This is a genomic window from Streptomyces sp. NPDC030143, assembly GCF_055573695.1.
This window is the reverse complement of sequence record NZ_JBVIAY010000017.1, coordinates 117,813-207,850: the sequence shown is the minus strand read 5'-3', so window position 1 is coordinate 207,850 and position 90,038 is coordinate 117,813. Positions and strand designations below refer to the sequence as shown.

Genomic DNA, 90,038 nt, shown 5'->3' with positions numbered 1-90,038 from the left:
TAAGCCTTACAGCGCCGATGGTACTGCAGGGGGGACCCTGTGGGAGAGTAGGACGCCGCCGAACAATTGTTGAGGAAACCCCCGTGCCATTCGGCGCGGGGGTTTTCTGCGTTCAGGGTTGGTGGACTCCTCACGATCAGCGAGGGAGCGTGACGAGCCCCATCTCATAGGCGGTGATGACGAGCTGGACCCGGTCCCGGGCGCCCAGTCTGGTGAGCAGCGTGACACGTGCGATTTGCGTCGGCGAGCACCACCTGGATGGTCATCGAGTCTCCACCGGGACTGTGACGGGTGCGGGCAGCGGCAGCCGGGCCGCCACCCGGAAACCGCCCCCGGGGCGCGGGCCGACGTCGAGGTGGCCGCCCAGCAGGGCGACCCGCTCCCGCATCCCGATGATGCCGAAGCCGTGGGTCGATTCGTTCTCGGTGGCTCCGCGCCCGTAGTCGATGGCCACGCGGCAGCGCCGGGTGCCTGCGTGGCGGACCACGTTGGTCAGGGCCTCCTGCACGATGCGGTAGGCGGACAGGTCGATGTCGGCTGCCACAGGACGCTGCTCACCGCTGTAGCGCACGTCGACGCGTACCCCCGCGTCCGCGGTCGCTGCTGCAAGCCGTTCGATGTCCGCCAGCCCCGGCGAGGGTGCGAGCGGTGACTGTTCCGAAGCGGTCGCGCCTCGGTCGGCCTGACGGAGCGACACAAGCGTGCGTCGAAGACCCGACAGGGTCTCCCTGCTGGTGGCCTCGATGGCGCGCAGGGACTCGCGCGCCTCCGCAGGCTGGGTCTGGATGACTCGGCTGCCCACACCGGCCTGGATGGCGATGATGCCGATGCTGTGCGCGACCATGTCGTGCAACTCCCGTGCGATGCGCAGCCGTTCGGCGGTCACGGCCTCGGCCACCTCCTGTGCGCGCAGGACCACCGCGTGCTCGCGGCGCTCTCGGCTCAGCAGGCCGACCGTGCAGGCCGCAGTCATCGCCAGGAAGGCGATCACCGCGTTGACGGTCAGGTTGTCCCCGTGTGCGAAGCCACCGATCACCAGGAGTTGCACGGTGACCGACACGGTCACGGCGACGAGCGCGGCTCGCCGTGCGCAGGTGGCGACGATGAAGCCCAGGACAAGGTCCGCCGCCAGATACGACAGGAACTGGCCCTGGTACGAAGCCGCCAGGCTCACAGGGGCAGAGCTCGGGGGGCCCACCACCACGGCGGTGGATCCGAAGAGCGCCATGGCCAGGGCCAGGAACGGCATGTGTCGCAGGACACCGACGAGCAGGCTTGCGGCAAGCAGTGCCCCGATACCGTGGACCGTGCCCGAAGCCCGCGGCGCCCCTCCTATGAGCAGACCCGCCGTGAGGAGGTACAGAACACCTCCGGTCCAGGCCATGGCCCTCGTTCTCAACATCGGTGGTGTGCCCTCTGGGGCAGGAGGTCGCCATGCGCAGCACGCGCAGGCAACGGAGGGGTCCGGGCGGTGTTCATGTCCCGAGGCTAACCAGCTGCCGCCCACGCGGCATCGGCCCGTGGGCGTACGCCCACGGGCGAAGGCGGCCGCGCGATTGCCGCTCACGGCCCCATGCCCGGACGGGGTCCTCTCGGCAGTGTGGGTGCCGTGATCGAAGTCAGCGAACTCACCAAGCGTTACGGCAGCAAGACGGCCGTCGACCATCTGTCCTTCACCGTCCGGCCGGGCCAGGTCACCGGGTTCCTCGGCCCCAACGGCGCCGGCAAGTCCACCACCTTGCGGATGATTCTCGGCCTGGACACGCCCACCACCGGTGCCGCCTTCGTCAACGGCGTCCCCTTCCACCGCCACTCGCGCGGACTGCGGCACGTCGGCGCCCTCCTCGACGCCGGACAGATCCACGGCGGATGCAGCGCCGCGGCCCACCTGTCCGCTCTGGCCCGCAGCAACGGCATCCCGCGGCACCGGGTGGACGAGGTGCTTCAGGAGGTGGGGCTGGCCGAGGTGGCGAACCGCCGCATCGGCGGATTCTCCCTCGGCATGAAGCAGCGTCTCGGTATCGCCACGGCCCTGCTCGGCGACCCGCCCGTGCTCATGTTCGACGAGCCGATCAACGGCATGGACCCGGAGGGCGTGCTCTGGGTACGCCGGCTGTTCCGGCGCCTGGCCGCCGAGGGGCGCACGGTCCTCCTCTCCAGCCACCTGATGTCGGAGATGGAGAACACCGCGGACCAGCTGGTCGTCATCGGCCGGGGCCGCCTCATCGCCGCCGAGCCGCTGCGGGACTTCGCGGCCCGCGGCACACGTAGCCATGTCGTGGTCGCAACGCCGCAGGCTGCCGAGCTGGCGGCGGTGCTGACCGCTGCGGGGGCCACGGTCGAGGCGGAGGGCTCGGCGGGTGCCGACAAGCTCGCCGTGACCGGGCTCCCGGCGGACCGGATCGGAGCGCTCGCCCTCGCCAACCGAATCCGGCTGGACGAGCTGACCACCCGAACCGCCTCACTGGAGGCGGCCTTCATGGAACTCACCGCCGACAGCACCGAATTCCTGGCAGGACAGCCCCGATGACCACACCCACCACCGTCTCACCGACCACTTCGGCTGCGCCCGTCGCCGCGCCGCCCGCCCGCTTCCGCGACCTGCTCGCCTCCGAGTGGATCAAGATGCGGTCCCTGCGCTCCACCTGGTGGACAACAGGACTCACCGTCCTGTTCGTCGTCGGGTCCGCCGCCGTGGCTTCGCTGGCGGACAAGGGCGCGGGCTCCGGCCCCGCCGATTTCCTGCCCTTCGACGCCTATCCGGCGGCCGGTTACTGGACGCTGATGCTCGTCGCCTGCACCATGGGCGCGCTCACGGTCGTGAGCGAGTACAGCACCGGGCTGATCCGCACCACCACCGTGGCCGTCCCGGCCCGCGGCTCGATCGTGCTGGCCAAGGCGGCCGTCACCGCCGCGCTGTGGACCGCGGTCGGTACGGCCGCCTCCAGCGGTTCCTTCCTGGTCTCCCAGGCCGTCCTGGACGGGCATCATGCCGGCGTTCCGATCACCCACCCCGGGGTGTTCCGGGCGCTGGTGGCGTCCGCGCTGCTGGCTCCGGTCTGTGCGCTGGTCGGTCTGGGCCTCGGCGTTCTGCTCCGGCATGCCGCCGGGACCATGGTTACCAGCGTTTTCACCCTGCTGGTGCTGCCCACGATGTTCTCGGAGAGCCACCGATGGTCGGCGGACATCAACCACGCGATGGTGTCGGCCGCCTGGAAGCGTCTGGTCCAGAACTGGGGGCCAGACCCCGGATCCCTGGGTTACACCGCCACGGTCCCGGGCTCCTGGGTCGTGTACGCGCTCTGGCCGCTGATCGTGGTCGCACTCGCCGTTGCCATCGTGAGGCGCCGCGATGTGTGAGTGTCTTCAGGGCGCGATGTTCGCGCCCTGGAGACCGGGGGGCGGGGTCCCCGGTAGCCCGTCGCAGCGTTGTGGCGGGCTGTCATGAGCGACCGATGAGGAGCCGCCGCCACGACCCCGGGCGGTGTCCGGTTCATCCGGCTCCGCTGCTTCGACGGCTCCCGGCGGGGAGCCTCGCGCGCGGGACGGTCAGCGGGGGTGTGCCGTCCGAGCGGGCCCGGGCGGGGGGCCGAGCCGTCGGCGGCCGCAGGAGGGCGTGCAGGGCGCGTGAGGGGGGGCTGCCGGGGCCGCCTCGCCCAGGGCGGGCGGCACCGGCGTGGAGGTGTCTCCTGTCGTGACGGCTCCCGCCGCCCGACTCACCTCCCCGCATCAGCTCCCCGGCATCGGGCCGGTCGCGGGGCTTTCGTAGCCCTGGAGGCCTGCGGCGCGGGCCAGGTGGAGGTCGAGGGCTTCGCGGCGGATGCGCTGGTCGATGTAGAGCAGGACGGCGACGCCCGCCGTGATGGGAATCGTGATCATGGAGCCGATCACCGAGCCGACCCCGCTGACGACCAGGTACGTCCAGCCGGAGCTGGTCCGCCCTTCGGCGAAGGCGGTCAGGCCACCGTCGCCGAGGGCGGCACCCAGCAGGGCGAACGGCACGGCGACGATCATCGCGACGATGTTGGCGATGATCAGACAGAGCACCTGGATGCCGAAGATCCGCCACCAGGAGCCGTTCACCAGCTTGGCCGAGCGGGTCAGTGCCTTCCTGACGCCCTGCTTCTCCAGCATGAGGGCGGCCGGCGCGAGGGAGAGGCGGATGAGCAGCCACACGACGACGAGGACGGCGCACAGGCTGCCCAGGGCCGACAGGGCGTCGCCCGCGGTGTCCGAGCCGGCCCTGCCCACGAGGTAGCCCGGGAGGGCGCCGGCGAGGCCGATGCCGACCGCGACGAGCAGCATGAGGAAGATCAGGCCGAACAGCCGGAGCAGCTGGGGGCGGGCGTCCCGCCAGGCCTCGCCGGTGGTGACGGACTTGCCGAGCACCGCGCGGCTGGTGACGGTCGTCAGGAGCGCGGTCGCCGCGATGGTGCCGACCAGGGCGACCAGGAAGACGACACCGGAGTTGAGCATGAGGTCGCGCATGGCGCGGGTCTGCTCGTCGACCGTGGCGCTCGGGTCGGTCAGGACGTTCGTGCTGGCGGTGGTGTCGTCCAGGACCAGGCCCTGGAGCAGGACGACGACGACCTGGATGACGACGGAGACCGTCAGGGAGATGCCCAGGACCGTGCGCCAGTGGGCGCGCAGGGTGGCGACGGCGCCGTCGAGGATCTCGCCCACGCCGAGCGGGCGCAGCGGGATCACTCCGGGCTTGGCGGCGGGCGGAGGGCCGCCCCACCCGGCCCCCCAGCCGCCGGGAGCGCCGTAGCCGTGATGACCGCCGTGTCCGCCGGGGCCTGCTGGGGCACCTCCGGGGCCGGGGGCGCCGGGCGGAGGCCCGCCCCAGCCCGGGCCGGGCGGGGGCGGTGGAGGGGCCTGGGCGGGGTTCTGTGGGCCTGTCGGCGAGGCCCACCGGGCGGGTGGGGGCTGCTGCGCGGACCACTTCGCGCCGGGGCTCTGCGGTGCCGCCTCCGGCCGGCCTGCGGGCGTGCTGCCGTCGGCCTGGTTCGCCGGCTGTGCGTCGTCGGCCGGGCCCGCGGACGGCGTGCCGTGGGGGGTGTCGGCGGGACGGGTGCCGCCGGGGCGGTCGGCGGGCTCGGCGGGGCCGGTCGTCGCCTTCTCCTGCCCGTCGGACGGGGCGGATCCGGGCGAGGCCCAGCCCGGAGTGTCTGTCATCGTCGCTCCTTCACGGTGCCCGTCCGCGGTCGCGGCGGCAGCTCGAACGTCATCGTGCCATGGGGTGGTCGTCCGATGACCGGGCGCGGTTGGGGCTGCACACCTTCAATTGTCCGCCGCATACGGGGCAGACTGACCGCATGGCTGATCAGTACGCGCAATCCGGCGAGGACAAGCCGCCCACCGAGATACCGGCGATCCGCTGGGAGGAACCACCCGAAGGCCCCGTGCTGGTGCTCCTCGACCAGACGAGGCTGCCGGCCGAGGAGGTCGAACTGGTCTGTACGGACGCGTCCGCGCTGGTGGAGGCGATCCGTTCGCTCGCCGTGCGCGGGGCACCGCTGCTCGGGATCGCGGGGGCGTACGGCGTCGCGCTCGCCGCCGCGCGCGGCTTCGACGTGGACGATGCCGCCGCCTCGCTCGAAGGCGCCCGTCCCACCGCGGTGAACCTGTCCGTCGGCGTGCACCGCGCCCGCGCCGCCTACCGGGCCGGCCTCGCCGACGGCGGCGACCCCGAACAGGGCGCCCGGGCCGCACTGGCCGCCGCACGGCGACTGCACCGGGAGGACGCCGAGGCCAGCGCCCGCATGGCGCAGCACGGAGCGGCGCTCCTCGACGAGCTCCTGCCCGGCGGCGGGCACCGGATCCTCACCCACTGCAACACCGGCTCGCTGGTGTCCGGCGGTGAGGGCACGGCGTTCGCGGTCGCCCTCGCGGCCCACCGGTCGGGGCGGCTGCGGCGACTGTGGGTGGACGAAACGCGCCCGTTGCTGCAAGGTGCTCGCCTGACGGCGTACGAGGCGGCCCGCAGCGGCATGGCGTACACCTTGCTCACCGACAACGCGGCGGGTTCCCTGTTCGCGGCCGGGGAGGTGGACGCGGTGCTCATCGGAGCCGACCGCATCGCCGCCGACGGTTCGGTGGCCAACAAGGTGGGGAGCTATCCGCTCGCGGTGCTCGCGCGCTACCACCATGTGCCGTTCATCGTGGTCGCGCCGGTGACGACGGTGGACGCGAAGACGCCGGACGGGGCGTCGATCGAGGTCGAGCAGCGTCCCGGCTTCGAAGTGACGGAGATCACGGCGCCCCAGGCGCCGGTGACCGGAGCGGGAGGCGGCACACCGGTGGCGCCCCTGGGGACCCAGGCGTACAACCCGGCGTTCGATGTGACGCCACCCGAGCTGGTGACGGCGATCGTCACGGAGGAAGGCGCTGTGTCACCCGTGACGGCAGAGGCTCTGGCAGAGCTGTGTGCCAGGTCACGCCAGGTAACGATTTAGCTAATGGGATGATGTCGTTTATGAAGGGACGAGTCCTTGTCGTCGACGACGACACCGCACTGGCCGAGATGCTCGGCATTGTGCTGCGTGGTGAAGGTTTTGAGCCGTCTTTCGTAGCCGACGGCGACAAGGCGCTGGCCGCTTTCCGTGAGGCCAAACCCGACCTGGTGCTGCTGGACCTGATGCTGCCCGGCCGGGACGGCATCGAGGTGTGCCGCCTGATCAGGGCGGAGTCCGGGGTGCCGATCGTGATGCTCACGGCCAAGAGCGACACCGTCGACGTCGTCGTGGGTCTGGAATCGGGCGCCGACGACTACATCGTGAAGCCGTTCAAGCCGAAGGAGCTCGTCGCCCGGATCCGGGCGCGGCTGCGGAGGTCGGAGGAACCGACGCCCGAGCAGCTCGCCATCGGCGACCTCGTCATCGACGTGGCCGGTCACTCCGTGAAGCGGGACGGGCAGTCGATCGCGCTGACGCCGCTGGAGTTCGACCTGCTGGTGGCGCTGGCGCGCAAGCCGTGGCAGGTGTTCACGCGCGAGGTGCTCCTGGAGCAGGTCTGGGGCTACCGCCACGCGGCCGACACCCGCCTGGTCAACGTGCATGTCCAGCGGCTGCGCTCCAAGGTCGAGAAGGACCCGGAGCGGCCGGAGATCGTGGTGACCGTCCGTGGTGTGGGCTACAAGGCAGGACCCAGCTGACATGTCCGGTGGCAGTGCCGCTTCGGCACCCGGCCGGCCCGGGGCCCGGCCGGAGCGGGCTGCCGGCCCGACGACGAAGGGGGCGCGCTCCGGGCGCCTCCTCGAAGGCGGGCTGCTCGAGGGCGGGGTGCGCAACAGCCCCGTCCTGCGGCTGCTGCTGCGCTGGGTGAGGCGACCGCTGCTGCCCCTGATGCGGCTGTGGCGACGCAACATCCAGCTCAAGGTCGTCGCCACGACCCTGCTCATGTCGCTCGGCGTCGTCCTGCTGCTCGGGTTCGTCGTCATCGGGCAGGTCCGCAACGGCCTCCTCGACGCCAAGGTCAAGGCCTCCCAGAGCCAGGCCACCGGCGGATTCGCCGTGGCCAAGCAGCAGGCCGACGAAGCGGCCGGCGCCGTCGCCGGCGACGGCAACGCGGTCGCCGGCGGCAGCCCGCAGAACGTCATCCAGTGGATGAGCGAACTCGTGTCGTCGCTCTCCAGCGGCGGCCAGGGCGCCTTCGACGTCGTCACCCTCCCCCCGGGCGACGACAGCGGCGGCGGCCGCGGACCGCGCGCCTCCGGCGGCGTCGACCCCAACAAGAGCGTCCCCGAAGACCTCCGCGCACGCATCAACAGCACCACCGGCGCCGCCCAGAGCTACACCCGCATCACCTACAAGACCGACGACAAGGAATCCCAGCCGGGACTCGTCATCGGCAAACAGGTCAACGACCCCAACGGCGACCCCTACGAGCTGTACTACCTCTTCCCGCTCACCCAGGAGGAGAAGTCCCTCAGCCTCGTCAAGGGCACCCTGGCCACCGCCGGGCTCTTCGTCGTCGTCCTCCTCGGAGCCATCGCCTGGCTCGTCGTACGGCAGGTCGTCACCCCCGTGCGCATGGCCGCCGGGATCGCCGAGCGGCTCTCCGCCGGACGCCTCCAGGAACGCATGAAGGTCACCGGCGAGGACGACATCGCCCGGCTCGGCGAAGCCTTCAACAAGATGGCGCAGAACCTGCAACTGAAGATCCAGCAGCTGGAGGACCTGTCGCGGATGCAGCGACGGTTCGTGTCGGACGTGTCGCACGAACTGCGCACGCCGCTGACGACCGTGCGCATGGCCGCCGACGTCATCCACGAGGCACGCGAGGACTTCGACCCCGTCACCGCGCGGTCCGCGGAACTCCTCGCCGACCAGCTCGACCGCTTCGAGTCGCTGCTCGCCGACCTGCTGGAGATCAGCCGCTTCGACGCCGGTGCCGCCGCCCTGGAAGCCGAACCGATAGACCTGCGGGAGGTCGTCCGCCGCGTCGTCAGCGGAGCCGCACCGCTCGCCGAACGCAAGGGCACCGCCCTGCGCGTCATCGGCGACCAGCAGCCCGTCGTCGCCGAGGCCGACGCCCGGCGCGTCGAACGCGTCCTGCGCAACCTCGTCGTCAACGCCGTGGAACACGGCGAGGGCAAGGACGTCATCGTCAAGCTCGCCTCCGCCGGCGGGGCGGTCGCCGTCGCGGTGCGCGACTACGGCGTCGGACTCAAACCCGGCGAGGCCACCCGCGTCTTCAGCCGCTTCTGGCGGGCCGACCCGGCACGCGCGCGGACCACCGGCGGCACCGGACTCGGACTGTCCATCGCCCTCGAGGACGCCCGGCTGCACGGCGGCTGGCTGCAGGCCTGGGGCGAACCCGGCGGCGGCTCACAGTTCCGCCTGACCCTGCCCAGGACCGCCGACGAACCGCTGCGCGGCTCGCCGATACCCCTGGAACCCAAGGACTCCCGCCGCAACCGCGGCCTCGACGACGCCGGACTGCGCCGTGCGGACGGCGAGAAGAGCGCCACCGTGCCCGTCCAGCAGGCCACCGAGCAACGGTCGCCCGCCCGGACGCCGCTCGCCCCGCGCCCCGCCGCCCCCACCGCCGACCCGACGGCCCTGCCCGGCAACGGCGCACGTGTGGTCCCGCGGCCCGCCGCCGGCCCCCGCCGACCGGACGACCCGCCCACCGCAGGGGCGGCACACAGCGACAACGGGACAACGGCCCGGACCGACACCAGGACCGACACCAGAACCGACGGCCCGGACGAGCAAGGGGAGGCATCTCGTGGGCGCTGACCGCGACGGGAGCGCCCGGCGCACGCCGGCGCGCGCGGTGGCGTACGCCGCCTGCGGTGCCGTACTGCTGGCCGGATGCGCCTCCATGCCCGACCACGGAGACCTGCGCGGCGTGGAATCCACCCCACGCCAGGAGACACAGGTCCGCGTGTTCGCCATGCCGCCCCGCGACGACGCACCGCCCTCCGAGATCGTCCAGGGCTTCCTCGAAGCCCTCACCAGCGACGACCCCCGCTACGCCACCGCCCGCCAGTACCTGACCAGCAAGGCCGCACAGAGCTGGGAACCCGAGCGGTCCACGACCGTCCTCGCCGACGGACCCGGCACCGCGGCCGACCGGTCCGGCGGCAGGGAGGACGGCGACGACTTCTCGTTCACCCTCACCGGCATCAAGGTCGCCACCATCGACGCCCAGCAGTCGTACGCGCCCGCAGCCGGCACCTACAGCCAGACCGTGCACCTCGTCCGCGACAAGAAGACCGCACAGTGGCGCATCGACGCACTGCCGCAGGGCGTCGTCATGGGCAAGTCGGACTTCCAGCGCAACTACCTGTCCGTCAACAAGTACTACTTCGCCTCCGACACCGCCTCCTCCGGCTCCGGACAGCCCATGGCCGTCGCCGACCCCGTCTACGTCCGCGAACGCGTCGACCCCATGACCCAGATGGTGCGCTCCCTGCTCAACGGACCCACCAGCTGGCTGCGGCCCGTCGTCCGCTCGAGCTTCCCCACCGGCACCGCGCTCCCCAAGGACGTCACCTCATTGACGCCCGACGACCAGAACAAACTCACCGTGCCGCTCAACGACAAGGCCGCCCGCATCGGGCACGGCAAATGCGACGAGATGGCCGCCCAACTGCTGTTCACCCTGCAGAGCCTCACCCCCACCGTCGACGAGATCGTGCTGCGCGCCGGTGACACACAGCTGTGCTCCCTCACCGAGGAACGCGCCACCGCGGTCGCCGAACGCGGCGCCGAAACCCGCCCCGACCACCTCTACTTCATCGACAACCGCCACCGCCTCCTGCGGATGGCGAACACCGGCGGCAACAGCGCCGAAGCCGAAGCGGTGCCCGGAGCACTCGGCGACGGCAGCAAGGCCCTGAGGTCGGTCGCCGTCGCCCGCGACGAACACGACGCGGCCGCCGTCGCCCTCGACGGCAAAGCCCTCTACCTCACCTCCACCACCATCGGCAGCCTCATCGGCGACCCCGTCCTGCAGAGCAAGGGCCCCACCGAGGAGGACCGGCTGACCACCCCCACCTGGGACGCCCAGGGCGACCTGTGGGTGGCCGACCGCGACCCCGCGAACCCACGACTGCTCCTGCTGGAACGCGGCGGAGGACAACCGCTGACGGTCCTCACGCCCCAGCTCGACGGACGGATCCAGACCGTGCGCGTCGCCGCCGACGGCGTGCGCATCGCGGTCGTCGTCGACAAGAACGGCCGGCAGTCCCTGCTCATCGGACGGATCGAACGCGAGAAGAACGGCGACCAGAACACCGTGTCCGTGCAGGAACTGCGCTCCGCCACCCCCGACCTGGAACAGGTCACGGCCGTGTCGTGGGCCGGGGACAGCCGGCTCGTCGTCGTCGGCCGCGAGGCCGGCGGAGTCGAACAGGTCCAGTACGTGCAGTGCGACGGCTCCATCCCCGAAACCGGAACACTGCCCGGCCTCACCGAAGTGACGAGCATCGCCGCCTCCGAGGACAGCGACGCCCCCCTCTTCGCGACCTCCAAGGACGGCCTGCTGTGGCTGCCCGGCGGCAGCGGATGGCGGACGCTGAAGGAGACGGCTTCGGTCGCCTTCTACCCGGGCTGACCAGTCGGTTCCGTCAGTACGATCACCTGCTTGTCGGATGTGTCGACGGTTTTCCACAGGGCGGTCGGAACCGTTCTCCACAGCGGTGGCCGCCTGACGCCCACCCCGGCACAGTAAAGCCATGGAACGCGCCCGCCGATGCTGGCAGGAGCTCACCGGCCTCGTCCTGCCCGCCGCATGCGCGGGCTGCGGACAAGCCCGCACGCCCCTGTGCCCGCAATGCCGCGCCGCGCTCGGCGGAACCACACCCCGCCGGGTACGGCCCGAGCCCGAACCGCCCGGACTGCCCGCCGTGCACGCGGCCACCCGGTACGCGGACGAGGTGCGGGCCGTGCTGCTCGCGCACAAGGAACGAGGCGGGCTGGGACTGGCGGGGGCGCTGGGAGCGGCTCTGGCGGGGGCGGTGGGGGCGGGGCTGGGGGAGGTGGGGGAGGGGGAGGGGGCCCAGCCCCCCGGACACGTACTTCTCGTCCCCGTCCCCTCCGCCCCCCGCTCCGTCCGAGCCCGCGGCCACGACCCCGCCCGGCGTATCGCGCTCGCCGCGGCCGGTGAGCTGCGCGGGGCCGGGGTGGCGGTGCGGGTGGCGGCGGTGCTGCGGCAGCGGCGGGCGGTGGCGGACCAGGGGCGGCTGGACGCGCGGCGGCGGAGGGAGAACCTGGTGGGGGCGCTGGCGGTGGTGCCCGGGGGCGCACGGGTGTTGTGCGGGGGCGGGGTGGTGCTGGTGGACGACCTCGTCACGACGGGCGCCTCCCTCGCGGAGGCGGCGCGTGCCGTGCGGGCGGCCGTGGCCGCGGAGCGCGCGGCGGCCCTGGCGTCCGCGGGGGTGGTGGCACGGCGTGCGGCGCGTCCGGCCGAGCGCCGCGGTGGTGTCCGGGAGCGCGGGGCGGGGGTGGAGATGTCGTGGAGGCGGACTGCGGGTGAAGGTGTGGGGGCCGGGGCCGTGTATGTGGGCGTGGGTCGGGAAGGCAGAGAGGTACAGCTGAACGGGGCACGCGAGGGAGGTGGCCGGTTGCCGACGGGTGGCGGTGACGTGCTCTGCGCGGCCGTGGTCGCGGCGGCGCCGGAGTCGTATGCGATGAACCGGAACTGAGTGAGATCGTGCGTCGTTGCAGGAAATGAGAAGGGCAATTCACCTGAACGGAGGTACGCCGCAGTAGAGGGTGACGACATCCGTCCGGGCGAGATATGTTCGGTTGTGAGGGAAAGCCGCAGGCCACACCTCTCTCATCCGAATGCCGTGCTGGGGTTTTCGGTTATCACCCGCAGCACTTGGGTGGAGATCTCGCCCATGGGGGAGGAGGAGGTGGAAGTCACCGAGTCCGAGGTTCCGGAGTTGGCCGGAACCTGGTGCAAAAGGGAGATGCTCCGCCGTAGACGCGGAGCGATCCGGGAACGGAGTTCTGCGTGGACATCGTCGTCAAGGGCCGCAAGACCGAGGTGCCCGAGCGGTTCCGCAAGCACGTGGCCGAGAAGCTGAAGCTGGAGAAGATCCAGAAGCTCGACGGCAAGGTGATCAGCCTCGACGTCGAGGTGTCCAAGGAGCCCAACCCCCGACAGGCCGACCGGTGCGACCGAGTGGAGATCACGCTCCGCTCCCGTGGTCCGGTGATCCGGGCGGAGGCGGCGGCCAGCGACCCGTACGCGGCACTCGACCTGGCGGCGGAGAAGCTGGACGCCCAGCTGCGCAAGCAGCACGACAAGCGTTACACGCGACGCGGTGCACGCCGGCTCACGGCAGCGGAGGTCCCCGACCACGTCCCGGGCGTCGCGACCCTCAACGGCAACGGCCACCCCGTCCCCGCCGAAGAGTCCGAGAGCGTTCCCACGAAGAAGATCGGCTCGCTCGAAGTGCAGGGCGACGGCCCGCTGGTGGTGCGCGAGAAGACCCACGTCGCCGCTCCGATGACCCTCGACCAGGCCCTCTACGAGATGGAGCTGGTCGGCCACGACTTCTACCTGTTCGTCGACTCCGAGACCAAGGAGCCCAGCGTCGTCTACCGGCGCCACGCCTACGACTACGGCGTAATCCATCTGCGGACGGACACGATGGTCACGCAGGCGCACTCCCCCGAGGCGGGCGGCGCGCTGGGCGGCTGACGCAATCGCGTGGTGGCGGAGTGGGTGCCCCTGGAGCGCTTGTGCGCCCCCAGGGGCATCCGTGTGCGACCCCTTCGCGCGCCGCTGCGTCACCGCGTTGTCGTCCGGGCATGGAATCATGGCGGAAACGGCCCAACCGGTGGGTTGTGGCCTCGCGTTGGCGATGGCACAGGACCACGGCCACAGCCTTCAGGGGGAGGAACGATGGCGGACAGCTTCGGACCGATGCGTGACGGGGGTGCCGACGACGGCGTCGTCGGCATGGGCCCGGATGCCGGCTCTCCACGCAAGGAGCCGATCAGAGTCCTTGTCGTGGACGATCACGCCTTGTTCCGCCGGGGCCTGGAGATCGTGCTCGCGGCCGAGGAGGACATCCAGGTCGTCGGTGAGGCGGGTGACGGGGCGGAGGCCGTGGACAAGGCGGCCGATCTGCTGCCAGACATCGTGCTGATGGACGTGCGGATGCCCAAGCGGGGTGGCATCGAGGCGTGCACCTCCATCAAGGAGGTGGCCCCCAGTGCGAAGATCATCATGTTGACGATCAGCGACGAGGAGGCCGATCTCTACGACGCGATCAAGGCGGGTGCGACCGGTTATCTGCTGAAGGAGATCTCCACGGACGAGGTGGCCACGGCGATTCGCGCGGTGGCGGACGGGCAGTCGCAGATCAGTCCGTCGATGGCGTCGAAACTGCTCACCGAGTTCAAGTCGATGATCCAGCGGACGGACGAGCGCCGGCTCGTTCCGGCGCCTCGGCTGACGGATCGTGAGTTGGAGGTCCTCAAGCTGGTCGCGACGGGGATGAACAACCGGGACATCGCCAAGGAGTTGTTCATCTCCGAGAACACCGTGAAGAACCATGTGCGCAACATCCTGGAGAAGTTGCAGTTGCACTCCAGGATGGAGGCTGTGGTGTACGCGATGCGGGAGAAGATCCTCGAGATCCGCTGAGGGCGGCTATCCGAGGGCGCGGGCCAGTTCCGCGGTGAGCGGCTCGCGCAGGTCGGGGGCGTCCACGCGTTCGACGCGTATGTCGGTGCAGTCCACCCAGCCCGCCGCCTCGATCAGGGCCTGTGCGACGGCCGGGACCGCCTTCGGGCCGTCCAGGGTGACCTGTTTGGCGACCAGGGTGCGGCCTTCGCGAGCGGGGTCCACACGGCCCACGAGGTGGCCGCCGGCCAGGACGGGCATCGCGAAGTAGCCGTGGACGCGTTTCGGCTTGGGCACGTAGGCCTCCAGGCGGTGGGTGAAGCCGAAGATCCGCTCGGTGCGTGCCCGTTCCCAGATCAGGGAGTCGAAGGGGGACAGCAGGGTGGTGCGGTGGCGGCCGCGGGGGGCGGTCTCCAGGGCCGCGGGGTCGGCCCAGGCGGGCTTGCCCCAGCCGTCGACGGTGACGGGCACCAGGCCGGAGTCGGCGATCACCGCGTCGACCTGTTCGCCCTTGAGGCGGTGGTAGTCGGCGATGTCGGCGCGGGTGCCGACGCCGAGGGACTGGCCGGCGAGGCGGACCAGGCGGCGCAGGCATTCGGTGTCGTCGAGTTCGTCGTGCAGGAGGTCCGCGGGGACGGCGCGTTCGGCGAGGTCGTACACGCGTTTCCAGCCGCGGCGTTCGACGCAGACCACCTCGCCGTACATGAGGGCGCGTTCGACGGCGACCTTGGTGCCGGACCAGTCCCACCACTCGCTGGTCTTCTTGGCGCCGCCCAACTCGGTGGCGGTGAGGGGGCCCTCGGTGCGGAGCTGCTTGATGACCTGCTCGTAGGTGCCCTCGGGGAGGTCGTGGTTCCAGTGGGGGCGGTTGCGGTAGGCGCGGCGGCGGAACGCGAAGTGGGGCCACTCCTCGATGGGCAGGATGCAGGCGGCGTGGGACCAGTACTCGAAGGCGTGGGGCTGTGCCTCGGGGGTGCCGGGGGTCGGTTTCCAGTAGGCGTCTTCGACGGTGGTGCGGCCGACGGCTCCCAGGCGGGCGTAGGGGATGAGTTCGTGGGAGCGGGCGAGGACGGAGATGGTGTCGAGTTGGACCGCGCCGAGGTGGCGCAGGACGCCGCGGACGCCCGCCTTGCGGTTCGGGGTGCCGAGGAAGCCCTGCGCGCGCAGGGCGATGCGACGGGCTTCGTCTGCCGTGAGGTCGGTCATGGGGCGCGGGGTGGTCATGCTGGGCACGATAGGGGCTGGGTCTGACAGTGGGGGGCGGGCTGCGGTTCTGCCCCGGGGCGGAGGCCGGGGCGCGGGTGGGGGGTCAGGTCGTTGCGGGTGTCGGCAGGTAGGGGGACGTCGAGGGCAGCGCGAGGTCCGAGGGGAGGAGGGAGGCGACCCAGCAGTCGCGGCGTACTCCCTTGTTGTTGACGGCGGAGCGCAGGGTGCCTTCGAGGGTGAAGCCGGCGTGTTCGGCGACGGCGCGGGAGGCGGTGTTGCCGACTTCGGCGCGCCATTCGACGCGGTCGACGGCGAGGTGGGTGAAGGCCCAGCGGGCGGCGGCGAGGGTGGCCTCGGTGGTGTAGCCGCGGCCGCGGTGCTCCTTGGTGGCCCAGAAGCCGATCTCGGCGGTGCCGAGGGAGCGCATGGTGAGGCTGAGCATGCCGGTGAGGGGGCCGTCGGGGAGGAAGACCCCGAAGGTGAGCATCGAGTCGTCGGCCCAGCCGTCGGGGACGATCTGTTCGGTGAAGCTGTCGGCGTGTTCGGGAAGGTAGGGGGAGGGGATGGTGGTCCAGCGCCGGATGTCGGGGTCCTGGGCGGCGGCGTGGATCGCGGCGGCGTCGCGTGGGCCGACGGGGCGCAGGACGAGGCGGTCGGTGGTGAGGGTGACGGGCTCCATCGGCCGATTCTGCGGCGGGTGACCGGTGGATGCACCGTCTTTTCGCGGTGCGTGATCGGGTGATCACGATTCGCGCACTTCGTGTGCCGGGGGCGGCACCATCCGCGGGGCCCGTCCGTTGTCCTCTTCGCAGGCGATTTTTTGGTGTGGTGCGACGGAGTGCGCGTCCTCGTCACGGCAGGCCTCCCGGCGTGGTGGGGTCCTCGCATACGATGGCCGTTGCTCAGTGAGTCAAATGGAAACCGACCGTCCCAGGCCCGACCGGCAAGGAGACCAACCCCCGTGTCCGTCCTCTCGAAGATCATGCGTGCAGGCGAAGGCAAGATCCTGCGCAAGCTGCACCGCATCGCGGACCAGGTCAACTCCATCGAAGAGGACTTCGTCGACCTCTCCGACGCCGAGCTGCGGGCCCTCACCGATGAGTACAAGCAGCGGTTCGCCGACGGCGAGTCCCTCGACGACCTGCTGCCGGAGGCGTTCGCCACGGTGCGTGAGGCGGCCAAGCGTGTGCTCGGCCAGCGTCACTACGACGTGCAGATCATGGGGGGCGCCGCCCTGCACATGGGGTACGTCGCCGAGATGAAGACCGGTGAGGGCAAGACCCTGGTGGGTACGCTGCCGGCTTATCTGAACGCCATCTCCGGTGACGGCGTCCACCTCATCACGGTCAACGACTACCTGGCCGAGCGCGACTCCGAGATGATGGGCCGGGTCCACCGGTTCCTCGGTCTGAGTGTCGGCTGCATCCTCGCCAACATGACGCCGGCGCAGCGCCGTGAGCAGTACGCCTGCGACATCACGTACGGCACGAACAACGAGTTCGGCTTCGACTACCTGCGCGACAACATGGCGTGGTCGAAGGACGAGCTGGTGCAGCGCGGCCACAACTTCGCGATCGTCGACGAGGTCGACTCGATCCTTGTCGACGAGGCCCGTACGCCGCTGATCATCTCCGGTCCGGCCGACCAGGCGACCAAGTGGTACGGCGACTTCGCCAAGCTGGTGACGCGGCTGAAGAGGGGTGAGCCGGGCAACCCGCTCAAGGGCCTGGAGGAGACCGGCGACTACGACGTCGACGAGAAGAAGCGCACGGTCGCGATCCACGAGGCGGGTGTCGCCAAGGTCGAGGACTGGCTGGGCATCGACAACCTGTACGAGTCGGTGAACACGCCGCTGGTGGGCTACCTGAACAACGCCATCAAGGCGAAGGAGCTCTTCAAGAAGGACAAGGACTACGTCGTCATCGACGGCGAGGTCATGATCGTCGACGAGCACACGGGTCGTATCCTCGCCGGCCGTCGGTACAACGAGGGCATGCACCAGGCGATCGAGGCGAAGGAAGGGGTGGACATCAAGGACGAGAACCAGACGCTCGCGACGATCACCCTGCAGAACTTCTTCCGCCTCTACAGCAAGCTCTCCGGTATGACCGGTACGGCGATGACCGAGGCCGCCGAGTTCCACCAGATCTACAAGCTCGGCGTGGTGCCGATCCCGACGAACAAGCCGATGATCCGCAAGGACCAGTCGGACCTGATCTACCGCACGGAGGTCGCGAAGTTCGACGCGGTCGTCGACGACATCGCGGAGAAGCACGAGAAGGGCCAGCCGATCCTCGTCGGCACGACGTCGGTCGAGAAGTCCGAGTACCTCTCGCAGCAGCTCAGCAAGCGCGGCATCCAGCACGAGGTGCTCAACGCCAAGCAGCACGACCGTGAGGCGACGATCGTCGCGCAGGCGGGCCGCAAGGGCGCGGTGACGGTGGCGACGAACATGGCCGGCCGTGGTACGGACATCAAGCTCGGCGGCAACCCCGAGGACCTCGCGGAGGCGGAGCTGCGGCAGCGTGGCCTCGACCCGGAGGAGCACATCGAGGAGTGGGCGGCGGCGCTGCCGGCCGCCCTGGAGAAGGCCGAGCAGGCCGTGAAGGCCGAGAAGGAAGAGGTCGAGGACCTCGGCGGTCTGTACGTGCTGGGTACCGAGCGGCACGAGTCGCGCCGTATCGACAACCAGCTGCGCGGTCGTTCCGGCCGTCAGGGCGACCCGGGCGAGTCGAGGTTCTACCTGTCGCTGGGCGACGACCTGATGCGGCTGTTCAAGGCGCAGATGGTCGAGCGCGTGATGTCGATGGCGAACGTGCCGGACGACGTGCCGATCGAGAACAAGATGGTCACGCGCGCGATCGCGTCGGCGCAGTCGCAGGTGGAGCAGCAGAACTTCGAGACGCGTAAGAACGTCCTGAAGTACGACGAGGTGCTCAACCGTCAGCGTGAGGTCATCTACGGCGAGCGGCGTCGTGTGCTGGAGGGCGAGGACCTGCACGAGCAGATCCAGCACTTCATGAACGACACGATCGACGCGTACGTGTCCGCGGAGACGGCGGAGGGCTTCGCGGAGGACTGGGACCTGGACCGGCTGTGGGGTGCGTTCAAGCAGCTGTACCCGGTGAAGGTCACCATCGAGGAGCTGGAGGACGCGGCCGGTGACCGGGCCGGTCTGACCGCCGAGTTCATCGCCGAGTCCATCAAGGACGACATCCTCGAGCAGTACCAGGCGCGTGAGGCGCAGCTCGGCTCGGAGATCATGCGTGAGCTGGAGCGTCGGGTCGTGCTGTCGGTCCTGGACCGCAAGTGGCGCGAGCACCTGTACGAGATGGACTACCTCCAGGAGGGCATCGGTCTGCGCGCGATGGCGCAGAAGGACCCGCTGGTGGAGTACCAGCGTGAGGGCTTCGACATGTTCACCGCGATGATGGACGGCATCAAGGAGGAGTCCGTCGGCTACCTGTTCAACCTGGAGGTCCAGGTGGAGCAGCAGGTCGAGGAGGTTCCGGTCGAGGACGCCCTGCCGGTCGGCGACGCGGAGAAGCAGGACGTCGTGCCCGCGCAGGCGGCGCGTCCGGAGATCCGCGCCAAGGGGCTGGACGCTCCGCAGCGGCGGAACCTGCACTTCTCCGCGCCGACGGTGGACGGCGAGGGCGGCACCATCGAGGGCGAGTTCGACAGTGACGGTGAGCCGGTGCGTTCGGAGGCGGACGGTCTGACGCGGGCTGAGCGGCGCAAGCAGGCGAAGGCCGGGCGGCGTCGCAAGAAGTAGCAGCGGCTGTTGTCGCGGTTGAGGGCCGGGCTCCCCTGGTGGGGTCCGGCCCTTTGGCTTGCCCGCGGCGGGTCTGTCTGCGTGGGGCGGTCTGCCTTGGGCGCGTTGTCCGTGCCGGGGTGTGGCGTTGGCGGTGGCGGTCCGTCGTCCGTCGTGTGTTGGCCGCCGTCAGTCGTCCGTCGTGTGGGGCCTGCGGGGGCCGCCGAGTTCCACGGCTGTGCAGCGCCAGCGGCGGTCGTTGCCGAGTTCCAGGCGGAAGGCCATGGCGCGCAGGCGGTCGCCGGCGCCGATGCGGGCGAAGGCCTCGATGGCGCCGGGCCGGGGGACGAAGTAGCCGATGTCGCGGACGGTCGGGCGCACGCCGCGGGTGGTGCGCAGGGGGCCGCGTTCGGCGAGGTGGGCCAGGTCGTCGTAGGCGGCGCCGAGGGTGTGGCGGAGCATCGAGTGGACGGGGCGTTGGCCGCTGAGGACCGCGAGGAGGCGGTCGGCGAAGAGGTCGGTGGGGCGGGGCTGGGCGAGGGGCCGGTGCGGGAACCGGGTGGGGTCCGCGGGCCCGGGGAGGGGGCCGGCCGCTGAGGTGGGCGGGCGGTGTCCGGGGGGCTCTGTGCGGGGAGCGGCGGAGTTCGGGGTGCGGGGTGGGGTTCCGGCCGGGCGTCGGGTGTCGCGGCGGCCGGGTGGGCGGGTGCCGGGAGAGCGGGAGCCGGGGGTGTGCTGGGCCCGCGTCATGACCTTGTTCATGGGTGTCCCCGTTCGCTGGACCGACGGTGTCTACCGATCGGTAACCTGACGTTGTGGATCTTGTACGCGGTCGCGGTGAGTGACGGCAAGGCGGCGCAGGGTCGCCGACTCCGTTCCGGTGGATTCACCTATCAGGGTGGTGGGCGGGGGCAAAAGCCCCGGCCGGAGCGGTGTACCGGGTGAATTCCGGGGCGTGGAGTGGACGGAGCGGGCGGGGCGCGTGGGGGCCCAAAGGGGGACCCGCGCCCGTATCCTGAAGCTCTGCCAGAGTCATCCGCGCCCGCGGCGCCCGCGGCGCCCGCAAGCCGACTGCGGACCCGACCACGAAAGAGAGCGGTCCACCATGCGCGTCTACGTCCCCCTGACCCTCCCCGGTCTCGCCGAGGCGCACAAAACGGGAGAGCTGGGGTCCGGGCCGCTCGTCGCGTACGCCGTCACGCCCGCCCTGCGCGAGTGGTACCTCTCCGACGACATCGAGGAACTGGAGTACGCCGCCCTCAACCGGGCCGCGCTCGCCTCGCTGCGGCTGCTCGCCGCCGACACCGGGGCGCCGCGCCGACGGGTCGTGGTCGCCGTCGACGTGCCCGACGGCGCGGCCGTCGCCGACCCCGACCGGGGGCTCGACCCCGCGGCGCTCGGCGAGGTGCGGGTGGCCAGGTCGGTGCCGTTGGCCAAGGCTGCCGCGGTGCACGTGGACGCCGGTGATGCGGAGGCCGACGTGACCGCGGCGGCCGAGGCGCTGCCCGCGGCCGACGCCGGCGACGACGACGCGCAGTTCGTCGTGGACGGGGCGGAGGACCACGAGCTGCTGTGGTTCGCCCCGCAGGAGATCCCCAACGTGGTCGGCTCCGGGGACTGAGGCGTCCCCGCACTATGAGCGTCCGGCTCCGGGGACTGAGGGGTCCTCGCACCATGAGCATCCGATCAGGCCGCGTGGTCCGGTGCCCTGCACCGCGAGGCGCCGGAGAGCTCGTGGCGGAGCTGCTGGGGCCTTTCGGCGACGCGGCGAGGTGCGGTGCCGGACCGCGCGGCCCGGGCGGGCATGGGGCACGGATCCCAGGCTTTCTGACCAGGGGTGCTGTGCGGCCCGTCGAGCCGTCGCTCTCCTGAGAGTAGGTGGCGGCGGGTAGGTTTGCGGACATGGGGAAGTCAGCGGCGCACATCGTCTGGGACTGGAACGGCACGCTGTTCCACGACAACGACGCGATCATCGGGGCGACGAACGCGGCGTTCGTCGAGTTGGGGCTGGAGCCGATCACGCTGGAGCGGTACCGGGCGCTGTACTGCGTGCCGGTGCCCAAGTTCTACGAGCGGCTCATGGGCAGACTGCCCACCGACGCCGAGTGGCAGGTCATGGACGACGTCTTCCACCGGTACTACGCCGAGCACCGGGTGCGGTGCGGGCTGACCGAGGGGGCCGCGGAGCTGCTCGCCGGGTGGCGCTCGGCGGGACACAGCCAGTCGCTGTTGAGCATGTACGTCCATGACGAACTGGTGTCGCTCGTGCGCGGTTTCGGGATCGAGCCGCACTTCGTCCGGGTAGACGGGCGCACCGGGCCCTCCGGTGGCAGCAAGGCCGAGCACATGGTGCGCCACCTCCAGGCGCTGGGCGTGGTCGAGGCGGAGCGCACGGTGGTGATCGGGGACGCCGCCGACGACGCGGTCGCGGCGCTGCACGTGGGCGCGCGGGCCGTGCTGTACACCGGCGGCTCGCACAGCCGGGCCAGCCTCGAGCAGGTCGGTGTGCCGGTGGTGGACACGCTGGAGGAGGCCGTGGACGTCGCGGAGCGGATGGCCGCCTGAGGGGCGGACCTGCCCGGGGAGGGGGGCCTGCCCGCGGAGGGGCGGGCTCGGCTCGGAGGAGGGCTCAGGTCACGGGTGCTTTCGCGCGCAGCACCCGGAGGAACTCCCGCATCCACGCCGGGTGGTCCGGCCAGGCGCGGGAGGACACCAGGGTGCCGTCGACGACGGCCTCCGTGTCCTGGAAGGTCGCGCCGGCGCCCTGCATGTCGAGTTCCAGCGCCGGGTAGGCCGTGACGCGGCGGCCGCGCAGGCTGTCCGTCGCGGCGGTGAGCAGCGGGCCGTGGCAGATCTGCGCCACCGGTTTGTCGGCGTCGAAGAACGACTTGAGGATCTTGCGCAGCTCGGGATCGTTGCGCAGGTACTCGGGGGCCCGGCCGCCGGGGACGACGACGGCGGCGTACTGGCCGGGGTCGACCTCGGAGAAGGCCAGGTCGGCGGGCCAGGTGTAGCCGGGCTTCTCGGTGTAGGTGTCGAAACCGGGTTCGAAGTCGTGGACGACGAACCGGAGCTGCTTGCGGGCGGGGGCGGCGATGTGGACCTCGTAGCCCTCCTCGCGCAGGCGCTGGTAGGGGTAGAGGACCTCCAGGGACTCCGCTGCGTCGCCGGTGACGATGAGGATCTTCGCGGTCATGTCGGGCGGCTCCTCTCGGGCGGGCGCTCTTCATGGCACCGTGCCTCCTGGAGGCGGCCGTGCCAAGAGGGGCGGTGCTTTCAGGGTGCCTCCGCGGCGGTGCGAACGGCGACTTTTCCCCCGGGCGGCCTTGCACCGGCGTCCCTGCCCAGCCCCGCCCGGCCGCGCTGACCCCCGCCCACTCCCTGCGCCTCACCCGCCCCCGTCACGTCGAGCCCTTCACACACCGCCCCGCGTCCCGTCCCTGTGCAGAACGTCAAACTTCCACCCCCTGTTTTGTACACATACGGCTCATGACGGCCCCCCGGTGGGGAGCGATAGCCTTGGTGGCGTGATCAGCGCGATATCTCGCGGGGGTGCTGTTGCCCCTGCCCTGCGCCCGGTGACCGCGGACGACATCCGTGGCCGGGCGGCAGTCGCTGATCCTCACCGGCGGGACGGGGCCGCAAGGGCCCCCAGGACGCCGTACCCGCCCCGGACGCAGGCGGCGCAGAGAGCAGCGTCACACCCGGGGAAAGCGTCGGGAATGGCTGATATCCCCCCGCTCATCTCACCTTGCGGCATAGCGTCGAAGCAGACCGGAGACCCCGGGGCAGGACGTCACGTCGCAGCGGAAGAGACCGTACTTCCTTCTACGTCACGCAACGGCGCGCGACAGGAGTCAGAGGACAATGCAGACCAAGCTGGACGAAGCCAAGGCCGAGCTCCTCGAGAGGGCGGCCCGGGTCGCTGAGAACAGCCCGGTCGGGGGGCACCTACCGACCGGGACGACGGGCGAGGCCACGTCGGGGATCCCGGACACCGCGGGCGCCCCCGACCACAAGACCGTGCTGTCGTTCCTCCAGCGCTACTACCTGCACACCGCCCCGGAAGACCTCTCCGACCGTGACCCGGTCGACGTCTTCGGAGCCGCGCTCTCCCACTACCGGCTGGCCGAGAACCGGCCGCAGGGCACCGCGAACGTGCGCGTGCACACCCCGACCGTCGAGGAGAACGGCTGGACGTGCAGCCACTCCGTGGTCGAGGTCGTCACCGACGACATGCCCTTCCTCGTCGACTCCGTGACCAACGAGCTGACCCGGCAGGGCCGGGGCATCCACCTCGTCGTCCACCCGCAGATCGTCGTCCGCCGCGACGTCGCCGGCAAGCTCATCGAGGTGCTCGGCGACGCGCCCTCCGGCGCGGGTCTTCCGCACGACGCCCACGTCGAGTCCTGGATCCACGTCGAGACGGACCGCGAGAGCGACCGCGCCGACCTGAAGCAGATCACCGCCGACCTGCTGCGCGTCCTGTCCGACGTCCGTGAGGCCGTCGAGGACTGGGAGAAGATGCGCGACGCGGCCCTGCGCATCGCGGACGGTCTGCCGGACGAGTCCGTGCCCGGCGACCTCACCTCCCCGGAGGTCGACGAGGCCCGTGAACTGCTGCGCTGGCTGGCCGCCGACCACTTCACCTTCCTCGGCTACCGCGAGTACCAGCTGCGCGACGACGACTCCCTCGCCGCCGTCCCCGGCACCGGGCTCGGCATCCTGCGCGCCGACCCGCACCACGCCGACGGCGACGCCCACCCGGTCAGCCCCTCCTTCGAGCGGCTCCCGGCCGACGCCCGCGCCAAGGCCCGCGAGCACAAGCTGCTCGTCCTCACCAAGGCCAACAGTCGGGCCACCGTGCACCGGCCGTCGTACCTCGACTACGTGGGCGTCAAGAAGTTCGACGCCGACGGCAACGTCATCGGCGAGCGGCGCTTCCTCGGACTGTTCTCCTCCGCCGCCTACACCGAGTCCGTGCTGCGGGTTCCCGTCGTGCGACGCAAGGTCGACGCCGTCCTGAAGGGCGCCGGCTTCTCGCCCAACAGCCACGACGGGCGCGACCTGCTGCAGATCCTGGAGACCTACCCGCGCGACGAGCTGTTCCAGACGCCGGTGGACGAACTCCGGTCCATCGTCACGTCCGTGCTGTACCTCCAGGAGCGGCGCCGACTGCGGCTCTACCTGCGGCAGGACGAGTACGGGCGCTACTACTCCGCGCTCGTCTACCTGCCCCGCGACCGGTACACCACCGGCGTGCGGCTGCGGATCATCGACATTCTCAAGGAGGAGCTCGGCGGCATCAGCGTCGACTTCACCGCCTGGAACACCGAGTCGATCCTGTCCCGGCTGCACTTCGTCGTCCGCGTCCCGCCGGGCACCGAGCTGCCGCAGCTGTCCGACAGCGACCGGGAGCGCATCGAGGTCCGCCTCGTCGAGGCCGCCCGGTCCTGGGTCGACGGGTTCGCCGAGGCGCTCAACTCCGAACTCGGCGAGGAGCGGGCCGCGGAACTGCTGCGCCGCTACCACAACGCCTTCCCCGAGGGTTACAAGGCCGACCACACCCCGCGCTCCGCGGTCGCCGACCTCGTCCACCTCGAACGTCTCGACGCGGAGCGCACCTTCGCGCTCAGCCTGTACGAGCCGGTGGGCGCGGCACCCGACGAGCGCCGCTTCAAGATCTACCGCACGGGTGACGCGATCTCCCTGTCGGCGGTGCTGCCGGTCCTCAACCGGCTCGGCGTCGAGGTCGTCGACGAGCGGCCGTACGAGCTGCGCACCTCCGACCGCAACGTCTGCTGGATCTACGACTTCGGTCTGCGCATCCCCCGTTCGCTGGGCGGCGGCAACGGCGACCACCTCGTCGACGACGCGCGTGAGCGGTTCCAGGAGGCGTTCGCCGCGACCTGGACCGGCAAGGCGGAGAACGACGGGTTCAACGCCCTCGTGCTCGGCGCCGGACTGACCTGGCGGCAGGCCATGGTGCTGCGCGCGTACGCCAAGTACCTGCGGCAGGCCGGATCCACCTTCAGCCAGGACTACATGGAGGACACCCTCCGCACGAACGTCCACACGACCCGGCTGCTGGTGTCGCTGTTCGAGGCGCGGATGTCGCCGGAGCGCCAGCGCGCCGGGCACGAGATCGTCGACGCGCTGATGGAGGAGCTGGACGCCGCCCTCGACCAGGTCGCCTCCCTCGACGAGGACCGGATCCTGCGGTCGTTCCTGACCGTCATCAAGGCGACCCTGCGCACCAACTTCTTCCAGAAGTCCGCCGACGGCACGCCGCACGACTACGTGTCGATGAAGTTCGACCCGCAGGCCATTCCCGACCTGCCCGCGCCGCGCCCCGCCTTCGAGATCTGGGTGTACTCGCCGCGCGTCGAGGGCGTGCACCTGCGCTTCGGGAAGGTCGCGCGCGGCGGTCTGCGCTGGTCCGACCGGCGTGAGGACTTCCGCACCGAGATCCTCGGCCTGGTCAAGGCGCAGATGGTGAAGAACACCGTGATCGTGCCGGTCGGCGCCAAGGGCGGCTTCGTCGCCAAGCAGCTGCCCGACCCGGCCGCCGACCGTGACGCGTGGATGGCGGAGGGCATCCGCAGCTACCGGACGTTCATCTCGGCGCTGCTCGACATCACCGACAACATGGTCGCCGGGGAGGTCGTGCCGCCGTCCGACGTCGTCCGGCACGACGAGGACGACACCTACCTGGTGGTCGCCGCCGACAAGGGCACGGCGACGTTCTCCGACATCGCCAACGAGGTCGCCCAGTCCTACGACTTCTGGCTCGGCGACGCCTTCGCCTCCGGCGGCTCCGCCGGCTACGACCACAAGGGCATGGGCATCACCGCCCGCGGCGCCTGGGAGTCCGTCAAGCGGCACTTCCGGGAGTTCGGCGTGAACTCGCAGGCCGAGGACTTCACCGTCGTCGGCATCGGCGACATGTCCGGTGACGTGTTCGGCAACGGCATGCTGCTCAGCGAGCACATCCGGCTGGTCGCCGCCTTCGACCACCGGCACATCTTCATCGACCCCAACCCGGACGCGGCCACCTCCTACGCCGAGCGGCGCCGCCTGTTCGAGCTGCCGCGCAGCTCCTGGGCCGACTACGACACCGACCTGCTGTCCACGGGCGGCGGAGTGTTCCCCCGCACGGCCAAGGCCATCCCGGTCAACACGCACATCCGCCAGGCCCTCGGCATCGAGGAGAAGGTCACCAAGCTGACCCCGGCCGACCTGATGAAGGCCATCCTCAAGGCGCCGGTGGACCTGCTGTGGAACGGCGGCATCGGCACGTACGTCAAGGCGTCCAGCGAGTCCAACGCCGACGTCGGCGACAAGGCCAACGACGCCATCCGCGTCGACGGCGCCGACCTGCGCGTCAAGGTCGTCGGCGAGGGCGGCAACCTGGGCCTGACCCAGCTCGGCCGGATCGAGTTCGCGCGCGGCGGCGGCAGGATCAACACCGACGCCATCGACAACAGCGCGGGCGTGGACACCTCCGACCACGAGGTGAACATCAAGATCCTGCTCAACGGGCTGGTCTCGGACGGCGACATGACCGTCAAGCAGCGCAACAAGCTGCTCGCCGAGATGACCGACGAGGTGGGGCATCTCGTCCTGCGCAACAACTACGCGCAGAACACGGCGATCGCCAACGCCCTCGCCCAGTCCAAGGACATGCTCCACGCCCAGCAGCGCTTCATGCGCCACCTGGTGCGCGAGGGCCACCTCGACCGGGCACTGGAGTTCCTGCCCACCGACCGGCAGATCCGCGAGCGCCTCGCCGTCGGCCAGGGCCTGACCGGGCCGGAGACGGCCGTGCTGATGGCGTACACCAAGATCACGGTGTCGGACGAGCTGCTGCACACCTCGCTGCCCGACGACCCTTACCTGCGCGGTCTGCTGTACGCGTACTTCCCGAGCGCGCTGCGGGAGCAGTTCCCCGAGTACATCGACAGCCACCCGCTGCGCCGCGAGATCACCACGACCGTCCTGGTCAACGACACCGTCAACACCGGCGGTACGACCTACCTGCACCGTCTGCGGGAGGAGACGGGCGCCTCGCTGGAGGAGATCGTGCGGGCGCAGACCGCGGCGCGGGCGATCTTCCGCTCGGCGCCCGTGTGGGACGCGGTGGAGGCCCTCGACAACCGGGTCGCCTCCGACGTCCAGATCCGCATTCGGCTGCACTCGCGGCGGCTGGTCGAGCGCGGCACGCGCTGGCTGCTCAACAACCGGCCGCAGCCGATCCTGATCACCGAGACCGTCGACTTCTTCGCCGACCGCGTCGAGCAGGTGTGGTCGCAGCTGACGAAGCTGCTGCGGGGCGCGGACCTGGAGTGGTGGCAGAAGATCTACGACGAGCTGACCGGTGCGGGTGTCCCGGACGAGCTCGCCACCCGGGTGGCCGGGTTCTCGTCGGCCTTCCCGGCGCTCGACATCGTGTCGGTGGCCGACCGCATGGGCAGGGACCCGCTGGACGTCGCCGAGGTCTACTACGACCTCGCCGACCGGCTGCACATCACCCAGCTCATGGACCGCATCCTCGAGCTGCCGCGCGCCGACCGCTGGCAGTCCATGGCCCGCGCCTCCATCCGCGAGGACCTGTACGCGGCCCACGCGGCGCTGACCGCCGACGTCCTCGCCGTCGGCAACGGCACCTCGACGCCCGAGCAGCGGTTCAAGGCGTGGGAGCAGAAGAACGCGGCGATCCTGGGCCGGGCGCGCACCACGCTGGAGGAGATCCAGGGTTCGGAGACGTTCGACCTGGCCAACCTGTCGGTCGCGATGCGGACGATGCGGACGCTGCTGCGGACGCACTCGTGAGCCTCGGACCGGGCTGAGCCCTCGGGACGACCACGACGAAAGGGGCGCCGCCGGCCGCAGTGGCCGGGGCGCCCCCCTTCCGATTCCGGGGTGGCGTGACGGGCTGGTCCGTTTCGGGTGGTGCGGTGGGCGGATCCGTTTCCGGGAGGGGTGGGTGGAGGGGCTGGTGTGGCGGCGGGGTCAGGCCGCGGCCGGCTTCGGCTCGGGCCGGGTCTTGTTAGCGTCGCCCGTGAAGGCCTCGTACGCCTTCATGACCTCCTCGGTCGGGCCGTCCATGCGCAGTTCGCCGCGCTCCAGCCACAGCACGCGGTCACAGGTCTCGCGGATCGCGGCGTTGCTGTGGCTCACCAGGAAGACGGTGCCGGCCCGTTCGCGCAGCTCGCGTATGCGTTCCGCGGAACGGCGCTGGAACTTCGCGTCGCCGGTCGACAGCGCCTCGTCGACGAGGAGGACGTCGTGGTCCTTGGCGGCGGCGATGGAGAAGCGCAGGCGCGAGCCCATGCCGGAGGAGTAGGTGCGCATCGGCAGGGAGATGAAGTCACCCTTGTCGTTGATGCCGGAGAAGTCGACGATCTCCTGGTGGCGGGCCCTGATCTGCTCGCGGGACATGCCCATCGCCAGGCCGCCGAGGTAGACGTTGCGTTCACCGGTCAGGTCGCCCATCAGGGCCGCGTTGACCCCCAGCAGTGAGGGCTGACCGTCGGTGTAGATCCTGCCGCGCTCCACCGGCAGCAGACCCGCGACCGCCTTGAGCAGTGTGGACTTGCCGGAGCCGTTGGTGCCGATCAGGCCGATCGCCTCGCCCTTGTAAGCGACGAAGGAGACGTTCCGGACGGCGTGGACGGTGCGCATGCCCGTGGCCTTCGCGGCCTGCCGGGGGCGCAGGATGCGGTTGAGGGCCGCGGTCGCCGAGCCCCGGCCGCCGGTCGGGCCGTTGACGCGGTAGACGATGTCGACGCCGTCGACGACGACGGTGGGTGTCCGCTCGGCCTGCTGGGGCTGGGGCTGGTGCTGGTGCTGGTGGGGCTGCCGAGCCTGCCGGGCTTGCGGAGCCTGAGCCTGGTGGGGCTGCCGAGCCTGCTGGGCCGCCACGGGGTGTTCGGTCGCGGTTCGCTCGGTGGGCGTGCTCGGCGTTGTGTGGTCAGCCACGGCCGTAGGTCTCCTCAGCCTTCCAGAAGTAGATGAAGCCGCCCACGCCGGCGAGCAGCGCCCAGCCGGTCGCCCATGCCCACACGTGCGGCGGCAGCTGGCTCGCGTGGAAAGTGTCGATCAGCGCGAACCGCATCAGGTCGATGTAGACGGCCGCCGGGTTGATCCGCAGCAGCTCGCCGACCCAGAGCGGCAGGTTGTCGTGCTTGTCGACCAGGGTGTCGATGCTCCACATCACACCGGAGATGTACATCCAGGTGCGCAGGACGAACGGCATCAGCTGGGCGATGTCCGGCGTCTTCGCCCCGAGCCGGGCCAGGACCATCGACAGGCCCGCGTTGAAGACGAACTGGAGCACCAGGGCGGGCAGCACGAGCACCCACGACAGGGCCGGAGGCACGCCGACGCACAGCAGGATGGCCACCAGCGCCGCCATCGAGAACAGCAGCTGCTGGAGCTGCTGGAGGCAGAACGAGATCGGCAGCGCCGCCCGCGGGAAGTGCAGCGCCCGCACCAGGCCGATGTTGCCGGAGATCGCACGGGTGCCCGCCATGATCGAACTCTGGGTGAACGTCCACACGAACACGCCCGTGACCAGGAACGGGACGAAGTCCGGCACGCCCTTCTTGGTCTGCAGCAGGACACCGAAGATGAAGTAGTACACCGCCGCGTTCAGCAACGGGGTCATCACCTGCCAGACCTGGCCGAGCTTCGCCTGGCTGTACTGCGCGGTGAGCTTGGCCGTGGCGAACGCGCCGATGAAGTGGCGGCGCGCCCACAGCCGGCCCACGTACTCCGGCAGCGAGGGGCGGGCGCCGCTGACCGAGAGGCCGTGACGCGCGGCGAGGGCCGCGAGGCCTTCGGCGGCCTCGGGGCGGGACTGAGGCGGTGTGTCGAGGACCTGACTCACATCCGCTGCTTTCTCTCCGAGGTGGGGGTGGGCGCGGGCGGTGCGGTGTCGCCGGCCGACGTTTCTCACGCTTCTCTTGCCGTTCTCTTACGTCGGGACGGGACCGTATCGTCGCAACGTGAGCGTAGGCCGATGCGACGTCGGAACGCAACCGTTCCGTCGTGTCGCCGGTTCGGCCGCTCCTCTTGTGACATCAACTACGCGGACGTCCCCTCACTCCCGCAGCAACGGCACGGCGACGTCCCGTCGTCGTCCGCGCGGCGTCGAGCCCGTAACGTCCCGTCGTCGGCGCCGCGTCAACCCGGTGACGTCCCGACGCTCCCGTCAGGACGGTGCCGTATCGTCGCGGCGCCCTATGCTGGTCCGCATGACGACCAACGCCGACGGACCCCGGACGCGCCCGCGCCGCGCCCCCGCGGGAGCGGCCGTGCTCAGGGAGGACGTGACGGAAGCCATCCGGGCTGCCGTCTTCGAGGAACTGGCGTCCGTCGGCTACGCGCGGATGTCCATCGAGGGCATCGCCCGGCGGGCCGGCGTGGGGAAGACGGCCGTGTACCGGCGGTGGCGCTCCAAGCTGCACCTGGTCCTGGACATCGTCTCGGCGCTCGCCGTGCAGGGCCTGCCGGTGCCGGAGACGGGCAGCCTGGAGGGCGACCTGCGGGTGCTGTACGAGGTGACGTCCCGGGCGCTGCGGCATCCGGTGGCCTCGCAGATCATCCCCGACCTCCAGGCGGAGGCGGCCCGCAACCCCGAGATCGCCGAGGCCCTGGAGAAGGCGCTGCGGGACGGTCAGGAGGGCGTCGCGCTGAAGATCGTGACGGCGGCGATCCGGCGCGGCGAGGTCAGCGAGAAGGCCGACGACGAACTGGTCCTGGACCTGATCTCAGGCCCGCTCTACTGGCGCTCGGTGATCATCCGGGACCCGAAGCCGCCCAAGGGATACCTGTCCGCCCTGGCCCGGGCGACCGCCGCGGCGATCAAGGCGTTGTGACAACGGGGGGCGGGGCGCTGAACCTCGGTGCCCCCCCGCCCGACACCCCCTAGACCCGGGCCGCCCCCGGATGCAGCCTCACCCAGCCCTCCCAGGCCGAGGTGATCATGTCCTGGACGTCGAGGCGGGCCTTCCAGCCGAGTTCGGTGGCGATGCGGTCGGCGGAGGCGACTACGCGGGCAGGGTCGCCGGGGCGGCGAGGGGTGACCGTCGGGGGGCGGTCGTAGCCGGTGACGGCGTTGACGAGGTCGATCATCTCGCGCACCGAGACGCCCTCGCCCCGGCCGATGTTGAGGGTGAGCGTGCTGCCGGGGGAGGACCGGAGCGCGCGGGCCGCCGCGACGTGGGCCTCGGCCAGGTCGACCACGTGGATGTAGTCCCGCACGCAGGTGCCGTCCGGAGTGGGGTAGTCGTCGCCGAAGATGCGCGGCGGGGCGTTCTGCGTGAGGCGTTCGAAGATCATGGGGACGAGGTTGAAGACGCCGGTGTCCGCCAGTTCGGGGCTCGCCGCGCCGGCCACGTTGAAGTAGCGCAGTGAGGCCGTGGACAGGCCCGTGGCCCGGCCGGTGGCGCGGACCAGCCACTCGCCTGCCAGCTTCGTCTCACCGTAGGGCGAGAGCGGCGCGCAGGGCGTCTCCTCCGTGACGAGGTCGACGTCGGGCATGCCGTAGACGGCGGCCGAGGAGGAGAAGACGAACGAGGGGACCTCGGCCGCGGTGACCGCCTCCAGCAGGACCCGCAGCCCCTCCACGTTCTCCCGGTAGTACTGCAGGGGCAGGTCCACCGACTCGCCGACCTGCTTCTTGGCCGCCAGGTGGACGACGCCGGTGACGGCGTGCTCGGTGAGGGCGCGGGTCAGTGACTCCCCGTCCAGCGTCGAGCCCACCACCAGGGGGACGCCGTCGGGGAGGCGCTCGGTGAGGCCGGTGGACAGGTCGTCGTACACCACCGTGCGCTCGCCCGCCTGGGTCATCGCCCGTACGACGTGTGCCCCGATGTAGCCGGCGCCCCCCGTGATCAGCCAGGTCATCCGTGCCGTCCCCTCGTCCGTTGCCCCGTGGTCGTCCCCGCGGTCGATGTGCTTCCCGACAGTCAAACAGGCGCCGCGGGCTCGTGCAGGACCTGTTGATGGCTCGACAAATCCTGGCAGGTCCCCCTCCGGGACCGGCCGGGCGGGCGGGACCCGCCGTCGTGCCTCAGGCGTCCCCCTCCATGTCCGCCGCACCCTCCGTCAGTGCCGCCGCGTCCAGTGCGCCCGTGAGCTGGTCGAGACGTTCGCGCAGTTCGCTGATCTCGGCCAGGTCGAAACCCGTCGCGGCGGCGATGCGGCGCGGCACCCGCAGGGCCCGCTCGCGCAGGGCGGTGCCCTCCTCGGTGAGGCGGACCTCCACCGACCGTTCGTCGCGGGTGCTGCGCTCCCGCCGCACCAGGCCGGCCGTCTCCAGCCGCTTCAGCAGGGGGGAGAGGGTGCCGGAGTCCAGGCGCAGGTGCTCGCCCAGCTTCTTGACGGGCAGCTCGCCCTCCTCCCACAGCACCAGCATCACCAGGTACTGCGGGTAGGTCAGTCCGAGGTCCTTGAGGATCACGCGGTAGACGCCGTTGAAGGCGCGTGAGGCGGCGTGCAGGGAGAAGCAGATCTGGCGGTCCAGGCGGAGCCAGTTCTCCTCGGAGGGGGCGGCGGCGGGCGCAGACGTCGGGGTCATGTCTCCAGCGTAGCTCTGGCCAAGCCATTTAGTTGTGCACAACTTAATTGTGTGCTCTACTTGTCGTCGTGGGCAGCCCGGAGAACCCCATCGGGGACGCGGGCCGGCCACCCCCGACCCCAGACTTCCGAGAGGGATGGTTCATCCATGGACGCGCTCTACACCGCAGTCGCCACCGCCACCCACGGCCGTGAGGGCCGCGCCGTCTCCTCCGACGGAACGATCGACCTCGCACTGGCCATGCCGGTGGAACTGGGCGGCAACGGTCAGGGCACCAACCCCGAGCAGCTCTTCGCCGCCGGGTACGCCGCCTGCTTCGGCAGCGCCCTCGGCCTGGTCGGCCGTCAGGCGAAGGTCGACGTCAGCGACGCCGCCGTCACCGCCGAGGTCGGCATAGGCAAGCAGGGCGAGGGCTTCGGCCTCAAGGTCGCCCTCCGCGTCGAACTGCCCGACTCCGTGGACGAGGCCACCGGCCGCAAGCTGGTCGAGCAGGCCCACCAGGTCTGCCCCTACTCCAACGCCACCCGCGGCAACATCGACGTCGAACTCGTCATCGAGTAACCCTCGCGCGGGACACGATCGGGCGGAGGCACCGGTGCCGCCGTAGTGGCCCCTCCGCAGGAACCGGCCGACCTCCGCCGCCCCGGCACGGGTCGGCCGCCCTCGCGCCACGACCTCTCATCCGACCCGCGCCAGCACCTCCCCCGTCCGCCGGCTCCACGCCACCACCACCGCCTCCTCGGGCACCGGACGGTCACGGGTCAGCAGCAGCCAGCGGACGCGGTGGCGGCGGACGATCGCCCGCCGCTGGGCACGCGTCGAGGTGGGCGCCAGGTAGGCGCGGACGTCCGCGAGCCGCCGCTGCCGTTCCCGCTCGTCCAGTGCCGCGTCCGGCCGGGCGGGCGCGGCCAGGTTCGGCCCGTACCCGGCGATCGTGCGGCGGGCGCGGTACCCGTCCGTCAGGACGACCTCGCCGGGCCGGATGTGCCACGCCGCCCAGTCGTACGTCGGCCAGCGCGGCGGCTGCTGGAAGCCGACAGGATCCAGCGTGCGCGGCACGACCGCCCCGGCCTGCACGGTCAGGAACCCGAGGCAGGCCGCACCCGCGGTCACCGCCCCGAGCGTCCGGCGTCCCGCGCCCCACGGCCGGGGCACCGTCAGTTCCACCGCGAGCGCGAACTGCGGCGGCACCAGGGCGAGACCGAGGACCCGCCCGTAGGTGTAGTGGCCGCTGACCCACCCGTACGTCACCACCAGACAGTCCAGCACGAGCATCAGCACGAGCGGGTCGCGCGCCGACCGGCGGGCCCGCGCCCACAGCGCCGGCAGTCCCACCAGCGCCAGCCAGAACTGCCCCGCGAGCCCGTCGTACAGCCGCCGGTGCGGAGCGTCCACACGGCCGTCACCCGCCAGCGCGAACACGTCGAAGTACGGCCACACCGCGGCGACCAGCAGCGCCGCACCGCCCGCCACCGCCCACCGCGACACCACCGCCGGCCGCCACCCGCGCTGCCGGCCCACGACGAGGGCCACGCCCCCCGTCACCGCCGCGACCGACGTGATCGGATGCACCAGCAGGATCAGCCCGTACAGCGTGCCCAGCGCGGTGTACCCGGCGAAGCCGCGCAGGCCGCTCGGGCCCACGAACCGCACCCGGCGCCCGTCGCACGCGCGCGTGCCCGTCCACGCCCAGGCCCAGAAGGTCAGCCCGACGGCGAAGGCCGAGGGGTAGCCGAGGTTGCCGGTCATCGACATCAGCCCCAGGTAGCCGCTCCACCAGGCCCGTTCGGTGCCCCACAGCACGGCCATGGCGGCCAGCCCCAGCACCGGCGCCCACGGCCGGACCGTCAGCGCGCGCGTGAAACGGCCGACCCCGCTCAGGAGCACCAGCAGGTTCAGCGGCCCGGCGACCCGCAGCACCTGCCTGCCCGACAGCCCCGTCAGCCGGGCGAACACCCCCTCCGCCACCGCGTACGGCGAGTAGTAGGGGCTGCCCGCGCCCGGCAGCGCGGCCGTCGGATGACGCGGGTCGAGCAGGTCGGCCTTCAGCCGCTCGACGACCGCCGCGTGCTGGCCGGCGTCGCAGCACAGCGGCACCCGCCAGAACGCCAGCGTCATCACCAGCCAGAACACGAACCCGAAGACCTGGAACGGCGTCGGCCGCCACACCCGCCCGCCGCGCAGCGCCGTCGCACCGCGCACGGGCCGCCGGATCAGGACTCCGGCGCTCATCGAGCACGGCCAGACGGGGGCATCGGGCGCATCAGGGGCATTGGCCGTATGTTCCCGCCCGGGTCAACGGCCTTGCCGCCCGTCACCTCAACGAGTGACCCGGGTCAGCCGTCTCCCGCACCGGCTCGCCGCGACCCCTCACGCGCGCCACACCGGCACGCGCGGCACGCCTCGACGCCCGCGGACCCGACCGACCACGATCCCGCACGCGCGGCACGCCTCGACGCCCGCGGACCCGGCTGACCACGATCCCGCATGCGCGGCACGCCTCGACGCCCGCGAACGCGACTGACCACGATCCCGCACGCGCGGCACGCCTCGACGCCCGCGAAGGCGGCGCACCAGCACGCCAAGCCCCGCAGACGCCCCCTCACCCAGCGGTCAGCAGGTCCCGGGCGGCGGCGGACTGGCCGGGTACCTTCACCGGGGCCGCGACCGGGTCCGGCCCCGGCCCCGCGCACGGCCCCGGCTCTGCCCCCCGGTCCACCGGTGACGACGTCTCGCCCAGCAGCAGCGTGCGGACCACCCGCTCGGCGGCCCGCCCGTCGTCGAACGCGCAGAACCGCTGCCGGAAGGCCGCCCGCAGCCGCGCCGAGTCCTCGTCCCGCCAGCTCCCGGACGTCAGCAGCCACGCCAGCTCCCGGTAGCTGCGCGAGACGTGCCCCGGCGCCTCGGCGGTGACGTCGAAGTAGGTGCCCCGGCTCGCCGCGTACGCCGCCCAGTCGTCGGCGTGGACCACGATCGGCCGGTCGAGGTTGGCGTAGTCGAACATCAGGGCCGAGTAGTCGGTGACCAGGACGTCGGAGGCGAGCATCACGTCCTCGACGTGCGGTTCGTCCGTCGCGTCGACGACGATCCCGCGCCGGTGCAGCTCCGACAGGCCCATCCCGCGCGCGTGCCCGGTCGCCAGCGAGGGGTGCAGACGCACGACGAGGGTGTGGCCCTCGCCGAGGTCGGCGGCGAACCGGGCCAGGTCGATCCGGTCGACGTGGCCGCCGCGGACGTACTCGCGCCGGGTCGGGGCGTACAGCACGACCGTGTGGCCGGCGGGGATGCCGAGCCGCGCCCGCACCGCCGCACCCGCGTCCGCCCCGGCCCCCGTCGCCGCCCTCCTGCCCGCCTCGACCAGCACGTCGTTGCGCGGACTACCGGTGCGCACCGACGTGAAGTGACACGGGTACGCCCGCTCCCACACCAGTTCCGAGTGCAGGTTGGCGACGAGGCTGTAGTCCCAGCGGTCGGCGCGCCGCAGCAGCTGCGGCACGTCCACACCGAGCCGGGCGCCGGGACGTTCCAGCAGGTCGGCGGCCATGTACTTGAGCGGGGTGCCCTGATGGGTGTGGATGTGGACGCTGCCCGGCCGTTTGACGAGCGGGCCGGGCCAGTTGAGGTTGTTGACGAAGAAGCCCGCCCGCGCGGTGAGCCGGTGGTAGGCGGGGGAGTCGAGCAGCACGTGCTCGACGTCGTCCGGGAGCAGCGCGGCCGCCTCCTCGTCGCGCACCACCCACACCCCGCGCAGCTGCGGAGCGATCTCCCGCGCCTTGCGGTACACCGCCCCGGGGTCGCCGAGCACGCCCTGGTGCGAGAACGCCGAGTACAGGACGAGCTGCGGGTCCAGGGCCCGTCCTGGCCGCACGGCGCTCGCGCCCCGGCGCACGCGCCGCACTACCGCGCCTCCCAGCTGTCCGCCGCGCCGGACGGCGCCCTGGGCCGCCCGCTCCGCCAGCCGCCGCGCCCGGTAGGCGGCGTAACCGCCTTCCAGCACCCGCAGCCCGGCGGGCACCGGCGCTCCCTCGGGCCGGTGCGCGCGGAACATCTCCGCCGTGCGCCGGAAGAACTCCGCCTTGGCCGACGGTGGCAGCCGGTCGGGCTTGGCGAGGATGTCCAGACAGTGCTCGCCCATCTTGCGGTGCAGGTACGGCCGCCACCCGGCCAGCTCGGGGCGTGAGGCGACGAACGCGAAGACCCGCTCGTACTGGTCGTGGACGTCGAAGTGCTTGCGGCTGGTGGTGGACAGGATGTTGCCCTGACGGCGCTGGCGGTAGTTCAGGCAGATCCGGTCCAGTGTGGCGATCCGCCGCGCGCTGAGCATGACCGGGAAGGTCCAGGGGGTGTCCTCGTAGTAGCCGGGCGGGAAGCGGAAGCCGTGCTCCTCGACGAAGTCCCGGCGGTGGACCTTGTTCCAGACCACCATCAGCAAATCGAGGATCTCGGGGCGCTCGGCCGTGGTGAACGTGCCGTCGCCGCACTCGGCGAGCAGGTGCGCGAGGGCGTTGCGGCGGGTGCCGCCCCACCAGTACGTACGGGCGTAGTCGAAGACCAGCACGTCCGGGTCGCCCGTCTCGTCGAGCCGGTCGGCCATCGCGCGCAGCGCGCCCGGGGTGAGCGTGTCGTCGCTGTCGAGGAAGAACAGGTAGTCGCCGGTGGCGTGCGGCAGGCCCGCGTTGCGGGCGCGGCCGAGCCCCACGTTCTCCGGCAGGTGCAGCACCCGCACCCGCTCGTCGCGGGCCGCGTACTCGTCGAGGATGGCGCCGCAGCCGTCGGGGGAGCGGTCGTCGACGGCGATCACCTCCAGGTCCCGGTAGGACTGCTCCAGGACCGAGTCGAGGCACTCGCGCAGAAAGCCCTGCACCTTGAAGCAGGGGACGATGATGCTGAAGCGGGGCACGGCGGGGTCAGCTCCTAACGAGGGGGGAGGCGGCCGGGGCCGGGACGCGCCGGGCGAGCGGCCGCACGGGCGGGATCGCCTCCGGGGGCTCACCCAGCAGCACCCGGCGCACCACGCGCTCGGCGGCCAGGCCGTCGTCGAACTGGCAGAAACGCGACCGGAACGCGGCCCTGCGCCGCGCGGACTCCACGTCCGCCCAGGAACCGTCGCGGAACACGCGCGCCAGGTCCTCCGGCGTGCGGGCGACCGGCCCCGGCGGCTCCGCCATCAGGTCGAAGTACACGCCGCGGGTCTCGGTGTAGACGTCCCAGTCGTCGGCGTACACCACGATCGGACGGTCCAGGTTGGCGTAGTCGAACATGATCGACGAGTAGTCGGTGATCAGCGCGTCGGCGGCCAGGCACACGTCCTCGGAGGAGGGGTGACCGGTGACGTCGATGATCCGGCCGCTGCCCGCCCGCACCCCCCGGTCGTAGAAGTAGTGGGCGCGCAGCAGTACGACGACGTCCTTGCCGGCCGCCTCGCAGAAGGCCTCCAGGTCCAGCGTCGCGTCGAAGCCGGTGCGGTAGTCGCGGTGGGTGGGCGCGTACAGCACCGCCGTGCCGCCCTGCGGGACGCCCAGCTCGCGCCGGATGCGGGCCACGTCCTTCGCCGTCGCCGTGTAGAAGACGTCGTTGCGCGGATAGCCGTACTCCAGGTGCTCGTAGGAGCCGGGGAAGGCGCGCTCCCAGACCTGCGTGGAGTGGGTGTTGGAGGAGAGGTTGTAGTCCCAGCGGTCCACCCGGCCCAGCAGCTTGGTGAAGCTGCCGCTCGCCGCCGCGACCACCGGGTACGTCGACTGGTCGACGCCCATCTTCTTCAGCGGAGTGCCGTGCTGCGTCTGCACGTGCACACTGCCCTTCCGCTTGACGACGCCCTCCGCGAAGTTGGCGTTGTTCACCAGGTACGTGGCGCGGGCCAGCACGTTCCAGGCGCGGCGGCTGCCGAGCACCGCATGGTCGACGCCCTCGGGCAGGGTGTGCGCCCGGCCGCGCTCGACGAGGAACACCGACCGGATGTGCGGGGCGAGTTCGGCGGCCTTGGCGTGGATCGCCGCGGGACTGCACGTGTACCCGCGCCCCCAGTACGCGCAGTACACGGCGAGGTTCGGGTCCATGCGGCGGCGCAGCTGGAGCCGGTAGAGCAGTCGCGTGCGCAGCCCCCGGGGGCGCGGCAGGCGCTCGACGGCCGCCGACGCCAGCCGGTTGGCGCCGCGCAGCGCGCGGAACGCCGTGTACGCCCCCGCCGCGAGCAGCCGGTGCTGCACACCCAGGCTCCCTCCGGGCGTCCGGAAGCCCGCCGGGCGGTGCCGGCGGTGCAGCCGCGCGGCCCGGCGGAAGAACGCGCGGTGCCGCCGCCCGGGCAGCCACTGCGGGTGGGCGGCCGTCCGCAGGACGGCGGTGAAGAACTGCTCGAACAGCGGCCCCGACCGGTCGGCGGACAACCCGAGCCCGGCGGCCCGTTCCAGCACCCGTTCGCCTTGGTCGAGAAGGTCGTCGTGGTGCTCGCCCGGCTGGTTGAGCCGGTTGCCCTGGCGGCGCAGCAGATGCCGCACGACGACCGAGCGCAGCACGGCGATCCGCTCGGCGTGCACGGTGACCAGGCCGCCGAAGCCGACGTCGGTGAAGTGGCCGTCGGGGAAGACGAGGTCGTTCGCGGTGAGGAACGCGCGCCGGTACACCGCGCTCCACGCAGGCCACGCCATTCCCGTCACCCGGGGTGCCTCGACGGGCGCGAACGCCCCCTGCGGTGCCGTGGCCAGCAGCGCCGCCGCCGGGTTGGCCGGCTCGCCCTCCCACCACGGGGCCCGCTGGTGCTCGGTGTAGAGCACGTCGATCTCGCCGGTCTCGTTCAGCCGCGCGTCCAGCGCCGTCAGCGCGCCCGGGACGAGCGTGTCGTCGCCGTCGACGAACAGCAGGTACGCGCCGGTCGCCGCCCGCATGCCGGTGTTGCGCGCCCCGGCCAGACCCGCCGACGGCGGCGAGTGCACCGGCGCCACCCGCGAGTCGCGCTCGGCGTACCCGGCGGCGACGGCGGCACCCGGGGCGTCGGGGCCGTCGCAGACCGGGATCAGCTCGAAGTCGCCGAAGGACTGGGCGAGGACGGAGTCCAGCGCCTGGGACAGCCGGCCCGCCACCCCATGGGACGGGACGATGATGCTGAAGCGGGGCATTCTGCTCCTTCTCTGTCAAGGGACCGGAGGGACCGGCTCGGGCGGCGCACGGGCCGGCGCCCTCAGAGACGGTCGGAGACGGGGTGCGCACCGGTCGCCGGACGCGGCACGGTCGCCGGCGTCGGGCGGGCCGGGGCGGTGGCCGCCGACGGCACCGGCCTGCGCTCCGCGAGCGGTACCACCGGCGGCTGCTCCCTCTCGCCCGGCACGGCGTGCTGCACGACGCGCTCGGCGGCCCGGCCGTCGTCGTACGGGCGGGACCGCTCGCGGAACGCGGCCCGCGGCGGGGCCGAGCGGGAGCCGCGCCGGTGGCCGGTGGCGAAGATGCCGTCCGGTTCGTCCTCGCTGCGCGTGACCGCGCCCGGCGGGCAGGCCCGTGCGTCGAAGCAGGTCCCGATGACCTCGCCGCAGGCGTCCGGTGAACCGTCGTCGACGGCGATCAGCTCGAGATCGGCGTACGACTGGGACAGCACCGACTCGAGGCACTCGTGCAGGTACGCCTGCACCTCGTGCGCGGGGACGATGACACTGAACCTGGGCAAGGGTGGACATCCATGGGTCGCGGCGGGCGTTCTGCCCGGCAACGGCCAATGGAATGACTTGGTTACGATCCCTACGGCATCCGGGGGACACGCGGTGAACGGCGAGGGGTGGACCGCCGGCGGCCCACCCCCCTCGTACCGCTCCCTACTTGACCGCGCCGGCCATCACACCGGACACGAACTGCCGCTGGAACGCGAAGAACACGGCCAGCGGGATCACCATCGAGATGAACGCGCCGGGCGCCAGCACGTCGATGTTGTTGCCGAACTGCCTCACCTGCGTCTGCAGGGCGACCGTGATCGGCTGGCTGTCGGCGTTGGTGAACACCAGCGCCACCAGCATGTCGTTCCACACCCACAGGAACTGGAAGATGCCGAGGCTCGCGATCGCCGGACCGCCCAGCGGCATCACCACGCGGGCGAACAGCCGCAGTTCACCGGCGCCGTCGAGACGGGCCGCCTCCAGCAGCTCGCGGGGGATCTCCGCGAAGAAGTTCCGCAGCAGGAACACCGCGAACGGCAGACCGAAGCCGACGTGGAACAGGATCACGCCCAGGACGGAGCCGAACAGCCCGATGTTCCCGAACAGTTCGGCGATCGGGATCAGCGCCACCTGCACCGGCACCACCAGCAGGCCCACCACGCCCAGGAACCACCAGTCGCGGCCCGGGAACTCCATCCACGCGAAGGCGTATCCGGCGAGCGAGCCGATGACGACGACCAGGACCGTCGCCGGCACGGTGATGAGGACCGTGTTGACGAGCGAGTCGGTGATGTCGCCGTTCTCCAGCAGCTTCCGGTAACTGTCGACGGTGAGCCGGGACGGCTCGCTGAACACCGTCCACCAGCCGCTCGCGCTCATGTCCTCGGGCGAGCGCAGGGAGGAGATGAGCAGACCGATGGTCGGCACCAGCCAGAACAGGCCGACGACGATCAGCAGGACGCGGACCAGACCGCCCCCCAGCCGCTCGACGAGCCTCGACGCCAGGGACTGTTCCGGCCTCGCCGTCCCGGTCTCGACGAAGGTCTTCATCGCCGCACCTCCCGCCTGAGCCGACGGACGTTGAACCACATCACCGGGATCACCAGCAGCAGCAGGAACACCGCGATCGCGCTGGCGATGCCGGGCTGGTCCTCGGAGAAGCCCTTGCGGTACAGCTCCAGGGCGAGGACGTTCGCGTCGTCCTGCGAGGAGCCCGGCGCGATGATGAAGACCAGGTCGAACACCTTCAGGACGTTGATCATCAGGGTGACGGCGACCACCGCGAGGACCGGCGCCAGCAGCGGCACCGTGACCCGGCGGAAGACCTGCCACTCGTTCGCGCCGTCCACCCGTGCCGCCTCCATCAACTCCCGCGGCACGCTCGCCAGCCCGGCCGCGATCAGCACCATCGCGAAGCCCGCCCACATCCAGATGTACGACCCGATGATCGCCGGTGTCACCAGCGACGGGCCGAGCCAGTCCAGGCCGTTGTACGCCTCCTGGAAGTTGCTCGCGGGCAGCCGCAGCCGGGACCCGTCGGCCGCCTCGGGAAGGGTGAAGGTGCCGTCGGCGGCGGCCTTCGCGGAGGCCACCACCCTGCCGTCCTTGACCGCCTCGATCCGCATCCCCGGATAGCCCAGCTCGGACGCGTCGGGGGCGCCGAGGACGCCGACGCCCCGGCCGCGGGTGAAGTCCTGCCAGGTCGTGCCCGTGACCCGGCCGGGTTCGGGCCGGGCCGGGACGGCACGCTTCGCGTCGTCGGGCATCTGGTCGGGGGCGACGCCGACCAGGGGCAGGGCGACCGGGTCGCCCAGCGACACCGTCGCCCTGGTGATGAACCCGCCCCCCTCCGGTACGAGGGGCGAGTCGCGGCCCGGGTGGGCCTTCGGGAAGGCCGACGACTGCGCGAACGTGTCGTGCACCCCGACCCACACCGCGTTCGCGACGCCCTTGTCGGGATCCTGGTCGTAGACCAGCCGGAAGATGATGCCGGCCGCGAGCATCGAGATCGCCATCGGCATGAAGACGACCAGCTTGAACGCGGTGCCCCAGCGCACCCGTTCGGTCAGCACCGCGAAGATCAGGCCCAGCGCGGTCGCGACCGTCGGCGCGAACACCACCCAGATCACGTTGTTCTTCAGCGCGGTGCGGATGCCGTCGTCGGTGAACAGGGCCCGGTAGTTGTCGACACCGGCGAAGCCGTCGCCGGACTGGTCGTAGAAACTGCGCACGACCGAGTACCCGATCGGGTAGACCACGAGCGCGCCCAGCAGCACCAGGGCGGGCAGCAGGAACAGCGCTGCCACCGTCCGGCGGGTGCCGGTCACGCTCTTGCGCGAGCGAGGAGGGGCGGGGGCTCCGGGAGCCCCCGCCGCCGTGTTCGACGTCATCGCCGGGTCAGTTCCCGTACGCCGCCGCCGCGTCCGACTCCAGCTTCGCCTGGATGCCGGCCACGTTCGTCGGGTTCTTCAGGAAGTCCTGCAGGTCCTTCCACATGCCCTTGCCGGGCGTGCCGCCGAAGGCCTGCGGGGTCTGGTCGGACAGGTCGAAGCGGAAGTCGTCGCCCGCCGCGATCAGCGCCTTCGCGATCGTGCGCTGCACGTCGTTCGGGTACGCCGCCGGGTCGACGTTCTTGTTCGGCGACAGATAGCCGCCCAGCTTCGCCTGGATCTCCGCCGCGTCCGGGGAAGCCAGGAAGGTCGCCAGCGCCTGCGCGCCCGGCGAGTCCTTCAGGACGACGGCCGCGTCACCGCCCGAGACGACGGGCGCGGTGGCACCGACCTTCGGGAACGGGAACACCTTCGCGTCCGTGCCGACCTTCGCGTCCGTCTGGGCGATGTTGACCTGCACGAAGTCGCCCTCGTACACCATCGCCGCCTTGGGCTGGTCACCACCCGTGAAGGTCTGGGTGACGGCGTTGGGGAACTGCGTCTGGAGCGCCCCGTCGGGGCCCCCGGCCACGTAGTCCTTCTTGCCCCAGACCTGCGCCAGCGTGGTCAGGGCGTCCTTGACCGACGGGTCGGTCCACTTGATCTCGTGCCGGGCCAGCTGGTCGTACTTCTCCGGCCCCGCCTGCGACAGGTACACGTTCTCGAACCAGTCGGTCAGCGGCCAGCCGTCCGCGCCCGGAATGGAGAACGGGGTGACCCCGGAGTCGTAGACCGTCTGGGCGGTCGTCAGCAGCTCGTCCCACGTCTTGGGCTCGCTCGCCCCCGCGTTCTCGAAGACCTTGGCGTTGTACCAGATCAGCGACTTGTTGGCGGCCTTGTAGTAGACGGCGTACTGGGTGCCGTCGACCTTGCCGATGTCCTGCCAGCCCTGCGAGAAGTTCTTCGTCAGCTGCGCCTTCGCCTCGGCGCCCAGCGGCTTGGCCCACTTCTTGTCCACGGCCTGCTGGATGGCGCCCGGCTGCGGCAGCATCGCCACGTCCGGCGGCTGACCGCCCGCGATCTTCGAGCCGAGGAAGTTGATGATCGGATCCTGGGCGGGCACGAAGGTCACCTTCGCGCCGGTGCGTTTCTCGAACTCCGCCAGGACCTGCTTGAAGTTGGCCTGCTCCGGGCCGGTCCACACGGCGGCGACCTCGAGTGTCGTGCCGTTCAGCTTCGGGAGGGTGAGCGTGCCGGCCGTCTCCTGGCTGCCGGTGCTCCCGGTCGTGCCGCCCTTGTCGTCGTCGCCGCACGCGGTGAGCGAGAGCGCGAGCGCTCCCGCGAGCATCGCGGCGGCTGCCTTCACGGTCGTGCGTGTCCGGTGTGAGTTGCTCGTGCGCATCACTGCCCCGTTCTTCGTCCTCGTCGAACGTCCGAGCGCTGTCCCGTGGGCACTGGTCTACGCCGGGTGCGGGAGGTCGGCAAGTGCGCGTGCCGTGTCAAGCGGGGGATCGTGACCGCGTCGTGATTGCACGGTGCACACGGACGGGCGAAGGGACGCCGGACGCACGGCGCCTACAGCAGGGACGGCACCTCCACCGCCGACACCTCCCGCGCCGCCCGCTCCAGGGCGCTGGCGAGCAGGGCCAGGTCGGTCGGCCCGTTGCCCAGTTCGCGCACGGGCCTGCGGGCCGGGGGGTCGCCCATGCGCTGCCACTCCAGGGCGACGACCGTGGGCCGCAGGGTCGCCGTCCGGGGGATGCGGCCCGTGACCCGGCCGCCCTGGAACGGGGTGAGCCGGCCGTCCGCGCCCCGCAGCCGGCCCCGCCCCGGCGCCGGCTCGTCGGCTCCCGAGCCGGGGGCGTCGAGCGTGATCAGCACGGCCGCCCGCCGCGCCGGCTCCGACTCCGCCGTACGGCCGCCCGGGCCGGTGGCCGCGATCAGGTGCACGCCGAGCCGCTCGCCCTCGCGGGCCACCGCCTCCAGGGCCCGCATCACGGAGCCCGCGGCCGGCCGGCCGGGAGAGCCCAGCGCGGGGGAGACGAGCGCGTCCAGATCGTCGACGACGACGACCAGCCGGGGCAGCGGCGGCGCCGCCTCCGTCCGCTGCCGGGCCGCGGCGCCGGGCCGCAGCCGCAGCGTCGAACTGGGCGGGGTGTCGAGGTCGGCGGCGCCGCTCGCGGGCCCCGACGGCCCGCGCTGCGGGACGATCCGCTGCGACACCGCGCCCCGGGTGTGCCACTCGGCGAAGTCGGACCGCCCGAGCAGCTCGGCCCGCCGCTTCAGCTCGGCGCTCAGCGACTGCGCGAACTCCCGCATACGGACAGGGTCGTTGGCGGTGAGATGCGTCGTGACGTGCGGGACGTCGGTACAGACCCGCAGACCCTCGCCGTGCCCGCTGCCGGGCTTGCCGACGGTGTCCCGGCCGTCCAGCAGGACGATGCCCAGCCGGTCGGGCCGCTCGGCGGCGGCGAGCGAGGCGACGGCCGCCCGCAACAGCTCCGTGCGGCCGCTGCCCGACGGGCCCTCGACCAGCAGGTGAGGACCCTCGGCGGCGAGGTCCACGCAGACCGGACCGCGCGGGCCCGCCCCGAGCACCGCCCACGCCCGGCCGCCGAGCGCCTCCGCGTCGTCGGCCGCGTCCGCCCAGCGGGCGATCAGCGAGTTCGGGGTGGCCCGGGCCAGACCCAGCTCGTCCAGGAGACGGGCCGCCTGGGGCAGCGGCGCGGACACGCGCGTGTGGCGGTCCCCGCCGGTGCCGTCCGGACGCAGCGGCGCCAGGGCCCGCGCGAACCGCTCGGCCCAGGCGGGGGAGACCGCGTCGACCGCGCCGATCGTGCCGTGCCCCACCGGGCCCGGGCGCTCCGGCTCCGACCCGGCCGGCGCGACCCGCAGCAGCCGCAGCGCCGTCGCCACGTCGCCGCTGAGCAGGGCGACCGCCCCGCACGAGCGGAAGGTGGGCGCCGCCGCGCAGGCCGCCTCGAACGTCTCCGCCACGGGTGACGCCGGTGAGGCGGCCGTCGTCTCCGCCAGGCACACCACGTGGATCCCGGCCCGGGGCCCCGCCACCGCCAGCCGCGCCATCGCCGCCCGCAGGTCCGCGCCGCCCGGGTCGCCGTCCACCACCACGACCGTGTACGGGCCGGGGAAGCCGTCGGCGGAGTCGTCCGCGAGGGCCCAGGAGGGGCGGCGGGACGGGCCGCGCGGGGCCGGGATCACCGGGACCGACGGTGCCGTACCGCCGCCGGTGTCCGCGAGGTGGTCCTCCAGGCGGCGCAGCAGCTCGTCGGCGCGGGCCGTGGCCTGGTCGCGGTCGTGGGCCAGGAGCAGCCGGCAGTCCTGGCCGTGGCCCGGACGCACATGCGGCAGCCAGCCCAGCCAGGACCACTCGGCGACCCGCTCCGCCTCGGAGCGCGCGCGGTCCGTGCTGATCAGGACGATCTCCAGCAGGTCCGGTGAATGCAGTGCGGCGAGCTGTGCCAGCACCGCGCGCGCCAGCCCGGCGAGCCGCGGTCGCGGCCCGGCCAGGCCCAGCGCGCCGACCTCCCGCAGGCCCGCGGTCACGGGGACGGCGGGCAGCAGGCCCGAGCCGTCGGGCGCCGCCCGGTCGGCCGTGCCGAGCCGCACCGCGAGGGCCTCAGCGTGTCCCGGGCCGCGCTCCCACAGGCGGGGGCCCGGACACAGCGCGGTGAGCAGCACCGTGGCCGGGTCGGGCCAGGTGTCCGGCACGGGTGCGGAGCCCAGGGCCGGCTCCGCCGCGACGCCGGTGTCCTCCTCGGCGCCCTCCGGCGCGCGATCCTCGGGCCCCCCGGTGCCGGACCGGCCGCCGGCCAGCCGCCGGGCCCACGCGGACAGCCCGCCCCGCCTGCGGACGCCCGGCGGGACGTCGGTGCCGCGCAACGGGGTGCCCTCGCGGCGCGACGGGTCGGAATCCGCGTGAGCCCCGCCTTCGTCGCCGCGCGGTGGTGCGGAGGAGGGCTGCGAGACGGAGGGCGACCGCGGTGCGGGGGAGGGGTGGGGCCGCGCGGCGGAGGAGTGCGGGGCGTGCGGCTCCGGCGGGGCGGGGAGGGAACCGAGGCCGGAGCGCCCCGCGTGCGTGTCCGCGGAGCCGTCCCGGGGGGTTTCGGCGCCGGAGTGGCTCTCGATGCGCGGAGCCCCGCCCTGCCCCGGGACCAGGGGGGCCGCCGCCCGGTCGGCGCGCGCGGGGGCGGTGCCGCCCCAGTGCACGGCGCCTCGGCCGTACGCCGTCGGGCCCGCCGGGCCGTCGTCGCCGCCGGAGGCTATCGGCGGGGTGTCCCCGCCGCACGGCACCCGCACGTGCCCCTCGCCGTCCGGGGTGACGGGCAGCCGCGCCCCCGGTCCGCCGGGCGGGGCCAGCCGCAGCGCCGACTCGCCGACCCGCAGCAGGGCGCCGGGGACCAGCCGCACCGGGCGGGACGCGACACGGATCCCGTCCAGCGTGGTGCCGTTGGTGGAGTCCAGGTCGGCCACGGTGACCCGGCCGTCGGCGGACAGCGTCACCGCGCAGTGCAACCGCGAGACGTCCGGGTCGTCGAGCGGGACGTCGGCGTCGGCGGAGCGGCCCACGCGGATCTGGCCGCCGTGCAGCAGGTGGACCCCGCCCGCGTCCGGGCCCGCCACCACGTGCAGCCGGGCCGGGGCGTCGTCGACCTCCGGATGCGGTTCGGGGTCGGCCGGAGCGCCCAGCGACAGGACCGCGCCGTCCACCAGCGGCGGCTCTCCGAGCGTGCAGCGCTGGGCGTCGAGCCGCCGCGCGCCCGCGTACAGCACCGGCTGCGCTCCCCCGGACGGAGCAGTGCCCTCCCCGGAGACCGCCGCGGCCAGGGCGGACGCCACCGCGGCCAGGGCCGTGCCGGCGGGCGCCGTGACCAGCACGTCGCAGCTCGCGGCACGGCCCCGCGCGTCGAGGGGCGGACCCTGCGGGTCTACGACGGTCAGCCGGATCTGCATCGCCGTCAGCGGTCCCTTCTGCGCGGGCGCGGACATTCCCCCCACCCCGCACGAGCACGTACGCCAGTACTCCAGGCATCCTCGCACCTGTCACTGACAATGTGCCCGTCTCCCGGGAACAAGTGATCTTGATTGGTCGGCTCTGCCCGCAAAAATGCCTGATCCGTACCGCGCCGACGAACAGTTGAGATCGGTCACTCCCCGGTTCGGCAACCAAAAGGAACGACCGGGGCGTCTTTCCTGCGAACCTTTGCTTCGATGCCCCCGGCACTACAGTGTGGGAAACACAGTGGGTCGGAACATCGGAACACTCGTAAGCGATTCAGCAGGGAGCGCGTGACGTGCGGCCAGTCGGCAGCAAGTACCTGCTCGAGGAGCCGCTCGGACGCGGCGCCACGGGCACCGTCTGGCGAGCCCGCCAGCGCGAGACCGCGGGCGCCGAGGCGGCCGTGCCCGGACAGCCCGGAGAGACCGTCGCGATCAAGGTCCTCAAGGAGGAGCTTGCGAGCGACCCGGACGTCGTGATGCGCTTCCTGCGCGAGCGTTCGGTGCTGCTCCGACTGACGCACCCCAACATCGTCCGGGTCCGCGACCTGGTCGTCGAGGGTGATCTGCTGGCCCTGGTCATGGACCTCGTCGACGGGCCCGACCTGCACCGCTACCTGCGCGAGAACGGCCCCTTCACGCCCGTCGCCGCCGCCCTGCTCACCGCGCAGGTCGCCGACGCGCTCGCCGCGAGCCACGCCGACGGCGTCGTCCACCGCGACCTGAAGCCCGCCAACGTGCTGCTGCGGCAGGACGGCGGCCAGATGCACCCGATGCTCACCGACTTCGGCATCGCGCGCCTCGCCGACTCCCCGGGCCTGACCCGCACCAGCGAGTTCGTCGGCACACCCGCGTACGTCGCACCGGAGTCCGCCGAGGGCCGCCCGCAGACGTCCGCCGTCGACATCTACGGCGCCGGCATCCTGCTGTACGAGCTGGTCACCGGCCGCCCGCCGTTCTCCGGCGGCTCGGCCCTGGAGGTCCTGCACCAGCACCTGAGCGCCGAGCCGCGCCGCCCCTCGACGGTCCCCGACCCGCTGTGGACGGTGATCGAGCGCTGCCTGCGCAAGAACCCGGACGAGCGCCCCGGTGCCGAGAACCTCGCGCGCGGGCTGCGCGTCGTCGCCGAGGGCGTCGGCGTCCACGCCAACTCGATGCAGATCGCCGCCGCCGAGGGCGTGGGTCACCTGCTCGCGCCCGACCCGGCGCCCGCGACCGTGCCGGGCGCGCCGGCCGGCGGCTACGACCCGAACGCCGCGACCAGCGTCCTGCCGCACACCTCCGGCCCCGGCACCCCCGCCGGCGCCGCCGACCCCACCGCCGTCCTGCCGCACACCGGCGGCCCGGCGGGCGCGGGCGACCCGACCGCCGTGATGCCGCCGGTGCCGCCGCACCAGCCCGGCCAGGGTCAGCAGCCCGAGCAGCCGCACCCCTGGCAGAGCCAGATGCGCGCCGCCCGCGACCGCAACGAGCAGACGCAGGTCCAGTACGTCGACCCGAACGAGGACCCGCTGCGCCGCCGCCCCCAGCGGCAGGTCGCCCGCCCGCAGCAGCAGCCGCAGCGCCGCCAGCAGTCCCCGCAGCAGGGCTACGGCTACCCGCAGCAGGGCCGGCCCCAGCAGCAGTACGCGCCCCAGCAGCCGCAGGCCCCCCGGCGGCAGACGCCGCAGCCCCAGCAGCCGCAGCGGTACGCGCCGCAGCCCCAGCAGCCGCAGCAGCGGCCCGCGCCGGAGCCCCGGCAGCCGAGGGAGCCGCGTCCGCCGCGCCAGCGCAGTGCCAACCCGATGCGGATCCCCGGGCTCGGCTGTCTCAAGGGCTGCCTTTTCACGATCGTCATCCTGGTCGTCGCCGGCTGGCTCATCTGGGAGCTGAGCCCGCTCCAGGACTGGATCGGCACCGGCAAGGGCTACTGGGAGCAACTCGGCGACTGGTTCGACAAGGTCGCGGGCTGGGTCGGGGACCTGGGCGGCGGTTCCGGCACTTCGTGAGGTTTCGGCGCGGACCCGGACGGCGCGTCCCGCGGGACGCGCGGCGAGTCTGGGGATTTGTCGACAACTGACGGGTGATTTCCGCCTCCACGGTGAAGGTTGGCTCGGCGGACGCGTACTTTTGTCGGCAACACGCGTCTGTAGGAGCAGCCTTGGCACGGAAGATCGGCAGCCGGTACACCGCCCACCAGATCCTGGGCCGGGGCAGCGCCGGCACGGTGTGGCTGGGCGAGGGGCCGGAGGGGCCCGTCGCCGTCAAGCTGCTGCGCGAGGACCTCGCGTCCGACGAGGAGCTCGTGGGGCGCTTCGTGCAGGAGCGCACCGCCCTGCTCGGCCTGGAGCACCCCCACGTGGTCTCCGTACGGGACCTGGTCGTCGACGGCAACGACCTGGCCCTCGTCATGGACCTGGTGCGCGGCACCGACCTGCGCACCCGGCTGGAACGGGACCGGCGGCTGGCGCCCGAGGCCGCGGTGGCGATCGTCGCCGACGTCGCCGAGGGGCTCGCCGCCGCACACGCGGCCGGGATCATCCACCGGGACGTCAAACCGGAGAACGTGCTCCTCGACATGCAGGGCCCGCTCGGTCCCGGCGGCTCGCACCGCGCGCTGCTGACCGACTTCGGCGTCGCCAAGCTCATCGACACCCCGAAGCGGACCCGCGCGACGAAGATCATCGGTACGCCGGACTATCTGGCCCCCGAGATCGTGGAGGGCCTCCCGCCGCGCGCCTCGGTGGACATCTACGCGCTCGCGACGGTGCTGTACGAGCTGCTGGCGGGCTTCACGCCGTTCGGCGGCGGCCACCCCGGCGCGGTCCTGCGCCGGCACGTCACGGAGACGGTCGCGCCGCTGCCCGGAATCACCGACGAGCTGTGGCAGCTGCTCGTGCAGTGCCTGGCGAAGGCGCCGGCCTCGCGACTGCGGGCCTCGGAGCTGGCGGCGCGCCTGCGGGAGCAGCTGCCGGCGCTGGCCGGGATGCCGCCGCTGGATGTGGACGAGCCGGACGCGGAGTCCGCGGAGGACGGTCCTCAGGGCGCGTCCGCGGCGGAGGGCGCCGACCGCGGGGCGGCGGCCCCCTCCCAGGGCGCCGGGACCTCCGGGACCTCCGGGGCCTCGGCGGGGCGGGAGCGGCGGGGGTCGGTGCCGTTGGTGCCGGGCGCCAAACCGGACTCCAACCGGGACACGCACACCTCGATGCGGGTGCCGGCGCCGGACGAGCTGGCGGGCGGCGCCCATGGCACGGCCAGGGTCCCCCGGGCGCCCGGGGCCCCGCGCCCGGGCTCGGCCCGCAACCGCGCCACCGCGCGCAGGCGGCGGATCGCGCTGGGGGCGGCGGCGCTCGCGCTGGCCGCGGCGGTGGGTGTGGGCACGTGGGCGGCGACGTCGGGCGACGACGCGGGGGCCCGGCCGGGCGATACGAAGAACTCGACCTCGACGGCGCCCTGACCGTCGGCCGCGGGGTCGCGGGGTCGCGGGGTCGCGGGGTCGCGGGTCGCGCGCGTCGCGGGGCACGCGGGGCGCTGGCCGTGGGCCGCTGTACTGGGGCGACAGGGGCGGGCTGGCCTCCGGGCCGGGGGCCGCGCAAGGGTGCCTGGGGGTGTGGAGGTGTATCCGGGCGGTTGCCTCGCCCCCGCCGCCCCTACCCTTCCCGTCCCCAGGGGCTCCACCCCTTCGACCCCCGCCGGGGCTGCGCCCCTGCACCCCGCATCGGCCCTGAACGGGCCTCGTCCTCAAACGCCGGACGGGCTGGGTCAGCGGAGCTTTGTCGGGAGGGGGTCGGACGGGCTGGGGGGACCGGGTCTTGTCGGGGAGGTGGATCGGGGTGGTCCGGCGGGAGGGCCCGGGTTGCTCGGCGGAGCCGTTACGCTGGGAGCGTGGCAGTCGTCGATGTATCCGAAGAGCTCAAGTCCCTCTCCTCGACCATGGAGTCGATCGAGGCCGTTCTGGACCTCGACAAGCTGAGGGCAGACATCGCCGTGCTCGAGGAGCAGGCGGCCGCGCCGTCCCTGTGGGACAACCCGGACGAGGCGCAGAAGATCACCAGCAAGCTGTCCCACCTCCAGGCAGAGGTCAGGAAGGCCGACGCGCTGCGCGGCCGGATCGACGATCTCGCCGTGCTGTTCGAGATGGCCGAGGAGGAGGACGACCCGGACACCCGCGCCGAGGCCGAGGCCGAGCTGACCTCCGTCAAGAAGGCGCTGGACGAGATGGAGGTCCGGACGCTGCTCAGCGGTGAGTACGACGCCCGTGAGGCGCTCGTCAACATCCGCGCCGAGGCCGGCGGCGTCGACGCCGCCGACTTCGCCGAGAAGCTCCAGCGCATGTACCTGCGCTGGGCCGAGCAGCGCGGCTTCAAGACCGAGATCTACGAGACGTCGTACGCGGAAGAGGCCGGCATCAAGTCGACGACGTTCGCCGTGCAGTCGCCGTACGCCTACGGCACGCTCTCCGTCGAGCAGGGCACGCACCGGCTGGTGCGGATCTCGCCCTTCGACAACCAGGGGCGCCGCCAGACGTCCTTCGCCGGTGTCGAGATCCTGCCGGTCGTCGAGCAGTCCGACCACGTCGAGATCGACGAGTCCGAGCTGCGCATCGACGTCTACCGGTCCTCGGGCCCGGGTGGTCAGGGCGTGAACACGACCGACTCGGCCGTGCGCATCACCCACCTCCCCACCGGCATCGTCGTCTCCTGCCAGAACGAGCGGTCGCAGATCCAGAACAAGGCGACCGCGATGAACGTCCTCCAGGCGAAGCTGCTCGAGCGGCGCCGGCAGGAGGAGCAGGCCAAGATGGACGCGCTCAAGGGCGACGGCGGCAACTCCTGGGGCAACCAGATGCGTTCGTACGTCCTGCACCCGTACCAGATGGTCAAGGACCTGCGCACCGAGTTCGAGGTCGGCAACCCCGAGGCCGTGTTCAACGGTGAGATCGACGGATTCCTCGAGGCCGGAATTCGCTGGCGCAAGCAGCAAGAGAAGTAGGTTTGTCGACAAGGCAACTGCCCCTGCTCCAGGGGTGGTTGCCTTTGTCGTTTCCGGACGCGTCCCCGATGTCCGGGTATTGCGTCACAGTTTTACATCACACTCACAGCTCCGACACCCGGCAAAACATTCCTCTACGGACATTGCGTACGCAATGCCCTTGACGTTGCTTTGAAAAATGGGAAGGGTGAAGCGTGGCATGCGTATCTCCGGGGCGCATGTGAACCGGGGGGACTTCGCTATGTTTCGGCTACCTCCGTCGATCACGGCCCCGGGCGCGGCCTCATCGACGATTCGGCTACTGGGGGTAGCAACCATATGACCAAGAAGACGCGGATCCGGGTCGCGCGCATAGCCGCCGGCGCCGTGATCGCGGCGGGCGCCTCGCTGACCGTGGCGGGTGCGGCCTCGGCCGTCGACGGCGACGGCGGCAAGAGCGGTCTCGTCGAGACCCTCACCGGCGAGGGCGCCAAGTCCCCGCGCAACCCCGACCCCTGCGAGGTCGGCACCGGTCCCGAGTGCCCGACGACCGGCGGCAACAGCTCCGACGGCGGCGCTGCCTCCACCACCAGCAGCAACGGTGGCGCGTCCAGCGACGGCGGCGCGAGCAGCTCCAGCAGCAGCAACAACGGTGGCGCCTCCAGCGACGGTGGCGCGAGCAGCTCCAGCAGCAGCAACAACGGTGGCGCCTCCAGCGACGGCGGTGTCGCCTCCATCGGCGGCAGCGCCTCGATCGCCGGCGGCGCCGCGTCCATCGGCGGCAGCGTCTCCATCGGCGGCTCCAGCAACAACGGCGGTGCGTCGAACGCGGGCAGCTCCAGCAACAACGGCGGCTCGGGCAACGGCGGTTCGAGCAGCAACAACGGTGGCGCGTCGAACGCGGGCAGCTCCAGCAACAACGGCGGCTCGGGCAACGGCGGTTCGAGCAGCAACAACGGCGGTGCGTCGAACGCGGGCAGCTCCAGCAACAACGGCGGCTCCGGCAACGGCGGTTCGAGCAGCAACAACGGCGGCTCCAGCAGCACCGGCGGCTCCGCCAGCACCGGCGGCACCTCCTCCACGGGCGGCTCCGCCAGCACCGGCGGCACCGCCACCGGTGGTTCCACCAGCACCAGCGGTGGCACCGGCACCACGCCCGACGGCACCTCCGCCCAGGAGGCCGGCAGCTCCGCGCTGACCGACACCTCGGACTCCACCTCCGACGCGGCCGCCCAGGGCGGTGGCGAGGAGCTGGCCGAGACCGGTGCCGGCCAGACCGCGTTCCTGGTGATCGGCGCGGCGACGATGATCGCCGGCGGCATCGGCTTCCGCGTGCTGCCCCGTCTCGTCGAGGGCCGCGGCGCCGCGGCTGCCTGACGGTAGCCGCGCCCGCACCGACCGTACGCGCGCAGGAGAAGGGGCCCGGAGCTCGCTTGAGCTCCGGGCCCCTTCGGTGTCCTGCGGGCGGGGCGGCTACGCGGTCTGGTGGGCGAGCAGGGCGACCGCCGCCACCAGCACCGCGAGCAGTGCGACCAGCGCCATCGGGTTGAGACCCGCGAAGAAGTTCTCCTGCTGCATCCGCTCGCGGTTCGCGCGGCACACCGGGCACCGGCCCTCGCTCACGGGCGCGGCGCAGTTAGCGCACACCAGCCGGTCGTACGTCATGCGCTCGCCCTCCTTGCACCGGTTCCACGTACACAACGCTCACGAGACCGCGAACGTTCCCCCTCCACTGTGCCAGGTTCCTGCGGGGGCCGCGCGACGCGCCGGGAGAGGGGGCACGGGCAAAGTCCCGTACAAAACCGCACAAGCCGCCCCCAACCGCAACCGGTGCCTGCGCTCCCGTACCCGGTTCGCGTATGGTCACGCTCATCTACCCCCGGCGACCCGTGGTGCATCCGTGATCCGATTCGACAACGTCTCCAAGGTCTACCCCAAGCAGAGCCGCCCCGCACTCAGGGATGTGTCCCTCGAGGTGGAGAAGGGCGAGTTCGTCTTCCTCGTCGGGTCCTCCGGCTCCGGAAAGTCCACCTTCCTGCGGCTGATCCTCCGCGAGGAGCGGTGCAGTCACGGACAGGTGCACGTCCTGGGCAAGGACCTCGCGCGCCTCTCGAACTGGAAGGTGCCGCAGATGCGCCGCCAGTTGGGGACGGTCTTCCAGGACTTCCGGCTGCTGCCGAACAAGACGGTCGCGGAGAACGTGGCCTTCGCCCAGGAGGTCATCGGCAAGTCCCGCGGCGAGATCCGCAAGTCCGTGCCGCAGGTGCTCGACCTCGTCGGGCTCGGCGGCAAGGAGGACCGGATGCCCGGTGAGCTCTCCGGCGGTGAGCAGCAGCGCGTCGCCATCGCGCGAGCCTTCGTCAACCGGCCCAAGCTGCTGATCGCCGACGAGCCGACCGGCAACCTCGACCCGCAGACCTCCGTCGGCATCATGAAGCTGCTGGACCGGATCAACCGGACCGGTACGACCGTGGTGATGGCGACGCACGACCAGAACATCGTGGACCAGATGCGCAAGCGCGTCATCGAGCTGGAGCAGGGCCGCCTCGTCCGCGACCAGGCACGCGGCGTCTACGGCTACCAGCACTGAGACCCGCCCCCGAGAGCCACGGAAAGGCATAACGAGCCGCCATGCGCGCCCAGTTCGTCCTGTCGGAGATCGGTGTCGGTCTCCGTCGCAACCTGACGATGACCTTCGCCGTCGTCGTCTCCGTCGCCCTGTCGCTCGCCCTGTTCGGCGGGTCGCTCCTGATGAGCGACCAGGTCAGCACGATGAAGGGCTACTGGTACGACAAGGTCAACGTCTCGATCTTCCTCTGCAACAAGAGCGACGCCGAGTCGGATCCCAACTGCGCCAAGGGCGCGGTGACCGAGGACCAGAAGAAACAGATCAAGTCCGACCTCGACAAGATGGGGGTCGTCGACACGGTCACCTACGAGTCGCAGGACGAGGCGTACAAGCACTACAAGGAGCAGTTCGGCGACTCGCCGCTGGCCGCCTCCCTCACGCCGGACCAGATGCAGGAGTCGTACCGCATCAAGCTGAAGGACCCCGAGAAGTACCAGGTCATCGCGACCGCCTTCGACGGGCGTGACGGTGTGCAGTCAGTGCAGGACCAAAAGGGCATTCTGGACAACCTGTTCGGGCTGCTCAACGGCATGAACTGGGCGGCGCGGGCCATCATGGCGCTGATGCTGGTCGTCGCGCTGATGCTGATCGTCAACACCGTGCGCGTCTCGGCGTTCAGCCGACGGCGTGAGACCGGGATCATGCGCCTGGTCGGCGCCTCCGGCTTCTACATCCAGGCGCCGTTCATCGCGGAGGCCGCGGTCGCGGGCCTCATCGGCGGCACCGTCGCCTGCGGATTCCTGGTGATCGCGCGGTACTTCATCATCGACCACGGCCTGGCCCTGTCCGAGAAGCTGAACCTGATCAACTTCATCGGCTGGGACGCCGTCCTGACGAAGCTTCCGCTCATCCTCGCCACCAGTCTGCTGATGCCCGCGTTGGCCGCGTTCTTCGCGTTGCGCAAGTACTTGAAGGTGTGACGCATGCCAAGGGGGCCGTACGGTCAAGCGACCGTGCGGCCCCTTCGCGTTCCCCTAGACTCGCCGCCATGTCAGGCCGTGACCCGTTTCGTCCACCCCGCCGCTGCCGCCGTGGGGCAGCCCTGACCCTGGTGTTCGCGAGCGTCCTCGTCGCGGGTGCGGCGACCGGCTCGCTGCCGGGTGACGGCCGCGAGGCGTCCGGGCAGGCCCGCCCGGCCGGTCCCACCAGCCACTCCGACCTGGTGACCAGGGCCGCCGCGGAGGCGATGGCCGACGGCAAGTCGCCGTTGGAGGCCGCCGAGCGCGCCGTCAGCCGCAGCGGCGACCGCTGGGCCGCGGTCTACTCCGAGGGCGAGTACGAGGAGTTCGCCGACTCCCTCGACGGGCGGTACACCGGCGTCGGCCTGGAGGCGCGGCGCGAGCGCGACGGCCGGATCGAGGTGACCTCGGTGCAGTCCGGGTCGCCCGCGGCCGGCGCCGGGATCCGCGCGGGCGACCGGCTGCGCAGCGTCGACGGACAGCGGGTCGACGGCCGTCCGGTCACCGAGGTGGTCTCCTTACTGCGCGGTGACAGCACCCACGCGCCCGCCGGCACGACCGTCCGTCTCGGTCTTCAACGCGGCACGCGCGCGTGGACCGAGACCCTGCGCCGGGCCCGGGTGTCCACCGAGTCGGTCACCGTGCGCACGCTCGCCGGGGGCGTCACCGTCATCCGGATCGCCGCGTTCACCAAGGGCGTCGGCGACGCCGTCCGCACCGCCGTGCGCCGGGCCCCGGCCGGGACCGGCGTCGTCCTGGACCTGCGCGGCAACTCCGGCGGCCTGGTCACCGAGGCCGTCTCCACCGCCTCCGCCTTCCTCGACGGCGGCCTCGTCGCCACCTACGACGTTGACGGCGACCAGCGCGCCCTGCACGCCGATCCCGGCGGTGACACCACGAAACCCCTGGTGACGCTGGTCGACGGTGGCACGATGAGCGCGGCGGAACTGCTCACCGGCGCCCTCCAGGACCGCGGCCGCGCGGTCGTCGTGGGCACCCGCACCTTCGGCAAGGGGTCTGTGCAGATGCCGAGCCGGCTGCCCGACGGCTCCGTCGCCGAGCTGACCGTCGGCCACTACCGCACCCCCTCCGGCCACACCGTCGACGGCAAGGGCATCACCCCCGACCTGGAGGCCGACCGGGGCGCCCTCGAGCAGGCCGGGACGGTGCTGAGCGGGCTCGGGGACACGCGGTGACCCCGCTCCGGCGAGCCGCGTAATCGGCTTTCCCCCGGACCCCCTCCAGGTGCGAAAATGGCGGCACTATGAGCAAGGGAATGTACGTACCGAAAGAGTCGCAGCCGAAGCAGGGCAAGCCGGCCGCGGAGAAGACCAAGGGCCAGCGCAAGATCGTCGCGCAGAACAAGAAGGCCCGGCACGACTACGCGATCATCGACACCTTCGAGGCCGGACTCGTACTGACCGGCACCGAGGTGAAGTCGCTGCGTCAGGGGCGTGCCACGCTGACCGACGGGTTCGTCCAGATCGACGGGGGTGAGGCGTGGCTGTACAACGCCCACATCCCCGAGTACTTCCAGGGCACCTGGACCAACCACTCGGTGCGCCGCAAGCGCAAGCTGCTCCTGCACCGCGCGGAGATCGACAAGCTGGCCGTGAAGTCGGAGGAGACGGGGCACACGATCGTGCCGCTCGCCCTGTACTTCGTGGACGGCCGGGCGAAGGCCGAGATCGCGCTGGCGCGAGGCAAGAAGGAGTACGACAAGCGGCAGACGCTGCGGGAGAAGCAGGACCGGCGGGACACCGACCGGGCGATCGCCGCCGCCAAGCGGCGTCAGCGGGGCGCGTAGCCGCAGCCCCGCCGTCGGGCGCGCCGCCGGGCCGCCGGGAATGGGCTGGCACGCACCTGCGTTGGTCACGTACGATGGCACCTGTGCCCCACAGCGGGTACGACGATTGAAAAATCAACATGGGGATGATCGGTTTCGACAGCGGATGTCGAAGCAGGGGAAGCGTGTCGAGGAAGCGGCCATGATCTCGTAAACCACAGGCCGAAAAAAATAATCGCCACTGTTAAGAGCGATTCTCCCAAGGCGACGCAGTTCGCCCTCGCCGCCTGATCTCAGGTAGCTAGGCAACTGCCCCTTACTTAAGGGAGTGTCAGCCCGGGCTTGTTCCCGACCCGGATCCTGGCATCAGCTAGGGGACTAAACCTTGATCCCGGTCACGGGGTGAAGAGGGAAACCACACAGTGACTGGGCCCGTCGGCGACTTGTTCGCGTGATCGCCGGGGCCGAGAAAAGCACAGCGAACTGCACACGGAGAAGCCCTGGTTCCGCACCGTTGGACGCGGGTTCGATTCCCGCCATCTCCACCACCCCATGTGAACAGAGCACCCCGTCCCCCTCCAGGGACGGGGTTTTCTGTTGGCACCCCCGGTGCGTCACGCAGGTGCCCGGTGCCTCACGGCAGTGCTCTGGGCGCCGTACTCGCCCGCGGTGTCAGCGTCGGCGCCAGTAGGGTCTCCTGGGGCACCGCCTCGTCGGCGAGCTTCGCCATCAGCAGTTGCACCGCCCGTGTGCCCAGCTCCGCGGAGGGCAGGGTGACGGAGGTGACGGGGACCCGGCAGGACGCGGCGATGTCGTCGGGGCAGATCGCGGTGACCGACAGATCCGCCGGCACCCGCAGACCGAGCTGCTCGAAGGCGTCGATGAGCGGCTCCAGGACCGCCTCGTTGTGGACGACCACCCCCGTCAGCGCCGGCTGCTCGCGCAGCAGCCGTTCCGCCGCCCGGCGCGCGGCGGCGGGCGTCGCCTCGCAGGGGTGGACGGCCGAGGCGAGGCCGCTTCGGTCGGCGGCCTCCGTGAAGCCCTGCACCACCCGCTGGGCGAACGCCGTCCCGCGGACGTAGACCTCCGGCGGCGACCCCACCAGCGCCACCACCCGGTGGCCCAGCCGGGCCAGATGCTCCACGCACCGCTCGCCCGCCGCCCGGAAGTCCAGGTCGACGCAGGTCACCCCGGCGGTCTCCTGCGGGAACCCGATCATCACCGACGGCCGGTCCAGGCGGCGCAGCAACGGCAGCCGCGGGTCGTGGAGCTGCACGTCCATGAGGATCAGCGCGTCGACCAGCGCGGTCTCGGCGACCCTGCGCAGACCGTCCTCGCCCTCCTCCTGCGTCAGCAGCAGCACGTCGTGGTCGAAGCGGCGGGCGGCCACCGCCACCGCCACCGCGAACCGCATGACGACCGGGACGTGGATGCCGGTCCGCAGCGGCACCACCAGCGCGAGCACCTGGGAGCGGCGGCCGGCCAGGGCGCGCGCGCCGGCGTGCGGGCGGTAGCCCAGCTCCCGCGCGGCGGCCTCGACGCGCTGCCGGGTCTCCGCGGAGATCGGACGCTTGCCGCTGAGGGCGTACGACACGGTGCTGGGCGAGACGCCGGCGTGCCGCGCCACATCGGTGATCCTGACCATCAGCCCAGCTCCAGGGTGAGGAACCCGGTGCCCGCCCCGGCCCGCGCGAGCCGGTCGCCCGCCGCGAGCGCCCAGGTCGCCGAGGGGTCACTGGAGGAGGCCCGCAGGGTGTCGCCCTCCCGGACCACGGTGAAGGTGACCGTCCCCACCCGCACGGTCACCTGCGCGCCGCGCTCCAGGCCGTAGGTGCGCAGGGTGACACCGTCGGCGTGGTCGTAGTCGGGCCGGTCGGCGTGCGCGCCCACCGGGAGCACCGCGCCCGGCCGCACCAGCAGTGGCAGGCTGAGGAAGTCGTGCCGTTCGCGCACCCAGCGCGGCCCCGTCACCGTCCCTCCGGTGGAGTAGTGGGTCCAGGTGCCCTCGGGGACGTAGTAGGTGACGTCTCCCTCGTCGTCGAAGACGGGCGCGACCAGCAGGTCCGGGCCGAGCATGTACTGCCGTTCCAGGTGCGCGCAGCCGGGGTCGTCGGGGAACTCCAGGACCATGGCCCGCATGACGGGCGTCCCCTCCTCGTGGGCGGTGCGGGCGGCCTCGTACAGGTAGGGCATCAGGCGCAGCTTGAGCCGGGTGAAGTGCCGCAGCACGTCCACGGACTGCTCGTCGAACAGCCACGGCACCCGGTAGGAGGAGCTGCCGTGCAGCCGGCTGTGGGACGACAGCAGGCCGAAGGCCAGCCATCGCTTGAACAGCGAGGGCGTCGGCGTGTCCTCGAAGCCGCCGATGTCGTGGCTCCAGAAGCCGAACCCGGACAGGCCGAGCGACAGCCCGCCGCGCAGCGACTCCGCCATCGACTCGTACGTGGCCTCGCTGTCGCCGCCCCAGTGCACGGGGAACCGCTGCCCGCCGGCCGTCGCCGACCGGGCGAACAAGACCGCCTCGCCCTCGCCCCGGTGCTTGCGCAGCACGTCGAAGACCGTGCGGTTGTACAGGTGGGTGTAGAGGTTGTGCATCCGCTCCGGGTCGGAACCGTCGGACCACACCACGTCGAGAGGGACGCGCTCGCCGAAGTCGGTCTTGAAACAGTCCACGCCCTGGGCGAGCAGCGCCTCCAGCTTGGCCGCGTACCACTCGCGGGCGGCCGGGCTGGTGAAGTCGACGAGCGCCATGCCCGGCTGCCACAGGTCCCACTGCCAGACACTGCCGTCGGGGCGTCTGAGCAGGTGCCCGAGCGCCTTGCCCTCGGCGAACAGCTGAGAGCGCTGGGCGATGTACGGGTTGATCCACACGCACACGTGCAGGCCCTTCGCCTTCAGCCGGGCCAGCATCCCCTCCGGGTCCGGGAACACCCGCGGGTCCCAGCGGAAGTCGCACCAGTGGAACTCGCGCATCCAGAAGCAGTCGAAGTGGAAGACGGACAGCGGCAGCTCGCGTTCCCGCATGCCCTCGACGAAGGAGGTCACCGTCTCCTCGTCGTACGACGTGGTGAAGGACGTCGACAGCCACAGGCCGAACGACCAGGGCGGCGGCAGCGCCGGGCGCCCGGTCAGCGCGGTGTACCGGCGCAGGATGTCCTTCGGGGTGGGGCCGTGGATGACGTAGTACGTCAGCTGCTGCGTCTCGGCGCTGAACTGCACCCGGGAGACGGCCTCCGAGCCGACCTCGAAGGACACCCTGCCCGGATGGTCGACGAAGACGCCGTAGCCCGCGTCGGTCAGGTAGAACGGGACGTTCTTGTAGGCCTGTTCCGTCGCCGTGCCGCCGTCGGCGTTCCAGATGTCGACGACCTGACCGTTCTTCACCAGCGGCCCGAAGCGCTCACCGAGGCCGTAGACGGACGTGCCCACGCCGAGGGTGAGCTGTTCGCGCAGGTGGTGGGCGCCGTTGGCGTCCCGCATGATGCCCATGTGGCGGGGGCCGCTGAAGGTGAGGGTGCGGCCGTGCGCGAGGAACTCGACGCGCCAGGGCCCGCGGCGGGCCACCCGCACCGACAGCGCGCCGGAGGTCAGGGTCGCGTGCTCGTCGTCGTGGGTGATCAGCGGCTCGGCCTCGCCCTCGGTGAGGTCGAAGGCGGGCTCGTTCGGCTGACCGCCCGTGAAGTGGGTGAGGGTCAGGCCGATGACGTCGGGCATCGGCGTGTGCGCGGTGATCGTCACGACCGGTCCCGTCATCAGGTCGCCGCGGGAGCGTACCGGCCGGGTCGGCGCGTGGATCTCCATGACGCCGTCGACGTCGGTGACGTCCAGGACCTGGGCCGGATGGGAGGCGGTGACCCCCTCGCGCAGGAGCCAGTAACCGTCGGTGAACTTCATGGGGGGTGTCCTTACGTCACGGCTCCCCACGGTGGTGTCGTGGGCGAGCGTTCGCCAAAAGACGGAACGGTGGTCGCGCGCGGTGTGTCGAACCGTTCGACGGGAGACGTCGAAGCGCTTCGACGGGCGAAGGTAGGTGGCTGCCGTGAGCACGTCAATGGGGCGTCCGGCGCGGGACGGCAGTGGTGGTGGCGAGGGTGATCAGCAGGGCCGTCACGGCCGCCGCGACCGGCACGCCGTACCCGGCCTCGGCCGAGAGGTGCTCCACGACCCAGCCGCCGGTCGCGCTGCCGCAGGCGATGCCGGCGAGCAGACCGGTGACCGCGAGGGTCATGCCCTCGTTGAGACGGCCCTCCGGGGTGCGTTCCTGGACCAGGGCCATGGTGGTGACCATGGTCGGCGCGGTCGCCGTCCCGGCGATCAGCAGGGCGCCCGCCAGGAGCGGCAGCGAGCCGGCCGCTGTCGCGGCGAGCAGCGGCAGCGTCAGCAGGACGGCCATCGCGGCCACGTTCCCCGGCTGGCGCCGAACGGCCGGCGCGGACGGCCGCACCGCCCCGTACACCAGCCCGGCCGCGCACGAGCCCGCCGCCTGGAGCGCCAGGACCACGCCGGCCGCCGTGGCGTGCCCGCGTGCGTCCGCGAACGCGATCGTGACCACCTCCGTCGCCCCGAACACCGCGCCCAGCGCGAGGCACACGGCGAGCAGCGGGGGGACGCCGGGCGCACGCAGCGGGGATCCGGCGGTGGCGTGGGGGTGAGGGGGCGGTTCGGTCGAACGCTGGGCGGCGAACAGCAGGACGCCGGTGACCAGCAGCACCACGCCGACCAGGGTGCCCGCCTCGGGGAACAGGGTTCCGCACAGGAGGGCCGCCAGCACCGGGCCCAGCATGAAGCACAGTTCGTCGGCGGCCTGTTCGAAGGAGGTGGCGGTGTGCAGGGCGTCCGGGTCGTCCTTCAGCAGGTGCGCCCAGCGGGCCCGGGACATTCCGCCGGTGTTGGGGGTCGTGACGGTGGCCAGTTGCGCGGCGAACAGGGTCCAGTCGGGCGTGCCGCCGCGCACGCACAGCACCAGCGCGAGATTGCCCAGCACCGCGAACAGCGTGGCGGGCACGGCGACCCGGGCCTGCCCGTACCGGTCGACGAGCCGCGCGATCCACGGGGCGACCAGCGCGGACGCGGCGAGCCCGGTCGCGGTGATGGCGCCGGCGAGGGCGTACGAGCCGCGCGTACCGGCGATCATCATGACCGCGCTGACGCCGAACATGCCCATCGGCACCCGCGCGAGCAGGTTGCCGGCGGTGAAGGCGCGGGCGCCGGGGAGGGCGAGGAGGCGGCGGTAGGGGGTGAGGTCGGGCATGCCCCCACCGTCGCCTGCCGATGATCAAGGGGTCCAACACCTGCTGCGCGCCGATTCACGCACCTGCGTTGTAAGTTGCCGCCATGTCCCGTCATCTCGACCCCCGGCTGCTGCGCGCCTTCCTCGCCGTCGCCGAGGAACTGCACTTCACACGTGCCGCGGCCCGTCTGTACGTCGCCCAGCAGGCGCTCAGCCGCGATGTGCGGCGCCTGGAGCGGGAGTTGGGGGCCGAACTGTTCGTGCGCACCACCCGGCAGGTGACGCTGACGGGGGACGGCGAGCGGCTGGTGCCGCTGGCCCGCCGGGCGCTCCAGGCGCAGGACGACCTGCTCGCGGCGTTCGCGACGGCCCGTCCGCTGCTCGTCGACCTCAACTCCCCGGGTCTGGAGACGGGGCGCCGGGTGCTGCACCGGGCGCGCGAACTCGTCCCCGAGCTCGAGCTGATGGCCCGCTACGAGAGCGGTCTGACCGGTGCCGCGGTGGAGATCGTCTCGGGGCGGCTCGACGCGTCGTTCGGGCGGTACGCGGGGCTGGACCCGGTGCTGCGGGCCCAGCTGGACCACCGGCTCGTGCGCTGGGAGCCGATGGCGGTCCTCCTGCCCGAGGACCACCGGCTGGCGGGGCTGGCGCGGGTGCCGCTGGCCGCGCTGGCGGGCGAGAGCGTGTACGCGGGAGCCGGCAATCCCCGGACGCCGGAGTGGACCGACCTCGCCCGGCTGCTGTTCGAGGGGCGCGGCATCGAGCTCGCGCCGCCCGCCCCGCTGGCCGTCGGGGAGGAGGAGTTCCGGCGCGTCATGGCGAAGTCCCGCTCCCCGATCCTCGCGGTGGTGGGATTTCCGGCCATGCCCGGGACGGTTCTGCGGCCGCTCGTCGACCCCGTTCCGCTCTCCCCGGTGTCACTGGTGTGGCGGAAGGGGCTGGTCCATCCGGCGCTGGACGCCCTGCGGCAGGCGGCGGCCGACGTCGGGGGAGAGGAGAGATGGCTGGAACAGACCGTCGGAGGCTGGTTTCCCGCCATCGACATGAGCATGACGTTTCCCTGTAAGAACGACAAACACGTCCACTGACGTCACGCCCTGCGCTGAATTCGTCGCCCTGGGTGCAGCAGGGGTGGACGGCGCGCGGACCGGGTGGGGGCCCGGAACCGCCGACGGGTGCTCGTCGCGGCAGCCGCGCCCTGAACAGACCCGTGGTCCCGTGGGGGGAAACGCGCACGTGAAAAATGGCGGGAAGATGCCAACCGGAATCGCCGGATGCGTGCTCTGCTTCGGCTGGGCGGAGGACCTGGCGGCGGGGAGACGGCCACGGCTGTGGCCCTGGGCGGCGGGGAACGGGCGCTAGCCGCCGGGGCGACGGGAATCCGCGGTGTCCTCGGAGCCCTCGGTGTCCCCGGTGCTCTCCGGGTCCGCGGTGTCCGCGATGCCCTCCGTGCTCTCAGTGGGCTCGGTGCCCTCCGTGCCCTCGGTGTCGAGCAGCTCCCCCAGCTCGTGGGCCAGCAGCCGGTACCCCGCCTTCCAGCCCTGCGGGTCCGGCGCGTCCGGTCGCACCAGGGCGGGCAGGTGGGCCACCCGCCACGCCCGGAAGGCCCCGGCCGGGCCGACGCGCCCGGGCAGGCCGGTGAGCGCGGCGGCGAGCGCGAGCGCCTCGGCGACGGCGGTCGCGGACCCTCGTACCCAGGGCCCGGAGTCGGGCGGCCGTACCCCGGGGTCGGGCGGCCGTACCCCGGGGTCGGCGCCGTCGGGCGGCCGGCGGGCCACGGCCGCCGTCACCAGGGCCTGGAGGAAGCGGACGAGCTGGAGGTCCGCCGCCGTCAGGCACATCCGGCGAACCGTCCGGGGCCGGCTCACCTCCGCCACCAGCCGCTCCGCGTCGTCCGGCACCCGCGCGAGGCCGGTGAACGCCGACCACAGCAGCAGCGACTGCGCGGTCACCCGGTGCTCGCGCAGGTAGCCCAGCTCGTCGGCGACGCCCATCGCCGACGGGGAGAAGCCGCCGACGTCCCGGACGACGGTGAGGAGACGCTCGGCCGTCGGCCCGTGCCGGGCGAGGTGGGCGCCGACCGACGCCTCTGCGACGTTCCAGGTGCCCGTCGCGACGACCGCGCCGGTCTCCACGACGCCGCCGAGGGCCACGAAGACCTCACGGGCGAGCCTGTGCTCCGACATGTCCTTCTCCCGTCGTCCGCCGTGCGATCCTCGACCAGAACCTCTCATCCGCCGCCCGCGGGCGGTGAGAGCAACGTTCCCTTCCGGTCACCCACAGCCACAGGCCGGAAACGCGCCCTCCCTACCTTCAGGACTCATCACCGCTCATCACCGCGAACCACCCGAGCCCGGAGCACGTGGAGGCGTCATGACAGCCCCTAGCCCAGCCCCCGCACCCCCTACCTCCGCCAAGCGGGGGAGCCGCTGGATCGACCAGTGGGACCCGGAGGACGAGGCCTTCTGGAACGCCACAGGCGAGAAGATCGCCCGGCGCAACCTCTTCTTCTCGGTCCTCTCCGAGCACATCGGGTTCTCGGTCTGGACGATGTGGTCGGTGCTCGTGCTCTTCATGGGGCCGGAGTACGGGCTGACGCCGGCGGACAAGTTCCTGCTGACGTCGGTGGTCACCCTGGTCGGAGCGGTCGTCCGCGTCCCCTACACCTTCGCCGTCGCCGTCTTCGGCGGCCGGAACTGGACGGTCATCTCCGCGGCGCTGCTGCTGATCCCGACCGTCGCCGCGTTCGCCGTGATGGAGCCGGGGACGTCGTACAACACGTTCCTCGTGATCGGTCTGCTGGCCGGCATCGGCGGCGGCAACTTCGCCTCCTCCATGACCAACATCAACGCCTTCTTCCCGCTCCGTAAGAAGGGCTGGGCGCTCGGCCTGAACGCGGGCGGCGGCAACATCGGTGTGCCGGTCCTCCAGATCGTCGCCCTCGCGGTCATCGGGGCGAGCGGCGGCCCGCGCGTCCTGCTCGGGATCTACATCCCGCTGATCGTGATCGCCGCCGTGCTCGCCGCGCTGTACATGGACAACCTCACGTCCGTGAAGAACGACACCGGTGCCGCCGTCGACGCCGCGAAGGACACCCACACCTGGATCATGTCCTTCCTCTACATCGGCACCTTCGGGTCCTTCATCGGCTACAGCTTCGCCTTCGGCCAGGTCCTCACCAACCAGTTCGGCCGTACGCCGCTGCAGGCCGCGTACCTCACCTTCATCGGCCCGCTGCTCGGCTCCCTGATCCGGCCCGTGGGCGGCTGGCTCGCCGACCGCTACGGCGGCGCCCGCATCAGCCTCTACAACTACGTCGGCATGGCCGCCGCCACCACCGTCCTGATCTTCGCCAGCATGCACAAGTCGCTGCCGCTGTTCGTCGCCGTCTTCGTGGTGCTGTTCGTGCTCAGCGGGCTCGGCAACGGGTCGACGTACAAGATGATCCCCGGCATCTTCCAGGCGAAGGCCGTCGCGATGGGGCTCAGCGGAGAGGACGCCGCGAGCTACGGCCGCCGGCTCTCCGGCGCCTCCATGGGGCTCATCGGCGCGGTCGGCGCGCTCGGCGGCGTCGGCATCAACCTCGCCTTCCGCCAGTCCTTCCTCTCCTACGGCTCCGGCACCGGCGCGTTCGTCGCCTTCCTCGCCTTCTACGCCGCCTGCTTCGCCGTCACCTGGGCCGTATACCTTCGCCGCCCGGCCGGCCGGATCACCGCCTCCGGGGCCACCTCCGAGGCGAAGCCGCAGCTCAGCTACGCCGAGGTGTGACGTAACACTGGCGACATGAAGTCGAACCGAGCCTGTCACGAGCCGTTGACAGGCTCGGTCGGCATGTAGGTGGGACGACTCGAGCGGGACGAGAGTTATGTACGAGCGACAGCAGCGACCGGACCGGGGACCGCAGGCCCGGGACGGCGAACAGCACGGGCCCCTCGCCGGGTTCACCGTCGGCGTGACCGCGGCGCGACGGGCCGACGAGCTCGGAGCGTTGCTCCAGCGGCGCGGGGCGGCGGTGCTGCACGCGCCCGCCCTGCGCATCGTGCCCCTCGCCGACGACGGCGAGCTCCTCGCCGCCACCAAGGACCTCCTCGACCAGGCGCCGGACGTCGTCGTGGCCACCACCGCCATCGGCTTCCGGGGCTGGGTGGAGGCCGCCGACGGCTGGGGGCTCGGCGAGCAGCTCCTCGCCCGGCTGCGCGACGTCGAACTCCTCGCGCGCGGCCCCAAGGTCAAGGGCGCCATCCGCGCCGCCGGGCTGACCGAGGAGTGGTCGCCGTCCAGCGAGTCCATGGCCGAGGTGCTCGACCGGCTCCTCGAGGAGGGCGTCGACGGGCGGCGCGTCGCCGTCCAGTTGCACGGTGAGCCGCTGCCCGGGTTCGTGGAGGCGCTGCGGGCCGCGGGAGCGGAGGTCGTCGGGGTGCCCGTCTACCGGTGGATGCCGCCGGAGGACGTCACGCCCCTCGACCGGCTCCTCGACGCCGCCGTCGCGCGCGGCCTGGACGCCGTCACCTTCACCAGCGCGCCGGCCGCCGCCTCGCTGCTGTCGCGCGCGGAGGAGCGCGGGCTGCTGTCCGAGCTGATCGCCGCGCTCCACCACGACGTGCTGCCGGCCTGTGTGGGGCCGGTCACCGCGCTGCCGTTGCAGGCGCGGGGCATCGACACCGTCCAGCCGGAACGCTTCCGGCTCGGCCCGCTGGTGCAGTTGCTGTGCCAGGAGCTGCCGGCGCGGGCGCGCTCCCTGCCGGTCGCCGGGCACCGGGTGGAGATCCGCGGGCACGCGGTGCTGGTCGACAGCGAGCTGAAGCCCGTACCACCGGCCGGGATGTCGCTGCTGCGGGCCCTGTCGCGGCGGCCGGGCTGGGTCGTGCCGCGCGCCGACCTGCTGCGGGCGCTGCCGGGGGCGGGGCGCGACGAGCACGCCGTGGAGACGGCGATGGCCCGGCTGCGGACCGCGCTCGGTGTGCCGAAGCTGATCCAGACGGTGGTGAAGCGGGGGTACCGGCTGGCGCTGGATCCGGCGGCGGACGAGAAGTACGCCGACGCGCAGGAGTAGCTGACGGCCCGTAGGGGCCGCGGCGGGGGTGGACGGGCTGATTCCGGCACCCGGGGTTCCGGTGGCGCCCCGGGCCGGGCACTGTGGGAGGGAAGGCTTCCCGGAGGAACGCCCAAGGCGGTGACAGGCACATGGCACTGGATACGGCCACGGCCCCCTACGACCTGCGGTTCGACGCCGGACGCATCTGCCTGGACCTGCTCTCCACCAGCCATCCCCGCGAACGGCTCGACGCCCTCGCCCCGTTGTGCGCCTGGATCACCGGCTCCGGGCTGGTCCCGCCGGGCACGCCGCTGACCCACGCCGACCCGTCCTGGCCGGCCGCCTTCCGGGAACTGCGCGCGAGCGTCGGGGCGTTGGTGCACGGCCGGCTGGCCCGCGACACCGCGCCGCCCCACGAGCACGCCCTGGCCCGCGTCAACGACGTCGCCCGCGCCGCGCCCCCGGCCCCCCGCGCCGTACGCCGGGAGGACGGCAGCCTGGTGCGGGAGTTGGACGGGCCGCCGCAGTGCGCCGCGCTGCTCGCCGCGATCGCCCGGGACGCGGTGGATCTGCTCACCGATCCGGTGGCGCGGGCAGGCCTGCGCCAGTGCGCGGGGGACAACTGCCCCATCGTGTACGTCGACACCTCCCGGGGACACAGAAGGCGCTGGTGCTCCAGTGAGATCTGCGGGAACCGGGAACGGGTCGCTCGGCACCGCCGACGGGCGGCTCTCGCGCGTGCCTGAGGGGGCCGGCCCCCAACTGCCCTGTCCGCTATGCGGTGTTCGTGCCCGCGCCGTCGACGTGATTTCCATTACACGCCGTTTACCTTCACAGGAGGGTGGGCAGCGCCCGCCGCCTTGGCGCTGTGGTGAATATGTAAAGAAAGAGGGGCGGGAATGTGCCCCCATGTCCCCCTCGTCACGACACCCGGGAGAAAACTGTCGCCTCACTTTGAACACGCAACACACTGCCTGCGTACGGGTGGTGGAGCGACCGACTGGGGGAACCCCCGGACACCGGAGGTGGGCGTGCGCAAGGATGCGGCCGTGGCCAATGAACGTGGAACGAGGGCCCGACATCGCATGTCCCAGCCCTCGGAACCTGATGAGGAGCTGATGCGTGCTCTGTATCGGGAGCATGCCGGACCCCTCCTTGCTTATGTCCTGCGACTGGTTGCCGGCGACCGGCAGCGTGCCGAGGACGTCGTGCAAGAGACACTCATCCGTGCCTGGAAGAACGCCGGCCAGCTCAATCGAGCGACCGGATCGGTACGCCCCTGGCTGGTGACGGTCGCGCGCCGCATCGTCATCGACGGCCACCGCAGCCGGCAGGCCCGGCCGCAGGAGGTCGACCCGTCGCCGCTGGAGGTCATCCCCGCGGAGGACGAGATCGACAAGGCACTGTGGTTGATGACGCTGTCCGATGCGCTCGACGACCTGACCCCGGCCCACCGGGAGGTGCTCGTCGAGACGTACTTCAAGGGGCGTACGGTCAACGAGGCGGCCGAGACCCTGGGCATACCCAGCGGCACCGTTCGCTCACGGGTGTTCTACGCCCTGCGGTCGATGAAGCTGGCTCTGGAGGAGCGGGGGGTGACGGCGTGATGAGCATGTACGGGGGGTTCGGAACGGGTGGTTCGGGTATGTCTGGGCCCATGCAGGGATCTGTGCAGGGATCTCCCAGCCCGAGCGAGCACGAGACCGTGGGCGCCTACGCCCTCGGCATCCTCGACGACGCCGAGGCGACCGCCTTCGAGGCACACCTCGCCGGCTGCGAGTGGTGCGCCCAGCAGCTCGACGAGCTCGCCGGGATGGAGCCGATGCTGGCCGCGCTCGCGGACCTGCCGGGCTCCGGGACCCCCGCCATCGGCGAGTCCCTGTCCGCCAAGCCCAGCCCGCGCATCGTGGACCGGCTCGTCGACGAGGTGTCCGAGCGCCGCACCGCCAAGAAGCGCCGCTCCTTCTTCATGCTCGCCGCGGCGGCCGCTCTGATCGTCAGCGGCCCGCTGGCCGTCCTGGCCGCGACCGGCGGCGACAGCGGCGGCGACACACCCCGCACGCTCGCCGCGAGCTCGGCCCAGGCCGTCTTCGATGCCCTGCCCACCAAGATCTCCGGCACCGACCCGGCCACCCAGGTCTCCGGCACCGTCGCCCTCCAGCAGAAGGCCTGGGGCACCGAGGCCGTCATCGAGCTGAAGAACGTCAAGGGCCCGCTGAAGTGCTCGTTCATCGCCGTCGGCAAGAACGGCGAGCGCGAGACGCTGTCGTCCTGGTCGGTACCGGACTGGGGCTACGGCATCCCCGGCGCCACGGCCGACAAGGGCAAGCTGCCCCTCTACGTCCAGGGCGGCGCGGCCTTCACCCCCGACCAGATCGACCACTTCGAGGTCATGACCTTCGACGGCAAGAAGCTCGTCGAGATCGACGCGTAGGGGCCCGCCCCTCGCCTCCACCGGCCCCCTTCGCGTACGGTTGACGGCTGCCCAGCACGTCAGAAGGGGGCCCGGTGGCCGCTCAGGCTCAACAGGAAACCGCGGTTCACGACCTCGCACAGGACTCTGTGCGGGAGCGCGAGATCAGCGTCGAACAGGTACACCTGGACCGGGTGTACCGCCGCCTCGAGGAGAAGATCCACGAGGCGGAGTTCCTCATGAACGACGCGGCCCGGCGCGGCCAGGTCGGCACGCCCGGCGCCCTCGCCGAGCGCGACGCCCAGGTCTTCCGGGCGGGCGTCCACCTCAATCGGCTCAACAACGAGTTCGAGGACTTCCTCTTCGGCCGGATCGACCTGCTGCTCGGCAAGGACGGCAAGAAGGGACCCGACGGCGCCTACACCGCCGTCGAGCCGGCCGAGGGCTCGGTACGCCCCGACAACACGGCCGACATCGCCGAGACCCTGCACATCGGCCGCATCGGCGTCCTCGACGAGGACTACGCCCCCCTGGTCATCGACTGGCGGGCCCCGGCCGCGGCCCCGTTCTACCGCTCCACCCCGGTCGACCCCGGCCGGGTCGTGCGCCGCCGCGTCATCCGCTCCAAGGGACGTCGCGTGCTCGGCGTCGAGGACGACCTCATGCGCCCGGAGCTGAAGGCCTTCCTCGACGGCGACGAACTGCCCGTCATCGGCGACGGCGCCCTCATGGCCGCCCTCGGCCAGGCCCGCAGCCACACCATGCGCGACATCGTCGCCTCCATCCAGGCCGAGCAGGACCTGGTCATCCGCGCCCCCGCCGCCTCCGTCACGTACGTCGAGGGCGGCCCCGGCACCGGCAAGACGGCCGTCGCCCTGCACCGGGCCGCCTACCTCCTCTACCAGGACCGGCGCCGCTACGCGGGCGGCATCCTGATCGTCTCGCCCACCCCGCTGCTCGTGGCCTACACCGAGGGCGTCCTGCCCTCCCTCGGCGAGGAGGGCCAGGTCGCCATCCGCGCCATCGGCTCCCTGGTCGACGGTGTCGAGGCCACCCTGTACGACTCGCCGGCCGTGGCCCGGGCGAAGGGGTCGTACCGCATGCTCAAGGTCCTGCGGAAGGCGGCGCGCGGGGCGCTGGAACTCGGCCGCGGCGCGCCGGCGACCGGACAGCTCGCCCTCGACGACGCCGACCCGGCGCCGCGGACCCCCGCCGGCCCTCCCACCCGGCTGCGGGTCGTCGCCTTCGGACGGCGGCTGGAGCTGGAGGCCGAGGACCTGGAGCGGGTGCGGCGCACCGCGCTCGGCGGGACCGCGCCGGTCAACCTGCTGCGCCCGCGAGCCCGCAAGCTGCTGCTGGACGCCCTGTGGGAGCGGTCCGGGGCGGCCGGCCGGCACACCGACCCCGAGCTCGCCGCCGAGCTGCGCTCCTCCTTCGACGAGGACGTGACGAGCGAGGACTCCTTCGTCGAGTTCCTCGACGCCTGGTGGCCGGAGCTGACCCCGGCCGCCGTGCTCGCCGCCATGGCGGACGAACGGCGGCTCGGCCGGTGGGCCCGGCGGATCCTCAACCCCGGCGAGATCCGCCGGGTGGCCCGCTCCCTGCGGCGCGACGGCCGCTCCGTGCACGACGTCGCGATGCTCGACGAGCTCCAGGCGATCCTCGGCGCCCCCGCCCGCCCGAGGAGGAGACGCGAGCTCGACCCGCTCGACCAGCTCACCGGCCTGGAGGAGCTGATGCCGGTGCGAGAGGAGTCGCAGCGGGAGCGGGCCGAGCGTCTCGCGCAGGAGCGCACCGAGTACGCGCACGTCATCGTCGACGAGGCCCAGGACCTCACCCCCATGCAGTGGCGCATGGTCGGCCGCCGCGGCCGGCACGCCACCTGGACGGTCGTCGGCGACCCCGCCCAGTCCTCCTGGTCCGACCCGGACGAGGCCGCCCAGGCGCGGGACGAGGCGCTCGGCACCCGCCCGCGCCGCCGGTTCCAGCTCACGGTCAACTACCGCAACCCGGCCGAGATCGCCGAGCTCGCGGCGAAGGTGCTGGCCCTGGCCATGCCCGGCGCCGAGTCCCCGACCGCGGTCCGCTCCACCGGCGTCGTCCCCCGCTTCACCGCCGTCACGGGCTCGCTCGCCGCGACCGTGCGCGCGCAGGCCGAACGGCTGCTGGAGCGGGTCGACGGCACCGTCGGCGTCGTCGTCGCGATGAACCGCCGCGAGGAGGCCCGCCGCTGGCTGGCCGGCCTCGGCGACCGGGTCGTGGCCCTCGGCAGCCTGGAGGCCAAGGGCCTGGAGTACGACGCGACGGTGGTCGTGTCGCCCGCGGAGATCGCCGACGAGTCGCCGGCCGGACTGCGGGTGTTGTACGTGGCCCTCACCCGGGCGACCCAGCAGCTCACGGTCGTCTCGGGCGAGCGCGACCAGCCCGATCCGGCCGGGGTGCCGGATCTGCTCAGGGACTGATTCCCGTGAACTGTCCCGACGGGAATGGTCCGAGCGGATCCGTTTGTTAGCCTGGGTGTGACACCGGCTCGATCCAAGCCCCCGGGCCCAACCTTCGTCGCTACGAGCGACCACTTGCCGCGAGGCGAGCATGGCGGGTCGGTGTCATAAACGTCGGGAAGCGGCCCGCGTCACCAGGTGACGCGGGCCGCTTTCTTGTGAGTGTGGCGAACAAAACGTTCGCAATCCCCGGCCGGCTATCGCCTACTCGGCGGTAGGTGCGACGATCGGACGGCACAGCTCAGCGACGTGAAAGCAGAGGAAGTCGGCCATGGCAACGGCGCCCAGCGTCTCCTACTCGATGACGATCCGGCTGGAGGTGCCCGCGAGCGGAACCGCCGTCTCGCAGCTCACCACCGCCGTGGAGTCCTCCGGAGGCTCGGTGACCGGCCTCGACGTCACCGCGTCCGGACACGAGAAGCTCCGGATAGACGTCACCATCGCGGCCACCTCGACGGCGCACGCCGACGAGATCGTCGAACAGCTCCGCGGCATCGAGGGCGTCACGCTCGGCAAGGTCTCCGACCGTACGTTCCTCATGCACCTCGGCGGCAAGATCGAGATGGCGTCGAAGCACCCCATCCGCAACCGCGACGACCTGTCCATGGTCTACACGCCGGGCGTCGCCCGCGTCTGCATGGCGATCGCCGAGAACCCCGAGGACGCCCGCCGCCTCACCATCAAGCGCAACTCCGTTGCGGTCGTGACGGACGGCTCCGCCGTGCTCGGCCTGGGCAACATCGGCCCCAAGGCCGCGCTGCCGGTCATGGAGGGCAAGGCGGCCCTGTTCAAGCGGTTCGCCGGCATCGACGCCTGGCCGATCTGCCTGGACACCCAGGACACCGACGCGATCGTCGAGATCGTCAAGGCGATCGCCCCCGGCTTCGCCGGCATCAACCTGGAGGACATCTCCGCCCCCCGCTGCTTCGAGATCGAGGCCCGGCTGCGCGAGGCCCTCGACATCCCTGTCTTCCACGACGACCAGCACGGCACCGCCATCGTGGTGCTCGCCGCCCTCACCAACGCCCTGCGCGTGGCGGGCAAGGCGATCGAGAACATCCGCGTCGTCATGTCCGGCGCCGGCGCGGCCGGTACGGCCATCCTCAAGCTGCTGATCGCCGCCGGCGTGAAGAACGCCGTCGTCGCCGACATCCACGGCGTCGTCCACGCCGGCCGCGAGGACCTGGTGGACGCCGCCCAGGGCTCGGCGCTGCGCTGGATCGCCGACAACACCAACCCCGAGAACCTCACCGGCACCCTGAAGGAGGCCGTGCGCGGCGCCGACGTCTTCATCGGCGTCTCCGCCCCCAACGTCCTCGACGGCACCGACGTGGCCGCCATGGCCGACGACGCGATCGTGTTCGCGCTCGCGAACCCGGACCCCGAGGTGGACCCGGCAATCGCCCGTCAGACGGCGGCTGTTGTGGCCACGGGCCGCTCCGACTTCCCGAACCAGATCAACAACGTGCTGGTCTTCCCGGGTGTCTTCCGTGGCCTGCTGGACGCCCAGTCGCGTACGGTGAACACCGAGATGATGCTCGCGGCCGCGAAGGCCCTCGCCGACGTGGTGACCGAGGACGAGCTCAACCCCAACTACATCATCCCGAGCGTCTTCAACGACAAGGTCGCGGGCGCGGTGGCCGGAGCGGTCCGGGAGGCCGCCAAGGCGGCGGGCGCCACGGCGTCGTAGTCCCCCGCGGAAAGCGCCGCAGGGTCTGTGAGGATCGCCACGGCGGCCCCCGCACCGGCGCGTCGTGGAACCCCACCTCCCGGGCGCCCCTCTAGGGTTGCGGCCGGGCGAGGCGCTTTCGTGTGACTCCCAAGGGTGTTCTCACGACTCCTGCGGGTGCCGGATTGGCTTTCCCGCCGCAGGTGGGGGCAGGATGCGTCCCTGGGCGCGAGCGCATCGGCTTCGCTGTGCCACATGTGCGGCCTGGCCGTACGGCACGCCCCAACGGCAAGAAGAACACGGGAGTAAGAACATGAACCGCAGTGAGCTGGTGGCCGCGCTGGCCGACCGCGCCGAGGTGACCCGCAAGGACGCCGACGCCGTCCTGGCCGCGTTCGCCGAGGTCGTCGGCGACATCGTCTCCAAGGGCGACGAGAAGGTCACCATCCCCGGCTTCCTGACCTTCGAGCGCACCCACCGTGCCGCTCGCACCGCGCGCAACCCGCAGACCGGCGACCCGATCCAGATCCCGGCCGGCTACAGCGTGAAGGTCTCCGCGGGCTCGAAGCTCAAGGAAGCGGCCAAGGGCAAGTAACGCTCCGCCGAGAGGGCTGTGGGCGACTGCGGGCCGGCTGTGGCGGGCCGCGCCCACGCGGCGGAGCCGCAGATCGACACAGTCCCGCGCCCCTTCGGGAGGCGCCGCACGTACGCCGATGGGGCGGCCACCCGGATCCGGGTGGCCGCCCCATCGGCGTACCCGATGACTATCCGAGCGCCTTGCCCGGCAGTTCCACCTTCGCGCCCAGCTCCACGAGCTTCTCCATGAAGTTCTCGTAGCCGCGGTTGATCAGCTCGATGCCGTGGACGCGGGACGTGCCCTGGGCCGCGAGTGCGGCGATCAGGTAGGAGAAGCCGCCGCGCAGGTCGGGGATGACGAGGTCGGCGCCCTGGAGCTTGGTGGGGCCGGAGACGACCGCGGAGTGCAGGAAGTTGCGCTGCCCGAAGCGGCAGTCGGAGCCGCCGAGGCACTCGCGGTAGAGCTGGATGTGGGCGCCCATCTGGTTGAGCGCGGAGGTGAAGCCCAGGCGGGACTCGTAGACCGTCTCGTGGACGATGGACAGACCCGTGGCCTGGGTGAGGGCCACCACCAGCGGCTGCTGCCAGTCGGTCTGGAAGCCGGGGTGGACGTCCGTCTCCAGGGCGATGGACTTCAACTGGCCGCCCGGGTGCCAGAAGCGGATGCCCTCGTCGTCGATCGCGAAGGCGCCGCCGACCTTCCGGTAGGTGTTCAGGAACGTCATCATGGACCGCTGCTGGGCGCCGCGGACGTAGATGTCGCCCTCGGTCGCCAGCGCCGCCGACGCCCAGGACGCGGCCTCCAGACGATCCGGGAGGGCCGCGTGGTTGTACCCGCCGAGCGTGTCCACACCGGTGACGCGGATCGTGCGGTCGGTGTCCATCGCGATGATGGCGCCCATCTTCTGCAGGACGCAGATCAGGTCCTCGATCTCGGGCTCCACCGCGGCGTTGGACAGCACGGTGACGCCCTCCGCCAGGACGGCCGTCAGCAGCACCTGCTCGGTCGCGCCGACGGACGGGTACGGCAGCCGGATCTTCGTGCCGCGCAGCCGCTGCGGGGCCTCCAGGTACTGGCCGTCCGCCCGCTTCTCGATCTTCGCGCCGAACTGGCGCAGCACGTCGAAGTGGAAGTCGATGGGCCGGCCGCCGATGTCGCAGCCGCCGAGGCCGGGGATGAAGGCGTGCCCGAGGCGGTGCAGCAGCGGCCCGCAGAACAGGATCGGGATCCGGCTGGAGCCCGCGTGCGCGTCGATGTCGGCGACGTTCGCGCTCTCCACGTACGTCGGGTCGAGCACCAGTTCGCCGGGCTCCTCACCCGGACGGACCGTCACCCCGTGCAGTTGCAGCAGGCCGCGTACGACCCGCACGTCACGGATGTCCGGAACGTTGCGCAGCCGGCTCGGCTCACTGCCCAGCAGGGCGGCGACCATGGCCTTGGGGACGAGGTTCTTCGCACCGCGGACACGGATCTCGCCCTCCAGCGGGGTGCCGCCGTGGACAAGCAGTACGTCGTCAGAGCCGTTGACGGTCATGTATCTCGCGTTCCATGGGATGGGGAAGGGCCGGAGAGAGACAGAGTAATCGCCGTGCACCCCCGTCCCGTAAGCCCGAGGACCACCCAGGGACGTCATGGCTGTGTCACAACACGAACCGTTCCCCGTCGGGCACGTCGGGTCACCGCCGCCGCCGTGCGCTCGGCGCGCCCCCCTGCACCCTGAGCTGCATTCACCGGCTTGCCCGCATTGGCTCCCCATGCGGAGGGAAGATGCGGGATCATGTCTGGCATGACCGAGGTGTCCTCGCTCACAGGGCGGCTGCTCGTGGCAACCCCCGCCCTGGCGGACCCGAACTTCGACCGTGCGGTGGTGCTCCTTCTCGACCACGACGAGGAGGGCTCGCTCGGTGTCGTCCTCAACCGCCCGACGCCGGTGGGCGTGGGCGACATCCTGGAGGACTGGGCGGATCTCACCGGTGAACCGGGCGTCGTCTTCCAGGGCGGTCCGGTCTCCCTCGACTCGGCGCTCGGTGTCGCCGTGATCCCCGGCGGCTCCTCCGGGGTCGACGGGGCCCCGCTGGGCTGGCGGCGGGTGCACGGCGCGATCGGCCTGGTCGACCTGGAGGCTCCGCCGGAGCTGCTCGCCTCCGTGCTCGGCAGTCTGCGGATCTTCGCGGGATACGCCGGCTGGGGCCCCGGACAGCTCGAGGAGGAGTTGGTGGACGGCGCCTGGTACGTCGTCGAGTCCGAGCCCGGTGACGTGTCCTCGCCGTCCCCGGAGAGACTCTGGCGCGAGGTGCTGCGCCGGCAGCGCAACGAGCTGGCGATGGTGGCGACGTACCCGGACGACCCTTCGCTCAACTGATGTCCGCGCGCTTTCAGTACCCTGGGCCTATGAGCACTCTCGAGCCCGAGCGCGGCACCGGTACGGGGACCCTCGTAGAGCCGACGCCGCAGGTGTCGCACGGCGACGGTGACCACGAGCGCTTCGCGCACTATGTCCAGAAGGACAAGATCATGGCGAGCGCCCTCGACGGGACCCCCGTCGTGGCGCTGTGCGGCAAGGTGTGGGTGCCCGGCCGCGACCCGAAGAAGTACCCGGTGTGCCCGATGTGCAAGGAGATCTACGAATCCATGGGCTCGGGCGGGGACGACCAGGGCAAGGGCGACAAGTGACCGCCTGACCCGGTCCGGCCCCGGTTCCACGGCGTCCACGACGCGAAGGCCCTCAGGGCGCACTCCGGTGTGCCACGAGGGCCTTCGCGTCGTCGTGTCGCCGTCCGGCCGTCGCGCGGGGCGGGGCGCCGGTCACGACGGGGCGGGACCTCCCACGGGTGCGATCGCCCGGTCCCTGACCTCCGGGGGACCTCTGGGGCGTTGTGCAGGGCGAAATCTTGGTCGCGCATGCTGCAGCGTCTCCAGGGGGAGCGCTCCGTGCGTCCGTCCGCGCCGCCGCGCCGCCCACCCTCCCGGTCACCGCCGCCTGCGCCTCCCGGGTCCCCACCACCTCCCTCTCCGACGGGGAGGGGACCGACGACACCGGTCCCGCCGCCCGCAGGCCCGGCACCGTCGACGGCACGGTCCACGGCGCGCCCTTCTCCGTCGGCGCCCGCGCCCTGGACGACCGCACGGACGTCCTCGCCGGCTCCGGTCTCGAAGTGCCGACGAGTGCGGCCTAGTTGACCGCCGCCCGCGTCATCCGCCCCTCGGTCCGCCCTACCCGCTCCGGACGGAGCCCGGTGCCTTCGAGCCGCCCCGGGGGATCGAGTCCGGCCGGCCGCGACCGTGAACCTGTCGTCTTCCCTGGATTCCTTCCGGGGGCGCGTGTTCGGACGGCGGGAATTCGGCCGTGACTTGTTCGGCGGCGTTGTCGTCGCGGCCATGGCGGTGATCACCTCGGCGTTGATCGCCTTTCTCGCCGCGACCGCCGTCGCGCGATTCCGCTTCCGCTTCCGGACCACCTCGCTGATCATGTTCCCGGGGGTCCGGACGGTGCCCGTGGAAGCATGGACGAGCGCTCTGTTCGTCCTCGTACGGGACTTCGGTCGGCTGAACACGCCGGGTGTCCCGACCCTGTCCCGCGTCGCCTTTCCCGCCGCTGTTCGCGCGCGGGGCGCCGGGGCTTCGTGAAAGGCGTCCGGCGCGCACCGGAGGAGGTCGTGCACCCCGGCGGGGCGAGCGGCGCGCGATTCCTGTGGCCGACCCTTTTCCCGTTCCTCCTGCCCGGTCCCGCGGTCACCGGCGTCTTTTCGTGACGATTGCACTGCCGGGACTCCTCGTCCTCGGCGACGACCGGTATCCGGCCCCGGCGAAGTGGTGAAGGATGGCTGACATGGGCTTCGAGGACCTGATCCCCGCCCCCGCCGCCGGCTGGTGGGTGCCGCCGGTGCAGGGGCTGTTCCCGCTGGACGAGGAGACCGTGCTGCACGCCGAGCCCGGCACCGAGCGGGTGGCGCACTGGATGCGCGCCACGCTGGGCGCCGCGACCGGCCTGCCGTTCGAGCAGGGGCGCGAGGACAACGGCATCGTGCTGCGCGTCGACCCGGGGATGGCGGCGGAGGGGTACCGCATCGTCGTCGACGGCTACGCGATCCGCATCGACGGCGGAAGCGCGGCGGGCGTCTTCTGGGGCGCGCAGACCTTCCGTCAGCTGATGGGCCCCGCGGCTTACCGGCGGGCGCCGATCGACCCCGCGCGCCGTGCGTGGCACGTGCCGATGGTGGTGATCGAGGATTCCCCCCGTTTTGCCTGGCGCGGTCTCCTCCTCGATGTCGCACGGCACTTCATGCCCAAGGAAGGCGTCCTGCGCTACCTGGATCTGATGGCGGCGCACAAACTCAACGTGTTCCACTTTCATCTGACGGACGACCAGGGATGGCGCGTGGAGATCAAGAGGCACCCGCGGCTCACCGAGATCGGTTCCTGGCGCGCACGCACGAAATTCGGCCACCGCGCCTCGCCGTTCTGGGACGACAGGCCGCACGGCGGCTTCTACACGCAGGACGACATCCGGGAGATCGTCGCCTACGCCGCCGAGCGGCATATCGCCGTCGTCCCCGAAATCGACGTGCCGGGCCACTCGCAGGCCGCCATCGCCGCGTATCCGGAACTCGGAAACACCGACGTCATCGACACCACCGCCCTCTCCGTCCTGGACACCTGGGGGATCAATCCCAACGTACTCGCCCCCACCGACAACACCCTGCGCTTCTACGAGGGGGTGTTCGAGGAAGTGCTGGACCTGTTTCCGGGGGAGTTCATTCACGTCGGCGGCGACGAATGCCCCAAGGAGCAGTGGCGCCGCTCGCCCACCGCGCGGGCCCGAGTCGAGGAACTCGGACTGGCCGGCGAGGACGAGCTCCAGGCCTGGTTCATCGGGCACTTCGACACGTGGCTGACCGCGCGCGGGCGCCGGCTCATCGGCTGGGACGAGATCCTGGAGGGCGGCCTCGCGCCGGGCGCGGCCGTGTCGTCCTGGCGCGGCTACGAGGGCGGGATCACCGCCGCGCGCGCGGGCCACGACGTCGTCATGTGCCCCGAGCAGCACGTGTACCTGGACCACCGGCAGGACGGCGGCCCCGACGAGCCCGTGCCGATCGGCTACGTGCGCACCCTGGAGGACGTCTACCGGTTCGAACCCGTGCCGCCCGGGCTGACGCCGCGGGAGGCCGGGCACGTGCTGGGCGCTCAGGCCAACCTGTGGACCGAGGTGACGGAGGACCACGCGCGCGTGGACTACCAGGCCTTCCCCCGTCTCGCCGCCTTCGCCGAGGTCGCCTGGAGCGCGCTGCCCGCCCCGGCGGAGCGGGACTTCGCGGACTTCGAGCGGAGGATGGCCGTCCACTACGCCCGGCTCGACGCGCTGGGCGTGGCCTACCGGCCGCCGGCCGGCCCCCGGCCGTGGCAGAAGCGGCCCGGCGTGCCGGGCCGGCCGATCGACGGGGAGCCTCCCCGGCGGTGACCGGGAGGCGCGGTGACGGGGACGCGCGGTGACCGGGAGGCGCGGGAGGTGACCGGGGAGTCGGGGAGGTGACCGGGACCGTCACGGAAAAATCCCGGCGGGGTCACCGAAGAGTGGCAATTCGAGCACACCGGTGATGCCGTCCGAAATCGGACCATGTCCCTGGTGAGGTGGGCGAATGCCTCCTAGCGGACCCCCGCGTCCGGGCCTTGCGAAGATGTGCCAGAGTTGCCACGTCCGCCCTGTCAGCACGTACCGTACGGCAACACAGGTGGGACCAGGTGGGGCAGCGGGAAGGGGCAGCCGGTTTTGACCACGCACGCACCGCAGGCGGCGCAGGCCGTCACGCTGCCCACGACGCTGGACGAGGCGGTGGCGGCCCTCGCGGCCGTGCCCGCCGCCGTGCCCGTGGCCGGCGGCACCGACCTGATGGCCGCCGTCAACTCCGGGCAGCTGCGACCCACCGCCCTGGTCGGTCTCGGTCGGATCAGCGAGATCCGCGGCTGGCAGTACCAGGACGGTCACGCCCTGCTCGGCGCCGGACTCACGCACGCGCGCATGGGCCGCCCCGACTTCGCCGCCCTCATCCCCGCGCTCGCCGCCGCCGCCCGCGCCGCCGGACCGCCGCACATCCGCAACGCGGGCACCCTCGGCGGCAACATCGCCTCGGCCGCCCCCACCGGCGACGCGCTGCCGGTCCTGGCGGCCCTCGAGGCGACGCTGATCATCGCGGGCCCGGGCGGAGCCCGCCGGGAGATCCCCGTCTCGCACCTGCTGGCCGGCATGGAGATGCTGCGCGGCGGCGAACTCATCGGGTACGTGCGCGTGCCGCTGCTGCACGCCCCGCAGGTCTTCCTGAAGGCCACCGGCCGTACCGGCCCCGGGCGGTCCGTCGCGTCCGTCGCCCTCGTCCTCGACCCCGCACGACGCGGCGTCAGGTGCGCCGTCGGTGCCATAGCGCCCATGCCGCTCAGGCCCCTGGACGCCGAGCAGTGGGTCGCCCAGCTCATCGACTGGGACAACAGCCGGACGATCGTCCCCGAGGCCCTGCACGCCTTCGGCGAGTACGTGGCCGCCGCCTGCATCCCCGACCCGGTCCCGGCCGAGGACGGTTCCGTGCCACCGCTTCCGCCCGCCGTACTGCACCTGCGGCGCACCGTCGCCGCGCTGGCCCGACGAGCACTGGGGAGGGCGCTGTCGTGACCGACGACCAGCACGGACAGCACGACCAGCACGACCAGCAGGGGCGGCACGAGCAGGGCCCGCCCCAGGGCGGCGGCCGCTGGGACCCGCTGCCCCAGGGCGACTACGACGACGGCGCCACCGCCTTCGTGAAGCTTCCCGAGGGTGGCATCGACGCCCTCCTGGCCGGCGACACCCCGCTGGCCGCGCCCGGCCACGGGTACGTGCCGCCGCAGATAACGGCGACGCCGCCCGCCGCCGACCCGTCGGCGCCCGGCGCGTGGACGGCACCGGCCGGCGGCACCGAGTGGCCCGCTCCGGCCGACGGGACCTCGGGCGGCGACCGGTTCACGTACACCCCCGGCGCGACCGGCCAGTGGGTCTTCGAGGAGACCGCCCCGGAGTCCGCGCCGGCCCCCGGCCACGACGTGACCGGCCAGTGGTCGATCCCCGTCGCCGGCGGTGACCTCCCGGACGAGTCGGGCGAGTTCACGACGTCGGCCCTGGTCGAGCAGTGGGGCGGCACCCCGCCGGCGACCCTGCCGGGCGGCGCGGCCGCCCCCTGGGCGACGGGCCCGGCGAACCCGCCCGGCGACGGCTGGGAACAGCAGCGGGACACCGCCGGTCCGGCGGCCGGCGTCGGCGAGCCCGGACGGGCATCCGACCCGTCCTTCTTCGGACACGCCCCCGCCGACCGGGCCTACGAGCCCCTCCCGCCCGCCGGCGAGGGCGCTGAGGGCCCTGGGGGCGCCGAGGCCGTGTACGAGGCGGCGGAAGCCGCCCAGGAGGCCACGGAGGCCGCCCACGAGGCCGTCCGGGCCGTCCACGAGGCCGCCGACGCGGTGGACGCCGTCCACGTGCCGGGCGATGGGCCCCCGGCCGATCCGTCCGCGACCGATCCGTCCGCCGGCGCGCCCTCCGCCGGGCCGTCGGCCGGGACCGACGAAGCCTCGGCCGGGACCGACGAGGAGCCCGCCGAGCCGCGGGAGGCCGACGCCACGGCGTCCGACGACGTCACCGCGGCGTCCACGCGCGTGGACGCCGGGACCGAGGGCGACGCACCGCGGAGCGGGGAGCCCGCCCCGCCCTTCCACGACGAACACCCCCTCGCCTCCTACGTCCTGCGCGTCAACGGCTCCGACCGGCCCGTCACCGACGCCTGGATCGGCGAGTCCCTGCTGTACGTCCTGCGCGAGCGGCTCGGACTGGCCGGCGCCAAGGACGGCTGCTCCCAGGGCGAGTGCGGTGCCTGCAACGTCCAGGTCGACGGGCGCCTCGTCGCCTCCTGCCTGGTCCCGGCCGTCACCACCGCCGGCAGCGAGGTCCGCACGGTCGAGGGCCTGGCCGTCGACGGACAGCCCTCGGACGTGCAGCGGGCGCTCGCCGGGTGCGGCGCCGTGCAGTGCGGCTTCTGCGTGCCCGGCATGGCGATGACCGTGCACGACCTGCTGGAGGGCAACCCCGCCCCCACCGAACTCGAGGCCCGCCAGGCGCTGTGCGGCAACCTGTGCCGCTGCTCCGGCTACCGGGGCGTCCTGCAGGCCGTCCAGGACGTCGTCGCCGAGCGCGCGGCACACGCGGCCGGCGGCGCCGGGACGGACGGCGACGAGGCCCGCATCCCGCACCAGGCGGGCCCGGGCGCCGGAGGCGTCAACCCGTCGGCGTTCGAGAACCCGGCACAGCCGCACCCGCACGACCAGGCGTACGGACAGGCCCAGGACGGAGGCCAGGCGTGAGCAACGAAGCAGCCACCGTGACGACCCCCGCGGAGGCCGTCCCGGCCCCCGAGCCGATCCCGCACGGCCTCGGCGCCTCCCTGCCGCCCGCCGACGTCCGCGCCAAGACGGAGGGCACCTTCCCGTACGCGGCCGACCTGTGGGCCGAGGGACTGCTGTGGGCGGCCGTGCTGCGCTCCCCGCACGCGCACGCGCGCATCGTCTCCATCGACACCTCCCACGCGCGCGAGATGCCCGGCGTCCGGGCCGTCATCACCCACGAGGACGTGCCCGGAACCCCCGTGCACGGACGGGGCAGGGCCGACCGCCCGGTGTTCGCCTCGGAGGTCGTACGCCACCACGGCGAACCCATCGCGGCCGTCGCCGCCGACCACCCGGACACCGCGCGGATGGCCGCCGCGGCCGTCATCGTCGAGTACGAGGTGCTCGACCCGGTCGTCGACCCGGAGCTGGCCTTCGAGGCGGAGCCGCTGCACCCCGAGGGCAACCTGATCCGGCACATCCCGCTGCACCACGGCGACCCCGGGGCGTCCGGCGAGGTCGTCGTCGAGGGCCAGTACCGCATCGGGCGGGCCGACCCGGCGCCGATCGGCGCCGAGGCCGGCCTCGCCGTACCGCGCCCGGACGGCGGCGTGGAGCTGTACCTGGCCTCCACCGACCCGCACACCGACCGCGACACCGCCGCCGCCTGCTACGGCCTGTCACCCGAACGGGTGAAGATCGTCGTCACCGGGGTGCCCGGCGCCACCGCCGACCGCGAGGACCAGGGTTTCCAGCTCCCGCTCGGCCTGCTGGCGCTGAGGACCGGCTGCCCGGTGAAGCTCACGGCGACCCGCGAGGAGTCCTTCCTCGGCCACGTCCACCGCCACCCCACGCTGCTCAGATACCGCCACCACGCCGACGCCGAGGGCCGGCTGGTCAAGGTCGAGGCACAGATCCTGCTGGACGCCGGCGCCTACGCCGACACCTCCGCCGAAGCCCTCGCCGCCGCCGTCTCCTTCGCCTGCGGCCCCTACGTCGTCCCGAACGCCTTCATCGAGGGCTGGGCCGTCCGCACCAACAACCCGCCCTCCGGTCATGTCCGCGGCGAGGGCGCGATGCAGGTGTGCGCCGCGTACGAGGCGCAGATGGACAAGCTGGCGAAGAAACTGGGCGTCGACCCGGCGGAGCTGCGCCTGCGCAACGCGATGGCCACCGGGGACGTGCTGCCCACCGGCCAGACGGTGACCTGCCCGGCGCCGGTCGCCGAACTCCTCCAGGCGGTCCAGGAGTTCCCGCTGCCGCCGCTGCCGAAGGACGGCCCGGAGGAGGACTGGCTGCTGCCGGGCGGCCCCGAGGGCGCGGGCGAGCCGGGCGCGGTGCGCCGGGGCGTGGGCTACGGCCTGGGCATGGTGCACATGCTCGGCGCGGAGGGCGCCGACGAGGTGTCCACGGCCACCGTCAAGGTCCAGGACGGCGTCGCGACGGTCCTGTGCGCGGCCGTCGAGACCGGGCAGGGGTTCACGACCCTGGCCCGCCAGATCGTCCAGGAGACCCTCGGTGTCGACGAGGTGCACGTCGCGCCCGTCGACACCGACCAGCCGCCCGCCGGCGCCGGCTGCCGCGGCCGCCACACCTGGGTCTCGGGCGGCGCGGTGGAACGCGCGGCGAAGATGGTCCGCACCCAGCTGCTGCAGCCCCTGGCCCACAAGTTCGGCATGTCCACCGAACTGCTCCAGATCACCGACGGCAAAATCACCTCGTACGACGGCGTCCTGTCGACCACTGTCGCCGAGGAACTCATCGGCAAGGAGCTGTGGGCGACGGCGCAGTGCCGCCCGCACCCCACCGAGCCGCTGGACGCCTCCGGCCAGGGCGACGCCTTCGTGGGCCTGGCCTTCTGCGCGATCCGCGCGGTCGTCGACGTCGACATCGAGCTGGGCTCGGTGCGGGTGGTGGAGCTGGCGGTGGCCCAGGACGTGGGCCGCGTCCTCAACCCGGCGCAGCTGGCCGCCCGGATCGAGGCGGGCGTCACCCAGGGCGTGGGCATCGCCCTCACCGAGAACCTCCGCACCCCGCGCGGCCTGCTCCGCCACCCCGACCTCACCGGCTACGCCCTGCCCACCGCGCTGGACGCCCCCGACATCCGGATCGTCAAGCTGGTCGAGGAGCGGGACGTGGTCGCGCCCTTCGGCGCGAAGGCGGTCAGCGCGGTGCCGGTCGTGACCTCCCCGGCGGCGATCGCCTCCGCCGTCCGCGCCGCGACCGGCCGCCCGGTGAACCGGCTGCCGATAAGGCCGCAGGCGGCGGTGGTGACGGGCCAGTGAGCGCGCCGCAGCAGGAACCACGGCGGTACGAGCCCCCGCCGAGCGTGGGCAAGGTGCTGCTGTGGATCCTGCTGTTCCTGGCCGCGGCGGTCGTGGTGGTGCTGGGCGGCGTGTACCTGTCGTGAACGGCGTCGTGCTCGTCACGGGCGTGATGGCGTCGGGCGGGTCGACGGTGGCGCAGGCCTTGGCGGAGAGACTGCCGAGGGCCGCACACGTGCGGGGCGACGTCTTCCACCGGATGATCGTCTCGGGACGGCGGGAGTACCTCCCCGGCGCCGCTGACGAGACGGAGGAGCAGCTCCGCCTGCGGTACCGGCTGTCGGCGGCGACGGCGGCGGGCTTCACAGCGATCGTGCAGGACGTCGTCCTGGGCGCGCCCCTGACGGAGTACGTGAGGACGGTCTGCACCCGCCCCCTGTCCGTGGTGGTGCCGGCCCCGTCCGCGAAGACCGCAGCCGCGCGGGAGACCGCCCGGGCGAAGACGGGCTACAGCGCCGGGTGGATGGTCGCCGCCCTGGACACGGAGTCGCGCATCCGCACCCCGCGCCTCGGACCGTGGCTGGACACGACGGGGTCGACGGTGGAGGAGACGGCCGAGGTGATCCTGGCCGGAAGGCAACGCGCACGCGTCGTCCGACGTCTACCCGGGTGAGGGCCCGTTGTCAGTGGTGCCGCGTAGTGTTCGGGGAAGTGGGACGGCGGCGGGCGCGGGCCGCGGCCGGGACGGCACACTTCACGCACGGGGGAACCAATGGGCACGACCGGGACCGCCGCCGGCACACCGGTGATCACCTTCACCGAGGCCGAGCTGGATCCGTACGTCACGCACCCGCCCACGCGCCGCTGGCTGACCGGTCCCGGACTGCCGGGCGTCGGCGGGCTGCTGACGTTCGACGCCCTGCGCGTGGCCGGTCTGCGCACGGTCGCGGACTCCACCGGCGACCCCGAGAACCGTCTCCCGTCGGACCTGCGCGACCAGCTCGTCATCGGCGGGCTGACCGGCGTCGAGGGTCCGGAGACGGAGTCGGTGCTGCTCGACGGCGCCACGGGCGAGATCACCACGACGTGCTTCTTCCACGACCGCCCCGACCTGATGGACCGCCGCCCCCTGGCGCCCTCCCTCCAGACGCTGCTGAGCTTCGCCACGGCGGCCGACGAACTGGCGGCCCTGCGCGGCCAGTTCGCGGCCTACGTCGGCCGTTACGGCCCCGAGGCGGTCGCGGACGCGACGGCGCAGTTGCTGGCGTTGTACGAGGCGGGCGCGGACGGCGCGGTGCCGCCGTTCTGGCGGCTGGCCGCGGTCGTCCGCCCCCTCGCCCTGATCGCGGGCCCCGGTACCCGCTCCGGGCTGGCCCTCGACCTCCCGCCGCGCCTCCTGGACGACGAGTTCGGGCCCCGCGGCATCGTCCGCTTCGAGGACGTCGACTTCCCCATCGCCCTCACCCACGAGCCGACCCGCCGCTTCCTGCGCGAGGTGGGCCTGCCGGAGGAGTGCGTCTGGTTCTCCCTCGACACGGACGCCCCACTGCCGACCCTCGTCGAGCACCGCGCGGACGACCCGGACGCCGGACTCCCCGCCGACGCGGCCGTCCTGATCCGCCTCGGCCACCTCGTGGAGAACACGAGCCTGGTCGTCGACGGCACGACCGGCGCGGTCCTGACCTGGAGCGAGGAGGAGGCGGGACTGCGCCCCCTGAACGCCGACATCTCCACCCTCGCCGTCACCCTCTGGCTGATCCACCACGCCAGATCCCTGGACGCCGACCACGACCTCACCGAGGCCTACGACCAGTTGGCCGCCACCATGACCCGCACCCTCGCCGCCCTCGACCCCCTGTCCTGCGACCCGACCCCGACCCTCCCCGGCGACGACGGATGGCGGTACTGGCCGGGGGTGTTCGAGGACGAGGCCGGGGGCGGGTTGTACGCGTAGGCGACGCTCACGGCCCGGCTCGCTTCCTCCACGACCACCTGCGAGCCGGCCGCCCCGTGACGGGGTGCGGGTTCCCGTCCAACGGATCCCCGTTGTCTCCGCCCTGACACGTGCCGCCGTTCGCCGCCTCGGGGTCCTCGAGCTGTCGCCCCGTAACCGCAGGCTGGGCCCGGGCTGAACCAGCAACCCCGGTACCGATCTTGTGGAGAGTGAGACTTCGCCCCTGGGCAAATCCCTGCGCGAGCTCGAGGACCGCGCCCCGCCGATCTTCTGGCAGCGGCTGACGGATCCCGAGTTGCGGCAGACGGCGGCCAAGCAACACCCGGTCATCCAGCTCGTACCGGCGAACTGAGACGGGAACTGAGACGGACAGGCGGAAGGGCGGCGCCCTTCCAGGGGTGCCGCCCTCCTCGTTCCGCCCGGTCGCGCCAGGTAGAGGCCGTGGCGGGAATCGAACCCGCGTTACTCGCTTTGCAGGCGAGTCCCTCAACCACTCGGGCACACGGCCGTGTTGGGTCGTTCCGGGCTGTTCGACCGGTCCGAACCTGGTGAGTCGACCGTAGGGCGCCGGGGGAGTGGGGCTCAAGGGTGGCGGGCGGGGTGCAACGGGACTGCCATACGCCGTTCACGAACGGGGGCCTACGACCAAGGGACCAGGCCGGAGGCCGTCCTCCGACAGGGGTCAAAGTCCCCTGTGGGCCTTACTCTGGCGGGCATGGCCGCTCTCGAACCGCGCGACACCGGTGTCGCGGACCTCTCCGGGAAGATCACTCAGCCCTCCGACGAGACCGTCCTCGGGCGGACCTACAGGGCACTGAGCATCGGGATCGTCTCCGTCGTGCTGCTGATCGCCTTCGAGGCGACCGCCGTCGGGACGGCGATGCCGGTGGCGGCTCGGGAACTGGACGGGGTGGGGCTGTACGCCTTCGCGTTCTCCGGGTACTTCACGACCAGCCTGTTCGGCATGGTGCTGGCCGGCCAGTGGTCGGACCGGCGCGGCCCGCTCGGGGCGCTGAGCTGCGGGATGGCCGCGTTCGCCGCCGGGCTGCTGCTGTCCGGGACCGCCGGGACGATGTGGCTGTTCATCCTCGGGCGGGCCGTGCAGGGGCTCGGCGGAGGACTCGTCATCGTCGCCCTGTACGTCGTGGTCGGTCGGGCGTACCCGGAGCGGCTGCGGCCGGCGATCATGGCGGCGTTCGCGGCGAGCTGGGTCGTGCCGTCCGTCGTCGGGCCGCTCGCCTCGGGCGCGGTGACCGAGCACCTGGGGTGGCGGTGGGTGTTCGTCGGCATCCCGGTGCTGGTCGTGCTGCCGTTGGCGCTCGCGCTGCCGCAGATCCGGCGGCGGGCGGGCGGGCCGGTGGACACCGGCGCGGGGGCCGCCTCCTTCGACCGGCGCCGCATCCGGCTCGCCCTCGCGATCTCCCTGGGCGCCGGGCTGCTCCAGTACGGCGCCCAGGACCTGCGCCCGCTGTCGCTGCTGCCCGCCGCCGCGGGGGTCGCGCTGCTCGTGCCGGCCGTGCTCGGGCTGCTGCCGCGCGGCACCTACCGGGCGGCGCGGGGACTGCCGTCGGTCGTGCTGTTGCGCGGGGTCGCCGCGGGCTCCTTCATCGCCGCCGAGTCCTTCGTGCCGCTGATGCTCGTCACGCAGCGGGGCCTGAGCCCGACGCTCGCCGGGTTCTCGCTCGCCGCCGGTGGACTCACCTGGGCGCTGGGGTCCTGGGTGCAGTCCCGGCCGCGTGTGGAGCCGCACCGGGAGCGGCTGATGACCGCCGGGATGGTGCTGGTGGCGGCCGCGATCGCCCTCGCGCCCAGCGTGCTGATCGACTCCGTGCCCGTCTGGACGGTGGCCGTCGCCTGGGCCTTCGGGTGTTTCGGTATGGGGCTGGTGATCTCCTCCAGCAGTGTGCTGCTGCTCCAGCTGTCCGCCCCGCGGGAGGCCGGCACGAACTCCGCAGCCCTCCAGATCTCCGACGCGCTGTCCAACGTCCTGCTGCTGGCGGCGGGCGGCGCGGCCTT

General features: G+C 72.3%; 69 protein-coding genes, 1 tRNA gene, 1 rRNA gene, 1 other RNA gene and 1 pseudogene (1 of these 73 only partly in view). 47 read left to right on the top strand and 26 right to left on the bottom strand.

Annotated features, from left to right (window positions below; genetic code table 11):
* A 5S ribosomal RNA gene (gene rrf / locus ACZ4YY_RS27125) occupies nt 1-64 on the top strand; the annotation flags it as partial.
* 72 nt (nt 65-136) lie between these two features.
* On the opposite strand, the pseudogene ACZ4YY_RS27120 reads toward rrf, so the two are convergent.
* Both ACZ4YY_RS27120 and ACZ4YY_RS27115 read right to left on the bottom strand, forming a co-directional pair.
* Nucleotides 137-237 (bottom strand): annotated as a pseudogene (locus ACZ4YY_RS27120) (DNA-binding response regulator); the annotation flags it as partial.
* Nucleotides 238-262: 25 nt separating this feature from the next.
* Nucleotides 263-1,384: a sensor histidine kinase gene (locus ACZ4YY_RS27115; RefSeq protein ID WP_468295482.1), complete on the bottom strand. Its 1,122-nt coding sequence runs from the start codon at nt 1,382-1,384 to the stop codon at nt 263-265.
* 225 nt (nt 1,385-1,609) lie between these two features.
* Between ACZ4YY_RS27115 and ACZ4YY_RS27110 the strand changes: the two genes are divergently transcribed.
* The gene (locus ACZ4YY_RS27110) at nt 1,610-2,530 is read left to right on the top strand and encodes an ATP-binding cassette domain-containing protein (RefSeq protein WP_468295477.1); all 921 of its coding nucleotides are present in this window, start codon (nt 1,610-1,612) and stop codon (nt 2,528-2,530) included.
* A complete protein-coding gene (locus ACZ4YY_RS27105; RefSeq protein WP_468295474.1) occupies nt 2,527-3,360 on the top strand; it encodes an ABC transporter permease in 834 nt (277 codons plus the stop codon). The genes ACZ4YY_RS27110 and ACZ4YY_RS27105 overlap by 4 nt, the downstream gene beginning before the upstream one ends.
* A 369-nt stretch (nt 3,361-3,729) precedes the next feature.
* Here ACZ4YY_RS27105 and ACZ4YY_RS27100 read toward each other — a convergent pair whose 3' ends face one another.
* Entirely contained in the window at nt 3,730-5,178 is a 1,449-nt protein-coding gene (locus ACZ4YY_RS27100; RefSeq protein ID WP_468295470.1) for a DUF7847 domain-containing protein, read from the bottom strand.
* Nucleotides 5,179-5,318: 140 nt separating this feature from the next.
* On the opposite strand from ACZ4YY_RS27100, the gene mtnA reads away from it, so the two are divergent.
* The 7 genes from mtnA to ACZ4YY_RS27065 all read left to right on the top strand — a co-directional run bounded on the left by mtnA (nt 5,319) and on the right by ACZ4YY_RS27065 (nt 14,115).
* Nucleotides 5,319-6,458: an S-methyl-5-thioribose-1-phosphate isomerase gene (gene mtnA / locus ACZ4YY_RS27095; RefSeq protein WP_468295468.1), complete on the top strand. Its 1,140-nt coding sequence runs from the start codon at nt 5,319-5,321 to the stop codon at nt 6,456-6,458.
* Between the two features lie 8 nt (nt 6,459-6,466).
* Nucleotides 6,467-7,156, top strand: a complete 690-nt coding sequence (gene mtrA, locus ACZ4YY_RS27090) for a two-component system response regulator MtrA (RefSeq protein ID WP_218159018.1) — start codon at nt 6,467-6,469, stop codon at nt 7,154-7,156.
* Between the two features lies 1 nt (nt 7,157).
* Nucleotides 7,158-9,245: an MtrAB system histidine kinase MtrB gene (mtrB, locus tag ACZ4YY_RS27085; protein ID WP_468295463.1), complete on the top strand. Its 2,088-nt coding sequence runs from the start codon at nt 7,158-7,160 to the stop codon at nt 9,243-9,245.
* Entirely contained in the window at nt 9,235-11,067 is a 1,833-nt protein-coding gene (locus ACZ4YY_RS27080; RefSeq protein WP_468295461.1) for an LpqB family beta-propeller domain-containing protein, read from the top strand. The genes mtrB and ACZ4YY_RS27080 overlap by 11 nt, the downstream gene beginning before the upstream one ends.
* A 121-nt stretch (nt 11,068-11,188) precedes the next feature.
* Complete coding sequence (locus ACZ4YY_RS27075; protein ID WP_468295457.1) at nt 11,189-12,157, top strand: ComF family protein; 969 nt, start codon at nt 11,189-11,191, stop codon at nt 12,155-12,157.
* A gap of 314 nt (nt 12,158-12,471) precedes the next feature.
* A complete protein-coding gene (gene hpf / locus ACZ4YY_RS27070; RefSeq protein WP_468295454.1) occupies nt 12,472-13,164 on the top strand; it encodes a ribosome hibernation-promoting factor, HPF/YfiA family in 693 nt (230 codons plus the stop codon).
* Between the two features lie 204 nt (nt 13,165-13,368).
* Nucleotides 13,369-14,115, top strand: coding sequence for a response regulator (locus ACZ4YY_RS27065; RefSeq protein WP_468295451.1), 747 nt, complete (start codon nt 13,369-13,371; stop codon nt 14,113-14,115).
* A 6-nt stretch (nt 14,116-14,121) separates the two neighbouring features.
* Here ACZ4YY_RS27065 and ACZ4YY_RS27060 read toward each other — a convergent pair whose 3' ends face one another.
* Both ACZ4YY_RS27060 and ACZ4YY_RS27055 read right to left on the bottom strand, forming a co-directional pair.
* Entirely contained in the window at nt 14,122-15,318 is a 1,197-nt protein-coding gene (locus tag ACZ4YY_RS27060; protein WP_468295448.1) for a winged helix-turn-helix domain-containing protein, read from the bottom strand.
* An 85-nt stretch (nt 15,319-15,403) separates the two neighbouring features.
* Nucleotides 15,404-15,979 carry a GNAT family N-acetyltransferase gene (locus ACZ4YY_RS27055; RefSeq protein WP_468295445.1) on the bottom strand — a complete coding sequence of 192 codons (576 nt, stop codon included), beginning with the start codon at nt 15,977-15,979 and terminating at the stop codon, nt 15,404-15,406.
* Between the two features lie 282 nt (nt 15,980-16,261).
* On the opposite strand from ACZ4YY_RS27055, the gene secA reads away from it, so the two are divergent.
* Entirely contained in the window at nt 16,262-19,075 is a 2,814-nt protein-coding gene (secA, locus tag ACZ4YY_RS27050; RefSeq protein ID WP_468295442.1) for a preprotein translocase subunit SecA, read from the top strand.
* Nucleotides 19,076-19,243: 168 nt separating this feature from the next.
* On the opposite strand, the gene ACZ4YY_RS27045 is transcribed toward secA, so the two are convergent.
* Complete coding sequence (locus ACZ4YY_RS27045; protein WP_468295437.1) at nt 19,244-19,813, bottom strand: Rv3235 family protein; 570 nt, start codon at nt 19,811-19,813, stop codon at nt 19,244-19,246.
* Between the two features lie 343 nt (nt 19,814-20,156).
* On the opposite strand from ACZ4YY_RS27045, the gene ACZ4YY_RS27040 reads away from it, so the two are divergent.
* The gene (locus ACZ4YY_RS27040) at nt 20,157-20,672 is read left to right on the top strand and encodes a DUF6912 family protein (RefSeq protein ID WP_468295432.1); all 516 of its coding nucleotides are present in this window, start codon (nt 20,157-20,159) and stop codon (nt 20,670-20,672) included.
* A 281-nt stretch (nt 20,673-20,953) separates the two neighbouring features.
* On the top strand, nt 20,954-21,616 hold the full coding sequence (locus ACZ4YY_RS27035) for an HAD family hydrolase (protein ID WP_468295429.1): 663 nt from the start codon (nt 20,954-20,956) through the stop codon (nt 21,614-21,616).
* A 64-nt stretch (nt 21,617-21,680) separates the two neighbouring features.
* Here ACZ4YY_RS27035 and ACZ4YY_RS27030 read toward each other — a convergent pair whose 3' ends face one another.
* Nucleotides 21,681-22,247, bottom strand: a complete 567-nt coding sequence (locus ACZ4YY_RS27030) for a DJ-1/PfpI family protein (protein WP_468295427.1) — start codon at nt 22,245-22,247, stop codon at nt 21,681-21,683.
* A 671-nt stretch (nt 22,248-22,918) separates the two neighbouring features.
* Between ACZ4YY_RS27030 and ACZ4YY_RS27025 the strand changes: the two genes are divergently transcribed.
* Nucleotides 22,919-27,883, top strand: coding sequence for an NAD-glutamate dehydrogenase (locus ACZ4YY_RS27025; RefSeq protein ID WP_468295424.1), 4,965 nt, complete (start codon nt 22,919-22,921; stop codon nt 27,881-27,883).
* Between the two features lie 180 nt (nt 27,884-28,063).
* Here ACZ4YY_RS27025 and ACZ4YY_RS27020 read toward each other — a convergent pair whose 3' ends face one another.
* Nucleotides 28,064-28,834 (bottom strand): ABC transporter ATP-binding protein, encoded by a 771-nt coding sequence (locus ACZ4YY_RS27020; protein WP_468295510.1) that lies wholly within the window; start codon nt 28,832-28,834, stop codon nt 28,064-28,066.
* Between the two features lie 190 nt (nt 28,835-29,024).
* Nucleotides 29,025-29,942, bottom strand: a complete 918-nt coding sequence (locus ACZ4YY_RS27015; RefSeq protein ID WP_468295421.1) for an ABC transporter permease — start codon at nt 29,940-29,942, stop codon at nt 29,025-29,027.
* A gap of 367 nt (nt 29,943-30,309) precedes the next feature.
* On the opposite strand from ACZ4YY_RS27015, the gene ACZ4YY_RS27010 reads away from it, so the two are divergent.
* Entirely contained in the window at nt 30,310-30,933 is a 624-nt protein-coding gene (locus ACZ4YY_RS27010) for a TetR/AcrR family transcriptional regulator (protein ID WP_468295417.1), read from the top strand.
* A 49-nt stretch (nt 30,934-30,982) separates the two neighbouring features.
* On the opposite strand, the gene galE is transcribed toward ACZ4YY_RS27010, so the two are convergent.
* A complete protein-coding gene (gene galE / locus ACZ4YY_RS27005) occupies nt 30,983-31,963 on the bottom strand; it encodes a UDP-glucose 4-epimerase GalE (RefSeq protein ID WP_468295414.1) in 981 nt (326 codons plus the stop codon).
* Between the two features lie 166 nt (nt 31,964-32,129).
* A complete protein-coding gene (locus tag ACZ4YY_RS27000; RefSeq protein ID WP_468295411.1) occupies nt 32,130-32,636 on the bottom strand; it encodes a MarR family winged helix-turn-helix transcriptional regulator in 507 nt (168 codons plus the stop codon).
* Between the two features lie 147 nt (nt 32,637-32,783).
* Between ACZ4YY_RS27000 and ACZ4YY_RS26995 the strand changes: the two genes are divergently transcribed.
* Complete coding sequence (locus tag ACZ4YY_RS26995; RefSeq protein ID WP_468295408.1) at nt 32,784-33,197, top strand: organic hydroperoxide resistance protein; 414 nt, start codon at nt 32,784-32,786, stop codon at nt 33,195-33,197.
* Nucleotides 33,198-33,314: 117 nt separating this feature from the next.
* Here the strand turns inward: ACZ4YY_RS26995 and ACZ4YY_RS26990 are convergent, their stop codons facing one another.
* The 8 genes from ACZ4YY_RS26990 to ACZ4YY_RS26955 form a co-directional block, all read right to left on the bottom strand.
* On the bottom strand, nt 33,315-34,868 hold the full coding sequence (locus tag ACZ4YY_RS26990) for a hypothetical protein (protein ID WP_468295403.1): 1,554 nt from the start codon (nt 34,866-34,868) through the stop codon (nt 33,315-33,317).
* Between the two features lie 370 nt (nt 34,869-35,238).
* The gene (locus tag ACZ4YY_RS26985; protein ID WP_468295400.1) at nt 35,239-37,536 is read right to left on the bottom strand and encodes a bifunctional glycosyltransferase/CDP-glycerol:glycerophosphate glycerophosphotransferase; all 2,298 of its coding nucleotides are present in this window, start codon (nt 37,534-37,536) and stop codon (nt 35,239-35,241) included.
* Between the two features lie 7 nt (nt 37,537-37,543).
* On the bottom strand, nt 37,544-39,748 hold the full coding sequence (locus ACZ4YY_RS26980; protein ID WP_468295397.1) for a bifunctional glycosyltransferase/CDP-glycerol:glycerophosphate glycerophosphotransferase: 2,205 nt from the start codon (nt 39,746-39,748) through the stop codon (nt 37,544-37,546).
* Between the two features lie 62 nt (nt 39,749-39,810).
* Entirely contained in the window at nt 39,811-40,290 is a 480-nt protein-coding gene (locus ACZ4YY_RS26975) for a glycosyltransferase family 2 protein (protein ID WP_468295395.1), read from the bottom strand.
* A 145-nt stretch (nt 40,291-40,435) separates the two neighbouring features.
* Nucleotides 40,436-41,323, bottom strand: a complete 888-nt coding sequence (locus tag ACZ4YY_RS26970; protein ID WP_468295391.1) for a carbohydrate ABC transporter permease — start codon at nt 41,321-41,323, stop codon at nt 40,436-40,438.
* Entirely contained in the window at nt 41,320-42,663 is a 1,344-nt protein-coding gene (locus tag ACZ4YY_RS26965; RefSeq protein WP_468295388.1) for a carbohydrate ABC transporter permease, read from the bottom strand. Before ACZ4YY_RS26965 ends, ACZ4YY_RS26970 begins: the two co-directional genes overlap by 4 nt.
* A gap of 7 nt (nt 42,664-42,670) precedes the next feature.
* Nucleotides 42,671-44,044, bottom strand: a complete 1,374-nt coding sequence (locus ACZ4YY_RS26960) for an ABC transporter substrate-binding protein (RefSeq protein WP_468295385.1) — start codon at nt 44,042-44,044, stop codon at nt 42,671-42,673.
* Nucleotides 44,045-44,217: 173 nt separating this feature from the next.
* Nucleotides 44,218-47,613 carry an FHA domain-containing protein gene (locus tag ACZ4YY_RS26955; protein WP_468295506.1) on the bottom strand — a complete coding sequence of 1,132 codons (3,396 nt, stop codon included), beginning with the start codon at nt 47,611-47,613 and terminating at the stop codon, nt 44,218-44,220.
* Between the two features lie 341 nt (nt 47,614-47,954).
* Here ACZ4YY_RS26955 and ACZ4YY_RS26950 point away from each other — a divergent pair, with 341 nt between their 5' ends.
* From ACZ4YY_RS26950 to ACZ4YY_RS26935, 4 genes are all read left to right on the top strand, one after another.
* Nucleotides 47,955-49,646, top strand: coding sequence for a serine/threonine-protein kinase (locus ACZ4YY_RS26950; RefSeq protein ID WP_468295382.1), 1,692 nt, complete (start codon nt 47,955-47,957; stop codon nt 49,644-49,646).
* Between the two features lie 152 nt (nt 49,647-49,798).
* On the top strand, nt 49,799-51,094 hold the full coding sequence (locus ACZ4YY_RS26945; protein ID WP_468295379.1) for a serine/threonine-protein kinase: 1,296 nt from the start codon (nt 49,799-49,801) through the stop codon (nt 51,092-51,094).
* A 428-nt stretch (nt 51,095-51,522) separates the two neighbouring features.
* Nucleotides 51,523-52,629, top strand: a complete 1,107-nt coding sequence (gene prfB / locus ACZ4YY_RS26940) for a peptide chain release factor 2 (RefSeq protein WP_468295375.1) — start codon at nt 51,523-51,525, stop codon at nt 52,627-52,629.
* Nucleotides 52,630-52,947: 318 nt separating this feature from the next.
* A complete protein-coding gene (locus ACZ4YY_RS26935) occupies nt 52,948-53,985 on the top strand; it encodes a hypothetical protein (RefSeq protein WP_468295372.1) in 1,038 nt (345 codons plus the stop codon).
* 96 nt (nt 53,986-54,081) lie between these two features.
* Here ACZ4YY_RS26935 and ACZ4YY_RS26930 read toward each other — a convergent pair whose 3' ends face one another.
* Nucleotides 54,082-54,273, bottom strand: a complete 192-nt coding sequence (locus ACZ4YY_RS26930; RefSeq protein WP_468295369.1) for a hypothetical protein — start codon at nt 54,271-54,273, stop codon at nt 54,082-54,084.
* A gap of 235 nt (nt 54,274-54,508) precedes the next feature.
* Between ACZ4YY_RS26930 and ftsE the strand changes: the two genes are divergently transcribed.
* The 5 genes from ftsE (at nt 54,509) to ssrA (ending at nt 58,530) form a co-directional block, all read left to right on the top strand.
* Nucleotides 54,509-55,198 (top strand): cell division ATP-binding protein FtsE, encoded by a 690-nt coding sequence (gene ftsE / locus ACZ4YY_RS26925; RefSeq protein WP_468295364.1) that lies wholly within the window; start codon nt 54,509-54,511, stop codon nt 55,196-55,198.
* Nucleotides 55,199-55,239: 41 nt separating this feature from the next.
* Nucleotides 55,240-56,157 (top strand): permease-like cell division protein FtsX, encoded by a 918-nt coding sequence (gene ftsX, locus ACZ4YY_RS26920; protein ID WP_468295361.1) that lies wholly within the window; start codon nt 55,240-55,242, stop codon nt 56,155-56,157.
* 68 nt (nt 56,158-56,225) lie between these two features.
* Nucleotides 56,226-57,392, top strand: a complete 1,167-nt coding sequence (locus tag ACZ4YY_RS26915; protein WP_468295358.1) for a S41 family peptidase — start codon at nt 56,226-56,228, stop codon at nt 57,390-57,392.
* An 80-nt stretch (nt 57,393-57,472) separates the two neighbouring features.
* Nucleotides 57,473-58,003, top strand: a complete 531-nt coding sequence (gene smpB / locus ACZ4YY_RS26910) for an SsrA-binding protein SmpB (protein ID WP_468295355.1) — start codon at nt 57,473-57,475, stop codon at nt 58,001-58,003.
* 121 nt (nt 58,004-58,124) lie between these two features.
* Nucleotides 58,125-58,530, top strand: a transfer-messenger RNA (tmRNA) gene (gene ssrA, locus ACZ4YY_RS26905).
* Nucleotides 58,531-58,616: 86 nt separating this feature from the next.
* On the opposite strand, the gene ACZ4YY_RS26900 is transcribed toward ssrA, so the two are convergent.
* From ACZ4YY_RS26900 to ACZ4YY_RS26890, 3 genes are all read right to left on the bottom strand, one after another.
* Nucleotides 58,617-59,627 carry a LacI family DNA-binding transcriptional regulator gene (locus ACZ4YY_RS26900; RefSeq protein ID WP_468295351.1) on the bottom strand — a complete coding sequence of 337 codons (1,011 nt, stop codon included), beginning with the start codon at nt 59,625-59,627 and terminating at the stop codon, nt 58,617-58,619.
* Complete coding sequence (gene yicI / locus ACZ4YY_RS26895) at nt 59,627-61,876, bottom strand: alpha-xylosidase (RefSeq protein ID WP_468295347.1); 2,250 nt, start codon at nt 61,874-61,876, stop codon at nt 59,627-59,629. Before yicI ends, ACZ4YY_RS26900 begins: the two co-directional genes overlap by 1 nt.
* A 154-nt stretch (nt 61,877-62,030) precedes the next feature.
* A complete protein-coding gene (locus ACZ4YY_RS26890) occupies nt 62,031-63,233 on the bottom strand; it encodes an MFS transporter (RefSeq protein WP_468295342.1) in 1,203 nt (400 codons plus the stop codon).
* An 83-nt stretch (nt 63,234-63,316) separates the two neighbouring features.
* On the opposite strand from ACZ4YY_RS26890, the gene ACZ4YY_RS26885 reads away from it, so the two are divergent.
* On the top strand, nt 63,317-64,300 hold the full coding sequence (locus tag ACZ4YY_RS26885) for a LysR family transcriptional regulator (protein WP_468295338.1): 984 nt from the start codon (nt 63,317-63,319) through the stop codon (nt 64,298-64,300).
* Between the two features lie 270 nt (nt 64,301-64,570).
* On the opposite strand, the gene ACZ4YY_RS26880 is transcribed toward ACZ4YY_RS26885, so the two are convergent.
* A complete protein-coding gene (locus tag ACZ4YY_RS26880; protein WP_468295335.1) occupies nt 64,571-65,398 on the bottom strand; it encodes a hypothetical protein in 828 nt (275 codons plus the stop codon).
* A 187-nt stretch (nt 65,399-65,585) separates the two neighbouring features.
* Between ACZ4YY_RS26880 and ACZ4YY_RS26875 the strand changes: the two genes are divergently transcribed.
* The 8 genes from ACZ4YY_RS26875 to ACZ4YY_RS26840 all read left to right on the top strand — a co-directional run bounded on the left by ACZ4YY_RS26875 (nt 65,586) and on the right by ACZ4YY_RS26840 (nt 75,425).
* Nucleotides 65,586-66,980: a nitrate/nitrite transporter gene (locus tag ACZ4YY_RS26875; protein ID WP_468295330.1), complete on the top strand. Its 1,395-nt coding sequence runs from the start codon at nt 65,586-65,588 to the stop codon at nt 66,978-66,980.
* Between the two features lie 97 nt (nt 66,981-67,077).
* Nucleotides 67,078-68,265, top strand: a complete 1,188-nt coding sequence (locus tag ACZ4YY_RS26870) for a uroporphyrinogen-III synthase (RefSeq protein WP_468295327.1) — start codon at nt 67,078-67,080, stop codon at nt 68,263-68,265.
* 131 nt (nt 68,266-68,396) lie between these two features.
* A complete protein-coding gene (locus tag ACZ4YY_RS26865; RefSeq protein ID WP_468295324.1) occupies nt 68,397-68,993 on the top strand; it encodes a CGNR zinc finger domain-containing protein in 597 nt (198 codons plus the stop codon).
* 339 nt (nt 68,994-69,332) lie between these two features.
* Nucleotides 69,333-69,854, top strand: coding sequence for a sigma-70 family RNA polymerase sigma factor (locus ACZ4YY_RS26860; protein ID WP_010039908.1), 522 nt, complete (start codon nt 69,333-69,335; stop codon nt 69,852-69,854).
* A 50-nt stretch (nt 69,855-69,904) separates the two neighbouring features.
* Entirely contained in the window at nt 69,905-70,681 is a 777-nt protein-coding gene (locus ACZ4YY_RS26855) for an anti-sigma factor family protein (protein ID WP_468295320.1), read from the top strand.
* A gap of 74 nt (nt 70,682-70,755) precedes the next feature.
* Nucleotides 70,756-73,122: a HelD family protein gene (locus ACZ4YY_RS26850; protein WP_468295315.1), complete on the top strand. Its 2,367-nt coding sequence runs from the start codon at nt 70,756-70,758 to the stop codon at nt 73,120-73,122.
* 310 nt (nt 73,123-73,432) lie between these two features.
* Nucleotides 73,433-74,851 (top strand): NAD-dependent malic enzyme, encoded by a 1,419-nt coding sequence (locus ACZ4YY_RS26845; RefSeq protein WP_468295312.1) that lies wholly within the window; start codon nt 73,433-73,435, stop codon nt 74,849-74,851.
* Nucleotides 74,852-75,143: 292 nt separating this feature from the next.
* Complete coding sequence (locus tag ACZ4YY_RS26840) at nt 75,144-75,425, top strand: HU family DNA-binding protein (protein WP_004000874.1); 282 nt, start codon at nt 75,144-75,146, stop codon at nt 75,423-75,425.
* A gap of 169 nt (nt 75,426-75,594) precedes the next feature.
* Here the strand turns inward: ACZ4YY_RS26840 and murA are convergent, their stop codons facing one another.
* Nucleotides 75,595-76,941, bottom strand: coding sequence for a UDP-N-acetylglucosamine 1-carboxyvinyltransferase (gene murA / locus ACZ4YY_RS26835; protein ID WP_468295305.1), 1,347 nt, complete (start codon nt 76,939-76,941; stop codon nt 75,595-75,597).
* 252 nt (nt 76,942-77,193) lie between these two features.
* Between murA and ACZ4YY_RS26830 the strand changes: the two genes are divergently transcribed.
* The 12 genes from ACZ4YY_RS26830 (at nt 77,194) to ACZ4YY_RS26775 (ending at nt 88,374) form a co-directional block, all read left to right on the top strand.
* On the top strand, nt 77,194-77,769 hold the full coding sequence (locus ACZ4YY_RS26830) for a YqgE/AlgH family protein (protein ID WP_468295300.1): 576 nt from the start codon (nt 77,194-77,196) through the stop codon (nt 77,767-77,769).
* 29 nt (nt 77,770-77,798) lie between these two features.
* Nucleotides 77,799-78,080, top strand: coding sequence for a DUF3039 domain-containing protein (locus ACZ4YY_RS26825; RefSeq protein WP_397964895.1), 282 nt, complete (start codon nt 77,799-77,801; stop codon nt 78,078-78,080).
* Nucleotides 78,081-78,298: 218 nt separating this feature from the next.
* Entirely contained in the window at nt 78,299-78,583 is a 285-nt protein-coding gene (locus ACZ4YY_RS26820; RefSeq protein ID WP_468295295.1) for a hypothetical protein, read from the top strand.
* A gap of 202 nt (nt 78,584-78,785) precedes the next feature.
* Nucleotides 78,786-79,034: a hypothetical protein gene (locus tag ACZ4YY_RS26815; protein ID WP_468295292.1), complete on the top strand. Its 249-nt coding sequence runs from the start codon at nt 78,786-78,788 to the stop codon at nt 79,032-79,034.
* Between the two features lie 193 nt (nt 79,035-79,227).
* Nucleotides 79,228-80,865: a beta-N-acetylhexosaminidase gene (locus tag ACZ4YY_RS26810; RefSeq protein ID WP_468295289.1), complete on the top strand. Its 1,638-nt coding sequence runs from the start codon at nt 79,228-79,230 to the stop codon at nt 80,863-80,865.
* Nucleotides 80,866-81,174: 309 nt separating this feature from the next.
* Nucleotides 81,175-82,068 carry an FAD binding domain-containing protein gene (locus ACZ4YY_RS26805; RefSeq protein WP_468295283.1) on the top strand — a complete coding sequence of 298 codons (894 nt, stop codon included), beginning with the start codon at nt 81,175-81,177 and terminating at the stop codon, nt 82,066-82,068.
* Entirely contained in the window at nt 82,065-83,783 is a 1,719-nt protein-coding gene (locus ACZ4YY_RS26800) for a (2Fe-2S)-binding protein (RefSeq protein ID WP_468295279.1), read from the top strand. Before ACZ4YY_RS26805 ends, ACZ4YY_RS26800 begins: the two co-directional genes overlap by 4 nt.
* Nucleotides 83,780-86,089, top strand: a complete 2,310-nt coding sequence (locus ACZ4YY_RS26795) for a xanthine dehydrogenase family protein molybdopterin-binding subunit (RefSeq protein ID WP_468295274.1) — start codon at nt 83,780-83,782, stop codon at nt 86,087-86,089. Before ACZ4YY_RS26800 ends, ACZ4YY_RS26795 begins: the two co-directional genes overlap by 4 nt.
* Entirely contained in the window at nt 86,086-86,214 is a 129-nt protein-coding gene (locus tag ACZ4YY_RS26790; RefSeq protein WP_468295270.1) for a hypothetical protein, read from the top strand. Before ACZ4YY_RS26795 ends, ACZ4YY_RS26790 begins: the two co-directional genes overlap by 4 nt.
* A complete protein-coding gene (locus tag ACZ4YY_RS26785; protein WP_468295266.1) occupies nt 86,211-86,741 on the top strand; it encodes an AAA family ATPase in 531 nt (176 codons plus the stop codon). Before ACZ4YY_RS26790 ends, ACZ4YY_RS26785 begins: the two co-directional genes overlap by 4 nt.
* A gap of 99 nt (nt 86,742-86,840) precedes the next feature.
* Nucleotides 86,841-88,022, top strand: a complete 1,182-nt coding sequence (locus ACZ4YY_RS26780) for an SUKH-4 family immunity protein (RefSeq protein WP_468295261.1) — start codon at nt 86,841-86,843, stop codon at nt 88,020-88,022.
* Between the two features lie 202 nt (nt 88,023-88,224).
* Nucleotides 88,225-88,374, top strand: coding sequence for a hypothetical protein (locus tag ACZ4YY_RS26775; protein WP_468295258.1), 150 nt, complete (start codon nt 88,225-88,227; stop codon nt 88,372-88,374).
* An 84-nt stretch (nt 88,375-88,458) separates the two neighbouring features.
* On the opposite strand, the gene ACZ4YY_RS26770 is transcribed toward ACZ4YY_RS26775, so the two are convergent.
* Nucleotides 88,459-88,530, bottom strand: a tRNA-Cys gene (locus ACZ4YY_RS26770).
* A 207-nt stretch (nt 88,531-88,737) separates the two neighbouring features.
* Between ACZ4YY_RS26770 and ACZ4YY_RS26765 the strand changes: the two genes are divergently transcribed.
* On the top strand, nt 88,738-90,038 hold the 5' portion of the coding sequence (locus tag ACZ4YY_RS26765; protein WP_468295256.1) for an MFS transporter. The gene runs 145 nt beyond the window's last position; 1,301 of the gene's 1,446 nt are visible here — the first part of the coding sequence; it begins with the start codon at nt 88,738-88,740; the stop codon falls past the right edge of the window.

What these genes read in the sequence shown, in the direction of transcription:
- ACZ4YY_RS27115 (WP_468295482.1), bottom strand. Translation starts at nt 1,384, where the DNA reads ATGGCCTGGACCGGAGGTGTTCTGTACCTCCTCACGGCGGGTCTGCTC.
- ACZ4YY_RS27105 (WP_468295474.1), top strand. Translation starts at nt 2,527, where the DNA reads ATGACCACACCCACCACCGTCTCACCGACCACTTCGGCTGCGCCCGTC.
- ACZ4YY_RS27100 (WP_468295470.1), bottom strand. Translation starts at nt 5,178, where the DNA reads ATGACAGACACTCCGGGCTGGGCCTCGCCCGGATCCGCCCCGTCCGAC.
- mtnA (WP_468295468.1), top strand. Translation starts at nt 5,319, where the DNA reads ATGGCTGATCAGTACGCGCAATCCGGCGAGGACAAGCCGCCCACCGAG.
- mtrA (WP_218159018.1), top strand. Translation starts at nt 6,467, where the DNA reads ATGATGTCGTTTATGAAGGGACGAGTCCTTGTCGTCGACGACGACACC.
- mtrB (WP_468295463.1), top strand. Translation starts at nt 7,158, where the DNA reads ATGTCCGGTGGCAGTGCCGCTTCGGCACCCGGCCGGCCCGGGGCCCGG.
- ACZ4YY_RS27075 (WP_468295457.1), top strand. Translation starts at nt 11,189, where the DNA reads ATGGAACGCGCCCGCCGATGCTGGCAGGAGCTCACCGGCCTCGTCCTG.
- ACZ4YY_RS27065 (WP_468295451.1), top strand. Translation starts at nt 13,369, where the DNA reads ATGGCGGACAGCTTCGGACCGATGCGTGACGGGGGTGCCGACGACGGC.
- ACZ4YY_RS27060 (WP_468295448.1), bottom strand. Translation starts at nt 15,318, where the DNA reads ATGACCACCCCGCGCCCCATGACCGACCTCACGGCAGACGAAGCCCGT.
- ACZ4YY_RS27055 (WP_468295445.1), bottom strand. Translation starts at nt 15,979, where the DNA reads ATGGAGCCCGTCACCCTCACCACCGACCGCCTCGTCCTGCGCCCCGTC.
- ACZ4YY_RS27045 (WP_468295437.1), bottom strand. Translation starts at nt 19,813, where the DNA reads ATGAACAAGGTCATGACGCGGGCCCAGCACACCCCCGGCTCCCGCTCT.
- ACZ4YY_RS27040 (WP_468295432.1), top strand. Translation starts at nt 20,157, where the DNA reads ATGCGCGTCTACGTCCCCCTGACCCTCCCCGGTCTCGCCGAGGCGCAC.
- ACZ4YY_RS27035 (WP_468295429.1), top strand. Translation starts at nt 20,954, where the DNA reads ATGGGGAAGTCAGCGGCGCACATCGTCTGGGACTGGAACGGCACGCTG.
- ACZ4YY_RS27030 (WP_468295427.1), bottom strand. Translation starts at nt 22,247, where the DNA reads ATGACCGCGAAGATCCTCATCGTCACCGGCGACGCAGCGGAGTCCCTG.
- ACZ4YY_RS27025 (WP_468295424.1), top strand. Translation starts at nt 22,919, where the DNA reads ATGCAGACCAAGCTGGACGAAGCCAAGGCCGAGCTCCTCGAGAGGGCG.
- ACZ4YY_RS27010 (WP_468295417.1), top strand. Translation starts at nt 30,310, where the DNA reads ATGACGACCAACGCCGACGGACCCCGGACGCGCCCGCGCCGCGCCCCC.
- galE (WP_468295414.1), bottom strand. Translation starts at nt 31,963, where the DNA reads ATGACCTGGCTGATCACGGGGGGCGCCGGCTACATCGGGGCACACGTC.
- ACZ4YY_RS27000 (WP_468295411.1), bottom strand. Translation starts at nt 32,636, where the DNA reads ATGACCCCGACGTCTGCGCCCGCCGCCGCCCCCTCCGAGGAGAACTGG.
- ACZ4YY_RS26995 (WP_468295408.1), top strand. Translation starts at nt 32,784, where the DNA reads ATGGACGCGCTCTACACCGCAGTCGCCACCGCCACCCACGGCCGTGAG.
- ACZ4YY_RS26990 (WP_468295403.1), bottom strand. Translation starts at nt 34,868, where the DNA reads ATGAGCGCCGGAGTCCTGATCCGGCGGCCCGTGCGCGGTGCGACGGCG.
- ACZ4YY_RS26980 (WP_468295397.1), bottom strand. Translation starts at nt 39,748, where the DNA reads ATGCCCCGCTTCAGCATCATCGTCCCGTCCCATGGGGTGGCGGGCCGG.
- ACZ4YY_RS26970 (WP_468295391.1), bottom strand. Translation starts at nt 41,323, where the DNA reads ATGAAGACCTTCGTCGAGACCGGGACGGCGAGGCCGGAACAGTCCCTG.
- ACZ4YY_RS26965 (WP_468295388.1), bottom strand. Translation starts at nt 42,663, where the DNA reads ATGACGTCGAACACGGCGGCGGGGGCTCCCGGAGCCCCCGCCCCTCCT.
- ACZ4YY_RS26960 (WP_468295385.1), bottom strand. Translation starts at nt 44,044, where the DNA reads ATGCGCACGAGCAACTCACACCGGACACGCACGACCGTGAAGGCAGCC.
- ACZ4YY_RS26955 (WP_468295506.1), bottom strand. Translation starts at nt 47,613, where the DNA reads ATGCAGATCCGGCTGACCGTCGTAGACCCGCAGGGTCCGCCCCTCGAC.
- ACZ4YY_RS26935 (WP_468295372.1), top strand. Translation starts at nt 52,948, where the DNA reads ATGACCAAGAAGACGCGGATCCGGGTCGCGCGCATAGCCGCCGGCGCC.
- ACZ4YY_RS26930 (WP_468295369.1), bottom strand. Translation starts at nt 54,273, where the DNA reads ATGACGTACGACCGGCTGGTGTGCGCTAACTGCGCCGCGCCCGTGAGC.
- ftsX (WP_468295361.1), top strand. Translation starts at nt 55,240, where the DNA reads ATGCGCGCCCAGTTCGTCCTGTCGGAGATCGGTGTCGGTCTCCGTCGC.
- ACZ4YY_RS26915 (WP_468295358.1), top strand. Translation starts at nt 56,226, where the DNA reads ATGTCAGGCCGTGACCCGTTTCGTCCACCCCGCCGCTGCCGCCGTGGG.
- smpB (WP_468295355.1), top strand. Translation starts at nt 57,473, where the DNA reads ATGTACGTACCGAAAGAGTCGCAGCCGAAGCAGGGCAAGCCGGCCGCG.
- ACZ4YY_RS26900 (WP_468295351.1), bottom strand. Translation starts at nt 59,627, where the DNA reads ATGGTCAGGATCACCGATGTGGCGCGGCACGCCGGCGTCTCGCCCAGC.
- yicI (WP_468295347.1), bottom strand. Translation starts at nt 61,876, where the DNA reads ATGAAGTTCACCGACGGTTACTGGCTCCTGCGCGAGGGGGTCACCGCC.
- ACZ4YY_RS26890 (WP_468295342.1), bottom strand. Translation starts at nt 63,233, where the DNA reads ATGCCCGACCTCACCCCCTACCGCCGCCTCCTCGCCCTCCCCGGCGCC.
- ACZ4YY_RS26885 (WP_468295338.1), top strand. Translation starts at nt 63,317, where the DNA reads ATGTCCCGTCATCTCGACCCCCGGCTGCTGCGCGCCTTCCTCGCCGTC.
- ACZ4YY_RS26880 (WP_468295335.1), bottom strand. Translation starts at nt 65,398, where the DNA reads ATGTCGGAGCACAGGCTCGCCCGTGAGGTCTTCGTGGCCCTCGGCGGC.
- ACZ4YY_RS26875 (WP_468295330.1), top strand. Translation starts at nt 65,586, where the DNA reads ATGACAGCCCCTAGCCCAGCCCCCGCACCCCCTACCTCCGCCAAGCGG.
- ACZ4YY_RS26870 (WP_468295327.1), top strand. Translation starts at nt 67,078, where the DNA reads ATGTACGAGCGACAGCAGCGACCGGACCGGGGACCGCAGGCCCGGGAC.
- ACZ4YY_RS26865 (WP_468295324.1), top strand. Translation starts at nt 68,397, where the DNA reads ATGGCACTGGATACGGCCACGGCCCCCTACGACCTGCGGTTCGACGCC.
- ACZ4YY_RS26860 (WP_010039908.1), top strand. Translation starts at nt 69,333, where the DNA reads ATGTCCCAGCCCTCGGAACCTGATGAGGAGCTGATGCGTGCTCTGTAT.
- ACZ4YY_RS26855 (WP_468295320.1), top strand. Translation starts at nt 69,905, where the DNA reads ATGCAGGGATCTGTGCAGGGATCTCCCAGCCCGAGCGAGCACGAGACC.
- ACZ4YY_RS26845 (WP_468295312.1), top strand. Translation starts at nt 73,433, where the DNA reads ATGGCAACGGCGCCCAGCGTCTCCTACTCGATGACGATCCGGCTGGAG.
- ACZ4YY_RS26840 (WP_004000874.1), top strand. Translation starts at nt 75,144, where the DNA reads ATGAACCGCAGTGAGCTGGTGGCCGCGCTGGCCGACCGCGCCGAGGTG.
- murA (WP_468295305.1), bottom strand. Translation starts at nt 76,941, where the DNA reads ATGACCGTCAACGGCTCTGACGACGTACTGCTTGTCCACGGCGGCACC.
- ACZ4YY_RS26830 (WP_468295300.1), top strand. Translation starts at nt 77,194, where the DNA reads ATGACCGAGGTGTCCTCGCTCACAGGGCGGCTGCTCGTGGCAACCCCC.
- ACZ4YY_RS26825 (WP_397964895.1), top strand. Translation starts at nt 77,799, where the DNA reads ATGAGCACTCTCGAGCCCGAGCGCGGCACCGGTACGGGGACCCTCGTA.
- ACZ4YY_RS26815 (WP_468295292.1), top strand. Translation starts at nt 78,786, where the DNA reads ATGGCGGTGATCACCTCGGCGTTGATCGCCTTTCTCGCCGCGACCGCC.
- ACZ4YY_RS26810 (WP_468295289.1), top strand. Translation starts at nt 79,228, where the DNA reads ATGGCTGACATGGGCTTCGAGGACCTGATCCCCGCCCCCGCCGCCGGC.
- ACZ4YY_RS26780 (WP_468295261.1), top strand. Translation starts at nt 86,841, where the DNA reads ATGGGCACGACCGGGACCGCCGCCGGCACACCGGTGATCACCTTCACC.